This window comes from Lysinibacillus mangiferihumi (assembly GCF_003049665.1).
Lineage (GTDB): Bacteria > Bacillota > Bacilli > Bacillales_A > Planococcaceae > Lysinibacillus > Lysinibacillus mangiferihumi.
Genome location: NZ_PYWM01000006.1, coordinates 1 through 115,343 on the forward strand (window position 1 = coordinate 1; position 115,343 = coordinate 115,343).

The 115,343-nt window shown below is 36.4% G+C and carries 114 protein-coding genes and 1 pseudogene (1 of these 115 running past the window's edge); 74 read left to right on the forward strand and 41 right to left on the reverse strand.

What is annotated here, in order from left to right; genetic code table 11:
• Window positions 1-362: 362 nt before the first annotated feature.
• From C9J37_RS07530 to dnaA, 7 genes are all read right to left on the reverse strand, one after another.
• Window positions 363-1,451: an HD-GYP domain-containing protein gene (locus tag C9J37_RS07530; RefSeq protein WP_024364622.1), complete on the reverse strand. Its 1,089-nt coding sequence runs from the start codon at window positions 1,449-1,451 to the stop codon at window positions 363-365.
• A gap of 146 nt (window positions 1,452-1,597) precedes the next feature.
• Window positions 1,598-4,066, reverse strand: coding sequence for a DNA gyrase subunit A (gyrA, locus tag C9J37_RS07535; protein WP_107894889.1), 2,469 nt, complete (start codon window positions 4,064-4,066; stop codon window positions 1,598-1,600).
• A 25-nt stretch (window positions 4,067-4,091) separates the two neighbouring features.
• Window positions 4,092-6,026, reverse strand: coding sequence for a DNA topoisomerase (ATP-hydrolyzing) subunit B (gyrB, locus tag C9J37_RS07540; RefSeq protein ID WP_107894890.1), 1,935 nt, complete (start codon window positions 6,024-6,026; stop codon window positions 4,092-4,094).
• Window positions 6,027-6,117: 91 nt separating this feature from the next.
• Window positions 6,118-7,233 carry a DNA replication/repair protein RecF gene (recF, locus tag C9J37_RS07545; protein WP_024364625.1) on the reverse strand — a complete coding sequence of 372 codons (1,116 nt, stop codon included), beginning with the start codon at window positions 7,231-7,233 and terminating at the stop codon, window positions 6,118-6,120.
• A gap of 3 nt (window positions 7,234-7,236) precedes the next feature.
• Entirely contained in the window at window positions 7,237-7,461 is a 225-nt protein-coding gene (gene yaaA, locus C9J37_RS07550) for a S4 domain-containing protein YaaA (protein ID WP_024364626.1), read from the reverse strand.
• A gap of 173 nt (window positions 7,462-7,634) precedes the next feature.
• Window positions 7,635-8,771, reverse strand: a complete 1,137-nt coding sequence (gene dnaN, locus C9J37_RS07555) for a DNA polymerase III subunit beta (protein WP_024364627.1) — start codon at window positions 8,769-8,771, stop codon at window positions 7,635-7,637.
• A 168-nt stretch (window positions 8,772-8,939) separates the two neighbouring features.
• Window positions 8,940-10,289, reverse strand: a complete 1,350-nt coding sequence (gene dnaA, locus C9J37_RS07560) for a chromosomal replication initiator protein DnaA (protein WP_107894891.1) — start codon at window positions 10,287-10,289, stop codon at window positions 8,940-8,942.
• Window positions 10,290-10,844: 555 nt separating this feature from the next.
• Here dnaA and rpmH point away from each other — a divergent pair.
• The 11 genes from rpmH (at window position 10,845) to C9J37_RS07615 (ending at window position 21,407) form a co-directional block, all read left to right on the forward strand.
• Window positions 10,845-10,979 (forward strand): 50S ribosomal protein L34, encoded by a 135-nt coding sequence (rpmH, locus tag C9J37_RS07565; protein ID WP_004233310.1) that lies wholly within the window; start codon window positions 10,845-10,847, stop codon window positions 10,977-10,979.
• A 94-nt stretch (window positions 10,980-11,073) separates the two neighbouring features.
• On the forward strand, window positions 11,074-11,418 hold the full coding sequence (gene rnpA / locus C9J37_RS07570; RefSeq protein ID WP_024364629.1) for a ribonuclease P protein component: 345 nt from the start codon (window positions 11,074-11,076) through the stop codon (window positions 11,416-11,418).
• 239 nt (window positions 11,419-11,657) lie between these two features.
• Complete coding sequence (yidC, locus tag C9J37_RS07575) at window positions 11,658-12,428, forward strand: membrane protein insertase YidC (RefSeq protein ID WP_107894892.1); 771 nt, start codon at window positions 11,658-11,660, stop codon at window positions 12,426-12,428.
• The gene (gene jag / locus C9J37_RS07580; protein ID WP_107894893.1) at window positions 12,425-13,234 is read left to right on the forward strand and encodes an RNA-binding cell elongation regulator Jag/EloR; all 810 of its coding nucleotides are present in this window, start codon (window positions 12,425-12,427) and stop codon (window positions 13,232-13,234) included. Before yidC ends, jag begins: the two co-directional genes overlap by 4 nt.
• 303 nt (window positions 13,235-13,537) lie before the next feature.
• Entirely contained in the window at window positions 13,538-14,923 is a 1,386-nt protein-coding gene (mnmE, locus tag C9J37_RS07585) for a tRNA uridine-5-carboxymethylaminomethyl(34) synthesis GTPase MnmE (RefSeq protein ID WP_107894894.1), read from the forward strand.
• 27 nt (window positions 14,924-14,950) lie between these two features.
• On the forward strand, window positions 14,951-16,846 hold the full coding sequence (gene mnmG / locus C9J37_RS07590) for a tRNA uridine-5-carboxymethylaminomethyl(34) synthesis enzyme MnmG (protein WP_107894895.1): 1,896 nt from the start codon (window positions 14,951-14,953) through the stop codon (window positions 16,844-16,846).
• A 135-nt stretch (window positions 16,847-16,981) separates the two neighbouring features.
• Window positions 16,982-17,698, forward strand: coding sequence for a 16S rRNA (guanine(527)-N(7))-methyltransferase RsmG (gene rsmG / locus C9J37_RS07595; RefSeq protein WP_107894896.1), 717 nt, complete (start codon window positions 16,982-16,984; stop codon window positions 17,696-17,698).
• 180 nt (window positions 17,699-17,878) lie between these two features.
• A complete protein-coding gene (gene noc / locus C9J37_RS07600; RefSeq protein ID WP_107894897.1) occupies window positions 17,879-18,778 on the forward strand; it encodes a nucleoid occlusion protein in 900 nt (299 codons plus the stop codon).
• A gap of 232 nt (window positions 18,779-19,010) precedes the next feature.
• Window positions 19,011-19,772: a ParA family protein gene (locus C9J37_RS07605; RefSeq protein WP_024364636.1), complete on the forward strand. Its 762-nt coding sequence runs from the start codon at window positions 19,011-19,013 to the stop codon at window positions 19,770-19,772.
• Window positions 19,765-20,616, forward strand: a complete 852-nt coding sequence (locus tag C9J37_RS07610; protein WP_107894898.1) for a ParB/RepB/Spo0J family partition protein — start codon at window positions 19,765-19,767, stop codon at window positions 20,614-20,616. The genes C9J37_RS07605 and C9J37_RS07610 overlap by 8 nt, the downstream gene beginning before the upstream one ends.
• Window positions 20,617-20,690: 74 nt before the next feature.
• Entirely contained in the window at window positions 20,691-21,407 is a 717-nt protein-coding gene (locus C9J37_RS07615; protein ID WP_103977878.1) for a DUF554 domain-containing protein, read from the forward strand.
• On the opposite strand, the gene yyaC is transcribed toward C9J37_RS07615, so the two are convergent.
• Window positions 21,324-21,956, reverse strand: coding sequence for a spore protease YyaC (yyaC, locus tag C9J37_RS07620; RefSeq protein WP_025220908.1), 633 nt, complete (start codon window positions 21,954-21,956; stop codon window positions 21,324-21,326). The genes C9J37_RS07615 and yyaC overlap by 84 nt on opposite strands.
• Window positions 21,957-22,049: 93 nt before the next feature.
• On the opposite strand from yyaC, the gene C9J37_RS07625 reads away from it, so the two are divergent.
• From C9J37_RS07625 to C9J37_RS07640, 4 genes are all read left to right on the forward strand, one after another.
• Complete coding sequence (locus tag C9J37_RS07625) at window positions 22,050-22,931, forward strand: mechanosensitive ion channel family protein (RefSeq protein ID WP_107894899.1); 882 nt, start codon at window positions 22,050-22,052, stop codon at window positions 22,929-22,931.
• Window position 22,932: 1 nt separating this feature from the next.
• The gene (locus C9J37_RS07630) at window positions 22,933-23,133 is read left to right on the forward strand and encodes a DUF951 domain-containing protein (protein ID WP_024364640.1); all 201 of its coding nucleotides are present in this window, start codon (window positions 22,933-22,935) and stop codon (window positions 23,131-23,133) included.
• 355 nt (window positions 23,134-23,488) lie between these two features.
• Window positions 23,489-24,589, forward strand: coding sequence for a redox-regulated ATPase YchF (gene ychF / locus C9J37_RS07635; protein WP_107894900.1), 1,101 nt, complete (start codon window positions 23,489-23,491; stop codon window positions 24,587-24,589).
• Between the two features lie 169 nt (window positions 24,590-24,758).
• Window positions 24,759-25,799 (forward strand): acyl-CoA dehydrogenase family protein, encoded by a 1,041-nt coding sequence (locus tag C9J37_RS07640; protein ID WP_107894901.1) that lies wholly within the window; start codon window positions 24,759-24,761, stop codon window positions 25,797-25,799.
• A 26-nt stretch (window positions 25,800-25,825) separates the two neighbouring features.
• Here C9J37_RS07640 and C9J37_RS07645 read toward each other — a convergent pair whose 3' ends face one another.
• The gene (locus tag C9J37_RS07645) at window positions 25,826-26,389 is read right to left on the reverse strand and encodes a DUF3267 domain-containing protein (protein WP_107894902.1); all 564 of its coding nucleotides are present in this window, start codon (window positions 26,387-26,389) and stop codon (window positions 25,826-25,828) included.
• 173 nt (window positions 26,390-26,562) lie between these two features.
• On the opposite strand from C9J37_RS07645, the gene rpsF reads away from it, so the two are divergent.
• The 11 genes from rpsF (at window position 26,563) to C9J37_RS07700 (ending at window position 37,431) form a co-directional block, all read left to right on the forward strand.
• Window positions 26,563-26,853 (forward strand): 30S ribosomal protein S6, encoded by a 291-nt coding sequence (gene rpsF, locus C9J37_RS07650; protein ID WP_024364644.1) that lies wholly within the window; start codon window positions 26,563-26,565, stop codon window positions 26,851-26,853.
• A gap of 36 nt (window positions 26,854-26,889) precedes the next feature.
• Window positions 26,890-27,462, forward strand: coding sequence for a single-stranded DNA-binding protein (ssb, locus tag C9J37_RS07655; protein ID WP_024364645.1), 573 nt, complete (start codon window positions 26,890-26,892; stop codon window positions 27,460-27,462).
• Window positions 27,463-27,509: 47 nt separating this feature from the next.
• Complete coding sequence (gene rpsR, locus C9J37_RS07660) at window positions 27,510-27,746, forward strand: 30S ribosomal protein S18 (protein WP_024364646.1); 237 nt, start codon at window positions 27,510-27,512, stop codon at window positions 27,744-27,746.
• 297 nt (window positions 27,747-28,043) lie between these two features.
• The gene (locus tag C9J37_RS07665) at window positions 28,044-28,976 is read left to right on the forward strand and encodes a hypothetical protein (RefSeq protein ID WP_107894903.1); all 933 of its coding nucleotides are present in this window, start codon (window positions 28,044-28,046) and stop codon (window positions 28,974-28,976) included.
• Window positions 28,973-30,259 (forward strand): hypothetical protein, encoded by a 1,287-nt coding sequence (locus tag C9J37_RS07670; protein ID WP_107894904.1) that lies wholly within the window; start codon window positions 28,973-28,975, stop codon window positions 30,257-30,259. The genes C9J37_RS07665 and C9J37_RS07670 overlap by 4 nt, the downstream gene beginning before the upstream one ends.
• Entirely contained in the window at window positions 30,252-30,944 is a 693-nt protein-coding gene (locus C9J37_RS07675; RefSeq protein ID WP_107894905.1) for an ABC transporter ATP-binding protein, read from the forward strand. Before C9J37_RS07670 ends, C9J37_RS07675 begins: the two co-directional genes overlap by 8 nt.
• Window positions 30,945-31,204: 260 nt before the next feature.
• A complete protein-coding gene (locus C9J37_RS07680; RefSeq protein ID WP_107894906.1) occupies window positions 31,205-32,146 on the forward strand; it encodes a YybS family protein in 942 nt (313 codons plus the stop codon).
• 14 nt (window positions 32,147-32,160) lie between these two features.
• Complete coding sequence (locus tag C9J37_RS07685) at window positions 32,161-34,134, forward strand: DHH family phosphoesterase (RefSeq protein ID WP_107894907.1); 1,974 nt, start codon at window positions 32,161-32,163, stop codon at window positions 34,132-34,134.
• Complete coding sequence (rplI, locus tag C9J37_RS07690) at window positions 34,131-34,577, forward strand: 50S ribosomal protein L9 (protein WP_024364652.1); 447 nt, start codon at window positions 34,131-34,133, stop codon at window positions 34,575-34,577. The genes C9J37_RS07685 and rplI overlap by 4 nt, the downstream gene beginning before the upstream one ends.
• A 13-nt stretch (window positions 34,578-34,590) precedes the next feature.
• On the forward strand, window positions 34,591-35,952 hold the full coding sequence (gene dnaB / locus C9J37_RS07695; RefSeq protein ID WP_024364653.1) for a replicative DNA helicase: 1,362 nt from the start codon (window positions 34,591-34,593) through the stop codon (window positions 35,950-35,952).
• Window positions 35,953-36,141: 189 nt separating this feature from the next.
• Entirely contained in the window at window positions 36,142-37,431 is a 1,290-nt protein-coding gene (locus tag C9J37_RS07700) for an adenylosuccinate synthase (protein ID WP_107894908.1), read from the forward strand.
• 141 nt (window positions 37,432-37,572) lie between these two features.
• Here C9J37_RS07700 and C9J37_RS07705 read toward each other — a convergent pair whose 3' ends face one another.
• Window positions 37,573-38,385 carry a YitT family protein gene (locus C9J37_RS07705; RefSeq protein ID WP_167397278.1) on the reverse strand — a complete coding sequence of 271 codons (813 nt, stop codon included), beginning with the start codon at window positions 38,383-38,385 and terminating at the stop codon, window positions 37,573-37,575.
• A 401-nt stretch (window positions 38,386-38,786) separates the two neighbouring features.
• Here C9J37_RS07705 and C9J37_RS07710 point away from each other — a divergent pair, with 401 nt between their 5' ends.
• The 15 genes and pseudogenes from C9J37_RS07710 to C9J37_RS07780 all read left to right on the forward strand — a co-directional run bounded on the left by C9J37_RS07710 (window position 38,787) and on the right by C9J37_RS07780 (window position 54,580).
• Window positions 38,787-40,253 carry a M23 family metallopeptidase gene (locus C9J37_RS07710; protein WP_107894910.1) on the forward strand — a complete coding sequence of 489 codons (1,467 nt, stop codon included), beginning with the start codon at window positions 38,787-38,789 and terminating at the stop codon, window positions 40,251-40,253.
• Between the two features lie 202 nt (window positions 40,254-40,455).
• Complete coding sequence (gene yycF / locus C9J37_RS07715) at window positions 40,456-41,169, forward strand: cell wall metabolism response regulator VicR (protein ID WP_024364334.1); 714 nt, start codon at window positions 40,456-40,458, stop codon at window positions 41,167-41,169.
• Between the two features lie 5 nt (window positions 41,170-41,174).
• Complete coding sequence (gene walK / locus C9J37_RS07720; protein WP_107894911.1) at window positions 41,175-43,040, forward strand: cell wall metabolism sensor histidine kinase WalK; 1,866 nt, start codon at window positions 41,175-41,177, stop codon at window positions 43,038-43,040.
• Window positions 43,037-44,353 carry a YycH family regulatory protein gene (locus tag C9J37_RS07725; protein WP_107894912.1) on the forward strand — a complete coding sequence of 439 codons (1,317 nt, stop codon included), beginning with the start codon at window positions 43,037-43,039 and terminating at the stop codon, window positions 44,351-44,353. The genes walK and C9J37_RS07725 overlap by 4 nt, the downstream gene beginning before the upstream one ends.
• Window positions 44,340-45,173 (forward strand): two-component system regulatory protein YycI, encoded by an 834-nt coding sequence (locus tag C9J37_RS07730; protein ID WP_107894913.1) that lies wholly within the window; start codon window positions 44,340-44,342, stop codon window positions 45,171-45,173. The genes C9J37_RS07725 and C9J37_RS07730 overlap by 14 nt, the downstream gene beginning before the upstream one ends.
• A gap of 2 nt (window positions 45,174-45,175) precedes the next feature.
• Complete coding sequence (locus C9J37_RS07735) at window positions 45,176-45,964, forward strand: MBL fold metallo-hydrolase (protein ID WP_107894914.1); 789 nt, start codon at window positions 45,176-45,178, stop codon at window positions 45,962-45,964.
• A gap of 182 nt (window positions 45,965-46,146) precedes the next feature.
• Window positions 46,147-47,445, forward strand: coding sequence for a S1C family serine protease (locus C9J37_RS07740; protein WP_107894915.1), 1,299 nt, complete (start codon window positions 46,147-46,149; stop codon window positions 47,443-47,445).
• Between the two features lie 265 nt (window positions 47,446-47,710).
• The gene (locus tag C9J37_RS07745) at window positions 47,711-47,875 is read left to right on the forward strand and encodes a CxxH/CxxC protein (RefSeq protein ID WP_107894916.1); all 165 of its coding nucleotides are present in this window, start codon (window positions 47,711-47,713) and stop codon (window positions 47,873-47,875) included.
• Between the two features lie 90 nt (window positions 47,876-47,965).
• On the forward strand, window positions 47,966-48,445 hold the full coding sequence (gene rlmH, locus C9J37_RS07750; RefSeq protein ID WP_024364328.1) for a 23S rRNA (pseudouridine(1915)-N(3))-methyltransferase RlmH: 480 nt from the start codon (window positions 47,966-47,968) through the stop codon (window positions 48,443-48,445).
• Window positions 48,446-48,839: 394 nt separating this feature from the next.
• A complete protein-coding gene (locus C9J37_RS07755; protein ID WP_107894917.1) occupies window positions 48,840-49,787 on the forward strand; it encodes an ATP-binding protein in 948 nt (315 codons plus the stop codon).
• Between the two features lie 12 nt (window positions 49,788-49,799).
• Window positions 49,800-50,672, forward strand: coding sequence for a tetratricopeptide repeat protein (locus tag C9J37_RS07760; RefSeq protein ID WP_107894918.1), 873 nt, complete (start codon window positions 49,800-49,802; stop codon window positions 50,670-50,672).
• A 427-nt stretch (window positions 50,673-51,099) separates the two neighbouring features.
• Window positions 51,100-51,402 (forward strand): annotated as a pseudogene (locus C9J37_RS29545) (carcinine hydrolase/isopenicillin-N N-acyltransferase family protein); the annotation flags it as partial.
• A gap of 265 nt (window positions 51,403-51,667) precedes the next feature.
• Window positions 51,668-52,408, forward strand: coding sequence for a MerR family transcriptional regulator (locus C9J37_RS07770; protein ID WP_107894919.1), 741 nt, complete (start codon window positions 51,668-51,670; stop codon window positions 52,406-52,408).
• Window positions 52,401-54,110: an ABC transporter ATP-binding protein gene (locus C9J37_RS07775; RefSeq protein ID WP_107894920.1), complete on the forward strand. Its 1,710-nt coding sequence runs from the start codon at window positions 52,401-52,403 to the stop codon at window positions 54,108-54,110. Before C9J37_RS07770 ends, C9J37_RS07775 begins: the two co-directional genes overlap by 8 nt.
• A gap of 260 nt (window positions 54,111-54,370) precedes the next feature.
• On the forward strand, window positions 54,371-54,580 hold the full coding sequence (locus C9J37_RS07780) for a TM2 domain-containing protein (protein ID WP_069514101.1): 210 nt from the start codon (window positions 54,371-54,373) through the stop codon (window positions 54,578-54,580).
• 151 nt (window positions 54,581-54,731) lie between these two features.
• Here C9J37_RS07780 and C9J37_RS07785 read toward each other — a convergent pair whose 3' ends face one another.
• From C9J37_RS07785 to C9J37_RS07800, 4 genes are read right to left on the reverse strand one after another with little or no spacing between them, the layout of a single operon-like run.
• Complete coding sequence (locus tag C9J37_RS07785) at window positions 54,732-55,058, reverse strand: zinc-ribbon domain-containing protein (protein ID WP_024364323.1); 327 nt, start codon at window positions 55,056-55,058, stop codon at window positions 54,732-54,734.
• Between the two features lie 18 nt (window positions 55,059-55,076).
• Window positions 55,077-55,496 (reverse strand): zinc ribbon domain-containing protein, encoded by a 420-nt coding sequence (locus C9J37_RS07790; RefSeq protein ID WP_107894921.1) that lies wholly within the window; start codon window positions 55,494-55,496, stop codon window positions 55,077-55,079.
• Window positions 55,497-55,511: 15 nt separating this feature from the next.
• Window positions 55,512-55,793, reverse strand: coding sequence for a zinc-ribbon domain-containing protein (locus tag C9J37_RS07795; protein ID WP_069514109.1), 282 nt, complete (start codon window positions 55,791-55,793; stop codon window positions 55,512-55,514).
• Window positions 55,794-55,811: 18 nt separating this feature from the next.
• Complete coding sequence (locus C9J37_RS07800; protein WP_024364320.1) at window positions 55,812-56,177, reverse strand: DUF2085 domain-containing protein; 366 nt, start codon at window positions 56,175-56,177, stop codon at window positions 55,812-55,814.
• Window positions 56,178-56,847: 670 nt separating this feature from the next.
• On the opposite strand from C9J37_RS07800, the gene C9J37_RS07805 reads away from it, so the two are divergent.
• The 5 genes from C9J37_RS07805 (at window position 56,848) to C9J37_RS07825 (ending at window position 60,130) form a co-directional block, all read left to right on the forward strand.
• The gene (locus tag C9J37_RS07805; protein ID WP_107894922.1) at window positions 56,848-57,375 is read left to right on the forward strand and encodes a DUF2975 domain-containing protein; all 528 of its coding nucleotides are present in this window, start codon (window positions 56,848-56,850) and stop codon (window positions 57,373-57,375) included.
• Between the two features lie 14 nt (window positions 57,376-57,389).
• Window positions 57,390-57,608 (forward strand): helix-turn-helix domain-containing protein, encoded by a 219-nt coding sequence (locus C9J37_RS07810; RefSeq protein WP_107894923.1) that lies wholly within the window; start codon window positions 57,390-57,392, stop codon window positions 57,606-57,608.
• Window positions 57,609-57,762: 154 nt separating this feature from the next.
• Window positions 57,763-58,692, forward strand: coding sequence for an ABC transporter ATP-binding protein (locus tag C9J37_RS07815; protein WP_107894924.1), 930 nt, complete (start codon window positions 57,763-57,765; stop codon window positions 58,690-58,692).
• Window positions 58,685-59,416 (forward strand): ABC transporter permease, encoded by a 732-nt coding sequence (locus tag C9J37_RS07820; protein WP_107894925.1) that lies wholly within the window; start codon window positions 58,685-58,687, stop codon window positions 59,414-59,416. The genes C9J37_RS07815 and C9J37_RS07820 overlap by 8 nt, the downstream gene beginning before the upstream one ends.
• Window positions 59,417-59,434: 18 nt before the next feature.
• Window positions 59,435-60,130, forward strand: coding sequence for an ABC transporter permease (locus C9J37_RS07825; protein ID WP_107894926.1), 696 nt, complete (start codon window positions 59,435-59,437; stop codon window positions 60,128-60,130).
• 7 nt (window positions 60,131-60,137) lie between these two features.
• Here C9J37_RS07825 and C9J37_RS07830 read toward each other — a convergent pair whose 3' ends face one another.
• A complete protein-coding gene (locus C9J37_RS07830; protein WP_107894927.1) occupies window positions 60,138-60,455 on the reverse strand; it encodes an MGMT family protein in 318 nt (105 codons plus the stop codon).
• A gap of 44 nt (window positions 60,456-60,499) precedes the next feature.
• Window positions 60,500-60,943 (reverse strand): TetR/AcrR family transcriptional regulator, encoded by a 444-nt coding sequence (locus tag C9J37_RS07835; protein WP_107894928.1) that lies wholly within the window; start codon window positions 60,941-60,943, stop codon window positions 60,500-60,502.
• A 445-nt stretch (window positions 60,944-61,388) separates the two neighbouring features.
• Here C9J37_RS07835 and helD point away from each other — a divergent pair, with 445 nt between their 5' ends.
• Window positions 61,389-63,713 (forward strand): RNA polymerase recycling motor HelD, encoded by a 2,325-nt coding sequence (helD, locus tag C9J37_RS07840; protein ID WP_107894929.1) that lies wholly within the window; start codon window positions 61,389-61,391, stop codon window positions 63,711-63,713.
• Window positions 63,714-63,877: 164 nt separating this feature from the next.
• Here the strand turns inward: helD and C9J37_RS07845 are convergent, their stop codons facing one another.
• Window positions 63,878-64,369, reverse strand: coding sequence for a hypothetical protein (locus C9J37_RS07845; RefSeq protein WP_107895017.1), 492 nt, complete (start codon window positions 64,367-64,369; stop codon window positions 63,878-63,880).
• Window positions 64,370-64,601: 232 nt separating this feature from the next.
• On the opposite strand from C9J37_RS07845, the gene C9J37_RS07850 reads away from it, so the two are divergent.
• Window positions 64,602-64,751 carry a hypothetical protein gene (locus tag C9J37_RS07850; protein WP_235617058.1) on the forward strand — a complete coding sequence of 50 codons (150 nt, stop codon included), beginning with the start codon at window positions 64,602-64,604 and terminating at the stop codon, window positions 64,749-64,751.
• 165 nt (window positions 64,752-64,916) lie between these two features.
• Window positions 64,917-65,135, forward strand: coding sequence for a hypothetical protein (locus C9J37_RS07855; protein ID WP_024364314.1), 219 nt, complete (start codon window positions 64,917-64,919; stop codon window positions 65,133-65,135).
• Between the two features lie 79 nt (window positions 65,136-65,214).
• Here C9J37_RS07855 and C9J37_RS07860 read toward each other — a convergent pair whose 3' ends face one another.
• From C9J37_RS07860 to C9J37_RS07880, 5 genes are all read right to left on the reverse strand, one after another.
• Entirely contained in the window at window positions 65,215-66,948 is a 1,734-nt protein-coding gene (locus C9J37_RS07860) for a sensor histidine kinase (protein WP_107894931.1), read from the reverse strand.
• 2 nt (window positions 66,949-66,950) lie between these two features.
• Complete coding sequence (locus C9J37_RS07865; RefSeq protein ID WP_107894932.1) at window positions 66,951-67,718, reverse strand: response regulator transcription factor; 768 nt, start codon at window positions 67,716-67,718, stop codon at window positions 66,951-66,953.
• A gap of 261 nt (window positions 67,719-67,979) precedes the next feature.
• Window positions 67,980-69,092, reverse strand: coding sequence for a bifunctional peptide-methionine (S)-S-oxide reductase MsrA/peptide-methionine (R)-S-oxide reductase MsrB (gene msrAB / locus C9J37_RS07870; protein WP_107894933.1), 1,113 nt, complete (start codon window positions 69,090-69,092; stop codon window positions 67,980-67,982).
• A gap of 18 nt (window positions 69,093-69,110) precedes the next feature.
• Window positions 69,111-69,644, reverse strand: coding sequence for a TlpA family protein disulfide reductase (locus C9J37_RS07875; protein ID WP_107894934.1), 534 nt, complete (start codon window positions 69,642-69,644; stop codon window positions 69,111-69,113).
• 14 nt (window positions 69,645-69,658) lie between these two features.
• The gene (locus C9J37_RS07880) at window positions 69,659-70,375 is read right to left on the reverse strand and encodes a cytochrome c biogenesis protein CcdA (protein ID WP_235617059.1); all 717 of its coding nucleotides are present in this window, start codon (window positions 70,373-70,375) and stop codon (window positions 69,659-69,661) included.
• A gap of 213 nt (window positions 70,376-70,588) precedes the next feature.
• On the opposite strand from C9J37_RS07880, the gene C9J37_RS07885 reads away from it, so the two are divergent.
• A complete protein-coding gene (locus C9J37_RS07885; RefSeq protein ID WP_107894936.1) occupies window positions 70,589-71,797 on the forward strand; it encodes an MFS transporter in 1,209 nt (402 codons plus the stop codon).
• Window positions 71,798-71,863: 66 nt separating this feature from the next.
• Here C9J37_RS07885 and C9J37_RS07890 read toward each other — a convergent pair whose 3' ends face one another.
• From C9J37_RS07890 to C9J37_RS07925, 8 genes are all read right to left on the reverse strand, one after another.
• The gene (locus C9J37_RS07890) at window positions 71,864-72,139 is read right to left on the reverse strand and encodes a hypothetical protein (protein WP_107894937.1); all 276 of its coding nucleotides are present in this window, start codon (window positions 72,137-72,139) and stop codon (window positions 71,864-71,866) included.
• On the reverse strand, window positions 72,136-72,801 hold the full coding sequence (locus tag C9J37_RS07895) for a hypothetical protein (RefSeq protein WP_107894938.1): 666 nt from the start codon (window positions 72,799-72,801) through the stop codon (window positions 72,136-72,138). The genes C9J37_RS07890 and C9J37_RS07895 overlap by 4 nt, the downstream gene beginning before the upstream one ends.
• Before the next feature lie 173 nt (window positions 72,802-72,974).
• The gene (locus tag C9J37_RS07900) at window positions 72,975-73,388 is read right to left on the reverse strand and encodes a MarR family winged helix-turn-helix transcriptional regulator (protein ID WP_107894939.1); all 414 of its coding nucleotides are present in this window, start codon (window positions 73,386-73,388) and stop codon (window positions 72,975-72,977) included.
• Window positions 73,389-73,481: 93 nt separating this feature from the next.
• Window positions 73,482-74,960: a serine hydrolase domain-containing protein gene (locus C9J37_RS07905; RefSeq protein ID WP_107894940.1), complete on the reverse strand. Its 1,479-nt coding sequence runs from the start codon at window positions 74,958-74,960 to the stop codon at window positions 73,482-73,484.
• 33 nt (window positions 74,961-74,993) lie between these two features.
• Window positions 74,994-75,653: a hypothetical protein gene (locus C9J37_RS07910; protein WP_107894941.1), complete on the reverse strand. Its 660-nt coding sequence runs from the start codon at window positions 75,651-75,653 to the stop codon at window positions 74,994-74,996.
• Between the two features lie 2 nt (window positions 75,654-75,655).
• Complete coding sequence (locus C9J37_RS07915) at window positions 75,656-76,063, reverse strand: permease prefix domain 1-containing protein (protein WP_107894942.1); 408 nt, start codon at window positions 76,061-76,063, stop codon at window positions 75,656-75,658.
• The gene (locus tag C9J37_RS07920; RefSeq protein WP_107894943.1) at window positions 76,060-76,389 is read right to left on the reverse strand and encodes a PadR family transcriptional regulator; all 330 of its coding nucleotides are present in this window, start codon (window positions 76,387-76,389) and stop codon (window positions 76,060-76,062) included. The genes C9J37_RS07915 and C9J37_RS07920 overlap by 4 nt, the downstream gene beginning before the upstream one ends.
• Window positions 76,390-76,572: 183 nt before the next feature.
• On the reverse strand, window positions 76,573-77,763 hold the full coding sequence (locus C9J37_RS07925; protein WP_107894944.1) for a M14 family metallopeptidase: 1,191 nt from the start codon (window positions 77,761-77,763) through the stop codon (window positions 76,573-76,575).
• Between the two features lie 352 nt (window positions 77,764-78,115).
• Between C9J37_RS07925 and C9J37_RS07930 the strand changes: the two genes are divergently transcribed.
• Window positions 78,116-80,863 carry a CHASE3 domain-containing protein gene (locus C9J37_RS07930; RefSeq protein ID WP_107894945.1) on the forward strand — a complete coding sequence of 916 codons (2,748 nt, stop codon included), beginning with the start codon at window positions 78,116-78,118 and terminating at the stop codon, window positions 80,861-80,863.
• Between the two features lie 9 nt (window positions 80,864-80,872).
• Window positions 80,873-81,733 (forward strand): CheR family methyltransferase, encoded by an 861-nt coding sequence (locus C9J37_RS07935; protein WP_107894946.1) that lies wholly within the window; start codon window positions 80,873-80,875, stop codon window positions 81,731-81,733.
• A 100-nt stretch (window positions 81,734-81,833) separates the two neighbouring features.
• On the opposite strand, the gene C9J37_RS07940 is transcribed toward C9J37_RS07935, so the two are convergent.
• Window positions 81,834-82,976 carry a SpoIIE family protein phosphatase gene (locus tag C9J37_RS07940; RefSeq protein ID WP_107894947.1) on the reverse strand — a complete coding sequence of 381 codons (1,143 nt, stop codon included), beginning with the start codon at window positions 82,974-82,976 and terminating at the stop codon, window positions 81,834-81,836.
• Window positions 82,977-83,256: 280 nt separating this feature from the next.
• Window positions 83,257-84,276, reverse strand: coding sequence for a hypothetical protein (locus C9J37_RS07945; protein ID WP_235617060.1), 1,020 nt, complete (start codon window positions 84,274-84,276; stop codon window positions 83,257-83,259).
• A 314-nt stretch (window positions 84,277-84,590) separates the two neighbouring features.
• On the opposite strand from C9J37_RS07945, the gene C9J37_RS07950 reads away from it, so the two are divergent.
• Window positions 84,591-85,847 carry a GNAT family N-acetyltransferase gene (locus C9J37_RS07950; protein WP_107894949.1) on the forward strand — a complete coding sequence of 419 codons (1,257 nt, stop codon included), beginning with the start codon at window positions 84,591-84,593 and terminating at the stop codon, window positions 85,845-85,847.
• 30 nt (window positions 85,848-85,877) lie between these two features.
• Here C9J37_RS07950 and psiE read toward each other — a convergent pair whose 3' ends face one another.
• Window positions 85,878-86,327 carry a phosphate-starvation-inducible protein PsiE gene (gene psiE / locus C9J37_RS07955; RefSeq protein ID WP_024364447.1) on the reverse strand — a complete coding sequence of 150 codons (450 nt, stop codon included), beginning with the start codon at window positions 86,325-86,327 and terminating at the stop codon, window positions 85,878-85,880.
• Window positions 86,328-86,569: 242 nt separating this feature from the next.
• On the opposite strand from psiE, the gene C9J37_RS07960 reads away from it, so the two are divergent.
• Entirely contained in the window at window positions 86,570-86,794 is a 225-nt protein-coding gene (locus C9J37_RS07960; protein WP_107894950.1) for a phosphate-starvation-inducible protein PsiE, read from the forward strand.
• 211 nt (window positions 86,795-87,005) lie between these two features.
• Here C9J37_RS07960 and guaC read toward each other — a convergent pair whose 3' ends face one another.
• Window positions 87,006-87,989: a GMP reductase gene (gene guaC / locus C9J37_RS07965; protein WP_107894951.1), complete on the reverse strand. Its 984-nt coding sequence runs from the start codon at window positions 87,987-87,989 to the stop codon at window positions 87,006-87,008.
• 291 nt (window positions 87,990-88,280) lie between these two features.
• Here guaC and C9J37_RS07970 point away from each other — a divergent pair, with 291 nt between their 5' ends.
• Window positions 88,281-88,712, forward strand: a complete 432-nt coding sequence (locus C9J37_RS07970; RefSeq protein ID WP_107894952.1) for a VOC family protein — start codon at window positions 88,281-88,283, stop codon at window positions 88,710-88,712.
• A 282-nt stretch (window positions 88,713-88,994) separates the two neighbouring features.
• Here the strand turns inward: C9J37_RS07970 and C9J37_RS07975 are convergent, their stop codons facing one another.
• Window positions 88,995-90,944 carry a methyl-accepting chemotaxis protein gene (locus tag C9J37_RS07975; RefSeq protein WP_107894953.1) on the reverse strand — a complete coding sequence of 650 codons (1,950 nt, stop codon included), beginning with the start codon at window positions 90,942-90,944 and terminating at the stop codon, window positions 88,995-88,997.
• 240 nt (window positions 90,945-91,184) lie between these two features.
• Between C9J37_RS07975 and C9J37_RS07980 the strand changes: the two genes are divergently transcribed.
• Window positions 91,185-91,559 carry a VOC family protein gene (locus C9J37_RS07980; protein WP_107894954.1) on the forward strand — a complete coding sequence of 125 codons (375 nt, stop codon included), beginning with the start codon at window positions 91,185-91,187 and terminating at the stop codon, window positions 91,557-91,559.
• Window positions 91,560-91,670: 111 nt separating this feature from the next.
• On the opposite strand, the gene C9J37_RS07985 is transcribed toward C9J37_RS07980, so the two are convergent.
• Window positions 91,671-92,420: a YybI family spore inner coat protein gene (locus C9J37_RS07985; RefSeq protein WP_107894955.1), complete on the reverse strand. Its 750-nt coding sequence runs from the start codon at window positions 92,418-92,420 to the stop codon at window positions 91,671-91,673.
• Window positions 92,421-92,702: 282 nt separating this feature from the next.
• Between C9J37_RS07985 and C9J37_RS07990 the strand changes: the two genes are divergently transcribed.
• The 8 genes from C9J37_RS07990 (at window position 92,703) to C9J37_RS08025 (ending at window position 100,991) form a co-directional block, all read left to right on the forward strand.
• Entirely contained in the window at window positions 92,703-93,869 is a 1,167-nt protein-coding gene (locus C9J37_RS07990) for an acyl-CoA dehydrogenase family protein (RefSeq protein ID WP_107894956.1), read from the forward strand.
• Window positions 93,870-93,904: 35 nt separating this feature from the next.
• A complete protein-coding gene (locus C9J37_RS07995; protein WP_107894957.1) occupies window positions 93,905-94,774 on the forward strand; it encodes a transporter substrate-binding domain-containing protein in 870 nt (289 codons plus the stop codon).
• A gap of 114 nt (window positions 94,775-94,888) precedes the next feature.
• A complete protein-coding gene (locus C9J37_RS08000; protein ID WP_107894958.1) occupies window positions 94,889-95,596 on the forward strand; it encodes an amino acid ABC transporter permease in 708 nt (235 codons plus the stop codon).
• A gap of 12 nt (window positions 95,597-95,608) precedes the next feature.
• Window positions 95,609-96,310: an amino acid ABC transporter permease gene (locus C9J37_RS08005; protein WP_024364437.1), complete on the forward strand. Its 702-nt coding sequence runs from the start codon at window positions 95,609-95,611 to the stop codon at window positions 96,308-96,310.
• Window positions 96,311-96,323: 13 nt separating this feature from the next.
• Complete coding sequence (locus C9J37_RS08010) at window positions 96,324-97,079, forward strand: amino acid ABC transporter ATP-binding protein (RefSeq protein WP_024364436.1); 756 nt, start codon at window positions 96,324-96,326, stop codon at window positions 97,077-97,079.
• 244 nt (window positions 97,080-97,323) lie between these two features.
• Window positions 97,324-98,061, forward strand: coding sequence for a DUF4184 family protein (locus C9J37_RS08015; RefSeq protein WP_107894959.1), 738 nt, complete (start codon window positions 97,324-97,326; stop codon window positions 98,059-98,061).
• A gap of 320 nt (window positions 98,062-98,381) precedes the next feature.
• Window positions 98,382-99,794, forward strand: a complete 1,413-nt coding sequence (locus C9J37_RS08020; RefSeq protein ID WP_107894960.1) for a YfcC family protein — start codon at window positions 98,382-98,384, stop codon at window positions 99,792-99,794.
• Window positions 99,795-99,821: 27 nt separating this feature from the next.
• A complete protein-coding gene (locus C9J37_RS08025; RefSeq protein ID WP_107894961.1) occupies window positions 99,822-100,991 on the forward strand; it encodes a M20 metallopeptidase family protein in 1,170 nt (389 codons plus the stop codon).
• A 179-nt stretch (window positions 100,992-101,170) separates the two neighbouring features.
• Here the strand turns inward: C9J37_RS08025 and C9J37_RS08030 are convergent, their stop codons facing one another.
• The gene (locus tag C9J37_RS08030; protein WP_025220869.1) at window positions 101,171-102,361 is read right to left on the reverse strand and encodes a coenzyme F420-0:L-glutamate ligase; all 1,191 of its coding nucleotides are present in this window, start codon (window positions 102,359-102,361) and stop codon (window positions 101,171-101,173) included.
• Window positions 102,362-102,496: 135 nt separating this feature from the next.
• Between C9J37_RS08030 and C9J37_RS08035 the strand changes: the two genes are divergently transcribed.
• On the forward strand, window positions 102,497-103,417 hold the full coding sequence (locus C9J37_RS08035) for a LysR family transcriptional regulator (RefSeq protein ID WP_107894962.1): 921 nt from the start codon (window positions 102,497-102,499) through the stop codon (window positions 103,415-103,417).
• Window positions 103,418-103,453: 36 nt separating this feature from the next.
• Here C9J37_RS08035 and C9J37_RS08040 read toward each other — a convergent pair whose 3' ends face one another.
• Window positions 103,454-104,341 carry a LysR family transcriptional regulator gene (locus C9J37_RS08040; RefSeq protein WP_107894963.1) on the reverse strand — a complete coding sequence of 296 codons (888 nt, stop codon included), beginning with the start codon at window positions 104,339-104,341 and terminating at the stop codon, window positions 103,454-103,456.
• Between the two features lie 113 nt (window positions 104,342-104,454).
• Between C9J37_RS08040 and C9J37_RS08045 the strand changes: the two genes are divergently transcribed.
• A complete protein-coding gene (locus tag C9J37_RS08045; protein ID WP_107894964.1) occupies window positions 104,455-105,468 on the forward strand; it encodes a YeiH family protein in 1,014 nt (337 codons plus the stop codon).
• Between the two features lie 128 nt (window positions 105,469-105,596).
• Here C9J37_RS08045 and C9J37_RS08050 read toward each other — a convergent pair whose 3' ends face one another.
• Window positions 105,597-105,932 (reverse strand): heme oxygenase, encoded by a 336-nt coding sequence (locus C9J37_RS08050; RefSeq protein WP_024364429.1) that lies wholly within the window; start codon window positions 105,930-105,932, stop codon window positions 105,597-105,599.
• 443 nt (window positions 105,933-106,375) lie between these two features.
• Here C9J37_RS08050 and C9J37_RS08055 point away from each other — a divergent pair, with 443 nt between their 5' ends.
• Window positions 106,376-106,972: a class I SAM-dependent methyltransferase gene (locus tag C9J37_RS08055; protein WP_107895018.1), complete on the forward strand. Its 597-nt coding sequence runs from the start codon at window positions 106,376-106,378 to the stop codon at window positions 106,970-106,972.
• A 217-nt stretch (window positions 106,973-107,189) separates the two neighbouring features.
• Here the strand turns inward: C9J37_RS08055 and C9J37_RS08060 are convergent, their stop codons facing one another.
• Window positions 107,190-108,617 (reverse strand): cryptochrome/photolyase family protein, encoded by a 1,428-nt coding sequence (locus C9J37_RS08060; protein WP_107894965.1) that lies wholly within the window; start codon window positions 108,615-108,617, stop codon window positions 107,190-107,192.
• Between the two features lie 78 nt (window positions 108,618-108,695).
• Here C9J37_RS08060 and C9J37_RS08065 point away from each other — a divergent pair, with 78 nt between their 5' ends.
• From C9J37_RS08065 to C9J37_RS08095, 7 genes are all read left to right on the forward strand, one after another.
• On the forward strand, window positions 108,696-109,124 hold the full coding sequence (locus tag C9J37_RS08065; RefSeq protein ID WP_107894966.1) for a hypothetical protein: 429 nt from the start codon (window positions 108,696-108,698) through the stop codon (window positions 109,122-109,124).
• Window positions 109,125-109,441: 317 nt separating this feature from the next.
• Window positions 109,442-110,662: an ABC transporter substrate-binding protein gene (locus C9J37_RS08070; RefSeq protein ID WP_024364420.1), complete on the forward strand. Its 1,221-nt coding sequence runs from the start codon at window positions 109,442-109,444 to the stop codon at window positions 110,660-110,662.
• A gap of 205 nt (window positions 110,663-110,867) precedes the next feature.
• Window positions 110,868-111,743: a branched-chain amino acid ABC transporter permease gene (locus C9J37_RS08075; protein ID WP_024364419.1), complete on the forward strand. Its 876-nt coding sequence runs from the start codon at window positions 110,868-110,870 to the stop codon at window positions 111,741-111,743.
• Window positions 111,744-111,756: 13 nt separating this feature from the next.
• Complete coding sequence (locus C9J37_RS08080; RefSeq protein WP_024364418.1) at window positions 111,757-112,692, forward strand: branched-chain amino acid ABC transporter permease; 936 nt, start codon at window positions 111,757-111,759, stop codon at window positions 112,690-112,692.
• Window positions 112,692-113,471 carry an ABC transporter ATP-binding protein gene (locus tag C9J37_RS08085; RefSeq protein ID WP_107894967.1) on the forward strand — a complete coding sequence of 260 codons (780 nt, stop codon included), beginning with the start codon at window positions 112,692-112,694 and terminating at the stop codon, window positions 113,469-113,471. Before C9J37_RS08080 ends, C9J37_RS08085 begins: the two co-directional genes overlap by 1 nt.
• Window positions 113,471-114,178, forward strand: coding sequence for an ABC transporter ATP-binding protein (locus C9J37_RS08090; protein ID WP_107894968.1), 708 nt, complete (start codon window positions 113,471-113,473; stop codon window positions 114,176-114,178). The genes C9J37_RS08085 and C9J37_RS08090 overlap by 1 nt, the downstream gene beginning before the upstream one ends.
• 124 nt (window positions 114,179-114,302) lie before the next feature.
• Window positions 114,303-114,800 carry a cupin domain-containing protein gene (locus C9J37_RS08095; protein WP_107894969.1) on the forward strand — a complete coding sequence of 166 codons (498 nt, stop codon included), beginning with the start codon at window positions 114,303-114,305 and terminating at the stop codon, window positions 114,798-114,800.
• Window positions 114,801-114,917: 117 nt separating this feature from the next.
• On the opposite strand, the gene C9J37_RS08100 is transcribed toward C9J37_RS08095, so the two are convergent.
• Window positions 114,918-115,343 carry the 3' portion of a DUF6904 family protein gene (locus tag C9J37_RS08100; RefSeq protein WP_107894970.1) on the reverse strand. 294 nt of this gene lie beyond the right edge of the window, so the window shows 426 of its 720 coding nt (coding positions 295-720); its start codon lies beyond the right edge, outside the window — the gene reads right to left on this strand; its stop codon occupies window positions 114,918-114,920.

Here is a 115,343-nt window from a genome sequence, read left to right on the forward strand (position 1 = left end):
CGCCGCCAGCGTTCGTCCTGAGCCAGGATCAAACTCTCCATAAAAGAAATTTGATTAGCTCAAATTGTTTTGCTGGCATCAATTTTGATGTCCAAAATTTTGTTTCGTTCACTAACGAAGTTAGCTAATAAAAACTATATTGATTACGTTTTGCTTGTTCAGTTTTCAAGGTTCATTTTGTTTCGTTTAGTGCGTCACCTCTTGGCGACTCATTTATAATATCAAGATTCATAAACTATGTCAACACTTTATCTAAAAAAATTAAAATAGTTTTTCATTACATGCATTTACTCTAGTACAACAACGGAGTAATAAGGCAATCACAACTCTTTTATGACTGCCTTATTAGTTCTTTATTTACTCTATTCATTTGTGATTATTCGTGAAATATAAAACGTACGATTTTTTCCTAAATCAAAAATTTCACCTGTAATACTTAATTTAATAATAGGACGTGTAGGTGCATATCTATTAACGAACATTACTTCACCACGTTCTAGATTAGAAAGTTCAATAATTGTTCCAATTGGTAAGTCTGCCACTAAGTCAATCAACGCTCTTACTACTTTAATATCAAATTTTCCAAACTCAGACTCATTAATCATTTCTATTACTTTAAATGAGGATTGTTTGGAGCGATAAACACGCTCACATGTCATAGCATGAAAAACATCGGCAACTGCAATAATCTGCGCAAAAACCGATATGTTTGCGATTTTCTCACCTTTAGGATATCCGCTTCCGTTTAAGCGCTCATGATGCTGAAAAATGGCTTCTTTAATTGTATCTTTTAAGATTGTTAAATCCTTTACCATGTTATAACTATATATAGGATGTTTATGAATCTCTGAAAATTCTTGTTCAGTTAATGTAGTTTTTTTATCTCGAATACGTGGGTGAATTTTAGCCATACCGCAATCTGCTAGTAGACCGCCAATTGCAATTTGAATAGTTAACCCTTTATCGTAACCTAATTTTTGAGCGATTACAGAAGAAATCAGTGCTGTTCCTACACAATGGTGGTATAAATAATCTTTTGGATTCGAATATTCGTTTAAGTTAAAAATAATTGTACGATCTTCTAAGACCATATCCAATAATGGCAAGATGATCGAACGTGCTTTTGTAATATCTACCTTCGCACCAGCTTCCCAATTTTTAAACTCTTTCTTAAATTGTTCAACAGAATTACTATAAACTCTTTTAAACGTTGGAACAGCTTCTGGTTGGAAAGCAAAATCTATTTCTTTTTCAGTTTCTACTGAAACTTCTTTTAAATTATCTTTGTATACAGGAGCTCTTGAAATATTAAATGCGCTAAAAACTTGTAAATGCTCATGTGATACTACTGTATCTTTAAAAATTATTGGATATTGTGTATTAGCAAAAATATCTTCAGAAATAACTTTTCCAATACGTAATTCTGAAATTGGGACATGTACCGTTTCCACGAAATTAAACACCTCTTTACTATTTCACTTACTTGAACTAAGGTCTATTTATATAGTATCACGAATTTCTAAATTATTACTTATTTTTCACGATATATAATAAAAACCGATGAGCAGCAACAAACGCTGTCTTCATCGGTTATTTTTTATTCTTCTATTTCCTCATTTTCATCAGTGGCCTCTTCGTCTTCTTTTTCAACTTTTGCAACAGTTGCAACAAGTTCGTCATCCCCTAAACGAATTAAACGAACACCTTGAGTACTACGGCCAATTAATGAAATATCATTGACATCCATACGTATCAGCATACCGTTGATTGTAATAAGCATTAAATCTTCAGAACCATCAACAGTTTTAACAGCCACCATAGGACCATTTTTATCGGTAATTTGAATTGTTTTTAAACCAACGCCACCACGACTTTGTAAACGATACTCCTCTTCAGTTGTACGCTTACCATAGCCTTTTTCAGTAACGACTAAAATTTCTTGTCCAGGTTCGACGATTTCCATACCAACTACTTCATCGCCTTCTCGTAGCTTAATACCACGTACCCCACCTGCTGTACGTCCCATTGAACGGATATCATCCTCTTGGAAACGAACAAGCATACCGTCACGCGTTCCGATAATAACTTGCTTCATACCATCCGTTAAACGAACAGCAATTAAATCATCATCTTCTCGTAAACTAATAGCAATTAAGCCATTCGTACGGATATTTGCAAATTGAGATACAGGTGTACGCTTTGAAATACCTGTTTTCGTTGTAAAGATAAAGTAAGCATCCTTGTCAAATGAATCAACACGAATCATTGCCGTGACTTTCTCACCTTTATCGATATTCAGTAAGTTAACGATTGGTAAACCTTTCGCCGTGCGACCGTACTCCGGAATTTCGTAACCTTTAGCACGGAATACTTTCCCCTTAGACGTGAAGAATAAAATAGTATCGTGCGTAGATGTATTCATAAGGTGCTCGACGAAGTCATCCTCATTAGTTCCCATTCCTTGTACACCACGACCACCGCGCTTTTGACTGCGATATGTATTGGCAGCTAAGCGCTTAATATAACCATTATGCGTTAACGTAACAACTGAATTTTCTACAGGAATTAAATCCTCATCCTCAATCATTTCCATACCGCCAGATGTAATCTCTGTACGACGAGCATCATTGAAGCGCTCTTTCAGTTCTAATATTTCAGTGCGAATAATCTCAACAATTTTAGCTTCATCGGCTAAGATTGCTTTTAATTCAGCAATTAACACTTGTAACTCTTGATATTCTGCTTCAATTTTTTCTCGTTCTAAGCCACTTAAACGTACTAAACGCATATCTAAAATTGCTTGCGCTTGACGTTCAGATAAATTAAACCGTTCCATTAATTGCGGTTTAGCTTCCTCACCACTACGAGAACCGCGGATAATCGCAATAATTTCATCAATATGATCTAGGGCAATTCGTAAGCCCTCTAAAATATGAGCACGGTCTTCTGCTTTCTTTAAATCGAATTCAGTACGGCGGCGAATGATGACTTTTTGATGCTCTAAATAATGATACAGCATCTCTTTAATGCCCATTACTTTCGGTTGACCATTTACTAATGACAGCATATTAACACCAAAGCTTGATTGCATCGCTGTTTGCTTATAAAGATTATTTAACACGACATTTGCATTGGCATCTTTTCGTATTTCAATAACTACACGCATACCACGGCGGTCAGATTCATCACGTAAATTGGTAATGCCATCAATTTTCTTATCACGTACTAGCTCAGCAATCTTTTCAATTAATTTTGCCTTATTTACTTGGTAAGGTAATTCATGAATAAGAATTGTTTCTTTACCGTTTGACTTTTGTTCGATTTCTACTTTAGCTCGAATAATAATGGAACCACGGCCTGTTTCATAGGCACGGCGAATACCACTGCGTCCTAAAATCAATCCACCAGTTGGGAAATCCGGTCCTGGAATAATTTCCATCAATTCTTCCGTAGTAATTGCAGGATTTTCAGATAGTGCTAACACTCCATCAATCGTTTCCCCTAGATTATGTGGAGGAATGTTTGTTGCCATACCAACCGCAATTCCTGCCGCTCCATTTACTAATAAGTTTGGATAGCGACTTGGTAAAACAATCGGTTCTTTTTCAGAGCCATCATAGTTACCAGTATAGTCAATTGTGTTTTTATTAATATCTCGAAGCATTTCCATTGCAATACGAGACATACGCGATTCTGTATAACGCATCGCAGCTGCTCCGTCGCCATCAACAGAACCAAAGTTTCCGTGACCATCAACAAGCATGTAACGATAACTAAAATCCTGTGCCATACGTACCATGGCATCGTAAATTGAAGAGTCACCATGTGGATGGTACTTACCCATTACATCCCCAACGATACGTGCTGATTTTTTGTACGCTTTATCTGCTGTATTTCCTAACTCTTGCATGCCGTATAAAATACGACGATGAACTGGCTTTAATCCATCGCGTACATCTGGCAATGCACGCGAAACGATTACACTCATTGCATAATCGAGGAAGGATGTTTCGATTTCTTCTGTTATATTAACTCCTTTAACACCGGAGCGTTCTTGTTCTGACAAAGTGTAGACCTCCCCTCAAGAAAAATTAAATATCTAAATTAGCGTATACCGCATTTTCTTCAATAAATTGACGACGAGGTTCTACTTCATCGCCCATTAAGCGTTCGAAAGCTTCGTTCGCTTTAATTGCATCATCTAATTCCACTTGTAATAATGTGCGGTGCTCTGGATCCATTGTTGTATCCCACAGTTGCTCCGCATTCATTTCGCCAAGACCTTTGTAGCGTTGAACTACAGGCTTAGGCATGTTTGGCAATCGCTCTAAAATCTCTTGTAGCGCAATATCATCATAGCAATATTCAACATGCTTCCCTTGCTTCACTTGATAAAGTGGTGGCTGTGCAATATAAATATAACCAGCATCTATTAGAGGTCGTAAGAAACGGAAGAAGAATGTTAACAATAACGTACGGATGTGTGCTCCATCTACGTCGGCGTCCGTCATAATAATAATTTTATGATAACGTGCTTTTTCTAAATTAAATTCTTCCCCAATACCAGTACCGAAGGCTGTAATCATTGCTCGAATTTCAGCATTGGATAAGATTTTATCTAATCGTGCTTTTTCCACGTTTAAAATTTTACCACGTAAAGGTAAAATTGCTTGGAAGTGACGGTCACGGCCAGATTTCGCCGAACCACCGGCAGAGTCACCCTCTACAATGTAAATTTCACAGTCAGCTGGGTTTGTAGAAGAACAGTCAGCAAGTTTACCAGGTAAGCTTGATACTTCAAGTGCTGATTTGCGGCGTGTAAATTCGCGCGCCTTTTTCGCTGCCACACGTGCCCGAGCTGCCATTAAACCTTTATCGATAATTTTTCGCGCTACAGTTGGATTTTCTAACATGAAACGTTCAAAACCATCTGAAAATAACGCATTCGTAATTTGGCTTACTTCGGAGTTACCAAGCTTTGTTTTCGTTTGTCCCTCAAATTGAGGATCAGGGTGCTTAATAGATATAATCGCCGTTAACCCTTCGCGAACATCTTCACCTGTAAGGTTCGTATCAGCTTCTTTTAATAAGCCATTTTTACGCGCGTAATCATTGATAACACGCGTAAGTGCTGTTTTAAAGCCTGACTCATGTGTACCACCTTCATACGTATTGATGTTATTTGCGAACGAGAAAATATTCGATGAAAAACCAGCATTATATTGCATGGCGATTTCAATAGAAATACCGTCCTTTTCGCCAAGAACATCAATTGGCTCATGGATAGGCTCTTTAGACTTGTTCAAGTGCTCTACATAAGAACGAATACCACCTTCATAATGATATGTAGTGGAACGTATCTCATCTTCACGCTCATCTGCAATTGTAATTCGAATACCGCGATTCAAATAGGCTAATTCGCGAATACGATGTGCTAAAATATCGAATTCATATTCTGTTGTTTCTTTGAAAATTTCAGGATCTGCTTTGAAACGAGTAGTTGTTCCGTTATGATCTGTTTCGCCAATAACAGTTAACGCTTGTTTCGTTTGACCACGTTCAAACTTAATTTCGTGGATTTGTCCCTCGCGATGAACTTGAACAATTGTCTCAACTGACAAAGCATTTACTACTGATGCCCCTACACCATGAAGACCGCCTGATACTTTATAGCCCCCACCGCCGAATTTACCACCGGCATGGAGCACTGTCATAATGACTTCGACAGCTGGTTTACCCATCTTTTCTTGAATACTGACAGGAATTCCTCGACCATTATCTTCTACACGAATCCAATTGTCTTTTTCAATCGTAACTGAGATATCAGTACAAAAACCTGCAAGTGCTTCATCTATACTATTATCAACAATTTCCCATACTAAATGGTGAAGTCCTTTAGAGCTTGTTGAACCGATATACATCCCCGGTCTTTTTCGAACCGCTTCTAAACCTTCTAATACCTGTATTTGATCGGCTTCATACGCTTGATCTTGTAAACCTTCGTTTTCTATAGCCACGGCTTCCATCTACTCCTTCATAACATCATTGTGTGTAAATGAATGAACAGTCAACCGAGCTGACTATTACCATTCTTTTATAATCTAAAAAACTCCCTGGCTAACTTTCTTCAATCGCACCTTGTTTCACGTGGAACAGCTGAGCATGTTCCATCGTCTCATGATGAATTCCATCAACACTTGTAGTCGTTACAAAGGTTTGGACTTCACCTTGAATGGTATTTAATAAATGCGATTGGCGATAATCATCGAGTTCCGACAATACATCGTCTAAAAGTAGAATGGGTGTTTCATTTGTTTCTTGTTTAATTAACTCAATTTCGGCGAGCTTTAATGACAGAGCAGTTGTTCGTTGCTGCCCTTGAGAGCCATATGTTTGCACATCATAGCCATTTACTAAAAATTGTAAATCATCTCGATGTGGTCCAACCATCGTGACACCACGCTCAAATTCACGATTCTTTGCCTCTACTAACTTTTTAAGTAATAGATCTTCCATTTCACTAGCAGTCTGTCCTTTATCAATACCTGCTACAGTGCGGTATTTAATCATTAAAGTTTCCTTACCTTGTGAAATTCCTGCATGAATCGGCTCTGCCCACTCTTGTAATAAATCCATAAATTGAAATCTTTTTCGAATAATTTGGGTAGCTGCGTGAATATACTGCTCATTATAAACATCATACATCACGTCGTTTGTCATTATCTTACCCTGATTCATTTTCAAATAATGATTGCGTTGTTTTAAAATCTTTTGAAAGGTTAATAAATCATGTAAGTAGACGGGCGAAATTTGCCCAATCTCCATATCAATAAAACGTCGTCGTATTTGCGGGCTCCCTTTAACAACATTTAAATCTTCTGGCGCAAACATAACCACATTCATTTGACCAATATAATGACTAAGACGACTTTGTTCAATATGATTAATTTTACCCTTTTTGCCCTTTTTCGTAATGGTAAGCTCTATTGGTAAAATACCGTGCCTTTTTTGAACGGCCCCTTCTATTTTACCATAGTCTGAATCCCAACGTATCAATTCTTTATCGTTCGTCGTGCGATGTGATTTAGCCATCGCTAATACGTAGATGGATTCCATCACATTCGTTTTCCCTTGGGCATTTTCACCAATAAATACATTTATTTTTGGAGAGAATTTTAACGTTAACGCATCATAGTTGCGGTAATTTGTAAGTTTTAACTGCTCAATATGCATAATTTATTGTCCAGTGGGCCCAACAATTCGGAACCGGCCACATCCAGGAATATTTACAACATCTCCGTTACGTAATTTGCGACCACGGCGATCATCTACCTCGCCATTTACGTAAACATCATTTTCGTGTAAAAACCATTTTGCCATACCGCCTGAGCTAATGGCATCAGTCATTTTTAAAAGTTGCCCTAACGTGACAAACTCTACATCGATTTCAATGTCTTTCATAGCTGTGTTACCCTCCAAATACAGAATGTCTATCTCTCTATCATACCTAAAAATGCTTCATAAGTAAAAAAAGATAGCCGCAACGAGCGACTATCCCAAAGTTTATCAAAGCAAGTGAACATAACTTAAAACCCAATTTATTCTATATAATACAATCGTTGGAAATTAGATGATTAATATGTGCGAACTGGTAAAATTAGTTGCAGAATTGCATCATCATGAACAGAGCGTAAAATAAATGGTCTCATCGCACCAGTAAATTGAATAACCACATCTTGACCATCAATTGCTTTCAATGCTTCCATCATGTATTTAGCGCTAAAGGAAATTTTTAAGTTATCCCCTTCTAATGCTTCCACAGGTATTTCTTCTTGTACTTTACCTATCTCTGGAGAATTCGATGAAACTTCAACCGCTTGACTATCTAAAATTTCGAAGCGCACGACATTATTACGATCTCCTCGTGCGACAAGTGATGCACGATCAATTGCTTGTAATAAAGCTTTACCGTTAATTGTTACATTTGTTTGATATTCTTCTGGAATTAAACGTGATGTATCTGGGTAGTTCCCTTCAAGTAAACGAGAGAAGAATAATACATCTCCTGTTTTAAATAATACTTGCTGACTTGTAATAACAATTTGGACAAGATTTGTAGAATCTTCTAACACCTTATTTAACTCATTTAAACTTTTACCAGGAATAACTACACTATGTTCAACTTCAGGTAAATCTTCTAACTGTACTTTACGTCTTGCTAAACGGTGGCTATCTGTTGCAACACAGATTAATGTTTCGTTTTTAATCTGCCAGTTTACACCTGTCAACACGGGTCTGCTTTCAGAAGTCGCCACTGCGAATACTGTTTCACGGATAATTGATTTTAGTAAGTCTGCAGGAATAGTAAATTTTTGATCCTCCGTTAATTCGGGTAATAAAGGATATTCAGCAGCATCAGAGCCAATTAAATGGAATTCTGATTTTCCAGAACGAATATGCGTTTGGAAACCTGTCGTTACTTGAATTTCAACCTCGTTTGTCGGCAATTTACGCACAATTTCATTGAACATACGTGCTTGTACAACGATTGAACCCGTTTCCGCAATGTGAATAATTTGTTGCCCATCTTCTTCTACTGGGATAAATGTTTGAATTGTAATATCTGCATCACTACCAGTTAGACGAATTCCTTCGTTTGTTACATCAATTTTAATCCCCGTTAATATCGGAATTGTTGTTTTAGAACTTACGGCTTTCATGACATCATTTAAACCTTCTAGTAAACGGTCACGTAAAATATCAAATTTCATTTGTTTTCCCTCACATATTTATATTATTTATTTATTAAATATAAAAAGATATAGTAATAGGTCCTGTGGATTTGTGGATAAGTGCTTCTAGGTGAATAAAATCAGTCTATCCACATGTAGATAGACTGTGTATAAGTTTGTGTTTAAAAATTAGAGTTGTCCACAAGTTTATTTCCCTAGCATGCTACGAATTTGTTTAATATCTTGTTGCAGTTGAACGTCATTTTTCAACAAAGAAGATATTTTTTCATGCGCATGGATAACAGTAGTATGATCACGACCACCAAACTCTTCGCCAATTTTCGGCAGCGAGAAATCTGTTAATTCGCGTGATAAAAACATCGCAACTTGTCGAGGAAAGGCGATTAGTTTTGTTCGCTTTTTAGCTGAAAAATCTTCTAAACGAATATTAAAGTGCTCTCCTACGGCATTTTGAATGTCTAAAATTGTCACAGTTCTAGGTTTTGCATTAGGAATGATATCTTTTAATGCTTCAGCAGCTAATGTAGCTGTAATATCCTTGTTCACTAACGAAGAGTAAGCTACGACACGAATAAGCGCACCTTCAAGCTCCCGGATATTGGAGTCAATCTGGTTCGCGATATAGAGCATGACTTCGTTTGGTACATCCAAACCGTCCGCTTTTGCTTTTTTTCGTAGAATAGCGATACGCGTTTCTAAATCTGGAGGTGCTATATCTGTAATTAGCCCCCACTCAAATCGAGATCGTAAGCGATCCTCTAAAGTAGGTATTTCCTTAGGTGGACGGTCACTTGATATGACAATTTGTTTTGATTCCTCGTGCAATGTGTTAAAAGTATGGAAAAATTCTTCTTGAGTCGATTCTTTTCCAGCAAGGAATTGAATATCATCAATTAGCAGCACATCTACATTACGGTATTTGTTGCGAAAATCGAGTGCTTTATTATCGCGAATAGAGTTAATAAATTCATTTGTAAACTTTTCTGATGATAAGTACACGACTTTTGCGTTTGGATTATGCTCTAACACATAATGGCCAATTGCGTGCATTAAATGCGTTTTGCCAAGCCCTACGCCCCCATATATAAAGAATGGGTTATAAGCCTTTGCAGGGGCTTCAGCAACAGCTAACGATGCAGCATGTGCGAAGCGGTTTCCAGAGCCAATAACAAACGTATCAAATGTATATTTCGGATTTAACATCCCTGGTGAAATATCATGATGGTCGTTATTTTTTGCTTGGATAATCGGCGCTGGTAAGTCAAAATCGTCCGAATCCTGGTTTTTTTGAACAACAAATTTAATAAGCAAGTCTTCGCCTGTTAGCTCCGTTAATATACCTGTAATCAAATGAATATAATGATTTTCAAGCCAGTCTCGAGCAAACGAATTTGGCGCCGCTATAGTCACGGTCGAACCACTTCCATTGTAAGAAAGTAATTTAGTAGACTTTAGCCACGTTTCGAAGCTTGGTTTAGAAATTTTTTGTTCAACTTGAGCCAGGACATTATTCCATAATTCTTCTAAATGTTCCAAGCTGCTATTCTCCTTTACAGTTCAATACATATACAGCAATAAAAAAATAGAGTGCATTTATGTGATAAGTAAATACGTTCATTTTACGACTAATCCACAAAATCACAAGTTGTGGATAATACTTAACCAAAGGCTGTGATAAAAATTATCCACAGCATATCAACAGTTGTGGATAAAAGATTAGTTCGTTTGAGTTTTCAACAAAGTGAAGCACAGTAATCGTATCAGAAAAACAAAGCTATTTCAATAGTTTATGAAACTTATCCACATAACTTTGATTTACTCACTTTCAAGTTGTCCACAAGCACTGCTTATGTGAAAAAGCTGTAGATAACAGTTGTGGATAAAAAATAATGCAAAAAATACTATACACAAGTCTGTGTAAAAAAAACAAGTATTCTGTGGATAATTTAAAAGAGAGAAAAGGTAAACATAGAATTGGCGATTTGGAAAGAAATTTATAAAATACATTGACAAAATAGCTAATTACTTTATATAATATGCAGGTCTGTATGTTGAAAAATTCAACTTTCATTCAGGAGGTGTCTATATACAATGAAACGTACTTACCAACCAAAGAAACGTAAGCACAGCAAAGTTCACGGTTTCCGCGCACGTATGAGCACGAAAAACGGTCGCAAAGTTCTTGCTGCTCGTCGTCGTAAAGGAAGAAAAGTTTTATCAGCATAAAATAAGTCCACTGAGCCACATCAGTGGTCTTTTTTTTCTTTATTTTTTGAAGCCGTTAAGGATCAAAAGAATAATTCAGTAGCAGGTGAAAGTAATGAAAAAACGCCAACGAGTGAAAAAGAATGAGGATTTTCAAAAGGTGTTTAAAAAGGGGAAATCTTTCGCGAATCGTCAGTTTGTCGTTTATTTTTTGCCGAAAGAGGGACAAACAGAATTTCGTGTAGGGTTATCTGTTAGTAAGAAGCTTGGGAATGCGGTAACACGCAACCAAATTAAACGTTATATTCGACAAAGTATTCATGAGTTAAAAGATGAATTAAAGACGAATATGGACTATGTTATTATCGCCAGACATCCGGCGGCCACTATGGATTTTCATGAAGTGAAACAAAGTTTGCAGCATGTACTACGAATTGCTAGAGTATTGAAGAAATCGTAAGACATTCAGCAACCAAAGTGGCGATAAAGTACACTTTTAAAAGGTTCTACAATAACTTATGTAAATGTAGATAGTCCCTTTACTGCATGAGCACATTTTAATTGGCATATTTAGTAGAGTGAAAGCTAATTTGCATGATAAAATAACTGATAACTTTATTCAGTTGAAAAAATAAAATTGAATAGAGACAATGCATATAGATTTTAGAAAAGTGAATAGTATTTGTAGGGGGAAGACGGTTGAAAAAACAACTTTGGGTAATTTTGTCGCTAGTATCAGTAGCATTACTACTATCTGGGTGTACAGAATTTAACGAACCAATATCCAAAGATAGCCAAGGCTTCTGGAATGAATTCATTGTTTGGCCGTTAGTATCAGCGATAAAATATTTTGCTGATTTACTTGGTACGTATGCATGGGGGATTATTGCAGTAACAATTATTATTCGTTTAGCAATTCTTCCATTGATGATTAAACAGACAAAGAGCTCGAAAAAAATGCAAGAAATTCAGCCAAAATTGAAGGAATTGCAGAAGAAGTATGCTTCTAAGGATGCACAAACACAGAAACAGTATCAGCAAGAAATGATGAAGCTGATGAGTGAGTCAGGTGTAAACCCAGTTGCTGGATGTTTACCAGTAATCATTCAAATGCCAATTTTATATGGTTTTTATCACGCAATTAGTCGAATGAACGCTACAGCTGCTTTTGATTTAGGAAATTTCTTTATCTTCCCATTAGCAGATCCTGCGCCAGCTTTAGCAATAATCGCTGGTATTATGCAATTTTTCGTATTACGTACGGGCCCAGCAATGGACAACCCTCAGATGAAAATTATGATTTACATTATGCCATTCATGATTATCGGTTTTGGTATGGCATTACCAGCTGCATTATCACTTTATTGGGTAATCGGGAACATTATCTCGATTCTTCAAAACCTGTATATTTATAAACCTTGGCAAAACAACAAAACACAACCTGCTCAAAATGGAGGGGCTAAAAAGTGAAACAACTTACGCAAATAGGCGCAACAACACAAGAAGCGATCTCATTGGCGTTACAGAAACTTGGCAAAACCCGTGAACAAGTAGATGTTGAAGTTTTACAAAAAGGTAAAAAAGGATTTTTAGGTTTTGGAGCACGTTCTGCAGAAGTGCGTGTGACTGTAAAAGAAATACAAGCTCGTCCAACTACAGAAATAGTAAAAGTAGCTGAGCAAGACGAAACGGCTAAAGAACAATTGAATGAGCAAAAAGTAGTGGATGACGTTGCAAAATTAAGTTCACAAGTTTCGGAACAACCAATGGACATCGAAGCTGTTCAACAAGCCATTAAAGAGGAAGAAGATAACACTGTAAATCCAATTGAAGAAGCAAAAGCTTATATAGTAAGTATAGCGGAGCAATTGGGAATTCAAGATCTCGACATTGAAACGGCCCGTGAAGGTAAATATGTGCTGTTTCAATTGAAAAGTGAGAAGGCTGCACTACTTATAGGGAAACGCGGTCAAACGTTAAATTCTTTACAACAATTAACACAACTCGTTTTAAATAAAACCGCTAAACAGTTCTTAATGGTGAAATTAGACGTAGAAAACTATCGTGAACGTCGACAACAAGCCTTAGAGCAACTGGCGGATCGTATGGCTGACAAGGCACTTCGGTTAAATCAACGTGTGGCATTTGAACCGATGCAATCATACGAAAGAAAAATTATTCATAATCAATTAGCGAATCGTCTGGATATAGAAACATATTCAGAAGGCACAGAACCAAACCGCTATTTAGTTATTGAACCAGTAAAGAACGCATAGACTTTCTTTACGTAAAGGCATACAGACATATGCTAAAAAACCGGTCATTTTATCGTTATGATAAGGTGACCGGTTTTTACTGTCTGAAAAACAGGAAGATTATGAAGCAGTGCGACAAGTCGTAATATGTCGGATATTGAACGTTTAAAGTGAAAATGATGAGGGATAAGTAAATTTTTATTTATCCACAAATGGAAATGATCCTTACTTTAGATTTTATCGAAAATATGTTAGTCTAAGATGTTAGAAAGTGTTGATCGGTTTTATTTATCCACATGTGGATAACGTTAAGGAGGTAATAAAATGGAGTTCGATACAATTGCTGCGATATCCACACCGATGGGTGAAGGAGCTATTGCCATAGTTCGCTTAAGTGGTGATGAAGCAGTAGCTATTGCAGATAAGATTTTTAAATCGCCTGGTGGAAAAAGTTTAAAGAAGCAGGCTTCACATACAATTCATTATGGACACTTAGTCGATCCTAAAACAAATGAGGTAGTAGAAGAAGTAATGCTATCGTTAATGCGAGGACCAAAAACGTTCACGCGTGAGGATGTAATAGAGATCAACTGCCATGGAGGACTCGTTTCAGTTAATCGCGTATTAAAATTAGCATTAACAAATGGGGCAAGATTGGCAGAGCCAGGTGAATTTACAAAACGTGCGTTTTTAAATGGGCGTATTGATTTATCACAGGCAGAAGCGGTGATGGATTTAATTCGAGCGAAGACAGATCGTGCGATGAATGTTGCACTTGGTCAAATGGATGGGAAATTATCTCGCCTTATCGGAGATTTGCGCCAAGCATTGCTAGAGACTTTAGCGCAAGTAGAGGTTAATATAGATTATCCAGAGTATGATGATGTAGAAGAAATGACAGTGCCCGTATTACTTGAAAAATGTACATGGGTACGCAATGAAATCATTAAACTTTTACAAACATCCTCTCAGGGCAAAATTTTACGTGAAGGCTTATCGACTGTTATTTTAGGGCGACCAAATGTAGGGAAATCTTCACTTTTAAATAGTTTAGTGCAAGAAAATAAAGCAATTGTGACAGATATTGCAGGTACAACTCGTGATATTATAGAAGAGTACGTAAATGTACGTGGGGTACCACTTCGTTTAGTCGATACAGCCGGCATTCGTGAAACAGAAGATATTGTGGAGCGAATTGGCGTTGAACGTTCTCGTGAGGCGTTACGTGGCGCAGACTTAATTTTATTCGTACTAAATTATGCGGATGAATTAACGATTGAGGATGAACGTCTATTTGAAACAATTGAGGCGATGGATTATATCGTCATTGTCAATAAAACCGATTTACCGCAAAAAATTGATTTAGCCCGTGTAAAAGCATTAGCAGGTAGTCATCGTATTGTGACAACTTCTCTTTTACAAGAAGAGGGAATAGCAGAGTTAGAGGAAGCAATAGCTGCATTATTCTTCGAGGGTCAAATTGAAGCGGGCGATTTAACATATGTATCGAATGCACGTCATATTGCATTACTCCATCAAGCCCAAGCGACGGTAGAGGACGCACTAGCTGCAGCACAGGCTGGTGTACCTGTTGATATGGTGCAAATAGATGTAACAAGAACTTGGGAGATACTTGGTGAAATTATTGGAGATACGGTGCAAGAAAGCCTTATCAATCAACTATTTTCACAGTTCTGTTTAGGGAAATAATTCTACTAGAGAAGGGAAGATACGAGCATGCCAACACAATATGAGGCAGGCACGTTTGATGTGATTGTTATAGGGGCAGGACATGCAGGTTCAGAAGCTGCATATGCTGCTGCTAAAATGGGTGCCAACACGCTCATGCTAACAATCAACTTAGATATGATTGCATTTATGCCATGTAACCCATCGATCGGTGGCCCTGCAAAAGGGATTGTCGTTCGTGAAATTGACGCACTAGGTGGGTTAATGGGGAAAGTTATAGATAAAACGCATATTCAAATGCGTATGTTAAATACAGGAAAAGGTCCAGCTGTTCGTGCATTACGCGCCCAAGCGGACAAAGTACTCTACCAACACGAAATGAAACGTGTGTTAGAAGAAAATGAAAATTTAACAATTCACCAAGCAATGGTAGAAGAGCTTATTATAGAAGATGGCGAAGTAAAAGGTGTAATTACACAAATTGGCGCAATTTATCGTGCCAAGACAGTAGTTGTAACAACCGGTACATTCCTACGTGGTGAAATTATTATTGGGGACATGAAATATTCAAGCGGTCCTAATAACCAACAGCCTTCCATTCGCTTAGCGGATAATTTAAAAGAATTAGGTTTTGACCTTGTACGCTTTAAAACAGGTACACCACCTCGTGTAAATAGCCGTACAATTGATTATTCAAAAACGGAAATACAACCAGGAGATGATGTACCACGTGCATTTAGCTTTGAAACAACTGAATTTATCATGGACCAACTGCCATGTTGGCTAACATATACAAGCCCTCAAACACATGAAATTATTGAGGCAAATTTACATCTTTCACCGATGTACTCAGGTATGATTAAAGGAACAGGCCCGCGCTATTGTCCTTCAATCGAAGATAAAGTCGTACGATTTAATGATAAGCCACGCCACCAAATTTTCTTAGAACCAGAAGGTCGCAATACAAGAGAAGTGTACGTCCAAGGTTTATCGACAAGCTTACCTGAACATGTGCAACATCGTTTGTTAAAATCCATTCCAGGATTAGAACAAGCTGAAATGATGCGTGCAGGTTACGCAATCGAATACGATGCTATCGTTCCAACACAATTATGGCCAACATTGGAAACAAAACGCATTAAAGGTTTATATACAGCCGGTCAAATTAACGGAACATCTGGCTATGAAGAAGCAGCTGCTCAAGGTTTGATGGCGGGTATGAACGCTGCTGCCAATGTCCTTGGTAAAGAAGAACTGATTTTAAGTAGATCAGAAGCTTACATCGGTGTATTAATCGACGATTTAGTAACAAAAGGTACAAATGAGCCCTATCGTCTCCTAACATCTCGTGCTGAATATCGTTTACTACTTCGTCATGACAATGCCGATTTACGTTTAGTTGAACGTGCATATAAAATGGGCATGATATCACAGCAACGTTATGAACAATTCATGGAGAAAAAAGCGTTAATTGAAAATGAAATTGCACGCCTTCGTGAAGTAATCATTAAACCAAATGAAACAACACAAGCTGCCATTCGCTCTGTAGGTGGTAGTGAACTGAAAGATGGTATACGTGGTGCCGATTTATTAAAACGTACGGAAATGCATTATGATTTAGTGTCTTCGTTAATACCAGCTGAAATTGAATTTTCTGATGAAGTGAAAGAACAAATTGAAATTCAGCTAAAATATGAAGGTTATATTGAAAAAGCATTGCAACAAGTTGAAAAGCTTCATAAAATGGAAAATAAAAAAATTCCAGAGAACATTGATTATGATGCCATTTCAGGTCTTGCAACAGAAGCACGACAAAAATTAAAACAAGTAATTCCGCTTTCCATTGCACAGGCGTCTCGAATTTCAGGGGTAAACCCTGCAGATATTTCGATTCTACTTGTTTACATTGAACAAGGGAAAATCGCACGTGTAAGTGGCGAATAATAGCGCAACAACAAAGTGAATAAGAGGCGGGCATACCATTGTGCCCGCTTCCTATTTTTAAGGCTATGTTATCCTTCAACGTTTTGTTATTTGCGTCCAAACAAATATTGAGCCATTTTTTAAAGGAGACCTTACATGAACGAACAACAATTTATTGAGGCATTGAAGGACAAGGGGATTGAACTTTCTGACAAGCAACTAGCACAGTTCAAAAAGTATTTTGAACTGCTTGTCGAGTGGAATGAAAAGATGAACCTAACAGCAATCACAGATTGTGAAGGTGTCTATCTAAAACATTTCTATGATTCTATTAGTGCCTCATTTTATTTTGATTTTACACAGGTAACAACCGTTTGTGATGTAGGAGCTGGAGCTGGTTTCCCTAGTATTCCAATTAAAATCTGCTTCCCACATTTACAAGTAACAATTGTAGATTCTTTAAATAAACGCATTACATTTTTAAATCATTTAAGTGAAGAATTACAGTTAGATCATATGCATTTTGTCCATGCCCGTGCAGAGGAATTTGGTCAAAATATCAAATATCGTGAACAATTTGATGTTGTAACAGCCCGTGCAGTAGCTCGCTTGTCTGTACTATCAGAATTATGTGTACCACTAGCAAAACAGGGTGGTTACTTTGTTGCGTTAAAGGCTGCGGCAGGTCCAGAAGAATTAAAAGATGCCAAAAAAGCATTGGTCACTTTAGGTGTTACATTAAAAGAAGAATATTCTTTTACTTTACCTGTTGAAGAAAGTGAACGTACTTTATATGTTTTTGATAAAATAAAAGGAACGCCAAAAAAATATCCGCGTAAGCCTGGTGTACCAAATAAAACACCTATTCAATAATTAGTGTTTCATGTGAAACTTCTCAAACTGGAAAAATATTTTCTCTAGTTTGAGCATACATACTAGTTATGGATGGTTCACGCAAATGACATCTATGAACTATATACATTTTAGGAAATATAATAAATAATAATAGAATGAGACAGAGCAAGATAGTTACTTAAAGGTGGTGCCACTTGGATGAAAAGTCCTTTTTCACGTTTTTTTGGAGGCGGAAATAAAGCAGAGCCTATTGTGGAAAATGAAGTAGAACAAGCAGAGGCGGTTCGTACAACAGAAGAGGTCATTAAGCTTCCAATCGATCAAATTGTACCAAACCGTTTTCAGCCACGTACTATTTTTGATGACGAAAAAATTGAAGAATTATCTAGAACCATTCATACCCATGGTGTGATTCAACCAATTGTTGTACGTAGCACAGCAAACAATCAATATGAAATCATCGCCGGTGAGCGTCGTTACCGCGCAATGAAAAAGCTGCAATGGACAGAAGTTCCTGCGATTGTACGGAATTTAACGGATAAGGAAACAGCATCAATTGCATTAATTGAAAACCTTCAACGTGAAGAGTTAACGGCAATTGAAGAGGCAGTGGCCTACCAAAAATTATTAGAGCTTCATGAGCTAACACAAGAAGCTCTTGCCCAACGACTAGGAAAAGGACAATCCACGGTAGCCAATAAATTACGTCTATTAAAGCTTCCTGAAGAAGTGCAGCAAGCTATATTAAAGCGTCAAATTTCTGAAAGACATGCACGTGCACTAATTGCTATTAAAGATCAAACATTACAATTAGAGGTTTTGTATCAAGCGATTGAGCATGATTGGAATGTTCGCCAATTAGAAGAGCACATCCATGCATTGTTGCATCCAGAAGCGGTGGATCAAGAAGAAGCGATTCCTAAAAAAGTGAAGCCGAAAAGAAAAGCAATAAGTAAAGATGTTCGTATAGCCTTAAATACGATTAAACAATCACTATCAATGGTGACGAAAAGTGGTATAACGGTTAAGACAGAAGAAGAAGACACAGAAGAATACTATCAAATTACAGTGAAAATACCTAAAAAGAAGAAATCTTAATTTATTTTAATTATATTAAAAAAGTAATTTGTGCGGTTTTATATGTGGAATACAGGGGAGGATCTTAGAAATAAATCTAAGATGCCTCCTTTTTTGTATATATTCTTAATATTTTATACAACTCTGTTGAGTTTTTTTGATAGAATGATAAGTAAGATAACGGTATTGAACAATGATTTTACAAATGGATTTGTCAAAGCAAACTTTGATAGATGAAAGCAGGTGCTTTTAAATGGGTAGAATTATAGCAATCGCCAATCAAAAGGGTGGCGTAGGTAAAACAACAACATCGGTCAATTTAAGCGCTTGTCTAGCATATTTAGGAAAAAAAGTGCTATTGATTGATACAGATCCACAGGGCAATACAACAAGTGGACTGGGCATTAATAAAGGGGAAATACAAAGTTGTATTTATGATGTACTAATCGATGACGAAAACGTTGAAAATGTCGTCCAACAAACAAATGTTGAAAATCTATATATCGTCCCTGCGACCATTTCTTTAGCGGGAGCAGAGATTGAATTAGTTTCAACGATTTCTCGTGAAGTACGCTTAAAGCATGCACTTCAAGATATTAAAGAAGACTATGACTATATTATTATTGATTGCCCACCCTCATTAGGGCTACTAACAATTAATGCGTTAACTGCGTCTGATGCACTGATAATTCCTGTGCAATGTGAATATTATGCATTAGAAGGGTTAAGTCAATTATTATCGACTGTGCGTTTAGTGCAAAAGCATTTGAATCAGCAGTTATATATTGATGGCGTATTATTAACAATGCTTGATGCAAGAACCAATTTAGGGTTACAAGTAATTGATGAAGTGAAAAAATATTTTCAAGATAAAGTATATAAAACGATTATTCCTCGTAACGTACGATTAAGTGAGGCTCCAAGTCATGGACAGCCTATTATTATTTATGATGCAAAATCAAGAGGTGCTGAAGTTTATTTAGAGATGGCGAGGGAAGTGATAAAAAATGGCTAAAGGTTTAGGAAAAGGTATTGGTGCGCTATTTCCAGGAGAATCGTTAGAACAAAGTGAAAAAGTAGAAGAACTACAACTAAAGCTAATAGTCGCAAATCCATTTCAGCCTCGTAAAATATTCGATGAAGAAACATTACAAGAATTAGCTGATTCAATTCAGGAACACGGTATTTTACAACCAATTGCTGTACGGAAAAAGGGACAAAAATATGAAATTGTAGCAGGAGAACGGCGTTATAGAGCGGCACAGTTAGCAGGCTTAGAATTATTGCCAGCGATTGTTAAAGAGCTGACGGACTCACAAATGATGGAGCTTGCTATTTTAGAAAATTTACAACGTGAAGATTTAACAGTTATTGAAGAGGCAGAAGCATACCAAAGTTTAATGGAAAACTTACATCTAACACAGGAGGAGTTATCTAAACGCTTAGGTAAGAGTAGACCGCATATTGCGAATCATGTTCGTTTATTAGCTTTGCCAGAGGATGTTCGCGCGTTGATGAATGAAGGTATATTATCAATGGGACAAGGACGTGCCTTACTTGGTTTAAAAAATAAAAGAAGAATCCCAGAAGTTGCACGCAAGATTATTAAACAAGGCTTGAATGTGCGTCAGGTAGAAATTTTGGTGCAAAATTTAAATGAAGAAGTTTCACGTGAAACATCGCAACCGAAGAAGAAGGATATTTTTGTTGTAGCGAAAGAATCGCAATTACGGGATTATTTCGGTACAAACGTCCAAATTAAAAAGGCCAATAACAAAGGTAAAATTGAAATTGAATTTTACTCAGAAGATGATTTGGAACGTATTTTGGAAATATTAAACATTCAAGAAGATGATTAGTAGTCCACTAATGTAATTAGAGCGCCAATATACTAGGCGCTCTCTATTTTTCTAGAGAGAAGGTAGGCCTTTTTGTGGTAATTTTAGGAGCATTAATTAATGCACTGTTGATTATAGTCGGTGCATTGGTGGGGCGCATTTTTAAAAATATTCCTGAGTCGATGAAAGCTTCTGTATTATCGATTATTGGCTTATCTGTCGCGCTTTTAGGAATCAAAATGGGCTTCGAGAGTAATAATTTTATTATATTAGTGGTAAGTTTAGTAGTAGGAACTGTGATTGGAGAATGGCTAGATTTAGATAAGCAAATGAATCGACTTGGTCAGTGGATTGAATCACTTTTTAGTAAAAGACGTACGAATGACAATCAAATTAATATTGCAGAAGGCTTTGTAACTGCATCATTAATATTTGTTGTTGGCTCAATGGCAATCATAGGTGCACTTGATAGCGGGCTACGACAGGATCATAATGTCTTAATAACAAAAGGTATTATTGATGGTTTTACATCGATTATTTTAGCTTCTACTTTAGGTATTGGCGTATTATTATCAGCCGTTCCAGTATTTGTATACCAAGCGGTAATTGCCATTTTTGCAGGCGTCATCAGTGCATATATCCCAGATGACGCCCTACAGATGTTCATTACAGAAATGACATCAGTAGGTGGTGTTATGATTTTAGCGATAGGGTTAAATATAGCAGGCCTAACAAAGATCAAGGCTGCTAACTTGTTGCCGGGTATTGTCGTTGTCGGCATCATGGTTGCCATCATCTATCCTTTTCAATGAGTAGCGATGTGCAGCAAGCAGTAAAGCTCTTGAAAGCTTTTCAGCCATAGCATAAGAGATATGCAGTCGCGTATTTTGTAACACGAGCATTTCCATAAAGCCTCCAATATTGACGATTCCTTTAACGGAAATGTCACCAATTGGGGGCAATTCTTTTTTTACTGCTTTCCCAGGCAATATTGGCCCGTTCTGCACTGCAATATGTCCAACGTTTTGTTCACTACCTAGACATGCATCAATCGCAATAATAAAAGGTTTCGTAGTATGATGGTGTAACTGCTGTATGGTTGAATCTAAGTTGAGGGCATGCAATGGATTTTCTAAAGTTCCTACAACTTCATAAGGGAAGCTAACAGACTTTTTCAAAAAACTACCTGTTAATGGCCCTAATGTATCCCCAGTACAACGATCACTTCCGATACAACAAAAAATAAGACGTTCATGATGAAAAGGAATATACTCTAAAAATAATGTACTCAATTGCCAAACAGCATTTTTACTTTCGTGATGAAGCGAATAGGGCAGTACTAAATTTGGAATAGTATTCATAAAAAAACTCACTTTCATTTTTATTTGGAGGAAGTGCTCAATTTTTATGCAGTATACGCAAATTTTTAACAAGTTATTCAAGAGGTGGTAATAATGGAATTCAACACAAGAGTAATGCAGAAAAAATGGGATCAACTGACGTCGGAGGCCTTTTGGGATCGGGTTATCGATGCAACGATTGAAATTACCTTAATCCTTATTGCATCGTGGTTAGCTGTACGATTAGGTAAAAAATTTATTAAAAAAGTATTTTTACTCCGTATGCGCTCACCATTAAATCATTCAGAGCGCCGACAACGAACAATTGCAAGGTTATTACAAAGTGTTATTTCGTATGTTGTCTATTTTTCGGCAATTATAGCTATTCTTTCTTCACTCAACATTAAGGTAGCAGGCTTACTTGCAGGGGCGGGAATCGTCGGTTTAGCTATCGGGTTTGGTGCGCAAAGTTTAGTAAAGGACGTGATTACAGGGTTCTTTATTATTTTTGAAGACCAATTCGGTGTAGGGGATTATATTAAAATAAACGCAGCGGAAGGAACGGTTGTAGAAATAGGATTACGAACAACAAAGATTAATGGTGCTACTGGGGAGCAATTTATTATTCCAAATGGTGCAATTGGAGAGGTTATTAACTACTCTATCAATAACTCGAAAATTTTTATAGATTTACAAATGACGACCGATGCAAATTTCGAAAAAGCAGAAGGGCTTATTAAAAAGTATTTAGAAACACTACCTGATATTCATAAAGAGCTAGTGGCAGTACCTACCTTTTTAGGTGTCCAAAATGTAAAGGGAACAGAAGTAACGATTCGCATTGCTGCTGAAACATTGCCACAACAACAATATGGCGTAGCTCGAACAATTCGCCGTGATGTGACACAATTATTTGAGGAACATGATATTCCTATGGCGTATCCTAAAATGATGTTATATGGTGGAAATGGAAAAGATGATGGGAGAAGTGAATAATATGGAAGCGAAAAAATTTGATCTAAATGATATTGTCGAAATGAAAAAACAACATCCATGTGGTACAAATGAGTGGAAAATTATTCGAATGGGTGCAGATGTGCGCATTAAATGCGAAGGGTGTCAGCACAGTGTGATGATTCCGCGTCGGGAATTTGAGAAAAAAATGAAGAAAATCATAAAGCGTGCAAGTGAAGTCTAGCTTTTTGTGTATTAGACTTTTTATGGGCGAATCAATATAATAGATAGGGTTATAAAGAAAACTTTAACTTGCTTCAACAGAAGTTCCCTGCCCTTAGGTAGGGAATACCAACTATGCACTTAAATTCATGGGGGATTTCAATCCCGATTGCTTCAAGTGAATTGCCCCAGCGAATGGACAGATTTATAGAGAAACTTTTTGACAAGGAAGCTCGAAAGAAAAATCTGGACAAAATGACGTAGGGTGTAATTGCTTGTGTCGGTCTCCTTCATTACGGATTAGGCGTTAGAGTGTCATAATACTGTGGTTTAACAGGAACAAAATTGAACTGATTATAGAAAGGTTGTGTCCATTTATGGCATTAACAGCTGGAATCGTTGGTTTACCTAACGTTGGAAAATCAACATTATTTAACGCAATTACAAAAGCGGGCGCTTTGGCTGCCAACTATCCATTCGCAACAATTGATCCAAACGTAGGTATTGTTGAAGTACCAGATGCACGTTTAGACAAACTAACAGAGTTAGTAATACCGAAAAAGACAGTGCCAACAGCATTTGAATTTACTGATATTGCAGGTATCGTAAAAGGTGCTTCTAAAGGAGAAGGCTTAGGAAACAAATTCCTTGCACATATTCGTGAAGTAGATGCAATCTGCCAAGTAGTACGTTGCTTTGTAGATGAAAATATTACACACGTGTCAGGTGCGGTAAATCCAATTGATGACATTGAAGTAATTAATTTAGAGCTAGCACTTGCTGATTTAGAATCAGTGGATAAACGTTTACAACGCGTAAGCAAAATGGCAAAACAAAAAGATAAAGAAGCGATGGTGGAAGAACCGATTCTTCTAAAAATCAAAGCTGAATTAGAAAACGGACGACCTGCTCGTGCTGCTGAACTTTCAGAGGACGAACTAAAAGTGATTAAAGGTCTTCACTTATTAACGATTAAACCAATGCTTTATGTTGCCAATGTTTCAGAAGACGAAGTGGCAGATGCAGATAATAATGAATATGTTCAAAAGGTACGTGAATATGCATCAGCTGAAGGTGCACAAGTCATTACAATTTGTGCAAAAATTGAAGAAGAAATTTCTGAGCTTGACGATGAAGAAAAAACGATGTTCTTAGAAGAACTAGGCATTAAAGAATCAGGTTTAGATCAACTAATCCGTACTTCATATGATTTACTAGGTCTTGCCACATACTTCACAGCTGGAGTCCAAGAAGTACGTGCATGGACATTCCGTAAAGGCATGAAAGCACCACAATGTGCTGGTATTATTCATACAGACTTTGAGCGTGGATTTATTCGTGCAGAAACAGTTGCTTTCGATGATTTAGTAGAAGCAGGCTCACAAGCTGCTGCGAAAGAAGCGGGGAAAGTACGTCTGGAAGGTAAAGAATATATTGTACAAGACGGCGATATCATGTTATTCCGCTTTAACGTTTAATTTAAAATTACCATTATGAATGTAAGCAATTCTCATGAAATACAAACAGAACTTAGTTTATATTCATAAAAACATAATAGGCTATCTCCTAGCGAATCTTTTCATGTTTGGGATAGCCTATTTTTGGTTATATAGATATCAGAATTTTCAATTTCTAAAGGGGGATATTATGAACATAGTAGAAATAAAAAAGCGGGCTTTAGAAATCGAACAGTTAGGAAAGTTACCACAAGAAATATTAGAAATCATTTATGAGCAACGATTGTTTAAATTGTTTATAGCAAAAGAGTTAGGTGGTAAAGATTTAGACTTACTCGAAGGAATAAAAGTATTTCAGCGCATGTCTGCTATCGATGGGAACTTTGGCTGGCTTGTGACAATAGGAACAGGCGGTAATATGTTTGTGCCAACGTTTAAGCAAGAAATAGCTGAAGAGATTTTTTCACCAAGCGATGCAGTAATAGCAGGGAGCGGCTACCCTACAGGTACAGCCGTAAAAATGGACAGCGGTTATTCGGTAACAGGGCAGTGGAAGTATTGTAGTGGTGCTGACTATGCAACAACATTTACCATGAATTGCTTTATTAAAGAAGATGGTATGCTGACAGATAAAATCATTAGTTGCGCGGTGAGCCGGGAGCTAGTAGAAATTATCAATGATTGGCAAGCGATGGGTCTAAAAGCAACAGCAAGCCATACAATTCGAGTACAAGATGTATGGATACCATTCGATCAAACATTCCAATTAGGTATTTGTAAAAATAATTATGATAATGCTGTCTATCGTTTTCCGTTCGGCACTTTTGCAGAGGCTTCTTTTTTAAGTGTTTGTCTGGGCATTACGGAGAATTTCTTAGAGGAGGCTGCTACTGTCATTGAACGAAAAAATAAAGAATCCCATCGCACAGAACGTATTGGCGCATTGCGGTTTCTTTATATGCAACAACTAAAGCGTTTTAGACAGATTGAAGAACAATTTTACGCTATGTTGACAATCTATTGGCAAAAACATAAACAGGAAGTTGAACTGACAGAGCAAGAATACCAACAGTTTACGGAAATGAGCAAAGAAAGTGCAGCTGACTGCGTGGACATTGCCAATAATATTATTCGCAGTCTCGGAATGGACGCTATTATTGAAACAGCAACCATTAATCGCATTTGGAGAAATTTATGTACAGCTGCACAACATGGATTTTTAACACCATAACAACTTATGCTCCTAGAAGATAGCTATTACTTATCCGTTTTCTGTGGAGGATAAACATAAAGCTTTGGTAACTGAGGATCGTCCTCTACAAGAGCATGTTTAGGATATTTGCGTAATTCCTTATACATGGCGAAATCTCCGACTGCTCCGCCAATTAAAAAGGCACCTGCAAGTAGTAGGATGGTACTGTTAAAGTAAAAGCCAGCAATGGTTGGCACAATACCAGTTGTCCAAAATGGTAATAACAACGCCTTTTTCATTGCATAATTAGGGAGAGGTTTGTCGGTCGTTGCATAGGCTACCCCAAGCTCTAAGTTAATACCGTATTTTAGCGATTTAAAAGGCACGCCACCAAAGAGCATAAAGCCTATTAAATGAAAGGCTTCATGCAATATGATAAGCACGATATAAAGTACGACAAAAAGGATAAATCCACTTAGCATTTGCCAAACCGAAATTTGAAACTCCTTCATACAAATGAATTGTATGGCAACAAATAAAATAGCGAGGCCACTAGTAATAACAACACTATCCATCATTAGTTTCTTAATATCTAATTCAATTACTTCGGGTTTTTGATCGGGTAACATAGAAGTCCTCCTTCATGAAATTAGTAATCTTCATTATATCGAATGAATTATTTGATTGCGACTTGAAAGACAGATGCCAATGTGTTACAATTCATTGATGTGAGTAATATTTATTACTTACTCCTTGCTCCCTGCAAACAGGAGAGCCTGAGTCCATAAGGAGGTGTAAACAGATGAGAAAATACGAATTAATGTACATCGTACGTCCAAACATTGAAGACGAAGCGAAGAAAGCTTTAGTTGAACGTTTCAACGAAATCTTAACTTCTAACGGTGCTGAAGTCATCGAAGCAAAAGAGTGGGGCAAACGCCGCTTAGCTTACGAGATCCAAGACTTCCGCGAAGGTTACTACCAAATCGTGAAAGTAAACGCTCCTTCAGAAGCAATCAACGAATACACACGTCTTGCTAACATCAGCGAAGATATCATTCGTCACATTGCAGTACGCGAAGAAGCAAAATAATTTTAAACAAAATGCTGAAAAGGAGGTTGCATTCTGATGATAAATCGTGTCGTATTAGTTGGAAGACTAACAAAAGACCCTGAGCTGCGCTACACACCAAATGGTATTGCGTCTACTCGATTTACAGTTGCTGTGAATCGTACATTCTCAAACCAACAAGGTGAAAAAGAAGCAGATTTCATTAGCTGTGTTGCTTGGCGTAAACAGGCTGAAAACTTAGCGAACTTCATGAAAAAAGGAAGTTTAATTGGAGTAGAAGGTCGTATCCAAACAGGTAGCTATGAAGGACAAGATGGTAAGCGTGTATATACAACTGATGTTGTGGCAGATAGCGTACAGTTTTTAGAGCCTCGTAGTGGTGGAGGTGCTCCTGCATCCAACCAATACGGCGGACAATCTTACGCTAATAGCCAGCCGTCATATGGCGGTGGACAACCACAACAACAGTATGGTGGCGCGATGCCTCAGCAAGGTTCATTTGGCGGCGGTGCTTCTTATCAGCAAAATCAACCACCGATGAATCAGCCGAACTATACACGAGTAGACGAAGATCCATTTGCGAATAGCAAGGGACCGATTGAAGTATCAGAAGACGATCTTCCATTCTAATTCTTCGAGCTACAAAAACTATAAACTTATAAGGAGGAGACATCACTATGGCACCACGTCGCGGAGGCCGCAAACGCCGTAAAGTTTGCTATTTTACATCTAATAACATTACGCATATCGACTATAAAGATGTGGATTTATTAAAAAAATTCATCTCTGAGCGCGGTAAAATTTTACCACGTCGCGTAACTGGCACTAGCGCTAAGTACCAACGTAAATTAACTTCAGCTATCAAAGTTTCTCGTATTATGGGATTACTTCCATTCGTATCTGAAGATAAATAAGATGATTGAGCACAACAAGGTTTAATGCCTTGTTGTGCTTTTTTATTTCCTGGAAAATCGATACAGGACAAACCCCAAAAACGGTGGCAGATTTCTATAGATGTATAAATAAACACCACCATTAAAACTATCAATTTTTATTAAAGTTGGAATATTGACAGATAAATACACTTTAAATTATTATAAAATTGAAAATTATCAAATTAATTAAGGGGTGTTAAATTTGAAAACTACAAAATGGATACATGAACAGATAATCAATTGATTATCTCTTTCTTGCAATGAAGGAAAAACAAAGTGAAGAACTATTTAGTATCTAGTAGATTTTTGTTACTAACGTTCCTATTGTTTACTAGCGCCGCTTCCTTGCTTTATATGCTGGACTCTGTTAGCTATACCAATATGATTAACAATCGCTATATCAATAAAAATGCTGTTGAATTCATTGTAAATACAGAAGCGTCTTCTCTAGACATCGACTTAGAAGAACCATATTTGTTAATGCAATATAAACTCGACAATCCACAATTAAAATATATTTATTTTCATCCATCGGTAAAGTTACCACCTATAAACTATCAAAAACAACCACTGTCAACAGATTATATAATTACAGGTGATGTTTTTCCTGAAGAGGCACTGTCAAGAAATATGAAAAGCCTCGTTATTGGACAATTTGACACACCATCCTCTTACTTAAATAGAGAGGCATGGTATATAGTCATGTCTCAACAAATCAACTTGAAAAATGGAACGAAGTTTATTCTCAATGTGGAAAGTGGCAATCCACATCAATTAATTGAAAAAATATTTCCTAATACGAGTTATCAGCTACTTGAAAACGAGGATAGAGGAACTGCCATATTAAAGTCAAATGTTCTTTTAAATGTGTTCTTACTCATTTCTGTACTGTTTGTCATTATTGCGCAAGCTGTTACGATCCATTATTCCATTCAAAGTAAAAAGCCAATTGTTCAAATATTGTTTTTAGCAGGCGGGAAATGGCAACTCATATTTCTTAAAGTGTTTAAATTAGAATTCATTGCGCTATTCGTAATAATGTTATTGGAATTTTTATCATTAAAAGCGTTTAACCATTTCTATACGATTTGGGGGAATCAGTGGTACTACGTATCTGTTTTCTATATATTAGTAACATTTATAGTGTATTTTTTAGCCTGTCTACTAATGACAAAGTCCTTGATTAAAAAAGGAGTAAGATTGTTTTGAATACAGCTAGACTTCTACTGAAAAATAAAAAATGGTTTATGTTGTTAATAGGGTTACTTTCATTTCTATTTTCTGTCGTTCTATTTGTGCTGTTAGTGAATATAAATATTTCAAAAATAGAAATACATTCAGCAAGTAAATTGCATAACTACAATATCTATCAGATTACGGATAATTTAATCGGTGAAAGAGAAATTGAATTTTTTAAAGATGTAAAAAACTATGATATCCTCCATGATTTTAATAATCGGGTATTTGAAAATAGTAAAGTGGTCTTTTATAATGCCGTATCGCAGCCAGTAGGCTTAAAACAATATCCCCCTGATAAGAAGTTCGCCGCCTATTATGAAGTGGGTTCCAATAATGATTTATACGAGTATGATGGGGAGTTTTATCAATTCTCTAAATCGATGCAAGTTACGAAATCCGTATTTGATTATAATGTCGTTGAACTGATGGAAGGACAGCCATTTGATGATTCTGCTTATGTCTACATAGCAGGAAAAAATGAAATACCGGTCATTCTCGGCTCTGACTATCGTCAATACTATAAGTTAAATGACCAATTAGAGCTTCATTATTATTATGAAAAATTTGTCGGGCGAGTAGTCGGTTTTGCAAAGGAAAATTCATTTATTTTCACTAATCTTGAACCGCAGCAAGTGCTCAATCGCTACATCCTACTGCCTTCCATGTCGCTTTCTGAACAACCTTCTAAGTTGTTACAAAAAACAGAGGTAGATGAAATATTCTTTCGCGCACTTCTATTAAGTAACATGGGTGGTTATTTAATGACCAACTTAAACGCGCTTGAGGTAAGAAAGGAAGTTGCAGACATAGAAAAAGTTACGAATTTCACTGATTATCAAATTATTGGTGCGAATTCGCTATCAGTGAATCTTTTATACAAAATGGTTGATGCCAATCAAACACTTATTTATACAATATCTAGTGTTGTGTTTATATTCAGTTTGTGTGCTTTCTATTTGTTCGTTAAGAGTTTCATAAAAAGACAATTCGATACGTATTTAGTTTACATTATGAGTGGTGTTACAAATAATAAAATCAAAAAAACTATACAACTCGAATTTTCAATCCTCAATGGCATTAGTATAGGATTGGCATTGTTGTGCACCGTTCTATTTATGCAAGACATTACGCTACTATCAATTTTATTAATTTCCGGGTTCTTGGTTTGGTTGTTATTCCATGTCGTAGTTTATATATTAGTGAATCAATTATTAGCAACGACGAATATCATTGAAAAGTTAAAGGGTGATTAAAATCATAAGCTTTATTTCTTTAGATAACATCGTAAAGGCGTATAATGAAAAAATAATATTACATCACATTAATTTAGAAATTGTTAACAATCAATTCATTTCTATAAAAGGGCCAAGTGGCGTCGGTAAAAGCACACTTTTAAATATATTAGCTGGACTGGAAAAAGCGGATAGTGGTAAATATATTTTGGATTGTATAGAAATGCATGCCCAAAATCTTAATGAACTTTCGGAAATAAGAGGCAGTCGAATCGGATACATTTCACAATACAATCCAATGATTCGCAACCTTACAGTACGGGAAAATATCGTAGTGCCATTATTATTAGGCAACTATAATCAAAAGCAAATCACGGCATATATCGATGAACTAAGTGCCTGTTTAAAAATTAATCATTTACTTGATAAGAAAATTGACAAGTTATCTGGGGGAGAAAGACAACGAGTAGGAGTCATCAGAGCACTTATTAAAAAGCCTATATTGTTGATAGCTGATGAGCCTACTGGATCATTGGACGACGATACGACAATTTTAGTGTTTCACCTTTTTAAAAGGCTGTCTGAAAGTGGAACGACTATCGTTATGGCTACTCATAGTCACTTAAGTTCTCAATATGCAGATAAAGAATATAGGATGAGTCCGGAGGGGATTTTTTTGAACGTTCAAACGGTGGGCGATATGTAGCCATTACTCGGTGAATTTTGGTATTTTGAGTTCGGTATTGTACCGGACTCATTTTTTAATTTCGCCTTTATCTGTTGTGATTTTTTTGCCCCAAATATAGTAAAACTCCATACCATTATCCTATTTTGATAAGGAAACTTTACTTTTGTCATTAATTCATCAAAAAGCCTTTAGACGTTCTTAGCGTTTTTTGTTCAATAAGGTGAAAAAATGGTACAATAAAGTTTAGTAAGTTTGACTGATAAAAAGGAAGGTTTTCAATGCCGAATAATCAAACAAAGGCGCTTGTACAAGGCTCGGTGATGGTTGCAATGTTTACAATCTTAATGATTGCTTCAGCATATGTACCAATTGTTTCTTTAGTAGCCTTACTATTTACTCCATTACCAATTGCTTGGTATAGCGCAAATTACAAGCGTTCCTCATCAATACTCGTCGCAGTTGTAGGTTGTATATTAACTGTGCTAACGAGTGGACTGTTTATGCTACCATTCGCCTTTATTATGGCGTTACTTGGGGTAATCATAGGTAATGCAATTCAATTAAAGAAGAGCAAACTTTATTTATTCATGTCATCTGGTATCGCGGTACTTTTATGGTCAGCACTTGTCTATTTAGCCTATGTGCAATTAGCGGGAATTAACGTGATTGAAATGAGCTTGAAAATTGCCCGAGATAGTTATGAGCAATCCAACGAGCTTGCTAAAAGTATGACAGGTCAAATCGCTATTCAACCTGAACAAATGGAGGCTATGCTTAACATAATTGAGCTAACAATACCTTCAACAGTAACAATCTTTGCATTTTTAATAGCATTTATTATCATTACATTAAATTTACCTATTTTAAAACGATTAGGTTTAGCAGTACCAAAATTCCCAGCATATGAAAATATGCGACTTCCACGCTCTATTTTATGGTACTACATGATTATTTTGTGTATTAATCTATTTATACGTCCAGAAGCGGGCTCTATGCTAGATATTATTGTATTAAATGTGTCTTATATTTTGTGGCTTTTATTAATTCTTCAAGGAATATCATTTATTCATTATTTCATTGCGACGAAAGGAATGCCGAGTGTTGTCAAATGGATAGCTACCATTTTAGCTATTCCACTTTCATCATTCATTATTTTACTCGGTATTATAGATTTAGGTTTCGACGTGCGTTCACTTGTGAAAGGGAAGACTAAGGAATAAGGGGCTGATGAGTAATGGGGACTTTTAGAAAACGACCAATCCGCTATCCGCTTTTTGTTCTTTCCATTTTTGGCATTGTGACGTTCGCGCTTCTTTGTATTTGGAATATCGCGATTGGTATTGGCTATGGAGTAGGCTTTGCATTGTTAATGGCCTACACATGGAAAATTGAAAAAGCTACTTTTGAAGAGACCGAAAAGCATATAGAATCCATTTCCTTCCGTATGAAAAAGGTTGGGGAAGAGGCATTACTTGAAATGCCGATTGGGATATTGCTCGTCAATGAGGAATACGAAATTGAGTGGTCAAACCCATATATGCAAAATGTATTAAATAATGAGGCGTTAGTGGGTGAAGGAATTGTCAATATATCCGACGACATCTACGTACTGATGAAGACCGAGGAAACAAAAGAAGCAACGATTACGCTTCGTGATCGTAAATATCGTGTCTTTTACAAGGAAGAGGAGCGTCTACTATATTTCTTCGATATTACAGAGCAAATTGCAATTGAAAAACAATACTTTGCAGATCGTACAGTTATTGCTATTTTATTTGTCGATAACTATGATGAAATTACACAAGCAATGGATGACCAGCCGCGTAGCTTAACTAATACGATGGTAACGTCTATTGTCAATGACTGGGCAGCGGAGCATGGAATATTTGTCAAACGAATTTCATCGGATCGTTTTTTAGCGGTTTTAAATGAATCGATTTTAACAGAACTAGAAAAGAAAAAATTTGCTATTTTAGATACAATTCGTGAAAAGACAGCACAAAAAAACCTTTCACTAACGTTAAGTATTGGTGTTGGTGCTGGCTCTTCTTCACTAGTGGAACTTGGTGAATTAGCCCAATCGAGTTTGGATCTTGTTTTAGGTCGTGGTGGGGATCAGGTAGCCATCAAACAACCTACAGGAAAGCTCAAGTTCTATGGAGGGAAAACCAACCCTGTTGAAAAACGTACACGTGTTAGGGCGCGGGTTATCTCACATGCACTACGTGATTTAATACAAGACAGTGACCAAGTGTTTGTTATGGGACATAAAAATCCTGATATGGACTCTATTGGTGCATCTGTTGGGGTTCGCAAAATGGCTCAAATGAATGATGTAAAAGGCTATGTCGTCATTAATTTTGATGAACTAAACGGTAGTGTCACACGTTTAATGAATGAAATTGAAAGTAAATCCGATTTCTACGAGCACTTCTTAACGCCAGAAGAAGTGGCTACAAAAATGACTGAAAAATCCTTACTTATTATTGTAGATACACATAAGCCGAATTTAGTCATTGATCCATACTTATTAAAGCTTGCGGAAAAGGTAGTCGTAATCGACCATCATCGTCGTAGTGAAGACTTTATTGAAAATCCAACGCTTGTGTATATGGAGCCTTATGCTTCGTCTACAGCAGAGCTTGTTACTGAGTTATTAGAGTATCAGCCAAAGCGGGCAAAAATTAATATGCTAGAAGCGACAGCGCTATTAGCGGGGATTATTGTTGATACAAAGAGTTTTACACTTCGTACAGGTGCCCGTACTTTTGAGGCAGCTTCTTATTTACGAACAAATGGAGCCGATACAGTTTTAGTACAAAGACTTTTAAAAGAAGACATCCATACGTATATTGAACGTTCGAAAATTGTGCAAACTGTGAAATTCGTGAAGCCTGGCATCGCACTAGCCGTAGGTGAAGATTCAAAAATTTATGATTCTGTATTAATCGCACAAACGGCTGATATTTTACTAACGATGAAAGATGTAAACGCATCTTTTGTCATTGCGCATCGTGCAGATGGTAAAATTGGTATTAGTGCAAGGTCATTAGGAGAAGTAAATGTACAGCTTATCATGGAAAGGCTCGGCGGTGGCGGGCATTTAACAAATGCGGCTTGCCAAATAGAAGCACTTTCCATTGGTGAAGTAAAAAAATATTTAGAAGAGGCCATATATGAGGTACTCGAAGGGAGTTCTGAATTATGAAAGTAGTATTTTTAAAAGATGTTAAAGGTAAAGGAAAAAAAGGGGAAGTAAAAAATGTAGCAGATGGCTATGCACAAAACTTCCTAATTAAAAACGGTTATGCTGCAGAAGCAAATGCACAAGCAATGAGCCAATTACAAGGTCAAAAGAAACTAGAAGAAAAAAACGCAGCAGCAGAATTAGCTGAAGCACAAGCTTTAAAAGAAAAGCTAGAAGCATTAACAGTGGAGTTAAAAGCGAAATCAGGAGATGGTGGACGCTTATTTGGTTCAGTTTCGACAAAACAAATTGCAGAAGCACTGCAAAAAGTACATGGCATTAAAATTGATAAACGCAAAATGACTTTACCTGATGGCATCCGTGCACTAGGCTTTACAAATGTACCTGTAAAACTACATCACGAAGTATCAGCGACATTAAAAGTACAAGTAACGGAAGAATAAGGGGCGACTATCCATGAACGAACCGATGATAGACCGCGTTCCACCGCATAACCGGGAAGCGGAGCAATCGGTTATCGGTGCAATTTTTCTAGAACCACAGGCACTAATCACAGCATCGGAAATTCTGTTAGCTGATGATTTTTACCAAAACGCGCATAAGAAGATTTTTGAGACAATGTTGCGTTTAAGTGATCAAGGAAAAGCGATAGATGTTGTAACAGTTACTGAGGAATTATCAGCAAAAAAAGAGATTGAGGATGTTGGCGGGCTATCGTATTTACTAGAGCTCGCCAATGCTGTCCCTACGGCAGCAAACGTTGCTCACTATGCCAAAATCGTTGAGGAAAAAGCGTTATTACGTCGTTTAATCCGTGTAGCTACAAAAATAGTTGAAGACGGCTACACACGTGAGGACGAGGTAGAGGCATTACTCGGCGAAGCAGAGAAGAAAATGATGGAGGTCGCCAACCGCAAAAATGCTGGCGACTTTAAACATGTAAAAGATGTTTTAGTCGAGACATTCGATAATATCGAGCAGCTTCAATCCCGTAAAGGTGATGTAACAGGTATTCCAACAGGCTTCCGTGATTTAGACCATATTACAGCAGGCTTCCAACGCAATGACTTGATTATTGTTGCAGCACGACCTTCTGTAGGGAAAACGGCTTTTGCGTTAAATGTTGCACAAAGTGTAGCTGTACAAGCACGTGAAAATGTTGCCATCTTCTCATTAGAGATGGGTGCTGAGCAGCTTGTCATGCGTATGCTATGTGCCGAAGGAAATATTGATGCACAAGTTTTACGTACAGGTGCTTTAACTACCGAAGATTGGGGTAAACTAACGATGGCAATGGGAAGTTTATCGAATTCAGGTATTTTTATTGATGACACGCCAGGTGTCCGTATCAATGAAATTCGAGCAAAGTGTAGACGTTTAGCTCAAGAGCATGGACTTGGAATGATTCTAATCGATTACTTACAGCTTATTCAGGGTAGTGGGAAGCCTGGAGAAAACCGTCAACAAGAAGTATCAGAAATCTCACGTTCGTTAAAAGGATTAGCGCGTGAGTTAAAGGTACCAGTAATTGCACTATCACAGCTTTCGCGTGGTGTAGAGCAACGTCAGGATAAGCGACCAATGATGAGTGACTTGCGTGAATCAGGAAGTATTGAGCAGGATGCCGATATTGTTGCCTTCTTATATCGTGATGACTATTACGATAAAGAGTCCGAGAGTAAAAATATGATTGAAATTATTATTGCTAAACAGCGTAACGGTCCTACAGGAACAGTTACACTTGCTTTTAAAAAGGAATTCAATAAATTTATAAACGTGGATTGGTCACAGATGCCACCACCGCCACCACGTGATTAGTAATATTTATCTAGAAATGAGATAATATTCATACCATTCCGTCATTAAACACGAACGTTAAATCATAGTAATTGATTTTATGTTCGTGTTTTTAACTATTTTTTTATTGACGAGTTGTTTCTAACATTGTTACAATAATTTACGGCTTGATTAATGAGATACAATACGTATCTAACGGAGGTGCTGATTATGACATCAGTTGTAGTTGTAGGAACACAGTGGGGAGACGAAGGTAAAGGTAAAATTACAGATTTCCTTTCACAAAAGGCAGATGCTATTGCCCGCTTTGCAGGTGGCGATAACGCTGGACATACCATTAAAATTAATGGTGAAACATATAAGCTACATTTAATCCCATCAGGTATTTTCTACAAAGAGAAAACGTCTGTAATGGGGAATGGGATGGTTGTTAACCCAAAATCACTTGTAACAGAGTTAAAAGGACTTCAGGAACGAGGCATCAATACAGATAATCTTCGTATTTCAAATCGTGCCCATGTCATTTTACCATATCATATTAAACAAGATATCGCAGATGAAGAAAGCCGTGGCGATAACAAAATCGGTACAACTTGTAAAGGTATCGGACCTTGCTATCAAGATAAAGTAGCACGGATTGGTATCCGTATGGCTGATTTATTAGATAAAGAAGTATTTGAAGAAAAACTACGTCATAATTTAGCAATTAAAAATAAGTTGTTCGAGAAATTTTATGAAGTAGAGGGTGTAACATTCGAAGAAATCTTCGAAGAATATTACGGTTATGGACAAGAAATCGCAAAATATGTTACAGATACTTCAAAAATTTTAAATGATGTATTAGATGAAGGTGGCAAAGTATTATTTGAAGGGGCGCAAGGTATTTTACTTGATGTCGATCAAGGGACTTATCCATTTGTTACTTCTTCAAACCCTGTTGCTGGTGGTGTAGCAATTGGTGCAGGTATTGGCCCATCAAAAGTTTCAAGTGTTATTGGAGTATGTAAAGCCTATACATCACGTGTAGGAGATGGCCCATTCCCAACTGAATTATTTGACGAAGTTGGCCAGCAAATTCGTGAAGTAGGTCGCGAATACGGTACAACGACTGGACGCCCTCGTCGTGTAGGCTGGTTTGATACAGTTGTCGTTCGCCATTCACGCCGTGTAAGTGGTATTACGCATTTAGCATTAAATTCAATTGATGTTTTATCAGGTTTAGACACTGTAAAAATCTGTACAGCTTATAAATATAAAGATGAAACAATTACAGAGTACCCAGCAAATCTTCATATTATTGAACAATGTGAACCTATTTATGAGGAGCTTCCAGGCTGGTCAGAAGATGTTACAGGCTGCCGCACATTAGAAGAGTTACCAGAGAATGCACGACGCTATGTAGAACGTGTAAGTGAATTAACGGGCATTCAAATTGCTACCTTCTCTGTCGGCCCTGGTCGTGAACAAACAAATGTATTAGTAGATATTTGGGAAGCATAATCAATACTAACGTTGTTGATTTCCGCTACGTGCTGTGCGTTCCCGCAGGAGTCGCCCGCCCTCCGCTGCAATCAACTGGTTTCTAAACATACTAAAGATAAAAGCGCGTGCCGTAATTGGTACGCGCTTTTTAAGGCTCTTTTAGTGAATATCCTTCTTCTTGAAGCGGCCACCTTTAACTTCTGCAATATTCCCTATTGCAAGGAATGCATGGTCGTCTATTTCCGCGACAATTGTTTTCAATTTTGATTCTTCCAAGCGTGTAATAACGGTAAAAATAACTTTTTTGTCGTTGCCTGTGTAGGCCCCCTCCCCGTGAAGAAAAGTGACCCCACGACCAAGTCGATCCATAATAGTTTGACCAATTTCTTCAATTTCATCACTGATAATATAAACAGATTTTGACTCTTCCATCCCTTGTATAACAATATCAATCATTTTATAGGCTATATAATAGGCAATGATAGAGTACATAGCTTGCTCCCATGTGAAAACAAAACCTGCAATGGTAAAGATCAGTACATTGAAGAACATAATAATTTCTCCGACTGAGAATGGAGATTTTCTATTAAATAAAATGGCTAAAATTTCAGTTCCATCTAAAGAACCACCGTAACGTATAACGATACCGACACCAATACCCAAGATCATGCCACCAAAAACTGTCGCAAGTAAAGTGTCTGTTGTAAATGGTTCAAGATTATGTAAGAAGATTGTTGTTACGGAGAGCACTGTGATGCCAAGCCCTGTAGAAAGTGCAAATGTTTTACCAATCTGTTTATAGCCTAAAAAGATAAAAGGTAAATTTAAAACGAAGATGAAAATACCTAGGGGTAAGCTTAATAAATGCGAGGTAATAATGGAAACACCAACGATTCCTCCATCCATAATGTGGTTGGGTACTAAAAATAGCTCTAGTCCTAATGCCATAATGATAGCACCTATGGCAACCATAACAATTCGGGCGGTTATTTTCCGAACGGTATTCTTTTTTTGCTGTCTTGCTTTAGCTACCTTAGTGGTCTGTGAATCACTCAAATCAATCGCTCCAATCAACTAGTATACGTCTCTTACTCTATTTTATCGAAATATTGAAAAGGTAAAAAGAAATATGTTTAAATACTCATTTAAAACAAAATAATAAGGATAATACTTCCTAATTTAAAAATAAAAGGAGTGAGAATAAGATTATCAAATATAAGATTTATGTAACAATTAGTAGAGAAATAATACATTTTCATTACAAAAGGGATAAAATATTCAAACGCCATTTTCTTTATGGTACATTATAGTGGTGCAAAATCTTTGTGGGTAATTAAACCTATGTTAGGCTGAAGTTGGAAGGGGCTTTATTGATGAGTTCGTCTTGTAATAAAAAAGAAGAAAGCAATCGATTCACCTACAATTTTTCTTCTTTTAAAAAAGTGTCAATTATTGCGGTACTAATGGCTAGTTTCACAATAAGCGCAGGCTTTACAAAAGAAAATAATCATAAAGAAACACTAAATAAAATATATCATGTATATGTAGAAAATGAATATATGGGTGCTGTATCTGATGACAAAGCTGTTCAAAAAATAATTGCATCGAAAGAACAGCAAGCAAGTAATCAGTATAAAGACTTATTAATCGATGCTAACTCGGTTGTGAAAATAATACCAGAGCAAGTGTTTAGTAATGAAACAAAGGATGCAGAAACTTTGGCGAAATTAGAGCAATCATTAGTTGCACAATCACCTGCCTTTGCATTACTAGTAGATAATAAGCCAATCACATTTTTAAAAGATGCGAAAGCCTATGAAGAAACAATTCGCTTATTAAAGTTACAATATGTTTCTCAACAAGCGTTAGATGATTTACTTGCTAACCAACAATCTATAAATGAATTACCAGCTTTACAGTCTGGTGAATCACGCCTGTTAAATATTGCGTTTAAACAAGGTGTTTCAGGTGTAACACAAAAAGTAAATCCTAATGCCATTGTATCGCCTGAAGAGGCAGTGAAATACTTAATGACAGGATCCCTTGAGCAAAAGGAATATAAAATTCAATCAGGGGATGTATTAGGAGCAGTCGCTAAAAAACATAATTTAACAACTGCTGAATTAATTGCCTTAAATCCTGGTCTGACAGTAGATACAGTGTTACAAATAGGACAAGAACTAAATGTTACGGTTGCAAAACCATTTGTAACCATTGAAGTAAAACAAGAAAAGACCGTTACAGATACAATTCCATTTAAAAAAATAATGAAAGAAGACCCTACAATGTACAAAGGGGAGTCCGTTATAAAACAACAAGGCGTTAACGGGAAAAAGGAAACCTCTTACTTAATCACGACTGAAAATGGCACACGCACCTCTAAAGTAGCTTTAGAAGAAAAAGTGTTACAACAACCAGTGGATCATATTGAAGTAGTAGGGACAAAAGTAATCTCGTCTCGTGGAACGGGTGAGTTTGTTTGGCCAACAGTCGGAGGCTATGTATCTAGTGCTATGGGACAACGTTGGGGTGATATCCATCGCGGAATCGACATTGCTCGTCCTAGTAACTACAATATACTAGCTTCAGATAATGGCGTAGTAGTAGCTGCTGGCGTTTGGGGTACTTATGGTAATCGCATTGTTATTAATCATAAAAACGGCTATACAACGCTTTATGGACACTTATCTTCTATAAAGGTTAGCGTTGGGCAGGTTGTTGAAAAAGGTTCTGTTATTGGAATTATGGGCTCTACAGGAAATTCAACAGGTACACATTTACACTTTGAAGTTGAGAAAAATGGTGAGCTGGTCAATCCTTTATCATATGTAGGTCAGTAATTGTAAAAGGCAGTCCAAATAGTGGGCTGCTTTTTTGTATAGTAAGCATAAAAAACTAAATTATTTCCCAAGAAATAATTGTCGAAATACGGAAACTGTTCGTGAATAATGCATGGAAGCAAAAAGCATGTTAGAGTTAAGAGTAGTAACTTTACAAATGCACATTGTTTAGAATAGATGAATAGCGAAAGGGAGAGAATGTATGAGTAAAACAATTTTAGTTGTTGACGATGAGAAACCAATCGCAGATATTTTACAGTTTAATTTAATTAAAGAAGGCTACAAAGTAATTTGTGCGTATGATGGAGATGAAGCATTAGAAAAGGTTGAGGAAGAGCAGCCAGATTTAATGCTGTTAGATATAATGTTACCAAAAAGAGATGGTATGGAAGTTTGTAGAGAAATTCGAAAAAAATACGATTTCCCTATTATTATGTTAACCGCTAAAGGCTCAGAGATTGATAAAGTATTAGGGTTAGAAATGGGCGCGGATGATTACGTAACGAAGCCATTTAGTACTCGTGAGTTAATCGCACGTGTGAAAGCGAATATGCGTCGCCTTCAAGTAGTAGCTCCTGCAGCAGAGGAAGAAGAGGAAACATCCAATGAGATTGTAGTAGGCTCTCTTGTTATCCAACCTGACGCTTATCAGGTGATGAAGCGCGATGAAGCAATTGAATTAACACATCGTGAGTTTGAATTGCTTCATTATTTAGGAAAACATATTGGACAAGTGATGACGCGTGAGCATCTTTTACAAACTGTATGGGGTTACGATTATTTTGGTGACGTACGTACAGTCGATGTAACGATTCGTCGCCTTCGTGAAAAGATAGAGGATAATCCAAGTCATCCGGCATGGATTGTCACTAGACGTGGCGTAGGGTATTATTTACGAAATCCTGAACAGGAGTAAAGGAAATGCAGAAAGTAAGCTTCTTTAAATCAATTCATGTCAAGCTTGTACTAATTTATATTTTGTTGATTATGTTGGCATTACAAATTATAGGCATCTATTTTGCAAAGCAACTAGAGGAAAATTTGAAAAGTAATTTTCAAGAGTCTATTTTTCAGCGTGTAGATTTGATGCAATATAGCATTCGTGAAGAAATTTTAAAAGAACGCGATGAAAGTATGCCTTCACTTGAGGAAAGTTTGAAATCCATTGTAAAAGAATTTTCCACAGGGTTGAAGGATGTTTCGACAGGCGATATTTTAGAAATTCGCGTAATTGATAGTAGACAGCGTATACTTGCAACTTCAGAAGTAGATAATCAAAATTTAATAGGACAACGTTCGAATACAGACCTTGTCCGTCGAGCGATATCAGCCGAAACACTATTTGATCTGATAAAACTGGACAATAAAACAAGAAATCGAGTATGGGTATTAGCAACGCCAATTCGTGATGGCGCTGGACCTGATGATGAAATTATCGGGGTGCTTTACATTGAAGCAAATATTGAATCTGTTTTCGAGCAGATGAGTGATATTAACCGTATTTTCCTAGGTGGTACCGCTGTGTCGTTAGTGGTTACTATTTTCTTAGGCATTTTAGTAGCGCGTACTATTACGCAGCCGATTGCTGATATGCGTAAACAAGCACAAGCCATGGCGAAAGGGAACTTTTCTCGTAAAGTACGAGTCTATGGAACTGATGAGATTGGCCAACTGGCTACTACATTTAACCACTTAACCAATCGATTGCAAGAGTCTCAATCGACGACAGAGGCTGAACGACGGAAACTTCATTCGGTCCTTAGTAATATGACCGATGGTGTAATTGCAACAGACCGTAAAGGACGCATTATTCTTATTAATGATCCAGCCTTAGAGTTATTGCATATTTCGAGGGATATCACATTGGGGCGTCCAATCGCTTCGGTGTTAGGCATCGACCAAGAATATAGCTTTGAGGATTTAATCCATATGAATGATGCCGTCAATTTGGACTTTAGTACGGCAGAGGCACCCTATATTTTACGTGCCAATTTCTCGGTAATTCAAAAAGAAACAGGGTTTATTAATGGGTTAATTACTGTACTTCATGATATTACGGAACAGGAAAAGATTGAGATGGAGCGTAGAGAGTTTGTATCGAATGTCTCACACGAACTTCGTACACCATTAACAACGATGCGTAGTTACCTTGAAGCATTAATTGATGGGGCTTGGAAAGACGAAAATATAGCACCTACATTTTTAAATGTTACGCAAACAGAGACAGAGCGAATGATTCGTTTAGTGAATGATTTACTACAATTATCACGAATGGATAGTAGTAATTACAAATTGAACACAGATATTGTGTTATTTAATTCATTCTTTAATCGGATTATCGATCGCTTTGAAATGTCTAAATCAGAAAATGTAACATTTGAACGATTACTTCCAGAGACATCCTATTACGTTGAAATTGATACGGATAAGGTGACGCAAGTAATTGATAATGTGATCTCAAATGCAATAAAATATTCTCCAGATGGGGGTAGTGTACGTTTTGGTTTTACCATCCAAGGAGATACGTTGAAGGTCATGATTTCGGATGATGGCATGGGTATTCCAAAAGAAAATGTAGGACGTATTTTTGATCGTTTTTATCGCGTGGATCGCGCCCGCGCACGCTCTATGGGCGGAACAGGTCTAGGGCTAGCGATTGCGCGAGAAATGATTGAAGCACATGGTGGGAAGATTTGGGCTGAAAGTGAAGAGGGATATGGGACAACCGTTTTCTTCACATTACCATTTGAATTAGATGATTTTGACGAGGCAGGTGAGTGGGAATGAAATATATAGAACCGGTAAAATCCATTGTTTTATTTCTACTCGTTATGCTGAGTGTTGTGCTAACCTTTATTATTTGGACATATACGCCTGATTACAATGTAATAGAGCAAACAGAAGGTAAGGAAATTTTAATTGGTACACAAAAGAAAATAGAAGATGTTATTAAGCCGTATAAAGCTATTTATAGCAGTGACGAAGAATTAACAGGTACTGTATCAAACGGCGCCATGAAAGATATTATGAATATCTTTCATGGCTGGAACATCCTAGACCTAGTTCGAGTGAACAATAATATTTCACCAGCAAATGTTAACGAGATGATACGTGCTAATAACCGTATGACTGTATTTTTTGCCGGGGAAATTCCATTTTCAGAGCTAGGTACAATTTTTAACTTTGGTGAAAAAGAGTTACCAGAGACAACGTTTAATCGCATTATAATCGATTGGACAAATTACGCTAACAAAGAAGTACAAATATATTTCATTAGTAGCTCTAACAAATCACTATTACGCTCACATGCAAGTATTACAAATGCCAATCAATTTGCAAAAGATATTATTGAACCATCCAAACTGCATAGTGCGTATAAAGAAGTAGAACGAGATGGCTATACGTCGCTTTACGTGCCAAATGATACAATTGAATCCGTAAAATATACGTATTATATGAATGAACTTTCACCTGAATTATTTAAAAATGTCTTATTTTCAGAGCCAAACGTCGTACAGCGTAATGTAGACAGTGCGACATTTGAAAAATATACAGATGGCTTGTCTCTTATGACTGTGGATACAAGGTTTAAATCATTGACTTATGTCTATCCAGCGGCAGAAAGTAGCGAACGAGTTGAACCATCGAAGCTCTTCCGGGATAGCTTTGAATTTATCAATGAGCATGGAGGCTTTACAACAGATTACCGCTATGTATCAAGCAATCCAAGTAAAAATCAAATCGAGTACCAGCTGTTTTTACAAGGGTTCCCCGTCTATAGTGATCAAGCAAGTACGCGTATCAAAACGGTATGGGGAGATAATCGCATTTTCCGCTATAATCGTCCATACTTCTCTTTAGACATATCGGAAAAAGAGATTAAAGAACTGCCATCTGGTACAGAAATCGTTGAAAAAATTCATAAACTTAATAATATTGTATTATCAGATATCGATGAAATTGCTGTTGGGTATTATTTAACACAAGATGAAAATCTAAGATTATTTACATTAGAACCAAGCTGGTTTGTTATTCGCAACGGTTCATGGGTTTTACTGACACCTGAAATGCTTGGGGGTGTAAAAAATGGATTGGAATAGAACAAAATCCATTTTTATAGTCGTCTTTTTAATATTAAATATTTTCTTATATTCATTGTATGTCAATCGTTACAATGAGGCGCAAAGTGTTGAAGTACCAGGTGAGAAAACGTTAGATGCCCGATTGAAAGAGGATAATATTACGTATGGTGTACTGCCTAATAACGTGGAATCAGCTACCCTTATTTCTGGTAAAGTCCACACTTTTACGGCTGCTGATTTTACCAATCCTAATCATCGCGTAAATAGCTTAGATGCAAAATTAGAAGTCAAAGAGGCGCATGTCATTTTCGTAAATCCAGTGAAGTTGCGAAATGTTAATGATGATGCCAGTTTCACAGAATTTGTGCAGGCAAATATTAAAGAAGGCAGTTCCTATGGATTATGGAAGGTTAATCGTGAAGAGCGTGTAGCTATTTTCTTTCAAAAAGCAAATAATCGAATGCTCTATTACAATAAGAGTGGTCTGTTAAAAATACAGTGGAATGCGGACAATGAAGTAACAATGTATGAGCAAACGTTGCTAGACAATATTGAGGAAGTGGGGCAACAACAAAGTGTGCTTCCGCCGATTCAAGTTGTGCAGGCATTATACGCAAAAGGGCTTTTAAAGCCAGATTCACATGTTGACAAGATGCAGCTAGGCTATTCCACACTTGTCTATTTAACGAAAAAACAAGTATTATTGCCAACATGGGAAGTACGAGTAAAATTAGCAGACGGTGAAACGGAAGAGTATTTTGTTGATGCTGTGGCAGGTAAGATTATTGAAATTCAAGAGGACAAGCAAGAGGTTGAAGAAGAAGAGTGGGGAGTTTAAAGATGCGATTTAGTGTTTTAGCAAGTGGTAGTACAGGCAATTCGATTTATGTAGAGAACGATAATCATGCATTTATTGTCGATGCTGGCTTAAGTGGCAAAAAGATGGAGCAGCTCTTCACAAAAATCGATCGCAATATGAAACAGCTAAGTGGCATTTTAGTTACACATGAGCACAGTGATCATATTAAAGGAATTGGCGTATTGGCTCGTAAATACAATGTACCGGTATATGCAAATGCTAAAACGTGGCAAGCGATGGATGGACTCGTTGGAGATATTCCGCTAGAGCAACGTTTTGAGTTTGAAATGGAGACGGTGAAGCATTTTGGCTCTTTAGCTATAGAATCCTTTGCTGTTTCACACGATGCAGTAGATCCGATGTTTTATTCATTTCATGAAAATGGTCGTAAACTCGTGGTAATTACCGATACAGGCTATGTTAGTGATCGTATGAAGGGCATTATTCGTGGGGCAGATTCCTTCGTGTTTGAAAGTAATCATGATGTCAATATGCTACAAATGGGTCGCTATCCGTGGTCTATAAAACGTCGTATTTTGAGTGATGTAGGACACGTATCGAACGAAGATGCTGCTATTGCAATGAGCGAGGTAGTATTTGAAAAGCCAACGAATATTTATTTAGCCCATTTAAGTAAAGATAATAATATGAAAGAGCTTGCGCGTATGAGTGTGACACAAACGTTGCAATCTTGCGGGATTATCGCAGGTGAGTATGTTCATTTAGTAGATACGGATGCAGAAGAGCCAACAAAGCTAGTAACGGTTTAAGAATAAATCAGGTTCAAGCGTTCATATAAAAAAGAAAAGCTGTTCAATGACATTTTATAGTTAATGCATTGAACAGCTATTTTTTATGTCCATTTTATTTATTTTTCATGTAATTTTAATGTTTGAATCGTATGATAAAGGCAAGAATTAATAGATAGAAGTTGTACGAAAGGATGAGGAACATGAGTTATTTAAATGATGATGACAAAAACAGTGATTTTCTAAATAATGATGAAATCCAAAAATCCCCTCTACAGGAGAGATTGGAACGTGAGGAAAAAGAAATGCAAGCGAAGCGTTCTAAAAAGAAAGACAGCGGCGGAGGAAAAGGTGGCTATTTCTTTAGTGGTCTAATAGGGGTTATTATTGGTGCATTACTTGTGTGGCTAATGCTTCCTGGGCTTGTCAATCAAATGCCGGGGACAACAACAAGTAGTTCCGGTAAAAATGACACAACCATCAATCAGGTTGCAACAGAAGTGACGACAGATGTTACAGGTGCTGTTGAGAAAGTATCAGGCGCTGTAGTAGGAATCACCAATATTCAAGAAGTAACAAGTGGGGATTTTTGGAACCAGCCAACAACAACAGAAAAGGAAATTGGAAGCGGCTCAGGTGTTATTTATAAAGTTAGTGGTGATAAAGCCTTTATCGTTACAAATAATCACGTAATTGAAGGGGCAAAACAGTTAGAAGTAACAATGCAAGATGGCTCAAAAGAAGTGGCGCAATTAGTCGGTAGCGACGTTTGGACAGACTTAGCCGTTATTTCAATCAGTGCGAAAGATGTTAAAACAGTTGCAACATTTGGTAATTCAGATGTACTAAAACAAGGTGAAACAGTGATTGCGATTGGGAATCCACTAGGTCTAGATTTTTATGGCTCTGTGACAACAGGTGTCGTGTCAGGTAAAGACCGTTCAGTACCAGTCGATTTAAATGGTGACAAGGTTGCAGATTGGCAACAAGAAGTGTTACAAACAGACGCAGCCATTAACCGTGGTAATAGTGGTGGTGCACTAGTAAACTTAGCTGGTGAATTAGTTGGTATTAACTCCATGAAAATTGCTGAGTCATCAGTTGAAGGTTTAGGATTCTCCATTCCAATCAATTCAGCGATTCCAATTATTCAGGAATTAGAGAAAAATGGTGAAATGAAACGTCCAACGATGGGGATTTCATTAGTGGATTTAACTGAGGTACCAGCGTACTATCAACAACAAACATTAAATTTACCAAAAGACGTAACAACAGGTGTTGTCATTACAGATGTTGTAGCTAACTCACCAGCTTCAAAAGCAGGTGTAAAACAATATGATGTAATTGTTGAAATGGACGGTAAAAAAATCGAAACTTCGATTGATTTACGTAAGCACTTGTACAACGACAAAAAAATTGGTGATACATTAACAATGAAAGTATACCGCGAAGGTAAGTTAGTGGAATTAACATTAACATTAACAAATAGCGATTCATTGTAATAAGCTAATCGGTGGTAGATGTAAAATCTACTACCGATTTTTTATTTAAAGAGATTTTTTATTTAAAGAATAATTTTACCAAGGGAATTTACAATTATAGATGTGGATAACTAGAAATTTGTGAATAATTACTTTACACAGCAATTAGCGAGAGAAAGCCTTTCTTTCCTACTTGCTATTCCTTTGTTACAATAGATTGTGGATAACATAGACCGAATTGTGAATAAGTTTGTGGAAATTTCGGAAAATAAGGAGACATGTAAAAATGGAAAAATTCAGTTGCGAAAAGCATATAGATCACGCTTTAGACATGTTTGTTGCGGAGCAAAAAGTATTCCCAATTATGGATAAAGTAGAAAAGGGAAAAAAGTTATCCACAAAATGTAGTTACTGCGAACAGCCAGCAGAATATATTGTATCAAGTAAATAACTTTACACAATATATAGGAAACGGTTGTGGATATGTTGATAACTTTTGTGGATAATTTGTTTGTAAATGAAATGTAAAGGTGGATAACGTGTGAATATAACAATTGTATCAGTCGGAAAACTAAAAGAAAAGTACTTAAAAATGGGGATCGACGAATACGTAAAACGCCTTGGTGGCTATGCAAAAATGGAGTTAACGGAAGTGCCTGATGAAAAAGCACCGGAGCAATTAAGCGAGGCAGAAATGGAAATTGTAAAGAAAAAAGAAGGCGAACGGATCCTTGCAAAACTAAGCCCAGATACATACGTAATCGCCCTTGCCATTAACGGCAAAATGAAAACATCTGAAGAAATGGCAGCCGATATCGAGTCCTTAATGACGTATGGAAAAAGTAAAATTGCCTTCGTCATAGGCGGTTCACTCGGCCTACACGACGACGTCCTCAAACGTGCCGACGAAAAACAATCATTTGGCAAGATGACATTACCACATCAGCTAATGAAGCTAGTCTTGATTGAGCAAATTTACCGAAGCTTTCGCATTATTAAGGGAGAGCCTTATCACAAGTAAGTGAGGTTTTTGAATGAACCACATAGAATTGTTGATTTCTCAGCGTTCAAATGTACTGATGTATTTTTACGTTCTATTCCATTCTAAAACTTCAATTATTTGATTCCCTTGTTGTTTTTGCGAATCCGGCTTTAAGACTTTGGAGCATCTTTTTTTTCAGCAGGTACATCGCTCTCTTTTTTATACAATGTAAAATTCTTTGTGGACTCCAGTGCAAGGGCAATAATACTATAAACGTGGTGCCAGTCACTCAAGCATATTTGTTGGAGCGACTGGCACCTTTTGTAACGTGTCTTTGGACCTGTAGACGTTTTTTACATTATATTCTAAAATTAACCCGTAAAATTATTCCAATATCCATAGAATAAAGTGAATTTAAGCGAAGGAGATTGTTATGACAATTGATCATGAAGGAAAACGAAAACAGTTAAAAGTAATCCAATTTGATAAAGATCGAAATACGCTTATTGAAAAGACTGAGCCGAGTGAAACTTTTGCTGACGTTGGTGGTTTGGAGGAAGTTAAGAAAAAGATTCAGATGAATTTTATTCTCCCTCTTAAAAATCCGGAGTTTTTTAAAGCATATGGGAAAGAAGCGGGTGGAAGTTTACTGCTTTATGGACCACCAGGTTGTGGGAAAACATTTTTAGCAAAAGCGATTGCTGGTGAAATTAACGCTAGTTTTATACATATGGAATTACAGGCAATTTTATCGATGTATATAGGAGAAAGTGAACATAATCTACACGATGTATTTGAAGCTGCGCGGGAAAACAAACCATGTGTCTTATTTATTGATGAATTGGATGCAATTGGTGGAAATCGTCAAAACATGAGACAGCATCATGAGCGAATGCTTGTCAATCAATTACTTCTTGAGTTAGATGGATTAGATGCTCATAACCATGGTATTTATGTCATCGGTGCAACGAATACACCGTGGTATTTGGATTCCGCATTAAGGAGACCAGGTCGTTTCAATCAATTACTTTTTATTTCCCCGCCTGCTGTAGAGGAAAGGGAGGTCATTCTGAAACTAAAGCTGAAAGACAAGCCACAGAACGCACTTAATCATAAAAAAATTGCTAGTAAAACAGCTCATTTCTCGGGGGCAGATCTTGAACAACTTGTTGGGGATGCCATCGAGTCCGCATTACAACGTTCATTGGAAATGGGCGAATTACAACCGTTAACGAATAATGATTTAAGCGAAGCATTGAGCCGCCGTAAGCCAACAACTTTGGAATGGTTTTCAACAGCTAAAAATTATGCCACCTTTAGTGATGTGAATAAAGACTATCAACAAGTCCTGGAATATTTAAAAGAGAATAAGATTAGATAGGGTGTGGAATGCGTGAATGAAGAGGCGCAATATGCACAATTCATCCGGATTGAACAATTATATGAATGGGAACGTTTGCAAGAAGCCATTAAAGAGACGGAAAACTATATTCAACAATACCCCGAAGATGCGGATGGCTATGCCGTACTTAGTAAGGTTTATTTAAAACAAGGGGACCACAAAAAGGCTTTACATTGGTCACTAGAATCATTAAAGAAAGACCCAGAAAATGAAATTGCATGGGAATTTAGGGTAAGTACACTTTACACGGCTGGTAAATATAAAGAGACAATGACTGCAATTCAAGAGGCTTTAACGCTGTTTCCTGATGACGCCTTTTATTATTTTTTAAAAGGGAATATTTACAATAAAAATGGGGAGTACGAGGAGGCGAAAGAAAGTTTTCTTATAGCGTTAAAGTTGGAACCATCCAATGCGTTTTATCTTGCAAGCTATAGTTATGTTGAAAGTATTTTGGGGAACCAAGAAATTGCTCTCCAAGCAGAAAAACAAGCGTTACAACTAGATTCAGAGAGTTCGACGGTCTTTTTGTATGTAGCTTGGGCTGCTGACCAAAGAGGAGATTACGCGCAGGCATTGTCTTATTTGGAAAATGCAGTTCGATTAGAACCTAACAATCAGCAATTAAGAGTAGAGTACTTGGAAATTTTGCAAAAGCAATTTAAGGTGTACCAATGGCTCTTAGTGCCTTCTAGAATGTTAAATAAAGTAAAGCCGGCAATGGTATTTCTTATTTGGCTTGTGGCCTGGATGTTATTCAAGCCTCTTGTAGTTGTTTTTATTATTTTATATGTTGCTGCTCATTGGATAACAAAAATGATTGTCAATGTAAAAGTGTTCGGTCGGTTATTTGTAAAGGTGTAAATAATACCAAGCAGTCACTGTTTGATAATCCGTTTTGAAATAATAAGGGGAGACGATATTATTAGCAACTACTGCTATATTGAATTTTTCATTTCACCATAGTGTTATATTGCAACGAATTGAGTCTATATTTGGCTATATTAAAAAATGAAAGAGGACACTATTCAAATTGAAAATTTTGATAATGATACTGCGTTAATGGACTTTTTTTACAGAATATGGGGTGTCCTATTTTTGGTGGCTGCGTAGAAATTTGTGAAACGATTGAAAGACTATATTTCAATCCAATTGGATTACCATATGGGGGAATGAGGCTTTGCAGGAAGCAATCAAGTCATTTGGGGTAAAAATTATAAATGTGCACGGGTAATTATGTTTTAGTCTTAAATATCAATACTGAAAGCTTCTCTGAGCATTACGAGAAAAAAATAGGAAAGAGATACAAGGATCAGTAAAGCGTAAGGAGTATATAAATAGTCTATTAACAAAGGAACTTTCACCAATATCTGTTTATCGCCATTTTAATAATGGAAATTCTCCTTTATTTTTTAAATACTATAAAGAGTACTTCGGAACGCTACATACCGGTGTCTATTCACCAAAAGATTTAAGCCTCATAATTGGTGTAGGAGAGAATAGTGAACCAATTATGTTTTCCCTAAGAAAATATTTTGATGGAACTTTAAGTCTTTCTGGAGTTATGAAAGGAAGAATTAATAAAGCTTTATAAAATTGACTAACCTCTTTTGGTTTTGGAGTAGCATAATTGGTGATCAAATGTAAACTAAATAAAAACCGCACTTAAAGTAGGTAAGGTTCACCGTACCTACTTTAAGTGCGGTTGATAATCCCACAACAATAATCATCGCAAAAATATATAGATTGTCATTCACTAAAGAACACGAAATAGGTGTTCTTTTTTTATTTATTGAGGAAAGTAGTTGCATCTGACGTAACGGTAGATTTTATACTGGAGGAAAGGGAGCTGAAAATATATGTATTCAATAGGTCAATTTGCAAAGAAGACAGGGCTAACGGTACGGGCTTTACGGTTTTATAGTGAAAAGGGATTGATAGAACCATGCTATATTTCAGAATCGGGGCATCGTTATTACAATGACGGTAACATCGAGACCCTTCAAAAAATCGTCACCTTAAAATATTTGGATTATTCTTTAGAGGAGATAGAAGATATTTTACAGAACGGGGAACAGCAGTTAATCGAATCATTAATGTTTCAAAAACGCCAATTAGAGAAGAAGCGAAACCAAATCGATCGTGTAATTACGAGCTTGGATCAGGCGATTAACATAGGAAAACAAAAAGAAGCCATTGATACATCCATTTTTTTAACGATGATATTTAACTTACTCAAAGAGGATGAGCAACGAGACTATTGGCGAGGGATGTTACCTGATGAGTTAATCGAGCGGCTATATAACTTTTTCGGAATGAATATGATTGAATTTAATCGAAAATACATGGCTTTAGCTAATCAATTGAAGCAGGCATACGTTCAACCGATTCAAGACGATTCTTTGAAAGCACTAATGGAGCAGCTATTATCATTAATTCCACAAGATATGGTAGAAGATTTAGTCGAAGTATTAAAGGAATATGAAGATATTGAGCTAAATGATTGGTTATTTCCTACACCTTTTACAAAGGAAGAGGAAGAATGGTTTATTTCGCAGGCTGAACGACTAGGAGTGTATAGGGGGGAAGCTGATGAATAATTCAGTACGAGGCATTTGGCAGCTTGTGAATAGCAGTCGATTATCAAAGAAACTGACGATAGGCACTCTTTTACTGAGTATTGTTGAAACACTTATTGGATTGACTGTGCCATTATTTACGATGAGAATGATTAATGATTTTTCAACGATTGGTTTCTCATGGCAGTCCATTTTATTAGTAGGTGTATTTCTTATTTTCCAGGCAGTACTTAGTGGTGTAACGTTTTATATGATGCGTAAGCTTGGGGAAAGAATTGTGGCTAATTTGCGAATGAAGGTATGGGCACATGTTTTACGGTTACGTATTCCTTACTTTGATGCACATGAATCTGGGGAAACCATGAGCAGAATTACGCAAGATACGAATGTTATTAAGGAACTTATTACAGATCATTTAATTAGTTTTATTTCGGGCTTATTTGCAATTGTTGGTGCGGTAATAATATTAATCATCATTGATTGGAAAATGACATTATTGATGCTAATATCAGTGCCAGTAGCCATTTTATTGACCTTGCCTCTTGGACAACGTATTCATAAAATCGCGAGGGCAAATCAAGATGAGCTTGCTAGTTTTACAGGACAGTTGGGGCGTGTATTAACGAATATACGACTCGTGAAAACGTCGCAAACAGAAAACTATGAGCAGCTAAATGGAGAAGAAAAAATCCAACATTTGTATCAATTTGGATTAAAAGAATCAAAAATTTTAGCCGTGTTATCACCCATTATGACGTTTATTATGATGGTGGTACTCATTTTATTATTCGGCTATGGCGGCGCAAAAGTAGCAACAGGTGCGATTACTGCAGGTGAACTTGTAGCGATTATTATTTACCTTGTGCAAATTATTATTCCATTTACACAAATGGCAACATTTTTCACTTCACTTCAAAAGGCAATGGGTGCGACAGAACGATTACAAGAAATTTTAAATGAACCAATTGAAGGATATGGAAAAAATGCTATTTCGTCTTCCAATGAGTCAATTACTTTTGAAAATGTTGTGTTTCAATACAATGATAATCCAATTTTAAAAGGTATTTCTTTTACGATTCCAGCTGGTAAAACAACCGCATTGGTTAGTGCCAGTGGCGGAGGGAAAACGACAATGTTTTCATTAATAGAACAATTTTATCATGTTACAGAGGGGACTATTCGATTTGGAGAACAGCCAATTGAACAAATCCTTTTAAAGGAGTGGCGCAGCTTATTTGGATATGTATCGCAAGAAGCCCCACTCATGAATGGAACAATTCGTGATAATGTAACATATGGGAAAAGTGATGTTTTAGAAACAGATATTATAGAGGCATTAAAAAATGCCTACGCATGGGATTTTGTTCAACAGTTTGAAAAAGGATTAGATACTGAAGTAGGCGAAGGGGGAATTAAATTATCAGGGGGACAAAGACAACGGATAGCAATCGCACGTGCTTTATTCCGAAATCCAGCAATCCTATTATTAGATGAAGCAACATCTAACCTTGATAATGACTCAGAGAGAGAGGTACAAAAGGCAATAGAGTATGTTATGAAAGGACGTACAACCGTTATTATTGCACACCGCTTATCTACAATTGTACATGCCGATCAAATTTTAGTGTTTGAGGATGGTCTTATTACGGGTTCTGGAAAACATGAGGAACTTCAAGAACATCATCCGTATTATAAACAGCTAATTAAACTAATGACAAAGTAAAAGATTGAATTCTTCGTTAGACATATTCAAAGAAAAATGAATATGTCTTTTTTTATGTTATAAGGAATTAATAGTTATATTAAGGAAAAATACCTGTATGGATGGAACTTATATAGCATATTCTAGTTACTGAATAACTAGAATATGATTATAAAAATGCGGAAAAAGGTATAAGAAAAAAATGTTAAAAAAACCTTAATATGTAATATAATTATTTGGTGGGAACTTATAGTATTTATAAAATTATCGGAGGTATTTTCATGTCAGACAAAAGTTTTGTAGCAACAATATTACTTTGCTTCTTTTTAGGTAGTTTAGGTGTTCACCGTTTTTATGTAGGCAAAATAGGTACAGGGATACTAATGTTTATTACATTAGGCGGTTTAGGTATTTGGACACTAGTAGACTTAATTATGATTATCGTTGGTAAATTTACTGATAAAGACGGCAACCTTGTTAAATCTAATTAAACATAAGAAGTACAATAGTGAATAAAAAACAATGAGTTTGTACATACATTTTACGCTTGTTGCTTTTATTTATAGCAATACATTAAAAGAAGGGAGACTTTTCAATGTCTACCCTTCTTAATTGTTTCATACAGTTAGTGTTCTATTGTAATTAATAGTAATAATAGCTATCATTCATCATTTCAGTTGCAAAGCCTATTACAAATGAAATAATCGCTACAATAATTGAAATAGCTAGACCAATTACCGCGAATATTAAAGCTGATTTTGCTGCTTTTGGCTGTGTATCTTTCCATGCAAAATAGATAATAAAACCAAGTAGAGGGAAACAGCATAAGCTGAGTACATTAATCCAAATGTTTGGTGCATCTTCTTTTGCTACAGTCTTTTGTTTGTGAAATGTTAATACGTTAACACCGCAATGTATACAAATTTCGGCATTGTCATCAATGCTAGAACCACAATTAGGACAAAACATCGTAAAACCCCCTACATATTAAAAAAATTCCCATTTGCCAACTTGCTTCCCTTGTTGTTTTTTATTTGCAATCAGGACAGCATCGATTACGTTAATAGGCGTAATAATAAAAGAAGATAATCCTAAGGTTATCAATGTAAGAATAAAAGAAACGACTAACATAACTAACCCTTTAAAAATTTGTCCCATTATTATTTGTCCTAATCCAACGAGGAAAAAGCTTAGAATCCCCATAATCGCTGGATGATAAGATTCTGCTGCTCGCGTTTTTTTAATTTCTTTTAGCATAGAGCCACAAGCAATACACATGGCTTGATTACTATCTACCTTAGAGCCACATGAGTGACAGAAGTTTTTAGTGACGTAAGGTCGTACGCCACATTTTGTGCAAATTTCCGTTAACGCAGCAATAGGTTCACTACAATGAGTACAATACATAACTATGCCCTCGTGCTATTGACTTGCTAATCCAATAATGAACATTACGATATAGAATAATACGATAACTCCTATGCTAATGAAGAAGAATGTTAAAGCGGATTTAGCCGCAACTGGTTTTTCATTTTTCCAAATAAAATACATAATTAATCCAACAAGTGGTACACAGCAAAGTGTAATGATGTTAATACCCCAGTTTGGTTTGTCATCCCCAACTGCATTTTTTACTCGGACACCACAGTGAATACAAATTTCGGCGTGTTCTGAAATTTGTTCGCCACAGTTTCTACAAAACATAATAGTACCTCCAATAATTCATTGTAGATTTCTTCCAACATTTTGACCCAATAAAAAAAATTGGTAACCCATAATGTAGAAAATATATATAATACCGATACCACCCGATAATCCAGTAAGGAACCGTCTATTATTAGTACTTGTCCATTTACCAAATAATTGTCCAAAACCATCAATAGCCATTGGTAAAATTAGTAATATGATAATCCGCAAATCTATTAAACCTAAAAGTATCACTAACATGATGGATAAGAGATATCCTACAGCCATCCCAGTACATCTTGCACATAAAGGGAACTTTTTACCTTTAAAATGGAATGAGCGGTCTGGCCTTTGATGGCAAAAGAAAAAAACTTGCAATAAAAAATTAATATTTTTTGCCATATTTGTAAGCTCCTTTATTATTCTAGCGTATAGTATATAACAAAAATGGAAACTAGTGAATACAATACATAATTTTAGTTTTATTGTAATGTAAGGTAAAATTATACATAGTAACTTTTTGCGAAAATGTATATTTTTAAATGAAGTTTTTAGCTAATCTGAAGTGTAATGTGAGATTGAGTTTGTAAATATAGCTTAGCCAAAGCGGGAATACACATTAAATAAATACTATAAACAGAATAAAAGTGTTTCTGTGCAACGGTAGAAATCGATAACAATGCTGTCGGCAATGCGATTCGTCGTAAGAACTAGCTGTTAGTGAAGCTGGTACTAAAGTCAATGCCATCTGCTTAAGTTTAGCTGAAACGGCAAAAGCAAACGGATTTTTTTTCAATTCTATTATTAGATAGAGCTTACATACAAAATTACATTTCCATCAGCAGTCAATTAAATAATTACATGCCTTGGTCGAAAAATAACAATCGATCTGTACAAAATAGTCGTCTATTCTAAAAAAAAGATAGATGGCTATTCGTGATGCATATAAAGAAGATATGCTTGTTTTTCATAATTACTGATAATCAATCATTTTTTATTGATATTCAATAAAAAATATTTGATTATCATAATATATATGCTAAAATAAGTAAAAAAAGGGAGTGGTGATATAGTGAGCTATCGCGTGCTGAAATTACTTAATATTTTAATTTTCCTAGGAATTATAGTGTGTTTTTTAAACATCGTAAGTTTAACAGTATTTTATTTTACAGATTTATCTGAATATGGATTGAATTTAAAAATTAAAATTGGTGCAATTGAAGTATTTGGAAATGAATTAGATTTTACGTTTGATATATTAGTGATGGTAATCATTAATAGCTTATTAGTACTATGTTTATTATTTTTTGCTTTAACAATAATAAAGAATTTAATAAAAAAACAAATATTTATTGAGAAAAATTACAAAATAATTAGAAATACATCTTATATACTTGCAATAATGTCTATTTTTAGTAATATACCTCAAAACTTAGTAATAAATGAGATTCTCGAGAAACAAAAAGTATTATCAGAAAATATTGATAGTAGTCTTTCGATAAATTATGGATTTTTAATTGCAGCAGTCACTCTATTTGTATTTAGTTTTATCTTTAAAGAAGGAATAAGGATAGCAGAAGAAAATAAATTTACTGTATAGGGTAGTGACAGCTTATGATACGAATTAATCTTGACGTCGAAATGGCAAAAAAGAAAATATTATTAGGACAATTAGCAAAAGAAATTGATATAACAAATAGTAATCTTTCAATTTTAAAAACAGGTAAAGCAAAAGCTATTCGGTTTGCAACTTTGGATGCAATTTGTAAAGCGTTAAATTGTCAACCTGGCGACATCTTAGAATATATAGAAGATGAAAGTCAAAATAATTAAAGGAGGGCGCCAAGAGACACGGGAGGTATGTCATCATAAGCATCGTAAAGATCTAATAGTGCATCACATAGTGGAATTTAAAAGTTAATTTTTCCCACTTTAAAGATGGATTAAACCGTTGATATATCAACATTTATAGAGGGAGAGTGTTATTGTGGAAGCGATTATTACATTATCGAATGTATCTAAATCATTTCAATTACAACAAGTAGTGAAAAACTTATCACTAACTATACCAAAAGGTTCTCTATATGGATTTTTAGGACCAAACGGTGCTGGAAAAACAACAACTATGAGAATTTTAGTAGGATTAATAGAAGCAGATGAAGGTGAAATATTATTTAAAGGAAAGAACATTAAAAAGTGGAGAAAATCCCTATTTAACCATGTTGGTTGTTTCATTGATTCGCCTAGTTATTACCCTAATTTAACTGCTTATGAAAACCTAGCTTATATTCAAAAAATAACCGATAAACCGTTAGCTGAAGTAGATAGAGTTTTAAATGTAACAGGCATCTATTATGCTAAGGATAAAAAAGTTAAAAACTTTTCAATGGGAATGAAGCAAAGATTAGGATTAGCGTTTGCAATGTTAAATGATCCAGATATATTGATTTTGGATGAACCTACAAATGGATTAGATCCTGAAGGCATTCACGAAATTAGAAATTTTTTAATTAATTTATGTAAAAATGAGGGGAAGACCATTTTTGTATCTAGCCATAATTTAGCTGAAATTGAAATGATGGCAGATTATATTGCTTTAATTAATCAAGGGAAATTAATATATGATGGTAAGTTAGAAGATGTTTTAATTTCAGAAGAATATATTGTGAAAGTTAAACAATCGGAAGAAGTGATACAAATGCTTACTAATAGTGGTTTAGATGTTACAAGATTGAAAGATAATAAATTTTCATTTAAAGCAGATCAATATAAGATGGCCGTTATAAATAAAAAGATGGCAGAAAAAAATATAGATGTATATGAATTAACACCTAGAAAAAGAACATTAGAAGAAATATTTTTAAATTTGACTAAGACAGATAATCCTCTTAAGAAAGAAGTGGGATTGTATGAGTAGTTTTATAAATATTGGTAAGGTTGAATTTCAAAAAATAGGTTCATTTAAACTCATATTACTAATAATTATATCTGCATTAATCACATTTGGATTAAGTTTATCCTTTATCTTATATAAAAAAGAGTATTTGTTAAGTGAAGGACTAATGGAGATTCAATCCATTATTTCTATATCAGCTTATTTTGCAACTTTTACATTAGCAATTTTTTCAGCAATAAATTGGTATTATTTAATATCTTTTGAAAATAAAAATGGAACATGGTCTATTTTATTAACGAAACCTATTTCTAAATTTAAATTATTAATGACTAAACATACTTTGCATTTAGTAATGTATATAGCGTTTAATATTTTATATACCACGGCATCTTTTATCCTATTGATAATAATGAATATTGAATTTAATATTAGTGAATTTTTGAAACTCCAATTTATCTTTTTTTTAGTTGCCATCACTATTCCTTATAGTCAATTACTATTTCATTTAATGGTTAAAAACGGTTTGTTGGCTTTTTCTTTAACAATTATTATTTTATTCTTTTTTTTAATCAAGGATATTATACCTGATATTTTTGCAATGTTCATTCCTTTATTAAACGTCGATAATGTGTGGATAGACATAAAAAATACTAGAATTATCACTCTTTATTGTATTGAATCTATTTTATATGGAGTAATTATTTTCTTAATCTCTATAAAAAATAATTACTATACTTATGAATGAGTACGAGGGGGGAGAGAGATGAGTTTTATTGAGGAATTTAAAAAGATAAAAGGATCAGGGGCTTATATATTGCTAGCTGTATTACTATTGCTGCCTATATGTATACAAGGAGTTTTAGGTTTAGGTCCAATAGTTACGGATTATAAATATTATGTTACTACATTTGGATTGTTTTGTAGATTATTTTTGAGTGTAGCTATCGGTTTACTTATTTCATTATCATTTTATAATGAATACAGACGTAAAGGATATCTAAACGTTATTTTAAATGGTCATTCATTTGCCAATCTTATAATTAATAAAATGTTATTTTTTTATACCTTTATACTAGTATATTTGCTTACAGCACTTTTTATTAGCCTAGGTTTTCAATTATTCGATGGTTCTAATATAGGCCTGTATTATAAAGAGTTATTAATTAGTTTTTCCTTTCTATTTATAACAAGTATATTACTAATAAATATACATATGTTCTTATGTATGTTTTTTAATCAACATACTATGATTTCTTTAATTATCTCCGTATTATGCTCTTTTTTAAACGTTTTTATTGTTCCTACTCAACTATGGATCATGTTCCCATGGTCATATCCAACTAGAATTTTATACTTTGCATCATTAAATACATTAGATTTTGTTACAATTCTATTAATTACAATATGTTCATTTGCGTTAATTCTTTATTATAATTCCATAAATGTGAGGAGTACTTAAGAATGTTTTAAAAATCAAAATCCATAGGACCGATTTTATATTGATAGTGCTCTATGTTGAGCGTTAGGGAGTCCGAGATAATAATCCCTTCGCTTTCTAGTAACGCCTTTTGATGGGCTGCATTTTTAAAGGTAATTTCCCCTTTGATGTTTACAATACGATGCCAAGGAAGATTATATTTTTCACTCATTGTATGTAATATTCTTACCACCTGTCTGGCTCCTCTAGGACTGCCCGCACATGCTGCAACTTGGCTATAAGTCATAACTTTACCGCTTGGTATATTTTTTAGGACAGCTATCACATTTTTAGTAAATGGTTGCATATTATTCAACCCCTATAGTAAAAGATATTAATACTAATTATGCCTTAACTGCAGCTTATCCTCAATAATACCAAACGTAAGGCATTACAGTTAACAAAAAAAGTGTTAAATTGACGCAGCCAATCTAACACTTCCATTTTTTCATATAAATCAAAGGACTCAAAAAACTTTGCTAAACTTAGCTGTGGGTCCTTTGTGCCGCTTATATAATAATCTAAAATTTGCTCGATTTTTTCAAAAGCCGGAATCGTCTGCTCGACAATTTGTCCTATATCTGTCGCCATTTCATTTGTAATAGAATTGGAGGCTGCGATAACTAAATACTCTTTTTTAGGGAAGTACCGAAATATTGTTGCAATCCAAACCCCAGCGGCATCTGCCACGTCTTGCATCTGTATGTTTTGAACGCCTTGTTCTAAAAATAAATCCTTGGCAATTTGGATAATATTTTGGCGACGTTGTAGTTTTTGTTGTTCTCGTTTACTCATTTTCGTCACTCCAACTATTCTTCTTACATTAATTGTAGCATGTTTACTTGCTATCACTTATGTTCGCATTGCAGCTAATTCTACTTATTTCTTTATGTTTGTAATAGCGCTCATAGCATTTATTGTAGTGTGGTTTGTACCCAAAAATAAAAAAGTAAGTAATTAATGCATGAGTTGCCAAAATAGAAAGTACCGTTCTAAATTTTTAGAGAGGTGCTTTTTTCTAAATAAAAAACACCTCTAAGTGGCATCTTAGAAGTGTTTGGGATATCAATTTATAATAATAGAAAAAATGCTCAATCCATTGATAAAAATGTGAGCATGTGTTAGATTTATATAGATAGGCACTTTCTTATTTAAAAGTGTATAATATCTCTATTTTAATTATAGAGCATTGTTTTTCATAAGTCAACCCATATACTTTAATTTTTAAGGAGTGAATGCGATGAAGTCGGAGTTTCAGCAAGAGCAACAACGTTTGGACATTGTTATGGAGACTATTTCAGAGCAACTGAGTAAGTTGGAGAAAGAAACTTTACAGCGTAAGAATGAAGTAGTAAATATTCGCAAACATTTTTGGGACGAAATTAAGGTCAATATGGATACCTTTGATGATTACCTTGAGACGATTATCGGATTAAGACAAGAAACGCAAGCACTGTCTGTCAGTCAAAGCACACACAAACATGCTTCTAAAAGATTGTCTACACTGCGTCGGATGCAGAAAGTGCCTTACTTCGGTCGAATTGATTTTTTAGAAGAAGGTATGTCGGTGAAAGAACAAGTCTATATTGGTATTTCATCGCTTATGGATAAAAGCGGGGAGGATTTCCTTATTTACGATTGGAGATCACCTATTTCGAGTGTTTACTATGATTACATGCCAGGCCCTGCCCAGTACACGACACCGGAAGGCATTATTTACGGAGAATTAGAGAAAAAGTGGCAATACCTAATTCGTGAAGGGGTACTTCAATCCATGTTTGATACAAGTTTGACAATTGGGGATGAAATTTTACAGCAAGTGCTAGGGCAAGGTACAAACAAGCATATGCAAAGTATAGTAGCAACGATTCAACAGGAGCAAAACCGAATTATCCGCCATGATCAAGGCAGGTTGCTTATTGTACATGGAGCAGCTGGCAGTGGGAAAACTTCAGCAGCTTTACAACGCATTGCTTATTTGCTTTATAAATACCGCGACAGACTGAATGCCGATCAAATTATATTATTTTCACCTAATGCTATGTTTAACAGCTATGTCTCGAATGTATTGCCTGAACTAGGCGAAGAAAATATGCAGCAAGTAACGTTTCAGGAGTACTTACATCACCGACTAAGTAAAGAGTTCGAAGTTGAAAATCCGTATGAACAATTGGAATATGTCTTAACTGAAGCCCATACGCCTGCTCATAGTATAAGAGTAGCGAACATCCGCTTCAAAGCATCTACGCGCTTTTTTGAAGTTATTAAAGCATACAGAAAGTCGCTGGAGTTTAACGGTATGATATTCAAAGACATTCACTTCAGAGGACAACCGATACTTACCGCACAACAAATTGGTGAACAATTTTATCGTAACGACACGTCACTTAATTTCCATAATCGACTGGAAAAATTAACAGAATGGATTTTAAAGAAAGTGAAAGAAACCGAAAAAGTTGAATGGAAAAAGGAGTGGGTGCAAGAAGAAATTGAATTGCTTAGTAATGAAGAATACCATAAGGCACGCGTTTATTTAGCTAAAAAGCAAGGCTTTGCCAGAGAGACGATAGCCGATTATGAGATGGAGCCTCATAAACTTGCGCGATTGATTGTATCTAAGAAGCTGAAGACATTGCGGAAACGAATTCGTGCGTTACAATTTATCGACATTAAGGAAATCTACAAGCAGTTGTTTATTGAACCTGAGCAAATAACACAGTGGGTAGATGGTGAAACACCAGTAGAGTGGGAGGCTATTTGCCAAGCAACGCGAGAGATGTTAGATGAAGATAAATTATATTACGAAGATGCTACTCCTTTTTTATTGATGAAAGAATTAATTCAAGGTTTTCAAACGAATAGCGCAATCAAGCATATTCTTGTGGATGAGGCGCAGGACTATTCGCCATTTCAATTCGAGTTTTTAAAACGCTTATTTCCTTTTGCGAGGATGACGGTGCTAGGTGATTTTAATCAGGCTATCTTTGCACATGCTAGCGAAATAATTGATTTTAATATGCTGAGTAGCCTATATGGACCTGATGAAACAGAAGTTATTACGATGACGCGTAGTTATCGCTCGACAAAACCGATTATCGAGTTTACACGTAAACTAGTGCCGAATGGCGAACACATTATGCCGTTTGAACGAGATGGCGCATTACCTGTGCTAACACAATTATCGGATCGTGCAGCTTTACATCTTGCTATTACAACGAAAGTCGAAGCTTTGCGACAAGACGGCTATAACAGTATTGCCATTATCTGCAAAACTGCTGAGGAAAGCAAACATGCATTTGAAGCTTTGTCCAATATTGAGGATGTGAAGCTTATAAAATATGGCTCACCGGAGTACGAACAAGGTGTCGTCATTATTCCATCTTATTTATCCAAAGGAATTGAATTTGAAGCGGTTATCATTTACGATGCATCTGAGCACATATATGGTGATGACAGTTTACGTAGAGTTTTCTACACTGCCTGCACGAGAGCTATGCATTATTTGCAACTATATAGCGTAGGGGAACCGAGCCCACTTTTACGCAATGCTATACAGGAAAATTGAAGTGCCAGTCACTCAAACAATTCTCAAACAATTTGGCTTCCTAGGACGCACATGATGTAAGCCGCAACAAATTGTAAGTTGCGGCTTACGCTGTGCCTGCGGCAAGGGCATGGATTTTTACGGAATAGGGGATTTCATCATTATTCAATTTGCTGTGTAAAAGCTTAACACCAAACAATTATTTCATGCGGTGTCGTTTGGGCGGGAATGCTTCTTGTCGTAGGGCCGTAGACAACAATAAGGGTGCGATTTGCAGGGCTTTTTGAAAAAGGTTGCCCATTTTTAAGTAAAATTGGCGTGTAGGGAGCAATATTTAATTGTAATTGCCCATCACTACTCAACAATTGAGAATTAAAAAAGTCGACTTTTACATTTTGATAGCTGTTTTCTTTTACAACGATTAGTGCTTGGTATTGTGGAGGATAAATCATTGGGGCAGGTGCATTCCCATCATAATACCCAACAATGCGATCCCCGCGGCTTACAACTTCTTGATTTACAAAGTAAGTAGAAGGTGAAATAACAAAATTAACGATGCCACCAGCACCGTCTTCTACAGTCATTAAAGTATAACAACCTTCACTTTCCCCATTCTGTCCGACAGCAAAATCATTTATTTGTGAAACGATACCTTGAAAAAATTTAAAATTGACCATAGCCATTCCTTTCTTAAAAAAGTGTAAGCAATTACTGAAGACAACTTCACGCCCTGCATTCAATTCAACATCCCTTCGTACAGGGTCATTGTAATCTATGTAACAAGCCTATTAGGGGTGACTCAAAATATGTCGCTTTATTTTTTAATACAAAGGAATAATATATTTTTTACTTAAATCACTATATACTTATCTAGAACTAAAACGTAATTTTTCTAAGGAGGGGAGCTTTTTGAATTGGATTTCTAAAAATAAGAAACCCTTTTTAGCATTCATCGTTATTCTTATTATTATTGCGGGTCTGCTCGATATTAAATATGAAGGACTATTCTTTCAAATGTTACCTAAAACTGTTCAAGACTTTTTAGCTAACTTGTTTTAAATACAAGTTTTATTAAATGTCTAGACAAGCAAAAGTACAGACTGTGCTTTTTTGCATAAATGAATTCATGTATAAATAAAAGTCCATCAGACTGGCCAAACTTTAAGATGAAAAGTAATCCGCGCAGTTCGATTCCTTTTCAATAAAAATCAATGGAGGATGGCTATGTCAAATATAAACACAAATCGTAACAATGCAAAAGCCAAGGACAAGTTTAGTGCGAAAAAACAAGAAGTTAATCAAAATGGTAAAAAGCTCTATCAAGGAGAGTTTGGCTCTGAATTTGATTTTGATGGGGCTGTAGCACAAGCAAATAACTTTCCTGAAGCACAAGGGAAAAATGCCGCTCGACAGCCCGTAAGCGAGCGGACTGCATGGCACTAGTTTGTATTTGACAACTATTCAATACATTGAGTTAAAGGACTAAGGCGTCAATGCCTTAGTCCTTTTTAAAAGAATGCGTTCATGATTTTATTGTTGATGGAATTTTAATTGAGATGGTTGTTCCGATGCCGATACTCGAATCAATCGTTATGCCATAGTCAGGGCCATAATAGAGTTTAATGCGCTGATCAACATTTTTAATGCCAACGCCACCAAGTTTTGTGCGCTTTTCAGTTGGCTCCTTGTTTAATTGATTAACGTCGAAGCCTTGTCCGTTGTCTTGGACGCTAAGCTCTACATCACTACCAGTAAGTTTTGCACTAATATGAATATGACCAATATGAGAAGAACTTCGAATTCCATGATATAAAGCATTTTCTACGATGGGCTGTAAAAGGATTTTAGGCATTTGTACATTGCGTATGGCTGGTTCACAGACAATCGTGTAATTTAACTTCTCCCCATACCGTTCTTTTTGAATAAATAAATATTGACGAACATGATCTAATTCATTTTCTACGGTTGTCAGTTCATTTCCACCACTTAGTGAAAGTCGGAAAAATTGAGCGAGTGCTTTTGTCATTTCTATCACTTTCTCACTATCATTAAACTCAGCCATCCACACAATTGTATCTAATGTATTGTATAAGAAATGCGGATTAATTTGACTGTGGAGCGCACTAATTTCTGTCGCTCTTAAGTGCTTCTCTTTTTCAGTAATTTCTTGCATTAATTTTTCAATTTGGACAATCATACTATTGAAATGTTTTGCTAAACTTTGTGCCTCATAGCATCCCTTTGCATCAATAGGCACCTCTTTTAAGCCGTATTCGATAGTTTGCATAGCTTTTTCTAAACGTTGGAATGGTGTAGTAATGCGCCCAGCAAATAATGCAACACTAACAGCAGCAATAATAAAGAGAACAGTTCCTACTAATAGAAAGATTTCGAGCAATTGCCTTTTAATCATTAACAATCCATCTTGCGAAGAGACACCAACAAACGTCCAGTCTGCATTCATTAACTTATAGGTGTGCGTTAACGTATTTTTTTCTTTATCATAGCCTGCTTGATTGGCGATTATTTGCTGTAATTGTTGTTGTTTCATGGGGTCTGCAAAATACGCTGTATCCCTGTGATAAACGACTTCGCCTTGGTCATTGATAATGAAAGAAAAGCCATTCTTCCCTAAATCTAAATTAGCTAAAAAGTCTTCAATCACCTTATACTGGATATCGATAAGCAATACGCCAATATTTTGACCTTCATTATTTTTTATTTCGCGACTAATCGAGATAACCCAGTTGTCTTTATCCATTGAAAAATGCTGCATCCGTGCAGAGGTTAAAACGGGCTTACTACCGTTATTAACAGCCGCCATATACCATTGTTCCTTCATCATATTGCTCGACATACTCATAATTAAACCTTTTTCATTGGAAAGTACTTGCCCATCTTTGCTCACAATAACGACCGATTGAATAAATGGATCGGTTGTCATCGTTGTCCGAATCATCGACAGTAAATTTTGCTTCATAGCGGGATCGCGCTCTGTACTTGAAAAATAGGACACAAGCTGTGGGTTTTCAGCAAGTAAAGCAGAGACCGCTTTTAGACGCTCAATATAAAGGTTAATATACATACCGCTCTTTTCTACTGCTGTTTTCGTACTAGAGGTTGCTTCACTCAATACAACAGAGGAAATACTATAATATAAAATGCCGCCCATTAATAACAAAATAACACCACTTGCTTTTAAATAGTGAAGGGCAATTTGCATGCGCAAAGTTTTCAGCATATTGGACTTCTTCATTACTATTCCCTCATTTTTTCTCTAAACTGATTCGGAGAAATATCAAATTTTCTTTTAAATGTGGCACTAAAATAATTAGGATCGTCAAAGCCGACAGCCGCTGCTACCTCATACACTTTCATATCAGTGCTAAGTAAAAAAATTTTCGCTCGGTCTAAGCGAGTAGAGAGCATATAATCTTGAAAATTTTTGCCGTACAGGCTCTTAAACAAGCTACTCAAATAAGAATTACTTAGTGCCAGTTGTTTTGCTAAATAGCTTAAGGAAAAATCGACATTGGCAATATTGCGGTCAATTTCCTTTTGGATTTTTGCTTTATAACCAGTATCATCATGTACTTTTGTGTCGTTTAATATTCCTTCGACAAGCTTTGATATTTCATGCTGGCTTTGTGTTGCTTGCAGTTTTTCAATCAGATTTTTTAATGTTTCTTGAATGTCTTTTTTAGAGACTGGTTTTAGAACATAGTCATCAATGCCAGCCTTTAATGCTGTTACAGCATAATCAAAATAGTCATAGCCTGTAATAATAGCAATTTTGACATCTGGTTTTAGTGCCTTTGCCGCAATGGCAAAATCAAGACCATTCATTTTCGGCATATTGATGTCAGCTAGTATAAGGTCAGGGCTATGTTTTTTGAAAATTTCAAGTGCGGTTTCACCATTTGAAGCCTCAAATACTGTTGAAATAGAAAGCTCCTCGAAATTAACAAATGAGCGAATTCCTTTAATGATAATAGCTTCATCATCGACGACCAATAATGTATACATGACATCACCTCTCTAAATACATTCATAATATAGAAGCTATTTCTTCATTGACAACTAAGCATGCATGCGATGCGGATGGGCACTTCCTATGCGAAAAATCCACTGTACTTTCTGCTGGCATGACGTAAGCCGCAACATTCTGCGCTAACCGCGCGAGCCAGTTGCGGCTTATGTTCTGTGCATTCCCGAAAGAAGTCTGCGTGGATTTCTAGTGGATAGACATAAATTGTTTCAGAATTGTTTGAGTGACTGGCACCGGCATTATTTTGTGAGATGTACTAAGTATCCGTAACCTGCTGCTTCCATTTCGGCTTGTGGAATAAACTTAATGGCAGCACTATTGATGCAATAACGTAAGCCGCCACGATCTTTAGGCCCGTCATTAAATACATGCCCTAAGTGGCTATCACCACTGCGACTTCTCACTTCAGTTCTAATCATATGATAACTTGTATCTTCATATTCAAGCACTACTGCAGGGTCAATTGGTTTTGTAAAGCTTGGCCAACCGCACATCGAATCATATTTGTCCGCTGATGAAAAAAGGGGCTCGCCCGTAACAATATCAACATAAATGCCTGGATCATAATTATCCCAGTATTCATTGGAGTAAGCCATTTCTGTACCATTGCCTTGTGTTACTCGATATTGTTCTTTTGTTAATATTTTTTTAATTTCTTCGTCGCTTGGCTTTGGATATCGTGCAGGATCAATGAGTGATGGTATTTCTTGATTTTCCAAAGAATCAAACTTTACATGACAATAGCCATCTGGATTTTTTTCAAGATAATCTTGGTGGTACTCTTCTGCAATTGTAAAGTTAACAAGTGGTTCCACCTCGGTAACAATAGGCTTATCATAGCGTTCTTGTTCTTTTGCTATTACTTTGTCAATAATCGCTTTATCGGCTTCATTTGTATAATAAATACCTGTACGATATTGGGTACCGCGGTCATTTCCTTGCTGATTGAGTAAAGTTGGGTCAATTATTTGAAAGAAATGTGCTAATAGTTTTTCTAAATCAACACGTTCAGGGTCATAGCGCACATGAACTGTTTCTGCATGGCCAGTATTTTTCCAAATGACGTCTTCGTAGGTTGGGTTTTCTGTGTTGCCATTTGCATAACCAGATACGGCATCATAGACACCATAAACACGCGCCATATAATGTTCTACACCCCAGAAGCAACCACCTGCAAGCCAAATATCTTTTAAATTATTTGTATCAAAGCTGACATTGACGTTAGGGTTTGGTGGATATTTAGATTGTGCTTGTGCTGTACTTGCATTACTTGCTAACAGAGAAGTGTCCGCTGAACATGCAGATAAAAGTAGTAAGATACTTACTAATACGCCAAATAATTTTATCTTCATTAGAGATTCCTCCCTTTATTATTGGATACTTTTAAATTTCTCAATAATTTGTGGATTGCCTACATGGCCGGGGAGAGATTGAATGAGTTTGCCATCAGATCCAATATAGGCAGACGTTGGATAAGCTCGCACATTGTATTGTTTTGCAATGGCGCCATCTTCATCTAATAGCACCTTAATATTTGAAGTGTTTTCAACCCCATTAAACCATTTAATAAATGCATCACTGTCTTTTTCATTATTAAAGTTCGGCGAAACGATGCTTAAGACAACAAAATCCTGTTCCTCACCAGCCAATGTATTTAGTTCTTCTAAGCCAGCTAAACAAATAGAGCACCAAGAAGCCCAAAACTTTACGTACACTTTTTTACCCTTGTAGTCAGCAAGATTATAACTATCCCCTTTAACATCAACTAAGTTAAAGGAGGGGGCCACAATGCCCTCGTTACTAGCCGCTGCAGTAGTAGTAGCTGTATTTTTGGAATCTGCAGAACATGCCCCTAAAAAAAGGACTGCTACGAACAAAATCACAAGATGTTTTAAATGATTCATACTAAATCTCCTTTCTATTGTGGAATGAATGTTAATAATAGATTTAAATTATTTGTCATTAAAACAATTCCCATGAAAATAATCATGACACCACCGGCAATTTTAATTTTCTTTGTATGTTTATTGATTTGTGTAACATGACGTAAAAGGAAATCGGAGAAAAGTGCAAGAACTAAAAAGGGAATTAGTAATCCAAGTGCATAGAAAAACATCATCAGCGCCCCATAAGTAGCTTGCCCCTCACTTGCTGATAAGCCTAACACTGCTCCTAAAATTGGACCGATACAAGGTGTCCAACCCATACTAAATGTTAGACCCAAAAGATAGGTGCCGAGTAAATCACGTTTATTACTCCGTGTTAGCTGCACTTTCGTTTCTTTATGAAGCACGGCTAATTTAATGAAGCCAATTTGATGTAGACCGAGCAAGACGACTACTGCCCCACATACGACGATAAACCAGTCTGTATTAATGACCGAACCAAGAAAACCGGCGCCAAATCCTAAAATCACAAAGCTTGTCGAAAGACCGACAACAAAAATAATCGTTTTAAATAGTAAATGTGTATTTACTTGCCATTTACCGATAGAGAAGCCATGTTGCATAGCAGTTCCACTTTCATTGGTTGACAAAACTGAAAAATAAACCGGTAGTAAAGGGACAATGCAGGGGGAGAGGAAAGAAAGAATTCCCGCAATAAAAACAGTACTGAATAAAAGCTGTCCGTCCACGATTGAAGCACCACCTTTCTTGTATAGTTTTATAGTAAGAAAAGCGAATGCAAAGCAACATAGAATGATTTTATGAAACTCTTAGAAATCATCTTGTAAAAACTTTAAGTGTGTAAAGTTAGTGAATTTTGTGCGTTTAGGGTAAGAAGGTATTAACGAATACACTATTATTTTTCAAGTTTTTGGTAAGATAAGGTAGGGGGAGGGGTTGCTATGAAGATTTTTCGAAGCTATGGCTTATTATTAGGGGGATTTGGCTTTTCTTATTTAGGAAATTGGATTTATCTCGTTGCTTTAAACTTAATGGTTTGGCATTTAACGTATTCAGCAACAGCAGTAGCAGGTATTTTTATTGTTGGTCCGATTGCCCGCATCCTTACAAATTTTGTGGCAGGTTCCATTATTGATCGGTCAAATAAAAGAAACATTATGATTGCGATGGATGTTTTACGTGGACTAATTGTTTTCTTAATGCCCTTTATGACATCTATCTGGCTTGTCTACGGCTTATTATTTTTAGCGAATATCGCTAGTAGTTTCTTTGGACCAAGTAGTACATATTATATTGCCAAATACGTGCACGATGCAGATAAGCAACGTTTTAATGCACTGCTAGGCACATTCAATTCAGGTTCTTTTATGTTAGGCCCGGCCATCGCAGGTGTGCTTATTGCCTCTTTTAATATTAATATCGCGATGTGGGTAAACAGTGTAACGTTTTTTGTTTGTGCATGGGTGATTGCCCGTTTACCGAACTTAGAGGAGGAAGTGAAAGAGAAGCGGGGAGTCCTTACAATACGAGTAATGATAACTGACTTTAAAATCGTTTGGACTTTTATACAACAACATAGGCAATTTTTGAAATTTTTTATTGCCTATCAAATTGCGCTCATGGTTGCTTTTGCATTAGACTCGCAAGAAATGACGTTTATCAAAAAAGTTTTATCGGCTTCTGATAGTTTGTATGGTGTACTTGTCAGTGTTGCAGGGGTGGGGGCTATTGTTGGTGGTTTATTGGCAATGGCTTTAGTACAGAAATTTTCAATCTCTACCTATATAGGAGTTGGACTAACATGTACGATGTTATCCTATACCTTGTTCTATGCGTCCAGCAATATTTGGTTTGCAACAGGTTGCTTTATCACGTTAGGTGTTTGTATGGCATTTAGCAATACGGGATATGATACGGTCTACCAAAAAAATATTCCACCACATTTAATGGGACGATTCGGTAGCGCTGTCAGCCTTGTTCAAAGTGTTATTCAAATTGTACTTACATTTAGTTTAGGCGTAATGGCAGATTGGTTTTCTCTACAGCTTGTAGCTGTTATGTTTGGTGCAATTGGTCTGGTATTTGCCCTATACATGGCGATCCATATTGCCACGAATAAGCAGGCACTGCAAATTAAGGACAATATATAAGCGTAAGGAGGTTCCAGCAGGAGTATGAAGCTGTGAACCTCTTTGCTAAAAGCATGACGCACCATTTTAAAACTTTAGCTTTGAAAAACAAAATGTAATCGAACGTTTGATATAAAGCGAACAAAAGAACAGCAAGCAAGAAATAACGAGTGCAAAAGGGATACTGAAAGCAACAGGAAGATCAATGCCTTGCCAAATGCTCATTTTTATTTCATCAATGCCTACAGTTCGTAAAATACCAGCAAGTATGGATATTATGGCGCTTACAACCAGTCCTACGTATAGAATGGTTAACACAATAAGGGCTAAGGAACAAAAAAATCCACGAATCATTTTCATCATTGTTCCCTCCTTATGATGTGATGTACTTTCGCAAGGGGGGAAATGGTATAACTTTCGGTGTAATAAAGTTTCTGTATTGTACAATGGTCCCCAACTTCAATAACGGTACCGTCTACAAACTCTGCAATTGTGTAAGCAAGGTGTAAATTTTTGCCCTTTATTGAATGACAATGAAGTTTTTTACTGAGAAGGGAAAGTGAGAACTTATCTTTTTCTATGATGATGTCATCTGCAAAGAGTTGGGTAATGCTACTTGGACCAGATAATTTTAAGTGAAAATGTGATGCCTGTATTTCTTGTGCTTTCACAAAGCCGATTGCATGGAACTGTTGTGCATGTAAGTGTTGTGCAATTGTTAGTTTTCCTGTACTCGTAATAGTCGAAACTTCCCCAGAGCGAATTGTTAAATTCCCCGCATTCGTCAACTCTCCTATTTCACAATAATCTTTCATATTACAAGAGCCTGTATTTTTTAAAGTATGAGCAATAACACGGGAATGAAATGCACTATGTCCATGTGTGGATATTGTCTTTAAGTTCACTTGTTGGTGTACACCAACCGCACCACGAATATTTAACTGTTCACAGTCGGGCATAAGATCATAAATTTTGCCACTAGTAAGCGTTATACTACGTTGCTTTGGTATGCGTTCATTTGTCATGCTAATTATCACCTCTTTTAATTTAATTGATATATATTTTAATAATTAAAATATATATCAATTAAATTATATGTCGCTCTATTTTGTCAAGAACAAAAAACTGCCTAGTCTATAGGTGAAAAATAAATATCGATATGAGGTTAATAAAAAAAGGATTTCAAAGTTTGAAATCCTTAAAAAATTTTTTGCATTAACTGATTTACATCCGTTAACACATTTGCTATTTCTGTTAGTTTTTCTTGTGGAAGTTTTAAAAATATTTCTTGTACTTTTCGTTCTCCCTCTGTCGTTAACTTCATGTTTACGACACGTCGATCTTCACTTTCTCTAACGCGTTGAACAAAATTAAGCTTCTCCAATTTGTCACACATAGATGTAACAGCCCCGGGGGTTACACTAAAGAAATCAGCAATTTCTGTTGCCTTCATACCACCGTTGATTTTTAGCTGAAGAAGAAGGATAAGCTGGTTTTGAGATAATGTTTCGCCTTCTGACAGCAGATTCACAAACATCAAAGATTTTTGCTGTATTTCAAGCATTTCTCGCATTATTATTTCAACTTCGTGCATTGGATTATTTTTTGACATATGATCACAGCCCACTAAAATATTTACTTATTAAATTATATAGTAAATATATAATTTATGTGAAGTGAACCATTAATAATTTCCACGTAACCTTTATGAACCTAGTATAGGTTTCTTCAGTAGGTATTGAACTAAAGTGATGACCCCTATTATTAAAAGCGATACAGGTATTATAAATAACAAATGTCCTATTCCGGGAGCAAATAAAGTTACAGTAGATAATGGACCAAATAATTGTGGGAAACCAATTAAAACAAATGAAGGTAGTAGCAAGTTAAAGACCGCTAGCGAGAACCATTGAAGCGCCAGCTGAAAAGTTGTTACTTTAGGTTTTTTACGGTTAAACAATCGATAAATAGACCGAACAATGAGCGCAATAATAATCGCTAATAGTAAGTCGAACAGTATATATTTTAGAAAAGGCTTACTATTCGATAATGAGGGTTGTTCTTGATGGACAAGTTGATGAAGGCCACTTACGATGGCATCATATTCATTTAAATTAAAATAATCCATTGCATTGATTTGTAGACTAATACCGTATTCCTTGTCCAATAATACTTTTGAATAGGTGTTTTCTGTCCAGCCATTATGGGAGATAATCGCATTTTTTACTTCCCAACCCATGGCATAATAAGTACTATCCCCGATAAATGCAAAAGGGTGGTGTAATTTGTTCATTGCGTTTGGTGATAGTATGTTTTTCCCGTTAAAGTGACCATTATTCAATTGCGCTATCATGTAATTTGCCATATCTTCTGCACTAGAAAGAAGATATCCTGAAGAAACAGTGCCACGATGGATTAACTGTTCTGTAGGCATCTTAAATCCAAATACAGTTTGATAACCCGTAGCGCTAGTATTGTTGCGATCATCTTTTGGATCTGCATAACTATTATGCATTGCCAGCGGCTTAAAAATATGTTCCTCTACATATTCTTTATAGGATGTATTTGTAACTTCCTCTATGACTGCACCTAATAAGTTATAATTCAAATTCGAATATTCATATTGGCTACCTACAGGTGATGCCAACTTTATAGTGGCTAAGCTTTTTACATGTTCTTGTAATGTTTGATCACCGTCGGATATTGCTACTTGGCCATCATAAGTAGAGAGACCGCTTGTATGGTTTAACAAGTGTAGAATGGTTATTTTTTTAGCTTCTTCTTTATTAGCAAGTTGAAACGTTGGTAGTATGGAGGACACTGTATCATCTAAATGGAGTTTCCCTTGTTCCACAAGCTGCATGATGGCAAGAGCAGTAAACGATTTACTAACGGAGCCGATGACGATAGGTGTTTGTGGTGTCATTTTTGTCCCATCTGGTTTTGAAACACCATAACCTTGCAAATACTCAACTTGATGTTTCTTAACGATAGCGAGTGAAGCCCCTGGGATGTGCAATCGGTCAATTTCTTTTGTCATAAATGCGTCAATAGCAGAAATATCTAAGTGTTTATTTTTATCCATGACATGATTGCTAGTGGCAAATACAGCTCCGTTGACAGTGAATAGTATGAGCAGGGAGATGGCGAAAATTTTCCCAATAGCTGATTGTTGTTTATACATAAAGTATGATTCCTTTAACTGTATTGTAGTCGTTTAAAAATCTTTGGTCATGGTAGAACGTTGATAAAGTCTTCTTTTGTAAACATAAAAATACATACTTAATGGCCACCAAAGTACTAAGAATATTGGGTAGATCGCCCAAATTACGCTTGGTGAAGAAACAATGTTGACGATAATAAAAAAGATACTGATGTGTAAGCTAGCATAAACCGAGAAGGCAACGAACGTTCTTTTTTGGGCATGATATAGAGCTAATGGCCACCATATCACTAAAAATGCCGGGTAAATCGCCCAAGGATATTGTGGGGACATGATGAAATTGATGAATGAATAATAGAAGATGGTGCTTGCACAGCCAATCAGTGCAATATTCAATGATTTCGCTTTTTCCTCTAAATACATAAGAATGGGCCACCATACTATCGGATAAACAGCATAGATAAACCATAAATGCTGCGGTGAATACAATAGATTTTCAATAATGAGAAAAGCAATAACCATGGCGCTACAAATGACGGCGTATTGTTTATATAGTTTTTTTGACATGAAATATAAAGTGATAGGCCATAGCAACAGCAATATACAAGGGTAAATAAACCATACTGTTTGAGGTGTTGTTGTATAATTGACAATTCCTAAAAATAACATAGTCATCAAACTGCCAACAACCGAAAAACTAATAAAATGTTTCATATTTACTCACTCCATTTCTTACGTGACCAGACGAAGTACATCGAAAGGGGCCACCATAGTATTGCGAAAATTGGATAAATCGCCCAAATTGTATTGGGTGTGTAATAAAGATTGATAAAAATAAAGAACGCTGCTATTAATCCACTTCCCCATAGCGAAAATTCTAAATTTAACTTAGCCATACTTTTCTTTTCAGGCTCTTTTACACCCAATTCCTTTTTTAAATCTTCAATATCACCAAATTCAACGATTGCTTTATTGATGGCATCCTCTTCTTCCTTGCCTTGCTCCATTAAATAAAATACTTTTTCTTCAAGGTTTTCGATGATTTCCTGTTTCACCATTTCTGTTTCAGTATTGCGTGGCATGTCTTTAAATAGCTCATCAATATGATGGTTAATTTTTTTCATTCTAAGCCCTCCATAAATAAGTCGATAATTTCCTTCACTTCTGCCCATTCTTTTACAAGCTCGCTTAAATAAGCCTTGCCTAATGAGGTAATACGATAATATTTTCTTTTGCCTCCGTGTGATACATCGCCATAATAGGCTTCAATTACTTCTTTTTTTTCTAAACGTTGAAATACGGCGTATAGAGTTGCTTCTTTAATTTGAAAACTATTATTTGTCCGGTTGCTTATTTCTTGGGAAATTTCGTAACCATAGCGATCCTTCTCTAAAATTAGCCGCAAAATAATTGAATCCAAGTGTCCACGGATAATGTCACTTCGAACCATACGTCACCTACTTAAAATTATTGCTCTATCTGATGGAGTAATATTAGCAAAGATTACTCTATCTGTCAAAGTAATAATCGGTACTTTATAGAAAAAATAAAAAATAAAAGCCGACCAAGTAGGACAAGTATCCTGAATGGTCGGCTTCGTTAAGTTGTTAAGTTTAAAAAGTAAAATTGGTTGTTATAAATACAATCCGGCTAAAAAAATACCTAGCGCTTCTTGGTATATAGTATCGAACTCGCTAATTGGCAGCGGGTTTGTACCGCTACCTAGCTCTACTGTGAAGCCTGGTCTGCGCCAATCTTGAATAAACCAATCTTTATAACCAGCATAACTATTTGCAGATTGAATGGGCTCATAACCACTTACTCTGCTAAATTCTTCTACCATTGTTTGTGATTCAGGTGGTTCGAGATTTTCAAATCCCCAATAAATGACCCTGCCTTGCGTATGAAATGCTAAAACCCAAGCAAAATTGCTGCTCCTTGTTAAATCGGCCATAGCAATAGCTTCTGGTTGGGTCAACGGAGCCTCCCCTCCATAATCACGTGGTCCTGGTGTTTGTGGATTGCGAGCATTTTCAAGCTCCCACTTTGCAGGAAATTGGTCGTTTAAATCCACACCATTAATGTTCGCCTTCCATCCAGAAAAGTTTTGACTGTTATGATTCCAAGCAATTAGTTTATTTTTTAATGCTTCATTAGCTGGCGGGCCATTGATAACTAAATTGACGCCATCGGGGTTAACCATCGGAACTAGTGATAGCGTTGTTTGGTTATAAAGTGGCCCCATCGAGAGCCCTCTAATGGTCGTTTGATTTGTTAGTGCGAGTAAATAGTCGTTTAGAAAAGTCATGATGATCGGTGTAGTAATCCATTCATTTGCATGAAAGGAACCGTTATAATGTATGCGTTTTGAGCCGTTTCCAATTAAAATCTCAGGAATTGGTTGTGCTAAAACGGAGTTGCCAATGGGCGTGCCTTGAAGAAATGGATAGGCGGTTTGTAGTTTTTTTATATCATTCATCATCATGCTGTAATCATAATTTTGCTGGCCGTTTACGAGCCGCCAAGTTAGCCTTTGAGGAACTTGTATTGTCTGCCCAATTTGTAGTCGATTTGGCTGGATTTCAGGATTGACAAGTAAAATGGCATTGAGCGGAAGATTTTTACTTTGGGCGATTTGCCACAAAGAGTCGCCTTGTGTAATGGTATAACTAGTTGTTACATATCCAGGTATTTGAATGCGTTGTCCTACTTGAAGTAGTTGAGGGTTGATGTTTCGATTGGAGTCCAAGAGTAGTTGAAGGGGTATTTTAAACAAATCGCTGAAATACCACAGTGAATCACCAGGCCTAATCAATATATCCACATTTTTCTCCCCTTATTTCAAAATCATTCAATATAAGATGTATATGAAATTATAAAATGCTTATTAACAAAATCTCGAAACAATACAAAAGACTTTCTTTAATTTGTCGACAAAAGAATGAATATAAATAGATATGAATAAATAGACAAATTTTCATTATTTTTTGGGTGTATTTTTGAAATGATAAGATTAAATGGCTTTGAAGCGGGAAATAAGTAGGGAGAAAGAAATTCCTAAATTTATAAATATGCAATTTTAGTAAAATGGATAAAAGGTGAAGTGCATCTGTAATTTTTAATTCCATCATTATGCTGTTAATATGTTAGTAGGACAGGTAAAGGTAGGGAATACAATGGATAAAAAAATGAAAATGGGTATTCGGACTAAGATTACCCTCGGTTATGTAGTTATTATTCTTTGTTTACTTGCGTCAGTGATTATATTAAACAATCAAATTACTTCCCTACAAAAGGAAAGGAATTTTATTATTAAATATGATTCTCAAGTGCAAACACTTACAAATCGTATTGAAAAATATATTTTAGATATGGAAACGAGCCAACGAGGCTATATTATTACTGGTGATTCGAGCTATTTAGAGCCATACGAAAATGCCGAAGAAAATTGGAAGATTGACTATGATGAACTCTATCAGTTATTAGAGGATAGAAGCAATCAACAAAAGAAGTTAGATGCTATTAAGGCAACGATCGAACATTGGATAGCGACATCTGGTGAACCGACAATAAAATTAAAAAAAGAAAAGAATACCGCAGCATTACAAGATTTTTTTAAAGTAGATGTTGGACGCAAAGATATGGACACGATGCGAAAGCAATTTGACGCTTTCCGTGCAGATGAGAATGCATTTACGCAAACTAAAGCTCAACAATTAGACAAAACAAATAGTAATTTAACTACGGCATTGTTTGGCATCTTAGTACTTGTATCTTTTATTGCGATTGTTATAGCTAGTGGGATTTCACGTTCAATCGTCAAAACAATAACAGAGGTCACACAAACAATTAAAGAAATTGCCGCTTCAAAAGGTAATCATCGAACAAGGATTCACGTTAAAACGAATGATGAAATTAATGCGCTGGCAGATGCGACAAATGAGTTATTAGATACACTGGAGCGAAGAGAGTGGTTGCAAGCTAATATCGCTGAAATCGTTACGAAATATCAAGGCATTTCTGCTATCACGAAATTGGCTGAAACTTTTCTTTCAGAAATGGCGCAAAAAACGCAATCATCCTTCGGTGCATTTTATGTGCGAGAAATGCACAATAACGAAGTCTGCTTTGTGAAGAAAGCGTCCTTTGCTGACGCGGGAGACAAGGTTGGTATTGACCAATTTAAAATTGGACAAGGTTTAATTGGTCAATGTGCGCTTGAAAAACGGGTTTTCATTAATCATGATGTTTCGCAAGATTATCGTTTAATCGGAACAGGTTTAGGTGAAGCACCACCAAAGAGTATTTTTATTTTCCCCATTATATTCGAAGATGAGGTTATAGCTGTTGTAGAACTTGCGACGATGAAGAGTTATACAGCGTTACAGCAGGAGTTGGTGAACCAAATAATCGAAACATTTGGATTAACGGTCAATAGCATTTTAGGGCGTATGGAAATTGTACGACTCTTAAATGAATCAAGAGCCATGACAGAGGAATTACAAGTACAATCGGAAGAGCTACAAACGCAATCGGAAGAGTTACAAATGCAAACAGAAGAGCTCACGATGATTAATGAACAGCTTGAGGAAAGAACAAAAGAAGCTGAAATGAAAACGAAAGAATTAGAGAGCGCCAAAAAAGATTTAGAAGATAGTGCGGAGCAACTTGTATTAAATTCTAATTACAAATCTCAGTTTTTAGCCAACATGTCCCACGAATTACGGACACCATTAAATAGCATTTTAATTTTGTCTGAAATGTTATCAGAGAATGGCAACGATAATTTAACGGAAGAAGAGATGGAATTTGCAAGAGTCATTCATTCTTCTGGTGAGGATCTACTTGCATTAATCAATGATATTTTAGATATATCAAAGGTTGAGGCTGGTAAAATTGAAATTATTTTTGATGAAGTAAATATGAGTGAATTGCCAATGCAAATAGAGCAAATCTTTGCGCCAGTAGCTAAGAAAAAGAATTTAGAATTGCATATTTCGAAAGCACCAAACGTAGTCGATATTTTCTATACAGACGAAAAGAGATTCCAACAAATTTTAAAAAATTTATTATCAAATGCATTGAAATTTACGGAACAGGGTTATGTACATTTAGATATTAAGCAGCTTGATCATCAACAACTAACATCTAATATGCAAGAAGTAAGCACAGAATGGCTTGAAATTACGGTATCTGATACGGGAATAGGTATTCCAAAGGACAAGCATCAGCTAATCTTTGAATCCTTCCAACAAGCAGATGGGGCTACTGTACGTAAATATGGTGGAACAGGTCTTGGTTTATCCATTTGTAAGGAATTTGCAAAATTACTTGGAGGTTGGGTTGCATTACAAAGTGAAGAAGGGAAAGGCAGTAGCTTTACGCTCACTATTCCAAGTTTACCTAACGGCTTAAATACGGCAGCCATAGATTCCGCTTATGTTGAAGTGGTCGCTACACTAGAAGCTGACGACATTGTTGAAGAAGTGGAAGAGCAAGTAGAGGAAAGCTATCAGGTTTCTCCACAAGAAGTAGAAGTTTTCCAAGGGAAAAATATTTTAATCGTAGATGATGATAATCGCAATATCTATGCATTGAAAGCAGCGCTTGAAAAACGAGGCATGAATATTCTCGTTGCGAAAGATGGATTAGAATGTTTAGAGATTATGGAGACGAATAATAAAATAGATCTTATTCTGATGGATATTATGATGCCGAATATGGATGGATATGAAACAATGTCTAATATTCGTACGAAAATGAAGCTTACTGATTTGCCAATTATCGCTTTAACAGCAAAAGCAATGAGTACAGATCGTGATAAATCTCTAGAAGCAGGAGCATCTGATTATATTAGTAAGCCGTTAAATCTAGATCAATTAGTATCGGTCTTACGCGTATGGCTAGTTTCTAAAGGGAGTTAAAATATAAGCATGGATAATCAATTCCAAAATTTTGAGCTAAAGCAACAAATGAATAAGCATGCAGATATGGAAATTGAGTTACTACTCGAAGCAATCTATCGTTTATCCGGTTTTGATTTTCGACAATATAATCGCTCATCTATTTCTCGTCGGATCTATAATCGGATGAGGGTGAGTAATATACCGACGATTTCTCGGGTACAAGAAAAAGCGATACATGAAGAAAGTTTTTTGGAGCAGCTCTTGAATGATTTTTCTATAAATGTCACGGAAATGTTTCGTAATCCTAGCTTTTTTAAAGCGTTCCGTAAAGAAGTTGTGCCCTATTTAAGACAGTACCCAGAAATTCGTATATGGCATGCAGGATGTGCTACAGGCGAAGAGGTGTACTCAATGGCTATATTATTACAGGAAGAAGGACTAATAGATAGGTCTGTGATTTACGCTACGGATATGAATGAGCATGTGTTAGAAAAGGCAAAAAAGGGCGCCTTCTCAATAAAAAAAATGCAAGCATATACAACGAATTATATGCTTGCGGGGGGGAATCATGCTTTTTCGGAATACTATAAAACGGACTATCAATACGCCTATTTCCATCCGGAACTTTTAAAAAATATTATTTTTGCACAGCATAATTTAGTAACAGATCAATCATTTAATGAATTTCATGTGATTGTCTGCCGCAATGTTTTAATTTATTTTTCTCCTGCTCTACAAAGCCAAGTACATCATTTATTTTACGATAGTCTAAGCCGAGATGGCTTTTTATGCTTAGGAGATAAAGAAACGCTACGTTGTGACGGGATCATTTCAAAATATAATGAAACTGTTGCCATTGAAAAAATTTATCAAAAAAAAAGAAGGTAGTCATAGAAAAAATCCGCTATACATTCTGTTGCAGACATTGCGTTTACGCTTGTCAGCGGCAGAAGTGTATGCGGATTTTTGAAATTACTGACTCCTAAATTTACATTGCTTGTGCTTGAATCATTAATACACACATATCGTCCGGTTGGTTTTTTTGCTTTTCTTTAGGTAGTAAATTATCAATCAGACATTGTGTATAATTCCATTTGTTTGAGGTTAGTTTTTGTAAAAGTTTTTCAGATTCTATTTCGCATGGTCCCATCGCCTCTAAAACCCCATCCGTATATAAAACAATTTGAACATCCTTATGATATTTAATTGTTTGTTTTTGTACCTTTATTTCTTCAAAAAAGCCAACAGCACAGCTTCCTTGGTTTAAAGGAACTAGTGTAGTTTCATCAACAAGTGCGTATCCAGCAGGATGGCCCGCGTTAACGTATTCAATTGTTTTTTGTTCCGTATCAATTACTATGTAAATAGCTGTAAAGTAATGAATATTTTCTTCCTTTGCATTTTGCAGAAGCGTCATATAACGATTCAGTTCCTTAATAACGAGCTCGGGTTCCACCAACTGTTTGACAGCTTCCCTTAGTACAGAAGAGATAAACATACAAACGAGCGCTGCTGGTATACCGTGACCCATCATATCGAGTAAAATAACCGCGTAACGGTGATCGTTAATTTTATACCAATAGTACATATCCCCTGCTAAATTTGAAGAGGGGAGGTAGGATACCTCGATTTGAATATGATCTTCAGTTAAAGGTGCACTTAGTAAACTGCGTTGTACACGTGTGGCTAAATCTAATTCATACTTGATTTTCATTTCTTGTTTCATATGCCAATCTAATTCAGCCTTTAATCTTAGAGCAACACGAATTCTTGCAAGAAGTTCAGTCTTATTGATGGGCTTGGTAATATAATCGACCCCTCCAATATCGAGTGCTTCCGCAAGCTTGTTTTTATCTTCTAATGCTGTAACGAAAATAATTTGAATATCTTTGAATTTTTCATTTTGTTTTATCCGTTTGCAAGCTTCAATACCATCTATTTCAGGCATCATAATGTCTAATAAAATCAGCTCGACAGAAGTACCTGCGGGATTTTTTGCATCTAACTGAAGATAGTCGAAAAGCTCATAAGCTGATGAAAGAGATACACAGTTATCATAACCTGCATTTTTTAAAATTTTTTCGATTACAAATAGATTGACTGAATTGTCATCTACAAGAAGAATTGTCATAGTTTTTTCCCCTTAGTCTGCTTGAACCATTGATGAAGTGCAGATTATAAATTGTATTAAAAATACTCTTAACATCATTATTATACAAAACATTAGAGAATAACGGTATTTTAATGAATTTAAGGTATATTTTACTAGGAAATAAGTTTGTTTTTTATTGCTAAACCTCTGTTAACTATAGGTGAAAGTCACAACGAGTAGTGAAAAAATATGAAAAAAAATCAATATTAATTTATTACCCGTTCTGTTTGGGGATTTAAACTATTTTTCACAAAGAATTTTAGCGCTTTTTAGCCTTTTTAAAGCCACTATAAATATCAAATGCACTTGCTAGAAGCGTCAGAGTAATGACGACCAGTAGTATGCGGTCTAGCGTAAACAAAATCTTTGTAGAAGTGGTTTCCATAATAGCCGCCATATAGGGTATTGCCGCACTATGAATAATATCAGGCTGATTTGCCATGACAATCAACACAATTGTACCAATACATTGAAGAACGGCACTTATAATGGCAATCGGCATGGTCCATTGTCTAACCTTCCATTTATATATGGTTAAAGCCATACTTAAAACGATGCAAAATAAAATAATCGGTCTATAAGACAAGAGGGTATCTTGGTTGAAAATAGGCATAACAAATTTTAAGCCACTTCTTTCATCCGAAGAGTAAATTCCAATCAGATGAGCGGCATTCAAATAAACAAACGTAAAAATGGCTATTCCTAATAGGCTAAAGATAATATCAGTAAGCGGTATATAATTGTCTTTGTCGATAATTTTTGTTTTCTTTAAATCTTCCGGTGTCCATTCTTTGTTGCTTTTCATAAAGAATAGTATATTTTTCGTGTTACCATAGCGTTCCGTTATGATAAAGGCAATGGTAACCCAAAACAGTACTTGTAATACTACTTCGATCATAGTGGCAATCGTTATAGATATGGCTTGAATAATAGCAGACAACAGCAATCCATCCGCTGGGAAGGAAAAAATACTTTTTACAAGAAGTACAATTATTGTAATAAGGATTGCCCAAGGAAGCACTACTTTGATTGTCTGCATGTAAGTGCTGTACAGTTCAGGACCAATTAAATATTTCGGTTCCTGTTGATAGCTCGCTGCAAGTTTTGCTGGGTCTCCAAGTTTTAAAAGAGCCTCTTTTACCTCTAATTCTGAAAAATCTTCGGGTAACATATCCTCAATTGTAGATTTTAATTCAACTCCAATCGCGTCCCTTTTATTTTTAGGAATCCTTCGAATCACTTCATAAAGATAGGCATCAATCATATCCAACTTTGTCATCCTCCTTATAGTAATGTATATAGCCCTAACAACGTTGTTAGAAGCAAATGAAATAGCGTTTCAACACATCATTTTTGAGGCAACTACTACGCTCCCTGTTTTGCATTTCCCAGCGAACATATTGATATTGGGGGAAGCTAACAGCCCCTTGCCTTCGAAGGCACATTCTTATCGACACACATTTTTTAGCTACTCTACAGTTATCATACAGTAATGAATCGTGTGTGGTAATATATGTTATTAATAGGGGCAGGAATTAATGTGAAAGCAAATGGCATTAAGCCAAATAATTTTATAATAATAGGAGGGTGTATATGCGAATTGTAAAGAAAATTCAAGAAGAAGAGGAAGTTTTAAAATATGTAGATATTGCTATTGGTGCTTATCCGGGAGTCGTGCAAACTTCTCCACAAACAAAGGAGCGATTAGTATCCATTTTTAAGCATAACATGAGCAATGAACCCACTATAAATTATTATGGACTATGGGAAAACCACAATTTATTGGGTGGTATGCGTATCCATGATTTTAAAATGAACTTATTTTCGAATATCATTCCAATTGGTGGTGTTGGTCAAGTTGCAGTAGACTTACTGCATAAAAAAGAGCGAGTTGCTAAAGAACTAATCGACCATTTCTATCAAATTTTTTTAGAGAAAGATGTGCACATCGTTGCCTTATATCCATTTAGACCTGATTTTTATAAAAAAATGGGCTTTGGTTATGGACCGAAAATGTACCAATATTCAGTGCAACCATCAAGCTTTCCAAAAGGGTCTACCAAACAGCATCTTAAATATTTACATCAACAGGACCAGCAATTGTTGGAAGAATGTTATAACAGAATAGCACTGAAAAAGCATGGTATGTTTTTAAAAACAAAAAATGAGTTGGATAGCATTTTTCAAAATTCGCAAAACTATATTATAGCAGTCGACAAAGATGACCATATAGAAGGCTATATCGTCTTTTCGTTTAAAAAGCAAAGTGAGTCGAATTTTTTGCTGAATAATATGGTTATAAAAGAATTTCTATATGAAACACCCGAGGCTTTACTGGAGCTTAGTACGTTTTTAAATAGTCAGGCAGATCAAGTAAATCGAATTGAATGGCATACACAGGATGACAATATTCATTTCTTTTTAGGGGATGTCCGTAATGAATCCAATCATTTAATTCCGAGTGTATACCATGCCAATGCTATTGTAGGGATTGGTTTAATGTATCGGATAATCAATGTAAGAGGTTTCTTTCAGGAACTCAAGCGACATCATTTTAATAAAAGCAATATAACGTTTAAGCTTACTGTTTGTGATTCGTTGTTAGAAGAAAATAATAATCCTCTTATAATAAGAGCGGTAGATGGCGCTCTGGAGATGTTAGAAAACGCACACTATGATGTAGAAATGACGATTGATATTGCGGAGCTTTCTTCGCTAGTGATGGGCGTGGTGACGGTTCAAGAATTATTTATGCTCGGCATGCTAAAGGTTAGTGATGAGCAGTTTTTACAGGAATTGCACAAGTTCTTCTTTGTTTTGAATAAACCAACGTGTGTAACAGCATTCTAATAGGAGAAAGACGTTAAAATTTTTTTCGTGTTAATCCTTTTTCATTAGGATGGATGAACGAACGGGTCTTTCTAAAGGTGTAATATTAATAATAAAATAGCTAATAATTAATATTAAAATAATAAGGGCATAGATTAATGTGTTAATGGCATGATCGTGTTCGACAATGATTAAGCGAATCATTGCTGTAATCCCTATATAGATAAAGTATCGTAGCGGGAAATGGTAATCCTCTTTAAAGTACTTAATAATCATTGTAATAAATTCAAAATACAAAAAGAAAATAAGAATATTTGCTAGGAAAAGTTTGTAGTCACTAGTACCGCCTTTTAATAAGATGTTTAGAAACTCAATGAGCTCTTTCATAAGCAGGAAGGACAGTATAAGTGCTAATAATACAAGGCAGACGTTGAGAAATAATTGTAAAGATTTTGGGACAGCTTTGACAAGTTGTTGATACGTATTATGCTTGTGATTCATGTAATTCCTCCATCTTCTTATTTAAACATAATATTTATCTTATAGAATATGAATAAAACGTCGAAAAGAGAATAGCAATTGGTGTATTTTCTTACTTTTATTGAATATAACATGATAACGTAAACAGAAGATGCGTAATACTGTAAATAACTGTATAGTATTGTAAAAGAAAGTTTTTAAAAAATTTAGGCTGTATGATAAAATAGAGTTGCATGAATATAAAATAAAAGGGGTTTTTTTAAATGGCAAAAGCAGCAAAATCTGATGCAAAAATTACACCAGAACGTTTAGAAGAGGCATTAAATGTTCGTGACCGTCTTATTATTGAGTTATTAGTTCAAGTTCTTGACGAGAAATTAGTCATTGAACGTCCTGTATTACGTGAGCGTTTAGGTAACCTTGTAGACCTTTCTGATCATGATGCAGAATTACAAGAAACTTTACATGCTGTAATCAACAAGCTGTAATATCTAAGCTTTAAAGGCGATTAGTAAAGCATCAAGATGTACTTCAAACAGGCAAGCTCCTTTGGGGGGCTTGTTTCTTTGTCTATGGGATATTTCAAGTGCATTGTGTAGAATTATCAACTTTCGCCATAATCGTATGAAAAGTGAAAAGTACCCTATAAGATAGATTGTTGTCTATCCTATAGGGTACTTTTCGTTAAGCTAATAGTGCTTAGTAAACTTTATCGCCATTAAAAATTGAATTTTTTACAATAACGTAATCTACGTTGCGAATAGCCTCTAGCTTTGTGCCACCAGCATAAGAAATAGATGATTGAAGGTCTTGTTGCATTTCAATTAACGTATCTTTTAGGCTGCCTTTATGTTCTACAAACATTTTTTTACCTTCGACATTTTTCTTCTCACCTTTTTGGAATTCTGATGCAGAGCCGAAGTATTCTTTTACTAATTTGCCATCGATTTCAATCGTTTCACCTGGCGATTCCTCGTGACCTGCAAATAAAGAACCAATCATGACCATTGAAGCACCGAAACGTACAGATTTTGCAATATCACCATTTGTGCGGATACCACCATCCGCAATAATTGGTTTCGTTGCAGCTTTTGCACACCAACGTAGTGCTGCTAATTGCCAACCACCTGTGCCAAAACCTGTTTTAATTTTTGTAATACATACTTTACCTGGCCCAATACCAACTTTTGTAGCATCTGCACCAGCGTTTTCAAGCTCACGTACTGCTTCAGGTGTACCAACATTACCAGCAATAACAAAGCTATTTGGTAAATGGTGTTTAATATGTTGAATCATACGAATGACAGCGTTTGAATGACCATGTGCAATATCAATTGTAATAAATTCTGGAACTAGGCCAGCACTTGCTAATTCTTCTACAAATGTATATTCCTCGTCTTTTACACCGACACTAATGGAAGCAATTAAGCCACGACTTTGCATATCTTTAATAAAGCTAATACGCGTTTCAGGGTTGAAACGGTGCATAATATAAAAGTAACCGTTTTCAGCAAGCTTAGCGGCAATACTTTCATCAATAATAGTCTGCATATTTGCAGGGACTACAGGTAATTTAAATTTGTGTCCGCCTAATGTAACAGATGTATCACATTCTGATCGACTGTTTACAATACATTTTGCGGGAATTAGTTGAATATCTTCATAATCAAATACGTTATCCATTATATACACTCCTAAAATACGAATATTTTTCGATGTTTATTTTAAATTGTTCGCCATTTGGTAATTTACATGATTTTCAATGAAAAGTCAAAGATTTTATCAAAATAAATAAAAAATAGACAGTTGGAGACAAGAAAGGTACTAAAACATAGAAAAGCATATCCTTTTTTGACAGTATAATATGAATGTTAGAAGTAAAACTATGGAGGGTTTCCTAATGATAAGATTAGCTTATCGTTCGCTATCTAAGTACAATAGAGTTGTTTCATAAATGACAGAGGAGTGGTGAGCATGGCAGTAGAGGTGTATTTAATTTTCAATGGCAATTGTCGAGAGGCTGTAACATTTTATGAGCAAGTTTTTAATACGGACAAGGCTGAAATTATGACATTTGGAGATTCACCAAGTGATCCAAGCTATCCATTACCAGAGGAAGCGAAAAATCTCGTTATGCATACACGCTTATCCATTTTAGGCAGTACGGTAATGTTTTCGGATACATTCCCAGGTTCACCGTTTACCATTGGTAACAATGTCACATTAGCTGTAGTAACAGATGATGAAGCGCAGTTACGACAAGCGTTTGAAAAACTGAAAGAGGGTGGCAAAGTGACGATGGAACTTCAAGAAACATTTTGGAGTAAATGTTACGGTTCACTTACAGATAAGTTTGGTATCGAGTGGCAGTTTAGCCATGAGGAAAAAGCTAAATCGGAAAATTGAAATAGGCTGGGCTAGAACTAAAGAAATTTAAGGAACAGAGGAAAGATGTGCGTAAATTTTTACTATCCTTGCTTTTGCAAAAATAAAAAATAAGTATTCACTAGTTGTTGGTAGCGAAGGCGGTGACTCCTGCTCAGAATGCCCACACCGTAAGACGCGGGCATTCCACTCGTTATGTGTGTTGAGTGGAAAGTACTGCCGAAGCGGACAACAACGGCGTAGCAAAAAAGTGTTAGATTGATGGCAGTCAATCTAACACTTTTTCTCTTTTGTACCTGTCTCTTAATATTTAAAACGACCTACAAAGCTTTGTAACTCGTCCGCCATATCGAGTAAAGCTTTAGCTGCGGATGTCATCTCCTGCATAGAGGACAATGTTTGTTCAGTTGAAGCGGCAACTTCTTCAGAGGCTGCTGCATTCATTTTTGCATGATCAGTTAGCTCGATTGCCGTTGCAGTAACTTCTTCCACTACAGCTGATATTTCTTGAGCAGATGCAGAGATACCTTCCATTTTCGGTGCAATATTACGTAAACTTTCAGTAATGCTCGCGAATTTTTTACTTGTATCTTCTGATAGCTGTAAACCTTCATGTACATCAGAAGAAGCTTTGACCATTGTTTCCACCGATTTAGCCGTATCTTGTTGAATCCCTGTAATAAGCGAAGAAATTTGCTCGGCAGATTGATGTGATTGCTCGGCTAATTTTCTTACTTCATCAGCTACGACAGCAAAACCTTTACCGTGCTCGCCTGCTCTAGCAGCCTCAATCGCAGCATTTAATGCCAGTAAATTTGTTTGGTCGGAAATCGCACTAATGATTTCTAATATTGAACCAATTTCTTTTGTACGATCATAAAGCGACTTAATCATTCTGTCTGATTGTGTCACGGATTCATTAATTGATACCATTTGATTTACAGTGCGTTCAACGGATTGACCACCTTCCTCGGCTTGCACAATCGCGTGGTTAGAAAGGTCTGTCACTTGCATTGCGCTATCTGCTACTTCAACGATTCCTTGTGCAATTTCTTCAATAGAGATAGCATTTTGGTCGATACCTGTTGTCTGTCTTTCTGCACTAATCGCTACTTGTTGCATCGCTTGTGTAACCTGCTCAGAAGAAGCAATATTTTGCTCTGCATGGGCAGATAATCCTTGTGCGGATTCTTGTACATGTTGGACGCTGCGGTCAACATTGCGAATAAGGTTTTTCAAGTTCACCTTCATTGAAATAAATGCTTCACCAAGTAAGCCAATTTCATCCTTAGAGTGAATTTCGATAAATTCCGTTAAATCGCCTTCACTAATTTTTAAAGCACTATGTTTTAGTCGATTAATTGGATTTACGACAGAACGAATCATAATCAGCATAAACATTACACCCACAACAATGGACACCGCAATAATGATTAAGTTCATATTAAACGTTGTAGCGGCCGCCTTTGTCGCTTCTGCTGTGAACATTGTACCAACAAGCTTCCAACCCGTTAGTTCATTTGTGATAAATTGTAGCTGTCGATCAGCTTCTATAATTGTGCCACTATCCTGTTCATAAATTTTAGCGATATAACTTTCACTAGCCTCGGAACCACTTTCTTTACCACGTTGAGAAATATAAAGTTTGTTGTTATCTAATAGTGAGGCAAAGCCTGTTTTTCCAATACGAATATCATCCGTAATGGCACTTAATGTAGATATATTGAGATCTAATCCGATGACTCCAGAATTATCTGGCAATGCTTGTGTAATTGTAATAACCATGTCACCAGAAGCTTGTGAAATATAAGGTGCGGTAATCGTTACCTGCCCTTGGTTGTTTACTGCTTGTGTATACCAAGGTCTTGTTCGTGGGTCAAAGTCACTTTGATATTGTTGAGCGGGCTCATCGAGAATCTTGCCCTCACTTGTCCCAAAATAGACAAGTTCAATCTCTGGATGCATATTTACGTATTCTTTAAATAGTGACTTAAGCTCTGGCACTTTACTTTCTTGTAAGTAAGATTGATTAAGTTTCTTAGTAAAATATTGAATGTCCTCAATCTTTGGCTTAATAGTACTAGTAATATTCGTATTAAGCATACGAATACTTTCGGTTGTACTTGCTTGTTGTTCCTTAGAAATTTGCTTCTCTGCACTTTGATAAGAAATGATACCGATTAATAAAGTTGGGATGAGAAGCATTGCTAAGAATGAAAAAATGAGCTTTTTCCGTAAACTTAGTTTTGTCAATTGTATTATCCTCACTAAAAATGTTTTATTGTTCTATACTTTTTCCCAAGAAGGTAAATAATAGACGACTAGCTAATTTTAACAAATATACAATAAAAGTTAAGCCCTTATCGGTTTTTATTTTTAGATAATTGATCGTATCGAAAAAATATCTCAAACCTTGAAAAACATTCTTTGTTGATAGACATAGAAATGTTCTATTTGATGTATACTATTGCTCAGAAGAGGAGGGGATTTGTAATGATTCAACAAATTGGACAAGTAATGTTATATGTAAATGATCAAGATGCAGCTGTCGCGTTTTGGACTGAAAAAATAGGATTTGTAGTAGTAGCTGATAATAAGGAAGCAGGGATGCGTTGGATTGAAATTGCTCCTACAAAGAATGCCCAAACGTCATTCGTACTGCACAATAAAGAAGTAATTGCGAAAATGCAACCTGAATTAAATTTAGGGACACCTTCTATTATGTTTTACGCCGATAACATAACTGACATGTATCAAGATTTCCAAACGAAAGGAATTAAAGTAGGGGACTTAGTCATGATGCCAATCGGTAGAGTTTTTAACTTTGCAGATCCTGAAAACAATTACTTCGCTTTAGTGGAAAAATAAAAAGGGCTTCAAACCCCTCATTACAAAAAATCCGTAGGGCTGTCTACGGATTTTTTTAATCTAATTAGCATAGTAGTTTTATCTTTAGAGGGCTACCTGTCTTAATGAGCGTTACGATGTTAAATCCTCACCATAAATGGCTACAGATTGTCGATCAATGACAAACTCCCGACCATTCCATTTTAAAATGTTTTCAACATATCCTAACCCATCCGCATGATATCTGCCCGCAATTTCTTGATAAGCTAATATTTCATATGTGCCATCACGATCAAAATCAACAGGGTATAATCCACTGATAGGGTCAACCCAACCTTCAATCGGTTGCTTTAATGTGCCATCTTGATTATAAATTTCCGCTAAGTACTCTGGTCCTTTATATTGTAAATCAAGAATATATTGCTTTTTAGGATTAGAACTCCGCACGGATGCTTTATAGTTATTTAAGTAATTGACTGAGTAAGTTAGTTTATTATTAAATGACTCGGTATCAAATATTGAACGTACTTTGCCGTTTATAGATGAAAAAATTTCACCGTTAATAATTCCTCCACTACCACCAGTATCAGAAATCACCATAATATCTTCTATATGATCTCCAGTAAAATCTCCGAGAAAAATGGTAGGACTATAGCCAACGTTTTCTTTCAGCCCGATTTGTTCGAATTGCCGTGTCTGCCCGTAAAAGATGACAAGTGTAATGTTTTTCCAGAGCGGGCTATCGGGTGTTTTAGTACCCATTAATATTACGGTTTCAAAAAAACCATCACCGTTAATATCCCCAAATTTTGTTTGAATAATTTGAGGAGCCATTTGTGTCATGTTTATTGTACTTGGAGATGGATTTAAATTATTGTTCATCTATACACCTCTTTCTTAGTGTTAGCATATGTTTTGAATACAGCTTGGTGCATAAAATAAGTTGTGAAAAAAAAGAGGGGAATAAATCCTATAATACTTACTAAAAAACTTATGATTAGCCCATTGACAATTAACCATGTTGAAAGTATCATAATGTCAATGAATCAGAAAATTCAGTACCACAAGTTATCTCACTACTTAATGTAGGTAGAGATTTTTTTTAAACCGTTAATTCTTAGTAAATATATATGTTTTATATAATTTGGGAAGAAGGAGATTTTTGTGAAAGAGTTATTTATTAAAACGGAGCGTCAGCGTTACTGGCTAGAGCAGTTGGCTTCAATTGCAGAGCCAATCAAATCGGAGGCTGTAGAAGTCGACGAACAGTCGTGGTTTCCATTTGAGGCATATAAGCTACTATTACAAATCGGCTATCCAAAACTAACTTTACCGAAACAATATGGAGGAGAAGGATTATCTGTTTACGATATGATTCTCGTTCAAGAAACATTAGCTAGTTACGATGAAAACGCCTCTCTTTCACTCGGATGGACATTAGGTGTTGTTGGCGAAATATATGACAAAAAGCTATGGGCTGAGGATTTACTCCAAAAATTCGCACAGAAAGTACAACAAGGTGCCATTATCAATCGAGCTGTCAGTGAATTAGCAACTGGTAGTCCAACGCGAGGTGGCCGTCCAGGGACAAATGCCGTATCGACAGCGAATGGCTGGTTATTAAATGGTCGTAAAATATTTACGACTGCATCACCCGTACTCGATTATTTCTTAACGTCTGCTTGGATTGAAGAAAAAGGGCAAATTGGCTTTTTCCTCATTCATAAAGATGTAGCAGGGCTAACAATTGAAGAAAACTGGCAAATGACAGCGATGCGTGGCACAAGCAGTCATGATTTAGTATTACAGGACGTAGTGGTTCCTACTAATCATTTAGTAGAATTGCCGAGTCAGCCAAGTGGTGGCAAGATTAATGGCTGGATTTTGCACATCCCTGCAACTTACTTAGGGATTGCACAGGCAGCGAGAGACTATGCGTTACATTTCGCTAATCATCATCAACCAAACAGTTTAAATGCCCCGATTAGCACATTACCAAATGTACAGCAGTTATTAGGCGATATTGAATTAAAGCTACATCAGGCGCGTTTTGTCCTTTATGGCGTGGCAGAGGCTTATGATGATCCAACTAGACGCCATACTTTAACGAATGAAATGGCAGTTGCCAAGCATACGGTGACGAATATTGCGATTGATGTTGTGGATAAGGCGATGCGCGTCGTTGGAGCAAAAAGTTTACAGCTTACGAACCCGTTACAACGCTATTATCGTAATGTTCGTGCAGGATTACATAATCCGCCAATGGATGATATGACGATACTAAAATTAGCGACAGCTGCCATTGAGCAACAAAAATTATCTGAACAGTAATCATATAATCACTTGAGATGAAGGAGAAATGACATATGTTTAAACAAAAGAAAAAATTATTTCAAATTGCAGCAGTCGGGTTGGCCTCTCTTGCTATTTTAGCAGGATGCAGTTCGGGCGAAGCTTCTAAAAATGAAACAGAAGATGGGGTTAAAGTACGTACTGTGAAGGTAGCATACGATCAAGCTTCTAAGCCGATTAGCTATATTGATGATAAAGGTAATCCAACAGGCTACGACGTGGAAGTAATGAAGCTAGTAGATGAACTATTACCTGAATATAAGTTCGAATATGTTGGAACTACAAGTGATGATTTATTAATCGGTGTAGAGCAAGGAAAGTACCAAGTCGGGGTGAAAAATGCATTCTTCACGCAGGAACGTACAGAGAAATTCATTTTCCCTAAAGAATTTTTAGGATTAAGTAGTGCAGGTTTAGTGCTACGCAAAGAAGATGAAGGGATTAAAACATTAGCGGATTTTGCGTCAAAAGGATATTCATTAGCGCCGATTGCTGCTAACAATGCCCAGTATACAATTATTGACGAGTACAACAAAGCAAATCCTAACAACCAAGTAAAATTACAAGCAGGGGATGCCTTTACTGTCGATGTTGTGCAATGGGTAAATGAAGGGCGCGTTGATGGTGGTGTCATGATTGAAGGTCCATTTAAGCAGCAAGTATTAGCGGACGATGGCGCTTATCATAATTTGAAGGAAGAGGTTGTTTATAACGAATTTGCAGTGATTAAAACATGGCCACTGTTCAATAAAAAAGAACAAGAATTTGCGGATGCTTATGATAAAGCAATTGCCCAAATTAAAGAGCAAAAGAAAACAAGTGAATTAAGTAAAGAGTTTTATGGCCGTGATTTATTTGAAGTGTTAGAAAACGTAAATCGATAATTTTTAAAAGGCTGCCTGAGTCAAGTTACTCAGCAGTCTTTCTTAATAAACGGAGAGCGAAGGCGTTGTAATATAGCTGCCTTTAGTGAAGACATTGATAAAGTTGGTGAGGAAATGGAGAAGTATTTTGATGCATCGTATATTTGGAACGCTATTCCCTTATTATTGCCGTTTTTAAAAGTAACCTTTTTAGTTGCAGGGTCTTCCATAGTACTAGGTATATTCTTCGGCTTATTATTAGCCGCTGCAAAGTTGAGTTCAATGAAGGTATTACAAAAAATGGCGAATTTATATACAACTATTATGCGTTGTACGCCATCAATTGTTCTATTATTCCTTGTTTATTATGGGGTACCTGCATTAGCAGAAAACATCGGTATAAATCTTCATGCGATAGAGACAGCCTTCTTCGTCGTCGTGACATTTACATTGCAGTTTGCTGCAATTATGTCTGAGGTGATTAGGTCTTCCTATTTGGCTATTAATAAGGGACAGTTTGAAGCTGCTGTTAGTGTAGGGTTAACACGGTTCCAAGCTTATCGCCGCATTATTTTCCCTCAAGCGCTCGTTATTGCATTACCGAACTTCGGAAATGCAATGATTGCGCTATTACAAGAAGGAGCATTGGCATACACAATTGGGCTAATTGATATTGTTGGTAAGGCTAATTTAATTATTGCAAGTAATATTAATGCCCATGCATTAGAAATCTATATCGCACTTGCGATTGTTTATTGGGTACTATCGATTGTGATTGAAAAATTCTTTGCTATGTTAGAAAAGTTTTTTGGCAAGGGAAAAATAACGTTAGAAACAACGTAAGGAGGCGTAATGATGAACTATCAATTTTTAGTTGAAACCTTTTTTGTAGCATTATCGGGTGTACCGATCGCACTCCTTGTAACTGTTGTTGCATTACTCGTTGCCCTTCCACTTGGCTTTTTATTAGCACTAACACGTATTAATAAAATTCCGGTCATCCATCATCTAGCAAAGATTTATGTATCCTTTGTTCGAGGTACGCCCATTATTATTCAAATTTTTATTATTTATAGTAGTATTCCACTCATATTAAAAATGGTTTTTGAAAAATATCATATTACCTATGACATTTATAAAATCAATCCAATTTGGTATGCATTTATCGTGTTTGCTTTTAGTACAACAGCTATTTTAATCGAGGTATTCCGTTCGGCACTCGGTACCATTGAAAAGGGTCAGCTAGAGGCGGCACATGCAGTGGGTTTAACGACATTTCAAGCTTATCGCCGAATTATTATTCCACAAGCATTAGTAGTGGCGATGCCGAATATTTGTACAGCAACAGTAAACCTAATAAAAGCGACGTCATTGGGATATGCGATGTCCTTACCAGAAATTACATTGAAGGCAAAAGTTGCTGCAAATGTGGGCTACAATTATGTGGAAGCATATCTTGATATATTCATCGTGTATTTAATTTTATGCAGTACGGTTGAATACTTGTTTAAGCGATACGAGCAACATTTGAGCAAATACAAAGTGGCAAATGCCTAAGGGGTGAATCTTTATGTTAACAATCAAAAATATTCATAAATCATTTGGCGATAATGAAATTTTAAAAGGTGTAGATTTATCGATTGATAAAGGTGATGTAGTTGTTATTTTAGGCCCGAGTGGCTCAGGTAAAACGACTTTATTGCGTTGCATTAACTTTTTAGAAAAGGCCGACCAAGGGCATGCGACATTCGGTACGATCGATGTTGATTTTCAAAATGTCAAAAAGAAGGATGTCCATGCTATTCGTCAACGTGTAGCGTTTGTATTCCAAAATTATAATCTTTTTACGAATAAAACAGCTTTAGAAAATGTGACAGAAGGACTTGTTATTGGCCGAAAAATAGCAAAGGCTGAAGCGATTGAAATCGGTAAAAAAGCGCTTGATAAAGTAGGGCTGTCAGAAAAATATGATGCTTATCCAAGTCAGTTATCTGGCGGCCAACAGCAGCGTGTTGGTATTGCCCGTGCAGTTGCCTTGAATCCAGATATTATTTTATTCGATGAGCCGACCTCTGCCCTTGACCCAGAACTAGTGGGAGAAGTATTGACGGTTATGAAGAACATTGCGAAAGAGGGCACGACAATGCTTGTTGTAACGCATGAGATGGGCTTTGCAAAGGATGTGGCAAACCGCGTTATTTTTATGGATGGTGGGGTTGTTGTCGAAGAAGGAAGCCCACATGATATATTCGTTAGCCCGAAAGAAGAGCGGACGAAAAAGTTTTTAAAGCGCGTGATACCAGAGGATTATACATTTTATATTTAAGGTTTTATTGGAACTAGTGAAACGTTTTTAGTGGCAGGGATGGGGCTCTAGTTGTTGTACTATCTTTCTTCTGACTTATGATTTACGTTTTTATTTGTCATTGCGCCCTATAGAATTTATACTTTTACTTGAAAAAAGATGTTCAATTCTTGTAGCCATAACTGGAGTTGAGCTTAACAGTTTAATTGGAAAGATTTTGAGAACTTACAGCAAAAGCTAAATTTTCAAAAAGGGGTTTACATCAATGCCACTCACTTTTGCACATCCCGCTGCCGTACTACTGTTCTCAAGAAAAAGTAAGTATATTAATTTTTCTGCAATGGTTATTGGTAGTATGGCTCCAGACTTTGAGTATTTTCTAAGAGGTCAACCTAAGGGTGAAATAGGTCATACTTTTATGGGGTTTATTACGTTAAATCTACCGTTAGTAGCTTTCATCTACTTTATCTATCATTTCTTTATACACCAAACTTTTGTTAATTATTTGCCTAATATACTACAAGATACTTATACAAATAGAGTAGATTCCAATAAATTATTGAAATTAGTCGTGTTTATTTATTCTGCCCTGTTTGGCATGCTAACTCATGTCGTATGGGATTCCTTTACGCATATAAATGGTTATATGGTGCTTACATTCCCTACAGTATTTACTAAAATCTATCGTATTTATGGTTTTGACCTACCTTTGTATAAGTTTTTGCAGCATGGTAGTACATTACTGGGATTCATTTTGATATTTGGTTATATGTATTTCAGAGCATTATCTCAGAGACATAGAAATCCTACCGTTGGTGTTACACATAAAATTATTTATTGGTCATCTTTATTAATAATGGCATCTTCAGTGGTAATTATTTGGTATGCCATAGACTATGTGCCATTTTTAAATTATGGCATTCTTGTTGTAAGAATAATCGATTCTTTTTTTATTAGTTTATTTGTCATATCAATCTACTTAAAATATTGGCTAAAAAGGTAAAGTATTGAGATTTATCTTTATAGAGACTGTTCTGTTAAATGGGACAGTCTTTTTTGTTACTGATTTTTGAGCGCTGTTTGTTGAAAAGAGGAGGAACTAGTAGATTTTTGCTATATGATGTAGGAAATTTCAATTATTTATTAAACAGAATTATCAAAAAATATTGACATTTAGGTTTTCTTTTTTTATATTTTTACTAATATATTTCCGTTTATCGGAATTAATTTCCGTATAGTGGAAAAATATTAAGTGGATTTTTTGTTTTATGTAGCAAGTTGCTACTTTAAGGTTTTGTACTACGAATGCAAAGGGGAGAGAGGATGGCAAATCTACAAGAGAATCATAATGTTGAAGAGCCGAAAATCAAGGGGATTAATGCGTTTGTTTTAATGTTTATTATTATTTTAGTTATGAGTGTCCTTACGTATATTATTCCAGCTGGTCAGTATGATCGAGTTGAGATAAACGGGCGTATGGTTGTAGACCCTGAATCATTTCACTATATAGATTCGAGTCCAGTCGGTTTCCTTGAAATATTCAATAGTGTCCATTTAGGGATGCTAGAAGGTGCTTCCATTATTTTATTTGTTTTCTTATTTGGGGGAGCGCTTGGTATTATGCAAAAAACGGGAGCGATCGATTCATTTATTAAAGTAATGGCTTCTAAATTTGGTCAGAAGGAGTACGTGTTAATTCCGATTCTGATATTAATCTTTGGTAGTTTAGGAACATTAATCGGTTCAGCAGAGGATACACTTGTATATATTGCCATCATTATTCCATTAACGATGGCTCTAGGAATGGATGCCATTACAGGGTTTGCAATTGTCATGCTAGGGACATTAGCAACTGGTTTTACATCTGGCATGACCAATCCATTTAACATCGGCGTTGCTCAAACGATAGCTGAATTGCCAATGTATTCAGGTATGTCTTATCGCATTATTGTATTTGTTGTTTTCTATCTTTTAACAGTAATTTATATTATTCGGCATGCAAAAAAAGTGAAAGAAGACCCATCGAAAGGAATCTACGGAAAGTTTAAGAGAGAAGAAACGGTGGAACTATCTTTAGACTTTAAAATGAGCGGTCGTCATTTATTGGCTTTGCTGGTGTTGTTAGCGAATTTTGTTGCATTAATTGTCGGGGTTATTAAGTTTCAATGGTATATCAGTGAAATTGGTGGCGTATTCTTATTAAGCAGTATTATTATGTCGGTAATTTGTAAAATGAGTCCAAATCAAATGGCTGAAGGCTTTATTTCAGGAGCGCGAGATATGGTGGAGGGCGCTTTAATTATTGGCTTTGCTCAAACAATCCTCGTTATTACGACATCGGGTGGCTTAATTGATACTATTTTACATTTTGTAGCGAACGCAGTCAGTGTACTACCTGCTTCTATTAATGCAGTAGGCATGTTCTTGCTACAACTGTGTTTAAATTTCTTAGTGCCATCAGGTAGTGGACAAGCTGCTTTAACAATGCCCATTATGACACCATTAGCTGATTTAATTGGTGTAACAAGACAGACAGCCGTATTGGCTTTCCAATTTGGAGACGGTATATCGAATATGGTCATTCCTACAAGTGGTGTTTTGTTAGCAGGTTTAGCAATCGCAGGTATTCCATTTTCCAAATGGTTTAAATGGGTTTTCCCATACTTCGTTATTCAAACGACGTTAGCCATTATTTTATTAGTTATTGCGCACGTTATGAATTACGGCCCGTTTTAATTTAGAGAATGATAGGAGGATTTACAAATGATAAAAACAAAAGATTTACATCAACAGGTCATTGCTTGGAGACAGCATTTACATATGTATCCTGAATTATCACATCAAGAGCATCAAACAGCACAGTTTATCTATGAGCAATTAATAACATTCCCACATTTAGAAGTAAAACGGTTAACAGAAACGAGTGTTTATGCATGTTTAAAAGGGATGAAGACGGAGGGGCAGGGTCATACGATTTTATTGCGTGCAGATATTGATGCATTGCCAATTGAAGAAGAGACTGATTTGCCATTTAAATCAAAAAATCCAGGTGTGATGCATGCTTGTGGACATGATGCACATCCAGCGATGTTATTAGGTGCTGCGAAAGTATTAGCAGAGCGGGGAACAGATTTCAATGGTGAAATTCGTTTTATTTTCCAGCATGCTGAGGAGGTAACGCCAGGGGGAGCTGCTCAACTTGTGTCATTAGGTGTTGCGGATAATGTAGATTATGCATTTGCATTACATGTAAGCCCCGATTATCAAGTCGGTCAATTTGCCATGAAGGATGGAAAGTTTACGGCAGCTGCAGATGATTTTGAGATAAAGATTTACGGTCGAGGTGGACATGCTTCGACGCCAGAAGTTGCAATTGATCCGTTATTGATTGGGTCAGAAATGGTTGTGGCATTGCAAACTATTGTGTCGCGTAAAGTACCAAGCATTCATGCTCCGGTTTTAACGGTAGCAAAATTTCATTGTGGTACAGCTTTAAATATTATTGCGGATACGGCTGAGCTTGGTGGTACAATTCGTTCGCTTGATGCGACAGTACGTGTGGAGGCTCGTCACCATTTAGAGAAGATTGTCAATGGTATAGCGTCCATGCATGGGGCTAGAGTAGATATTAAATGGGAACTTGGTTGTCCTTCTGTAACCAATGACAAGGAGCTTACAGCTTTATCGCGTCAAATAGCGGGGGATATTGTAGGGGCAGAAGGTGTACAGGAATTACCTGCACCAATGTTTGGAACAGAAGATTTTGCCGATTTTTCAGAGATTGTTCCTTCTTCAATGCAGTATATAGGGGTGCATAATGAGGATTTTGGTGAAGCCTATCCTTTGCATCACCCTCGCTTTAAAATTGATGAGGATGCCTTGATTTATGGTGTTCGCTATTTTGAAAAAATCGCACGGACATTATGCCCTTAAAACCATCACCAGTGTGGGTGGGTGTTTGAGTGTATTGGTGTAAAGTATCTAGTAGTTAATGGGAGTGATGTATGGAAACACCCGCGGAAAGCGCCCGCAGCGGAAATCAACGGCAGTAACTATCTACAACAATAAACACCCACCTTATGCAGGCGGGTGTTTATCGTTGTTATCGCGTATTATTTTGTATAGTTATCAAAATAACCTTGAATATAAATCATTGGTGTTCCTTTATCGCCTGAGCCTGAAGTTAGGTCAGAAAGAGAACCGATTAAGTCTGTTAATTTACGAGGTGTTGTACCTTGAGCGGCCATTTGACCAGTTAAATCTTCGTCTTTATTTTGAATATATTCAGAGATAGCTGTTTTTAATTCTTCTCCGCGAAGATCAGCAAAATCATTATCTGCTAAGTATTTTAATTTTACTTCATTCGGTGTACCGTCTAAGCCTGCAGTGTAGGCAGGTGAAACAACAGGGTCAGCAAGCTCCCAAATTTTACCTACTGGATCTTTGAATGCACCATCTCCATAAACCATTACCTCTACTGTTTTACCAGTAGCTTCTTTGATTTTTGCTTGGATGCCATCAACGATTGGTTGGCAAGTATGTGGGAATAGTTTTACACTTTCCTCAGTTGCTTTGTTTGAGCCAAGTAGACCGTATTCTGCATTAAAGCCAGAACCATTAATAGATTCAGCTAAAATATTATCTAACGAAAATACCTTTTCAGCACCATTCGTTGTTAAAATACGTTTTGTACGGAAGCGAGTGTGAATATCGCAAGTTAGTACACTTTTTGTATAGGCTAAAATTGTTTTTGGATTGTTTGAGAAGATGACTTCACAAGCTGCACCTTCAGCTTCGATTAATTCTTTGTAGTATTCAATATAATCTACACCTGTAAATGTGTGTTTTTTATAGCCGAAATGCTCGCGGAACTCAGCTTCTGTTAAGGTATCAGTCCAAGGATTAATACCTTTAACATCTAGTTCGTCGATATCAACTAAGTGGTTGCCAACTTCATCCGATGGGTAGCTTAGCATTAAAACGACTTTTTTTACCCCTTTCGCAATACCACGTAAGCAGTTTGCAAAGCGATTACGGCTTAAAATTGGGAAGATCACACCAACTGTATCATCACCAAACTTAGCAGCTACATCCGTTGCAATGTCATCGATTGATGCATAGTTACCTTGTGCACGGGCTACAACAGATTCTGTTACTGTCACAATATCTCGATCCTCAATTGAATAGCCTTCCACTTTAGCAGCGTTTAGCACTGTATCGACAACGATTTGTTCGATGTTATCGCCTTCGTTAATAATCGGACCACGAAGACCTCTTACCACTGTTCCAACTACACGTTCCAAAATAATCTCTCCTTATTAAATAGCTATATGTTAATTTTTAATGAGATGAATAAAACCAATATGATTTTACTATACGCTCAGTTAATGATATAAGTAAAATTAATAGTTTAAATAATAGCTATAAGGAGAGCTTATATGATAGGGAAATTAGATTTATATCGTGTTTTTAGTGTCGTTGCAAAAAATAGTAGCTTTTCTAGGGCGGCTAAAGATTTATTTATGACACAACCCGCCGTTAGCCAAGCCATGATGCAACTCGAAAGGGAGCTAGGCACTAGACTCTTCAACCGAACACCAAAGGGCGTCACATTAACGACAGAAGGAAAGTTGCTATTTGAATATACTAACTCGGCATTAGGTCTTTTAGATGCAGGGGAAGAAAAGCTGCTAGAATTTAAAAATTTAACGACAGGCCAATTGAAAATAGGGGTAGGAGATACAATTTCACGCTTCTTTTTAATGCCATATCTTGAGTCTTTTCATACGATGTATCCAAATATAAAATTGCAAATGTTAAATGGCACTACTTCGGAAATATGTAACTTTATAAAATCGGGTGAGGCTGATGTCGGGCTTTGCAATTTCCCGATAGAAGATGTCAGTTTACAATTAACCGCGTGCACGGAAGTTCAAGATATTTTCGTCTGTGGAGAGAAATATAAAACGCTCAAGTCAAAGAGCTTAAGTTTTGCGGATTTATTAAAGTTCCCCCTTATTTTTCTTGAGAAGAAATCGAACTCGAGAAACTATGTTGAAACTTATTTAATGTCAAAAGGTATTCAAATTGCACCGGAGTTTGAGCTCGGTTCACATGATTTAGTGCTTGAATTTGCACGTAGTAATTTAGGAATTGCGTGTGTAACAAAGGAATTTTCAATGGATTATTTACAACGAGGGCTACTTTATGAATTGCCACTTGTAGAAAGCATTCCAAATCGTAGTATTGGGATGTGTTATTTAAAAAGTGTTCCATTGTCCCGTGCTGCTACAAAATTTATCGAGATTATTGAACGTAAACAAGCTCGGAAGCAGATAAACCCCCGAACTTTAAAATAAGCTTAGCGACTAGATGATAGCCTGCTAAGCCTTTTTTTATGCTTCGCTTTTCTTTGTAATCAATTCAATCAGTGCATCAACATTTCGTTTGTTTTTCATTGTAGGAGAGTGTAGATAGGAAAATGTCCGGATAAATCGTTGTTCAGCAAGTGGCAAAATAGCAAGATCACCATTTCGAAGGTCGCGCTCAATTACACTGCCAGATAGTAAAGATAGGCCTAGTCCTTCAATCACACTTTCTTTCACACCTTGGTTGCTACTAATGGTTAAGAGTGATTGCACTTGAAGACCGTTTGTTCTAAATAGATGATCTAAATAATTACGTGTACCTGAACCAACTTCACGTGCAACCCAATTTTGCCGTTGTAATTGTGGGATCGTGATAGCAGATTGTTGAACAAGGGGGTGGTCGTTTGCGCTAACTATAAATAACTCATCTTCCATAAAAGGATGAATAATAAGCTCGTTGTCATGTGCCTGACCTTCAATAAGCCCTATATCTACTTGCAATAGTTTAGTAAATCGAATAATTTCATCGGTATTGCCAATAATAACTTGCAGCTCTAATTGAGGGAATTTGTGCTGAAGTTTCGACAACATGGCAGGCAATATATTTTCTCCAATTGTAAAGCTAGCCCCTATTACGAGCGTGCCTTGAATCGAATGATGATAAGCTAATATATCTTCCTTCGCTGCCTCAGCAATAGCCATAATTTGTTTGGCACGCTTATATAAAATCTCACCAGTTGGTGTAATTTGCACAGACTTTGGCGAGCGGATAAATAAAGTAGTTTGCAACGCTTGTTCAAGGTTTTTAATATGCAGACTGACACTAGGTTGCGAAATATGGAGCATTTCTGAGGCCTTCGTAAAGTTATTGACTTCAACTAATGTAACGAACGTTTTTAACGCATCGTATTGCATCGTCTCACCCCTTATTATTAGAAAAATTAATAATTGTAATTATATATATGTATTTTACTGATGATTAACTTTTTTATAAAGTATAATCATCAAGAATGAAAGAAGTGGACAGCATGAATCAACAACAGGGGATAAAGAATTTACTAGCGCCACCATTTATGAAGGGGATTATCTTGACATTAGGTCTTGCCTTAGTGGCTAAGTATATTTCGACATTTCCTTTTTTCTCAATATTAGGCCAGCTTGTAATAGCAATCATACTTGGGATGGTATGGCGAGCAACATTTACTGTACCTGATGTCTGGCAAACGGGTATATCTTTTTCGAGTAAAAAACTATTGCGATTAGGTATTATTTTGCTGGGGATGCGTTTGAATTTAGCTGATATTTATCATGCAGGAGCGAGCGTCTTTTTGATTGCCTTTCTCAATTTAGTATTTGCTCTCTTTGTTGTTTACTGGTTAACGAAGGTATTTCATGTCGATAAAAAGCTCGGCATTTTAACGGCTTGTGGAACAGCTATTTGTGGAGCTGCGGCTGTTGTGGCGATTGCCCCTCAAATTAAGGCGAATGAAAAGGAAACTGCTGTAGGTGCAGCGATTGTCGCCTTGCTTGGCACAGTATTTACACTTATTTATACAGTGGTGTATTCACTTATTGGCTTAACACCGACACAATATGGCGTTTTTGCAGGAGGTACATTGCATGAAATAGCTCACGTTATTGCAGCAGCGGCCGCGGGTGGCGATGAGGCTGTAAATATGGCGGTCATTGTAAAATTAACGCGTGTCGCCTTGCTCGTACCAGTAGCGATTGTAATTGGAATTATGTATCAAAGAAGAAACAAAGAACAAGGAAACAAAGCATTTTCGTTATCTATAATTCCTTGGTTTATTCTAGGTTTTTTAGTTATGAGCACTATTAATTCGTTAGGAATAATACCACCAGCATTTGCACAAACAGTCGTAAATTGCGCATATATTTTAATTGCTATGGCGATGGCAGGCTTAGGATTGAATGTAGAAATGAAAACATTTAAGCAATTAGGCATTAAAGCCTTTATCGCAGGACTGATTGGTTCGGTATGTTTATCAATAGTCGGTTATTTCTTAGTAGTAGTGTTGTAATGACTAAGAATTGTTTGAGAATTGTTTGAGTGCCTGACACCAAGAAAAAACCATGCATATTTTCTAGAAATATGCATGGTTTTTTAGATAGAATCAGAAGATAATTTAAATAGGTTTACAATTCGTTATTAACGTTGTGCTTCGATAGAAGAAGCTAGCTCAGCAACGACAATTTTACTGCCGATAATTGGGCTGTTCTCAGGTTTTGCGCCTTCAGAGCCAGGCTCAGGACGGTGATGCGCCGCCGCAAAAGCATCGCTATTACGCCACGCTTGGAAATGCTCTTTCGATTCCCAGTACATATTAACGCTCATTTCGTCATATGTAGGATCGTCTGTAGAAATTAATACTTCTACTTTGTGAAAGCCCTCAAACTGTTGCAGCGGACCTGGCTTCGTAAAGTTTGGAGCCATTTTCGCAGCAAAGCCAGGCTTTACTTGAATACGATTGGTAACAATAATCATACTAATACCCCCTAATCATTTTATTGAAGATAAATTAAAGCAAAATCGAATGAATTATCAATGATTATCATTCGCAATCAATGATAAGTGTCCTAGGAAGTCATTGTCAACAAAATTGCAAAGGAAAACGATATTTCCAATGACGATATTGACTTCTATTCTTTATTATATCTCAACCAGTAGTTGTAGGCATTCTATAACTATCGTTACCATCTTGTTTTCAAATATACCTACATAGGGTTCTTTTGTAGCGTGTGCTGACATAAATAGATGCTATTATAAAAAATCAACAAGCAAGTGGCGAGGTGAGAAAGTGATGATAAAAATATTAGTGGTAGAAGATGAAGCGATAAAAAACACGATATCCAAATTTTTTGGATATCGTGTTTGCTTTTTTACATGCTAAAATAAAGCATTCTTTTTTTTCGAGGAGTATCTAAATGATGAATGAACAACAATTTGATAAATTTTTGCACATTAATACGGTCGGTGAACAATATGGATTTCCTAAACTGGCTCACTACCATCGCTACGAGCCAACTCCCTATACAGGCTTAGAACAATTATTTTCCCAATATGATCTGCCGAAAAATCCAGTTTTTATTGATATGGGCTGTGGCAAAGGCAGGGTTCCTATTTATATTCATCATAAATTTCACATACCGACAATTGGAGTAGAAATGGACGCAGGTTTTTATAAAGAGGCGGAGCATAACAAGGAAAGTTATTGCCGAAAAAAGGGCTCACAAGCGAACATTTCTTTTGTTCATACAATTGCGGAAAACTATAAGATACAGCCACGTGATAATGTTTTTTTCTTTTTTAATCCATTTTCCATTAATATATTTCGTACGGTTATTCATAATATATGGAAGTCTTATGAGCAAAATATGCGCGAAATCCATATTATTTTATACTATCCACCGTACGATTATTTGCAGTTTTTACATCATGGTACACCTTTTGAATTGATACATGAGGTGCATCTAGAACATGAAACAAATATAAATGAACGTCTTTGCGTGTTTGCAATAAAATAATTTCCGTGCAAGAAGCTCCCTTTCCACAGGCACGGCTCCAACTAATTTTTGTGGCGGACGCTTTTTCCGCTCGTGTTATTCCTACAGGAGTGTCGCGTTTTCCACTCCAATCAACTGGAACAGCCCACTGGCAGCAAAGTTTGCTCCTAGTATAGTGAAAATATGTTTATTGTTTATTTTTATTCAATCTAATTCGACGCTTAGAGCACGAGTAGCTCTAAGCTTTTTTTATAGCGTTGTATCGTTCTAATGCACGGGCTCGTGCTGTTTTATGATCCACGATGGGCAATGGATAGGTATCACCTAATGTGATTCTGGCTTGTTCCAAGATGGCCGTTGGTGCTGTTTGTGGTGCGTGTATATACTTTGCAGGGAGAAGTGCTAATTCAGGCACCCATTTTTTTATATAAGCACCATCTGCATCAAATTTCTCTCCTTGTAACGAGGGGTTGAAGATACGAAAGTAAGGAGCAGAGTCGATACCCGTACCGCTTACCCATTGCCAACCCATAGCATTATTTGCTGCATTAAAGTCGACAAGCGTATGCCCAAACCATGCATAACCATCTTGCCAAGGTTGTAATAAGTGTTTCACTAGAAAAGATGCAACAACCATTCTTACACGGTTATGCATATAGCCGGTTTCCCAAAGCTCACGCATCCCTGCATCAACAAGAGGATACCCAGTTTGTCCTGTTTTCCATGCTTCAAGACGAGTCGAATGAGGCTCCCACTCAAAATGTTGAAAATTACTGCGTAATGAATCGGTAGAAAATGTAGGATAGTTTAACAGTTGATAAATTGAAAATTCTCGCCATATAAGTTGTCTTAAAAAGCTTTCTATCTGCTGACTAAATATTGTGTTGTCCTTATCTTCTATTAGCTCTTGGCATGTTGCCCAAAGAAAACGAATGCTAATGTTCCCCACTGCAAGAAATGGAGACATTTTAGAAATGGTTTCCTTGGCAGGGTAATCTCGCTTATCTTGGTAGTCAAATAAACCTTGTTCTACGAAAAGTTCCCACTGCTCCATTGCCCCATCTATCCCAGGGTTCCAATAATGGTGAAACTTGTCATACCAATTACCATGCAGTAATTGCAATTGCTCTAAGGCTAGAGATGATACCTTCGTTGGAAAAGCTCTAATATTAGTAGGTTGACCAAGCGGTTTACGCACGGGCTCCTGCAAACAACGCTTATAAAATGATGTAAAAATGGCATAAGGCTTGTTTTGTTGATTTTGAATGTTCGCTAAGTTGAATAATGCATCACCATAGAATGCTTTTACTTCAATATTATTAGCCTGTAATATATTGGTTAGCTGCTCATCTTCATTTCGTTCAGTTGGAAGAAAACGCTCATTAAAATACACAGCGTCCGCTTCAGTATCTAAAGCTAACTGTAGTACTTCTGAAATGACTTCACCCTTTCGTAAAATCAGTTGCATGTCATAGTCATCAAGTGTCGTTTGTAGATTCTGAAGTGAATAGTACGTCCAATAACTTTGAGCGGTATTGCACATTGAAAATTGCTCATTATGAATATAAACCGGTAAAATGACCCCTGATTTAGCTGCATGCCAGAGCGCGGGGTGATCATCTAGTCGTAAATCATTACGAAATAGTACAATTATTTTTTTATTCATTTTGAATCATCCTTTTATAGTTTAAAAATATACGTTAGCACAGGTAAGTAGTAGTTAGATTAAAGCAAGGAGGACATTATGAAAACACTATTCAATCGTCAAGTAATGATAGCATCCTTAGTTGCGGGTTGCTTATTTGGGATTTTCTTTAAAGTTGTTGAAAATCTAACAGGAAGCCGCGTTTATACATTACTATTAAATGTCGATTATATACCGATTTTAAAAAATTATCGATTTCCAGAAGTGATTGAATTTTCCTTTCATCTCGTGATTTCGTGGTTCATAACAGCCATATTATATACCATTCGTTATAAATATAAGTGGAATAATGGTACGTTAATCAGAAATAGTATCGTACTTCAAATGATTATAGGATGTATGTTGTTTCCTACAACAACCTTCTCAACACGAACACCTAACTTTACAGATTTCTACGCATTTAGTTGGTGGCTTGCCGGTCATATTTTGTATGGCGTATTGGTAGGGGTTCTTTTGAAAAAAAGATAAGCAGTTAAACTATAAAAGGAAAGCAATTTTTGCAAAATGGACATTATTTTTCTAACTTCGAAAAAAATAGGATAATAGGTTTCTACTAATTTATACCAACAATTGATAGATAATTCACAAATAACTAATTATACTGAAAAATCACTCTAGACTAAATATAAAGAATGTTTTACAATGTAAAAAGCTTAATTGAATATTATCTAGCTTCAAAATTAGATAGTTATAAATAATTATTTTTGCTATTGAGGATTAGCCGTAGATTGTTTATAATTATCAGAAATATCTAATATTTGAGAATTTTCAGGGGGAATTAAATTATGAAAGAGAACAACAAGCTTAAAAAGTTCGGTTCACTTCTAGTCGCTTCTTCACTTCTTGCAGGTGTACTTGCAGGTTGCGGTGCTGGAGATAGTGATACAAGTTCGGGTGGTGGCTCATCATCAGGCGGCTCAAAAGATGGCGATACAATTAAAATCGGTGCAAACTTGGAGCTTTCAGGTAACGTAGCTTCTTACGGTTCTTCAATCGGATTAGGTGCAGAGTTAGCTGTTAAAGAAATTAACGATGCAGGCGGTATTGATGGCAAGAAGATTGAGCTTATTAAAGTAGATAACAAATCAGAAAACTCAGAGGCAACAGCAGCGGCTATTAAACTAGCGACGCAAGATAAAGTAGTAGCGATGATGTCTCCAGCAACTTCTGGTAACACCATTGCAACTGTTCAAATTGCGAACGATAACAAAATTCCTTTAGTTGGTGCAGCTGCTACAGCACCAAATGTAACAGTAAATGATGACGGCAGCGTTAATGAATATGCGTTCCGTACATGCTTTATTGACCCATTCCAAGGGATTGTTGCAGCAAACTTTGCAACAGGTGAGCTGAAAGCGAAAAACGTAGCCATTTTTGCTGATAACGCTTCTGACTATGCAAAAGGATTAGCAAAGTCATTTAAAGATACGATTGCTGAAAATGGCGGAAAAGTTGTGAAAGAAGAAGCTTATGTTGCAAAAGATACAGATTTCCGTACGCAATTAACAAACATCAAATCATCAAATCCTGACTTCATCTTTATCCCTGGATATTATGAAGAAGTGGGTCTAATTGTTAAACAAGCGCGTGAAATGGGCATTACGGTGCCACTTATGGGAGCAGATGGTTGGGATTCTCCAACTTTAGTTGAGTTAGCGGGCGCAGATGCACTGAATAATACGTACATCACAAACCACTATTCTGCAGAAGACCCAGATCAAAAAATTCAAGACTTTGTAAAAGCATTTAAAGCTGCCAATGGCGATAAAGCACCGGATGCATTTAACGCACTTGGCTATGATACGGTTTACTACATTGCAGATGCAATTAAACGTGCAGGCTCTACTGACGGTGAAGCAATTAAAAAGGCATTAGCTGAAACAAAGGATCTTTCTTTAGTAACAGGTACTTTCTCAGTTGACGAAAACCATAACCCAATTAAAACAGCAACAGTTCTTGAATTTAAAGACGGTAAACAAGTGTTCAACTCTAAAGTAAATCCTTAATTTTTAAGCAAGGGGGAGGCGGGCAACCTGCCTTCTCTTTTATTTTTTCATAGACAACTAGACTAATAAAAAAAGCATAGATTCTAGCATAAGGAATCGGAAATACTTTTTATGAGGGACACGAGTTTTTCTGCATTCACTTTCACTATGTAGAAATAGGTCCCATTTTTGCATGCTTTAAAAAATAATAAAGGAGTGAACGCTCATGGAATGGATACAACAGCTTGTGAATGGTATTTCACTAGGTAGTATCTACGCGTTAATAGCGTTAGGGTATACGATGGTATACGGTATTATTAAGCTCATTAACTTCGCCCACGGTGATGTTTTCATGATTGGGGCATTTATTGGCTTTTACGCAATTGCTAAATGGGAGCTGGGCTTTTTACCAGCATTATTATTAGCAATGGCAGTTTGCGCAATTTTTGGTGTGTTAATAGAACGTATAGCATATAAACGGTTACGAAATGCGACGCGTATTGCTGCTTTAATTACAGCAATCGGGGTGTCGCTATTAATCGAATATACGACAATTTTCTTCAGAGGGGCACAGCCAGCAGCATATCCTGAAGTCATTAAAAATACAACATTTGATGTCTTCGGTGTTCAAATTAGCAGTACATCCATTTTAATTTTATCTGTCTCTATCGTACTGATGATTCTTTTACAATTCATCGTACATAAAACAAAAATTGGCAAGGCGATGCGCGCAGTTTCACATGATGCAGATGCGGCACGCCTAATGGGGATTAACGTAGATAATACCATTTCAGCAACATTTGCTATAGGTTCTGCATTAGCTGGAGCTGCGGGTGTAATCTTCGGTGTGTATTATACAAAAATTGACCCGTTAATGGGTGTTATTCCAGGGGTTAAAGCGTTCATCGCTGCGGTTCTTGGTGGTATTGGTATTATTCCAGGGGCAATGGTTGGCGGTATGCTACTAGGTGTCGTGGAATCATTTGTAAGTGCACTTGGATTCTCTTTATGGCGCGATGCAGCAGCATTTGTCATTTTAATTTTAATCTTGATTTTCAGACCATCGGGTATCTTCGGTAAAAACGCCCGCGAGAAAGTGTAGGTGAGCGGTAATGATGAAGAAGTCTAAAGTTTTCTGGGGCTATGCAGTATTAGCGCTAGTCATCTATGTGGTTGTTCAGGCACTTATTACAACAGAAGTAATTGACTTGTACTATAAAAATATGTTAATCACCATGTGCATTAACATCATGCTAGCTGTTAGCTTGCACATCGTTATCGGGGTTACGGGGCAATTCTCTATTGGACATGCCGGTTTCCTTGCAGTTGGTGCTTATATTTCAGCTATTATTACAACAAAGCTAATGCTGCCGTTCCCGTTAGCTATTTTCCTAGGGGCGCTTGCAGCAGCAGTAGCTGGTTTAATCGTAGGTATTCCAACACTACGTTTAAAAGGGGATTATTTAGCCATTGCAACACTTGGCTTTGCTGAGATTATTCGTATTGTCTTTTTAAATACGGATTACGTCGGTGGGGCAGCGGGGATGCAAGTGAAATATTTATCGAATTGGACATATGCATTCGTAGGTGTTGTATTAACGATTTTAGTGATTTCTAACTTTACAAATTCTCGTCACGGACGTGCTTGTATTTCCATTCGAGAAGATGAAATCGCTGCGGATGCCATGGGTATTAATACAACTTACTATAAAGTTGTTGCATTCGCGATTGGCTCTTTCTTTGCCGGTCTTGCAGGCGCTATTTTTGCACATAACTTCTACATTATTCAACCGACTACGTTCGGTTTCTTAAAATCATTTGATATATTAATTTACGTTGTTCTTGGGGGCTTAGGAAGTCTTTCAGGTTCTGTTATTGCAGCGGTATTTTTAACGTTGATTTCAACATACTTAGCGAACTTCCCAGAAACGCGAATGATCATTTACAGCTTAGTATTGATCATTGTTATGCTATACCGTCCAACCGGTTTAATGGGGACAAAGGAAATTACGCACTTATTTAAGTTTGGTAAAAAAGGAGGTACAAAATAATGACTGGAAACCTTCTTATCAAAGTAGAGAACATGGGTATTCAATTCGGTGGTTTAAAGGCGGTACAGGGCGTTAATATGTACCTAAATCAAGGTGAATTAGTAGGTCTAATCGGACCAAATGGTGCAGGTAAAACAACAAGTTTTAACATGCTCACAGGTGTGTATACACCTACTGAAGGAACGATTACATTTGACGGATTAAAGTTAAATGGCCTTGCACCCTATCAAGTAACGCAAAAAGGTATTAGCCGTACGTTCCAAAATATTCGTCTTTTTAAAGAACTATCTGTATTAGATAATGTAAAAGTAGCGAACCATTCTCTAGCAAAACATTCGATGTGGTCATCTATTTTCCGTTTGCCTAGTCACTTTAAAGGTGAAGCGGCAATGGAACAGCAATCAACGGAATTCTTAAAAATATTTGGCTTAGATATTTATAAGAATGAGTTAGCAAAAAACCTTCCGTATGGTATGCAGCGTCGTCTGGAGATTGCACGTGCATTAGCGGCAAATCCAAAGCTATTGTTACTTGATGAACCAGCGGCAGGGATGAATCCACAAGAAACACATGACTTAATGGAACTAATTGCGTTTATTCGTAAAGAGTTTGGATTAACGATTCTACTAATTGAGCACGATATGAGCTTAGTAATGGGGATATGTGAACGAATTTACGTCCTCGACCACGGGCAACTAATCGCTGATGGGACACCAGAAGAAATTCGCAACAATCCAAAGGTCATTGAAGCGTACCTTGGTGAGGAGGTAATCAGCTAATGCTAAAAGTACAAAATATTGATGTATTCTATGGAAATATTCAAGCATTAAAAGGCGTCTCTTTAGAGGTTAACGAGGGGGAAATTGTCACATTAATTGGTGCCAATGGTGCTGGTAAAAGTACATTATTAAAAACCTTGTCAGGCTTATTAAAACCTAAAGGAGGCATCCTTGAATATGAAGGCTTCTCGATTGCAGGTAAGGCTGCGCAAACCATTGTAAAATCAGGTATTTCACACGTGCCTGAAGGTCGCCGTGTATTCGCTAATATGTCAGTAGAGGAAAACCTTGAGCTTGGCGCATACTTGCGTAACGATAAGGCTGGCATAAAGAAAGATATGGATCATGTCTTTGAGTTATTCCCGCGTCTAATGGAGCGTCGTAAACAGCAATCTGGCACATTATCTGGTGGTGAGCAACAAATGCTGGCGATGGGTCGTGCATTAATGGCAAAACCAAAGTTGTTGTTAATGGATGAGCCTTCAATGGGGCTTGCACCACTTATGGTAAAAAATATCTTCAATATCATTGAACAAGTTAATAAAGAAGGTACAACGGTATTGCTGGTAGAGCAGAATGCCAATATGGCATTATCGGTAGCTGACCGCGCATATGTACTTGAAACAGGACGTATTGTATTATCGGGTACAGCGAAAGAGCTACAAGAAAGTGAACAAGTAAAAGCGGCATATTTAGGTGGTATGTAATCGGAAGGGGTGTCTCGGAATTGATTCGAGATACCCTTTTTCATGTTGTAGAACGACGATAATAGATGGAAGTAGCGCGAAACCTTTCTTTTTTGGTAAGGTGGGAAAAAGGAGTGAGGTTAGCATGCACTATTCAGCACAATATTTTATAGAAAAATTAGCATTGGCACAACATCCTGATGGCGGATACTATATTTCTACGTTTAAATCGACAGAGGAAATAGCTGTAAGAGATGTAGAACGACCGATTTATACAAGCATTTATTTTTTATTACGTTCGCAAGATATCTCTCATTTACATCGCTTAAAGTCAGATGAGCTTTGGTATTATCATGCAGGTAGCCCATTAACGGTTCATATGATTTTCCCTGATGGTACATATGAGGCAAAAAAATTAGGCTTAAATATAGAAGCGGGTGAGGTGCCACAGGTGGCGGTGCCGAAAAATACGATTTTCGGTTCGTCTGTTGAGGATGCCAATACATTTAGTTTAGTAGGCTGCATGGTAGCACCAGGTTTTGATTTTGAGGACTTTGAGCTATTTACACAAGATGAGCTTTTAGCTGATTATCCGCAACATGAAGCGGTTATTCGTAAAATGGCTTACGAGACGATTAAATAGTCACAAAGAGTTTAGCAGAGAGCACTAGGTATACCGTCGAAGCCAACAACAACGGCGAGCAAAAAAGGTGTTAGATTGACTGCCATCAATCTAACACCTTTTCTCTTTTGTCCTAGATTACCATAAAATTTCTTCAGGGTAGCTTGCATTGATTGGAATTTCATGTAGTGCTTTTTTTGTCGTACTGGCAACTTCGATTAATTGCGATTTAAGTTCAATGTATTCTTCATCTTCTAACATTAAACGAAGTGCAAAGGAGGCTAAATGCGCTTTGCGTGTTTGTGTATTTAAATCTATGTATTCCAAATTTAGTACATCTACATACTGCGTAGCATAGCGGAAGGTTAAAGGGCTCTTTGAATGAATCATCCTTAAAAATACTAAAAATTCATCTTCCGTAAGCTCTTGCTCCAGACAGTCAGCAACCGCTGCTTGGAATTTACGAATCGTTGCCACATCACCATTCCAATCGGAAGAATCAATCAATTCCCGATGTAAGCGAATGAAATCATTTAAAGCAATCGCTGTAAAAAGAAGCTCCGG

Excerpts from the sequence above, each read along its gene's own strand:
- gyrB (WP_107894890.1), bottom strand. The coding sequence starts at position 6,026 with ATGGAAGCCGTGGCTATAGAAAACGAAGGTTTACAAGATCAAGCGTAT.
- recF (WP_024364625.1), bottom strand. The coding sequence starts at position 7,233 with ATGCATATTGAGCAGTTAAAACTTACAAATTACCGCAACTATGATGCG.
- yaaA (WP_024364626.1), bottom strand. The coding sequence starts at position 7,461 with ATGAAAGACATTGAAATCGATGTAGAGTTTGTCACGTTAGGGCAACTT.
- dnaN (WP_024364627.1), bottom strand. The coding sequence starts at position 8,771 with ATGAAATTTGATATTTTACGTGACCGTTTACTAGAAGGTTTAAATGAT.
- rpmH (WP_004233310.1), top strand. The coding sequence starts at position 10,845 with ATGAAACGTACTTACCAACCAAAGAAACGTAAGCACAGCAAAGTTCAC.
- rnpA (WP_024364629.1), top strand. The coding sequence starts at position 11,074 with ATGAAAAAACGCCAACGAGTGAAAAAGAATGAGGATTTTCAAAAGGTG.
- mnmE (WP_107894894.1), top strand. The coding sequence starts at position 13,538 with ATGGAGTTCGATACAATTGCTGCGATATCCACACCGATGGGTGAAGGA.
- mnmG (WP_107894895.1), top strand. The coding sequence starts at position 14,951 with ATGCCAACACAATATGAGGCAGGCACGTTTGATGTGATTGTTATAGGG.
- rsmG (WP_107894896.1), top strand. The coding sequence starts at position 16,982 with ATGAACGAACAACAATTTATTGAGGCATTGAAGGACAAGGGGATTGAA.
- noc (WP_107894897.1), top strand. The coding sequence starts at position 17,879 with ATGAAAAGTCCTTTTTCACGTTTTTTTGGAGGCGGAAATAAAGCAGAG.
- C9J37_RS07605 (WP_024364636.1), top strand. The coding sequence starts at position 19,011 with ATGGGTAGAATTATAGCAATCGCCAATCAAAAGGGTGGCGTAGGTAAA.
- C9J37_RS07610 (WP_107894898.1), top strand. The coding sequence starts at position 19,765 with ATGGCTAAAGGTTTAGGAAAAGGTATTGGTGCGCTATTTCCAGGAGAA.
- yyaC (WP_025220908.1), bottom strand. The coding sequence starts at position 21,956 with ATGAATACTATTCCAAATTTAGTACTGCCCTATTCGCTTCATCACGAA.
- C9J37_RS07625 (WP_107894899.1), top strand. The coding sequence starts at position 22,050 with ATGGAATTCAACACAAGAGTAATGCAGAAAAAATGGGATCAACTGACG.
- C9J37_RS07630 (WP_024364640.1), top strand. The coding sequence starts at position 22,933 with ATGGAAGCGAAAAAATTTGATCTAAATGATATTGTCGAAATGAAAAAA.
- ychF (WP_107894900.1), top strand. The coding sequence starts at position 23,489 with ATGGCATTAACAGCTGGAATCGTTGGTTTACCTAACGTTGGAAAATCA.
- C9J37_RS07640 (WP_107894901.1), top strand. The coding sequence starts at position 24,759 with ATGAACATAGTAGAAATAAAAAAGCGGGCTTTAGAAATCGAACAGTTA.
- C9J37_RS07645 (WP_107894902.1), bottom strand. The coding sequence starts at position 26,389 with ATGTTACCCGATCAAAAACCCGAAGTAATTGAATTAGATATTAAGAAA.
- rpsF (WP_024364644.1), top strand. The coding sequence starts at position 26,563 with ATGAGAAAATACGAATTAATGTACATCGTACGTCCAAACATTGAAGAC.
- ssb (WP_024364645.1), top strand. The coding sequence starts at position 26,890 with ATGATAAATCGTGTCGTATTAGTTGGAAGACTAACAAAAGACCCTGAG.
- rpsR (WP_024364646.1), top strand. The coding sequence starts at position 27,510 with ATGGCACCACGTCGCGGAGGCCGCAAACGCCGTAAAGTTTGCTATTTT.
- C9J37_RS07680 (WP_107894906.1), top strand. The coding sequence starts at position 31,205 with ATGCCGAATAATCAAACAAAGGCGCTTGTACAAGGCTCGGTGATGGTT.
- C9J37_RS07685 (WP_107894907.1), top strand. The coding sequence starts at position 32,161 with ATGGGGACTTTTAGAAAACGACCAATCCGCTATCCGCTTTTTGTTCTT.
- rplI (WP_024364652.1), top strand. The coding sequence starts at position 34,131 with ATGAAAGTAGTATTTTTAAAAGATGTTAAAGGTAAAGGAAAAAAAGGG.
- dnaB (WP_024364653.1), top strand. The coding sequence starts at position 34,591 with ATGAACGAACCGATGATAGACCGCGTTCCACCGCATAACCGGGAAGCG.
- C9J37_RS07700 (WP_107894908.1), top strand. The coding sequence starts at position 36,142 with ATGACATCAGTTGTAGTTGTAGGAACACAGTGGGGAGACGAAGGTAAA.
- C9J37_RS07705 (WP_167397278.1), bottom strand. The coding sequence starts at position 38,385 with ATGGTTGCCATAGGTGCTATCATTATGGCATTAGGACTAGAGCTATTT.
- C9J37_RS07710 (WP_107894910.1), top strand. The coding sequence starts at position 38,787 with ATGAGTTCGTCTTGTAATAAAAAAGAAGAAAGCAATCGATTCACCTAC.
- yycF (WP_024364334.1), top strand. The coding sequence starts at position 40,456 with ATGAGTAAAACAATTTTAGTTGTTGACGATGAGAAACCAATCGCAGAT.
- walK (WP_107894911.1), top strand. The coding sequence starts at position 41,175 with ATGCAGAAAGTAAGCTTCTTTAAATCAATTCATGTCAAGCTTGTACTA.
- C9J37_RS07725 (WP_107894912.1), top strand. The coding sequence starts at position 43,037 with ATGAAATATATAGAACCGGTAAAATCCATTGTTTTATTTCTACTCGTT.
- C9J37_RS07730 (WP_107894913.1), top strand. The coding sequence starts at position 44,340 with ATGGATTGGAATAGAACAAAATCCATTTTTATAGTCGTCTTTTTAATA.
- C9J37_RS07735 (WP_107894914.1), top strand. The coding sequence starts at position 45,176 with ATGCGATTTAGTGTTTTAGCAAGTGGTAGTACAGGCAATTCGATTTAT.
- C9J37_RS07740 (WP_107894915.1), top strand. The coding sequence starts at position 46,147 with ATGAGTTATTTAAATGATGATGACAAAAACAGTGATTTTCTAAATAAT.
- C9J37_RS07745 (WP_107894916.1), top strand. The coding sequence starts at position 47,711 with ATGGAAAAATTCAGTTGCGAAAAGCATATAGATCACGCTTTAGACATG.
- C9J37_RS07755 (WP_107894917.1), top strand. The coding sequence starts at position 48,840 with ATGACAATTGATCATGAAGGAAAACGAAAACAGTTAAAAGTAATCCAA.
- C9J37_RS07770 (WP_107894919.1), top strand. The coding sequence starts at position 51,668 with ATGTATTCAATAGGTCAATTTGCAAAGAAGACAGGGCTAACGGTACGG.
- C9J37_RS07775 (WP_107894920.1), top strand. The coding sequence starts at position 52,401 with ATGAATAATTCAGTACGAGGCATTTGGCAGCTTGTGAATAGCAGTCGA.
- C9J37_RS07780 (WP_069514101.1), top strand. The coding sequence starts at position 54,371 with ATGTCAGACAAAAGTTTTGTAGCAACAATATTACTTTGCTTCTTTTTA.
- C9J37_RS07785 (WP_024364323.1), bottom strand. The coding sequence starts at position 55,058 with ATGTTTTGTCCTAATTGTGGTTCTAGCATTGATGACAATGCCGAAATT.
- C9J37_RS07790 (WP_107894921.1), bottom strand. The coding sequence starts at position 55,496 with ATGTATTGTACTCATTGTAGTGAACCTATTGCTGCGTTAACGGAAATT.
- C9J37_RS07795 (WP_069514109.1), bottom strand. The coding sequence starts at position 55,793 with ATGTTTTGTAGAAACTGTGGCGAACAAATTTCAGAACACGCCGAAATT.
- C9J37_RS07800 (WP_024364320.1), bottom strand. The coding sequence starts at position 56,177 with ATGGCAAAAAATATTAATTTTTTATTGCAAGTTTTTTTCTTTTGCCAT.
- C9J37_RS07810 (WP_107894923.1), top strand. The coding sequence starts at position 57,390 with ATGATACGAATTAATCTTGACGTCGAAATGGCAAAAAAGAAAATATTA.
- C9J37_RS07820 (WP_107894925.1), top strand. The coding sequence starts at position 58,685 with ATGAGTAGTTTTATAAATATTGGTAAGGTTGAATTTCAAAAAATAGGT.
- C9J37_RS07825 (WP_107894926.1), top strand. The coding sequence starts at position 59,435 with ATGAGTTTTATTGAGGAATTTAAAAAGATAAAAGGATCAGGGGCTTAT.
- C9J37_RS07830 (WP_107894927.1), bottom strand. The coding sequence starts at position 60,455 with ATGCAACCATTTACTAAAAATGTGATAGCTGTCCTAAAAAATATACCA.
- C9J37_RS07835 (WP_107894928.1), bottom strand. The coding sequence starts at position 60,943 with ATGAGTAAACGAGAACAACAAAAACTACAACGTCGCCAAAATATTATC.
- helD (WP_107894929.1), top strand. The coding sequence starts at position 61,389 with ATGAAGTCGGAGTTTCAGCAAGAGCAACAACGTTTGGACATTGTTATG.
- C9J37_RS07845 (WP_107895017.1), bottom strand. The coding sequence starts at position 64,369 with ATGGTCAATTTTAAATTTTTTCAAGGTATCGTTTCACAAATAAATGAT.
- C9J37_RS07855 (WP_024364314.1), top strand. The coding sequence starts at position 64,917 with ATGTCAAATATAAACACAAATCGTAACAATGCAAAAGCCAAGGACAAG.
- C9J37_RS07860 (WP_107894931.1), bottom strand. The coding sequence starts at position 66,948 with ATGAAGAAGTCCAATATGCTGAAAACTTTGCGCATGCAAATTGCCCTT.
- C9J37_RS07865 (WP_107894932.1), bottom strand. The coding sequence starts at position 67,718 with ATGTATACATTATTGGTCGTCGATGATGAAGCTATTATCATTAAAGGA.
- msrAB (WP_107894933.1), bottom strand. The coding sequence starts at position 69,092 with ATGAAGATAAAATTATTTGGCGTATTAGTAAGTATCTTACTACTTTTA.
- C9J37_RS07875 (WP_107894934.1), bottom strand. The coding sequence starts at position 69,644 with ATGAATCATTTAAAACATCTTGTGATTTTGTTCGTAGCAGTCCTTTTT.
- C9J37_RS07885 (WP_107894936.1), top strand. The coding sequence starts at position 70,589 with ATGAAGATTTTTCGAAGCTATGGCTTATTATTAGGGGGATTTGGCTTT.
- C9J37_RS07890 (WP_107894937.1), bottom strand. The coding sequence starts at position 72,139 with ATGATGAAAATGATTCGTGGATTTTTTTGTTCCTTAGCCCTTATTGTG.
- C9J37_RS07895 (WP_107894938.1), bottom strand. The coding sequence starts at position 72,801 with ATGACAAATGAACGCATACCAAAGCAACGTAGTATAACGCTTACTAGT.
- C9J37_RS07900 (WP_107894939.1), bottom strand. The coding sequence starts at position 73,388 with ATGTCAAAAAATAATCCAATGCACGAAGTTGAAATAATAATGCGAGAA.
- C9J37_RS07905 (WP_107894940.1), bottom strand. The coding sequence starts at position 74,960 with ATGTATAAACAACAATCAGCTATTGGGAAAATTTTCGCCATCTCCCTG.
- C9J37_RS07910 (WP_107894941.1), bottom strand. The coding sequence starts at position 75,653 with ATGAAACATTTTATTAGTTTTTCGGTTGTTGGCAGTTTGATGACTATG.
- C9J37_RS07915 (WP_107894942.1), bottom strand. The coding sequence starts at position 76,063 with ATGAAAAAAATTAACCATCATATTGATGAGCTATTTAAAGACATGCCA.
- C9J37_RS07920 (WP_107894943.1), bottom strand. The coding sequence starts at position 76,389 with ATGGTTCGAAGTGACATTATCCGTGGACACTTGGATTCAATTATTTTG.
- C9J37_RS07930 (WP_107894945.1), top strand. The coding sequence starts at position 78,116 with ATGGATAAAAAAATGAAAATGGGTATTCGGACTAAGATTACCCTCGGT.
- C9J37_RS07935 (WP_107894946.1), top strand. The coding sequence starts at position 80,873 with ATGGATAATCAATTCCAAAATTTTGAGCTAAAGCAACAAATGAATAAG.
- C9J37_RS07940 (WP_107894947.1), bottom strand. The coding sequence starts at position 82,976 with ATGACAATTCTTCTTGTAGATGACAATTCAGTCAATCTATTTGTAATC.
- C9J37_RS07945 (WP_235617060.1), bottom strand. The coding sequence starts at position 84,276 with ATGACAAAGTTGGATATGATTGATGCCTATCTTTATGAAGTGATTCGA.
- C9J37_RS07950 (WP_107894949.1), top strand. The coding sequence starts at position 84,591 with ATGCGAATTGTAAAGAAAATTCAAGAAGAAGAGGAAGTTTTAAAATAT.
- psiE (WP_024364447.1), bottom strand. The coding sequence starts at position 86,327 with ATGAATCACAAGCATAATACGTATCAACAACTTGTCAAAGCTGTCCCA.
- C9J37_RS07960 (WP_107894950.1), top strand. The coding sequence starts at position 86,570 with ATGGCAAAAGCAGCAAAATCTGATGCAAAAATTACACCAGAACGTTTA.
- guaC (WP_107894951.1), bottom strand. The coding sequence starts at position 87,989 with ATGGATAACGTATTTGATTATGAAGATATTCAACTAATTCCCGCAAAA.
- C9J37_RS07970 (WP_107894952.1), top strand. The coding sequence starts at position 88,281 with ATGGCAGTAGAGGTGTATTTAATTTTCAATGGCAATTGTCGAGAGGCT.
- C9J37_RS07980 (WP_107894954.1), top strand. The coding sequence starts at position 91,185 with ATGATTCAACAAATTGGACAAGTAATGTTATATGTAAATGATCAAGAT.
- C9J37_RS07985 (WP_107894955.1), bottom strand. The coding sequence starts at position 92,420 with ATGAACAATAATTTAAATCCATCTCCAAGTACAATAAACATGACACAA.
- C9J37_RS07995 (WP_107894957.1), top strand. The coding sequence starts at position 93,905 with ATGTTTAAACAAAAGAAAAAATTATTTCAAATTGCAGCAGTCGGGTTG.
- C9J37_RS08000 (WP_107894958.1), top strand. The coding sequence starts at position 94,889 with ATGGAGAAGTATTTTGATGCATCGTATATTTGGAACGCTATTCCCTTA.
- C9J37_RS08005 (WP_024364437.1), top strand. The coding sequence starts at position 95,609 with ATGAACTATCAATTTTTAGTTGAAACCTTTTTTGTAGCATTATCGGGT.
- C9J37_RS08010 (WP_024364436.1), top strand. The coding sequence starts at position 96,324 with ATGTTAACAATCAAAAATATTCATAAATCATTTGGCGATAATGAAATT.
- C9J37_RS08015 (WP_107894959.1), top strand. The coding sequence starts at position 97,324 with ATGCCACTCACTTTTGCACATCCCGCTGCCGTACTACTGTTCTCAAGA.
- C9J37_RS08020 (WP_107894960.1), top strand. The coding sequence starts at position 98,382 with ATGGCAAATCTACAAGAGAATCATAATGTTGAAGAGCCGAAAATCAAG.
- C9J37_RS08025 (WP_107894961.1), top strand. The coding sequence starts at position 99,822 with ATGATAAAAACAAAAGATTTACATCAACAGGTCATTGCTTGGAGACAG.
- C9J37_RS08035 (WP_107894962.1), top strand. The coding sequence starts at position 102,497 with ATGATAGGGAAATTAGATTTATATCGTGTTTTTAGTGTCGTTGCAAAA.
- C9J37_RS08040 (WP_107894963.1), bottom strand. The coding sequence starts at position 104,341 with ATGCAATACGATGCGTTAAAAACGTTCGTTACATTAGTTGAAGTCAAT.
- C9J37_RS08045 (WP_107894964.1), top strand. The coding sequence starts at position 104,455 with ATGAATCAACAACAGGGGATAAAGAATTTACTAGCGCCACCATTTATG.
- C9J37_RS08050 (WP_024364429.1), bottom strand. The coding sequence starts at position 105,932 with ATGATTATTGTTACCAATCGTATTCAAGTAAAGCCTGGCTTTGCTGCG.
- C9J37_RS08055 (WP_107895018.1), top strand. The coding sequence starts at position 106,376 with ATGAATGAACAACAATTTGATAAATTTTTGCACATTAATACGGTCGGT.
- C9J37_RS08060 (WP_107894965.1), bottom strand. The coding sequence starts at position 108,617 with ATGAATAAAAAAATAATTGTACTATTTCGTAATGATTTACGACTAGAT.
- C9J37_RS08065 (WP_107894966.1), top strand. The coding sequence starts at position 108,696 with ATGAAAACACTATTCAATCGTCAAGTAATGATAGCATCCTTAGTTGCG.
- C9J37_RS08070 (WP_024364420.1), top strand. The coding sequence starts at position 109,442 with ATGAAAGAGAACAACAAGCTTAAAAAGTTCGGTTCACTTCTAGTCGCT.
- C9J37_RS08075 (WP_024364419.1), top strand. The coding sequence starts at position 110,868 with ATGGAATGGATACAACAGCTTGTGAATGGTATTTCACTAGGTAGTATC.
- C9J37_RS08080 (WP_024364418.1), top strand. The coding sequence starts at position 111,757 with ATGAAGAAGTCTAAAGTTTTCTGGGGCTATGCAGTATTAGCGCTAGTC.
- C9J37_RS08085 (WP_107894967.1), top strand. The coding sequence starts at position 112,692 with ATGACTGGAAACCTTCTTATCAAAGTAGAGAACATGGGTATTCAATTC.
- C9J37_RS08090 (WP_107894968.1), top strand. The coding sequence starts at position 113,471 with ATGCTAAAAGTACAAAATATTGATGTATTCTATGGAAATATTCAAGCA.
- C9J37_RS08095 (WP_107894969.1), top strand. The coding sequence starts at position 114,303 with ATGCACTATTCAGCACAATATTTTATAGAAAAATTAGCATTGGCACAA.